This window comes from Enterococcus sp. DIV1206 (assembly GCF_051712485.1).
GTDB classification, from domain to species: Bacteria; Bacillota; Bacilli; order Lactobacillales; family Enterococcaceae; genus Enterococcus; species Enterococcus faecalis.
Window position 1 is genome coordinate 2,090,001 of record NZ_JBIOOZ010000001.1, and the last position, 115,343, is coordinate 2,205,343.

Genomic DNA, 115,343 nt, shown 5'->3' on the forward strand with positions numbered 1-115,343 from the left:
CAGGTACTAAGATGTTTCAGTTCTCTGCGTCTACCTCTAATCAGCTATGTATTCACTGAAAAGTAATATCCTATAAAAGATATTGGGTTCCCCCATTCGGAAATCTCTGGATCATAGCTTACTTACAGCTCCCCAAAGCATATCGGTGTTAGTCCCGTCCTTCATCGGCTCCTAGTGCCAAGGCATCCACCGTGCGCCCTTATTCACTTAACCTTATCAACCTTACGGTTGGGTCTTGATCACTTCTTCTAGCGATAGAAGGTTAATCAATAAATAAGCAATTGAACTTATTAAAAAACTCATTCAACGCGGTGTTCTCGGTTTGTTTTGATTCTTTTTACTTCAATATCCAGTTTTCAATGAACGAATCTGATAGCAAAAGCTATCAATGGAGCCTAGCGGGATCGAACCGCTGACCTCCTGCGTGCAAAGCAGGCGCTCTCCCAGCTGAGCTAAGGCCCCGAATTTATTTGATTGAGAGTAGACCTCTCAAAACTGAACAAAGTAAAGACGAAATGTGTATTTCCGTAATATTCCTTAGAAAGGAGGTGATCCAGCCGCACCTTCCGATACGGCTACCTTGTTACGACTTCACCCCAATCATCTATCCCACCTTAGGCGGCTGGCTCCAAAAAGGTTACCTCACCGACTTCGGGTGTTACAAACTCTCGTGGTGTGACGGGCGGTGTGTACAAGGCCCGGGAACGTATTCACCGCGGCGTGCTGATCCGCGATTACTAGCGATTCCGGCTTCATGCAGGCGAGTTGCAGCCTGCAATCCGAACTGAGAGAAGCTTTAAGAGATTTGCATAACCTCGCGGTCTAGCGACTCGTTGTACTTCCCATTGTAGCACGTGTGTAGCCCAGGTCATAAGGGGCATGATGATTTGACGTCATCCCCACCTTCCTCCGGTTTGTCACCGGCAGTCTCGCTAGAGTGCCCAACTAAATGATGGCAACTAACAATAAGGGTTGCGCTCGTTGCGGGACTTAACCCAACATCTCACGACACGAGCTGACGACAACCATGCACCACCTGTCACTTTGTCCCCGAAGGGAAAGCTCTATCTCTAGAGTGGTCAAAGGATGTCAAGACCTGGTAAGGTTCTTCGCGTTGCTTCGAATTAAACCACATGCTCCACCGCTTGTGCGGGCCCCCGTCAATTCCTTTGAGTTTCAACCTTGCGGTCGTACTCCCCAGGCGGAGTGCTTAATGCGTTTGCTGCAGCACTGAAAGGCGGAAACCCTCCAACACTTAGCACTCATCGTTTACGGCGTGGACTACCAGGGTATCTAATCCTGTTTGCTCCCCACGCTTTCGAGCCTCAGCGTCAGTTACAGACCAGAGAGCCGCCTTCGCCACTGGTGTTCCTCCATATATCTACGCATTTCACCGCTACACATGGAATTCCACTCTCCTCTTCTGCACTCAAGTCTCCCAGTTTCCAATGACCCTCCCCGGTTGAGCCGGGGGCTTTCACATCAGACTTAAGAAACCGCCTGCGCTCGCTTTACGCCCAATAAATCCGGACAACGCTTGCCACCTACGTATTACCGCGGCTGCTGGCACGTAGTTAGCCGTGGCTTTCTGGTTAGATACCGTCAGGGGACGTTCAGTTACTAACGTCCTTGTTCTTCTCTAACAACAGAGTTTTACGATCCGAAAACCTTCTTCACTCACGCGGCGTTGCTCGGTCAGACTTTCGTCCATTGCCGAAGATTCCCTACTGCTGCCTCCCGTAGGAGTCTGGGCCGTGTCTCAGTCCCAGTGTGGCCGATCACCCTCTCAGGTCGGCTATGCATCGTGGCCTTGGTGAGCCGTTACCTCACCAACTAGCTAATGCACCGCGGGTCCATCCATCAGCGACACCCGAAAGCGCCTTTCACTCTTATGCCATGCGGCATAAACTGTTATGCGGTATTAGCACCTGTTTCCAAGTGTTATCCCCCTCTGATGGGTAGGTTACCCACGTGTTACTCACCCGTCCGCCACTCCTCTTTCCAATTGAGTGCAAGCACTCGGGAGGAAAGAAGCGTTCGACTTGCATGTATTAGGCACGCCGCCAGCGTTCGTCCTGAGCCAGGATCAAACTCTCATAATAAAAGTTAGAACAATCTTGCGATTGTTAAGCTCAATTTGTTTGCTAGCATATTGCTTGCTTGTTAAAAATGTTTGTTGTCTTGAATTGAATCAAGACGCCCTACACATTTGGTTCGTCTATTCTTTGTTCAGTTTTCAAAGGTCTACGTTACCTCGCAGCAACTTTTATATCATAACAAACTTTCGTTTGAACGTCAAGAACTTTTTTCAAAAGTTTTTTCAAGTTGTTTTGCTCGGTTGTTGTCGTCTGTTGTGACAACTTCTATATCTTATCATTATCTCAGTTGTTTGTCAACAACTTTTTTAAACTTTTTTGTTATTTTATAACAAAGTTTTTTTGATCAAACGATTGATTTAAAAGCAATCTCTTTAACGACTTTGTTATTCTAACATGTTATTTATCTTTTCGTCAAGAAAAATTTTTAACTTTTTAAAACTTTTTTCTTAACGAACTGTTTGTCAGAACAGATATTAATATACCAAGGATTTTTCTAAAACGCAACTATTATTTTGCAGAAAAATAACATTTTTTTCAATTTCGAACGATGAATATTTTCTGCAAAGAAAACATTCGTTTCTTTATCTTATAATCCCTTTTCTCTTACTGAAATGTTCGTTAATCATTCGTAAAAAAAGCAACGTACTTTATTGTACGTTGCTCTCTTCTTTTATTCCAGCGATTGGAATAAAAATTCTAAAGATTGTTCCTTGATGCAATACGCTTTCTGCATCAATACGTCCTTTATAGTTTTCGACTAATTGTTTTGCAATCGATAGACCTAAGCCATTACCGCCTTTATTTCTTGCACGGGCTTTATCTACTCGATAGAATCGATCAAATATTTTCTCCAAGTCTTCTTCAGTGATTCCTTCACCAAAATCTTGCACAGCTATTTCAAATTCATTCATCGTTCGAGAAATGGAAATATGCACTTCTTTTCGATCTGTTGAATATTTAATCGCATTATCTAATAGAATAATTAGCAATTGTTCAAAGTGATTACGATAGATTTTCAGTTCAACTTCGGTTGGTAAATCGTCATCTAATGTGATATGAAACTCAGGATAAACCAATTGGAAGTTATTAAATACTTGGTAGACTACTTGTTTAGCATCTGTTCGTTCATTTGCATATTGGGTGTCCACTTGTTCAGCGCGTGAAAGGTCAAGCATTTCTTGGACCAAACTCTTCATACGACTAATTTCTTGTAAACTGGCCTTTAATGATTCATCTAAAATTTCAGGATCGTCTTTCCCCCAACGATTTAAAAGGTTTAAATGGCCTTCCATAATCGCAACGGGCGTTCTTAATTCATGGGAAACATCTTCAACAAACTGCTCTTGTTGTTCGATATAGCGTCTCATACGATCTAACATTTCATTAAAGATTTCCGAGATATCTGCTAACTCATCTCTCGTATTAATCTCCGGCATGTGGACATCTGATTGCGGGTCTTTGCGGATTGTATCCATCGTGTCTCTCAATACTTTTAATGGTTTTAAGAAATAAGAAGAGAGGATAAAGCCTAAGACACTACTTACAATCAGAGAAATCACTTCTAAAACTACAAGTGTTAATAATAAATGATTACGAATTTCATAAAAAGAAGAAAGTTCATAAAACGCTTGAATATAGCCAATTTTTTCTCGTGTTTCTTTTGAAAAAATAGGTTCCACGGAATAAAAACCGGTTTTATCAAAAACGGTTCGAACAACAGGTAATTGTCGATCCAATTGTAATAACTTATCATATTCATTTTGTGTTTTAAAAACTAGCTTTTGGTTTGTGTCATACACAGATAAATAAAGTTCTGGTTGTCCTAGTTCAGATATGAAACTGTCCATTTCCATAAACGAACCTTCTACTGCTGTATGCTTATTATAGTAGTTTTCATCTCTTTCACTCGGCGTTTTTAAATAGTCAAAAACGTCTGTTACCGTTAAATTTTCATTGGCATTAGCTAATCGATTTGTTACTTCTGCAATCGTTGCTTCGACATTTTCCTTTTCTTTGGCAACAATAAGACTGACAGAAGACTTATAGGTAATCACCGCAAAAATGGTAAAAACTACAAATATAAAGAAAGAACTTGCGAAAGCCCACTTTATAGTTAAAGATGGGCCTTCCAGTTCTTTTTTAATCGTTCTTTTCATTAATTAGTTCTCACGAACGCATAACGTAGCCAGTTCCACGGACAGTTTGGATGTAGCTTTCTTCTCCAGGTACGTCAATTTTATTTCGCAAGTAGCGGATATATACATCCACAACGTTTGTTTCTACTTCTGTTTCATAGCCCCAAACTTTATTTAGTAACACATCACGTGCCAAGACAACGTTCACGTTTTCCATTAGCGTTAATAGTAATTCGTATTCGCGTTTTGTTAATTCAATCATTTCAGAATTACGACGAACGACACGATTTTCTTTTTCAATTGTTAAGTCACGATATGTAATCGTTGTTTGTTTTGCAACGTTTTTATCGCCCTCAATATCAATACGACGAAGTAACGCACGTAAACGAGCTAACAATTCTTCAATTGCAAATGGTTTAACAATATAATCATCCGCTCCATGGTCTAAACCAGAAACACGGTCAATTACTGAATCACGCGCAGTCATCATAATAATTGGTGTATTTTTCACTTGGCGAACACGGCGACATACTTCTAATCCATTTAATTCTGGTAACATCAAATCAAGAAGGATAGCATCCCATTCGTTGTTAAGAGCGGCTTCCAATCCTGTACGACCATTGTAGTGTACTTCTGTCGTATACCCCTCATGTTTTAATTCAAGCTCAACGAATCTCGCTAAGTTCTTTTCATCTTCAATAATTAAAATGTTGCTCATTTGATTAATTGTCCTTTCTCTTTAAAAGCTATACTCAAGCTCAACCTTTTTATTCCTTACTACTTATTAGAGAATTACTACTCAATCTGTCTGGTTCTTTTTTAAGCCACAGTAAAACCATGAGCATGGTGAGCCACACTCATGGTCTCCAGCATGTTTATTCTTCGTTGTACCAGCTGTAATGGTAGATTCCTTCTTTGTCTGTGCGTTCGTACGTATGAGCACCGAAGTAATCACGTTGTGCTTGAATTAAATTCGCTGGTAAGCGATCTGAACGATAAGAATCGTAATAAGCAATTGCAGATGAGAATGTTGGTACAGGAACACCTGCTTGAACAGCAATCGCAACAACTTCACGAACGGCTTGTTGATATTTTTTCGTAATTTCTACGAAGTATTCATCTAACAACAAGTTTTCAAGTGCTGGATTTTTTTCATATGCATCGGTAATTTTTTGTAAGAATTGTGCACGGATAATACAACCTGCTCGCCAGATTTTTGCAATTTCACCAAATGGTAAATCCCATCCGTATTCTTCAGAAGCTGCACGGAGTTGTGCAAAACCTTGCGCATAACTCATTAATTTACTAAAGTATAATGCTTCGCGAATTTTTTCAATCAATTCTTTTTTATCGCCTGCAAAGTTAAAGGCTGCAGGTTTTGATAAAATGCCACTTGCTTTTACGCGTTCTTCTTTGTAAGCCGAAATAAAACGTGCAAATACTGATTCTGTAATTAATGGTAATGGTACACCAAGATCTAACGCACTTTGGCTTGTCCATTTACCTGTTCCTTTGTTGCCTGCTGCATCAAGAATAACATCAACGATTGGTTGGTCGGTTCCTTCATCATCTTTACGTGTCAAAATGTCAGCCGTGATCTCGATAAGGTAACTGTCTAATTCGCCTTCGTTCCATTCTTTGAAAATCTCTGCCATTTCATCAACAGATAAACCTAAGATTTGTTTCATTAAATCGTAGGATTCAGCAATTAATTGCATGTCCCCATATTCAATCCCATTATGAACCATTTTTACATAATGTCCAGCACCATTTGGGCCAATGTAAGTCACACATGGTTCACCGTCTTCTGCTTTAGCTGAAATTTTTTCAAGAATTGGCGCAACTAACTCATACGCTTCTTTTTGTCCGCCAGGCATGATAGATGGTCCTTTCAAGGCTCCTTCTTCTCCGCCAGAAACGCCAGTACCAATAAAGTTAATTCCTGAGTTTGCTAGTTCTTCATTACGTCGCATTGTGTCTTTGAAGAACGTATTACCGCCATCAATTAAGATGTCGCCTTTATCAAGGTGTGGTAACAATTCTTGGATTGTCGCATCTGTTGCAGGTCCAGCTTTAACCATCAACATAATTCGACGAGGTTTTTCAATCGCATTCACAAATTCCTCAATTGAGTATGTTGCTTGAAAGTTTTTGTCAGGATGTTCTTCAACCACTTCTGTTGTTTTTGATCCTGTACGGTTATACAGCGCAACTGTATAGCCTCTGCTTTCAATGTTTAAAGCAAGATTTTTTCCCATGACAGCCATGCCGACTACGCCAAATTGTTGTTTTGTCATTTTATGACCTCCTATATTATAATCAACGAAAATTCTATGAGCATTCTCTTATAATCCTCACTATTATAACGCACTATCTTTCATATGAAAACAATATAGTGCCAATAAATTTCCAATTTCTTCATATTTTCTTAAAAAAATACAAATCCCCTAGGCTCCATGGTTAGCCTAGGGGATTCAACATTTCAAAAAATGTTTTTATGCTTATGCTTCTTTAGACATTACGTCTTTTCCATCGTAGTGACCACATGCTGGACATACGTGATGGCTTTTTTTCATTTCACCACAGTTTGAGCATGCATTTAAGCCTTTGATTGTTAATTTGTAGTGTGTGCGACGTTTTGCTTTTTTCGCTTTAGAAGTTCTTCTAGCTGGTACTGCCATTGTTGTTCCACCTCCTTGTAAAGATGCGTGTATTTACATACACAATATATTCCAACCTAGCTGTTATCTTCCTCTTCAGCATTATCGCTGAGTAATTCTGATAGTTTAGCCAGACGAGGATCCACTGTTTGTTCTGCTGCTTTCTGCTTACTTTCCAAATATGCTTCTTCTGAAATCACTTCCCAGTCATTGCCACTTGGCATTTCTTGACTGTTTTGTTCTTCTTCTGTAAGCACTTGAATTGGAATGGACAATAGAATGTTGTCTTCGACAGATTCATCTAAATCAATTGTTGGCTTGTCCAATAAAATAATCTCTTCAGCTGCAAATCGTTCATCTCTTGTATCCATTTGTTCTTTTGTCATAAAGACTTCATCGACCGTGATTTGCATTGGCAAAGCCACAGGTTCTAAAGAACGGGATGAAGGAACGGTTACAGTTACCTGAATAGTGTAATGAAGTAAATATTCTGATTTATTGACTGCTAATAAGCCTTCTACTTTGATTGGACTTACATCCAACAAGGCATCATCTCGTTGAAGAAGCTCTTCTTTAAGATGCAATGTTTCTGAAAACACTAGCGGCTCTTCTTTGTATTTATTTAATTCTAACAAAGACCACTTCATAATTATCACTCCTAAGCAACAAAAGCTATTATACAGGGGTATGAAAGCTTTGTCAATGAAATTTTCTTGACATCCCTTTCTTATTTCCTGTTTTTCTTTCGTTTTTTTTATAATTGTTTTTCTGTTGAAGATAACTTAGCGCTTATTTAATTAAATAACAAAATTTTTGTGTGAAATAACATAAATAATTTAAAACTCAGACATAATTTTACTATTTGCGCCCAACTCTTTATTTACTGAATACGTGTTTCTGAACATTTCATACTACTGTCTTCCTTGTAAAAAAAGCTGAGACAAACTGACGAATCGGTTTGTCCCAGCTTTGCGTCCGAGTACATATTGCTTAAAATCAAATGATTGAATTAATTAGACTTAGATAGCTGTTGTTGCTCCGCGGTAAACAATACCACGACGAGGATCAACAGTAATCACTTCGTCATTATTAATTAATGATGTTGCATCTGCAGCACCTACGATAACTGGAATATTTTGCGCAATCGCTACAACAGCTGCATGAGAAGTTAAACCACCTTCTTCAACAACTAATGCTGATGCTTTTTCAATTGCAGGCATGTATTCTTTATCTGTTGTTTTTGTAACTAAAATAGCTCCTTCAGTCGCTTTAGCAACTGCTTCTTCAGCAGTTCCTGCCACAACGGCTTTTGCAATAATTGCTTCTTCGCCGACACCTTGACCTTGAACTAATTTAGAACCGATCATTTGAATTTTCATTAAGTTTGTTGTGCCTTTTTCGCCAACTGGAACACCAGCAGTGATAATGATTAAATCACCTTCTGAAGCATAACCTTCTTCTTGTGATACTTTTGAAGCTAAATTAAACATTTCATCTGTGCTTGATGGTTTGTCAGCAACTGTTGCGTAAACACCCCATGATAATGATAAGCTACGTGCTTTTTGTTCTGAGAACGTAATTGCAACGATATGTGCTTTTGGACGGTATTTAGAGATCATACGTGCTGTATGGCCTGATTCTGTTGCCGCAACGATTGTTTGGATACCCAAGTTACGTGCTGTATGGCCAACAGATTGTCCGATTGCTTCAGTCATATCTGTTTTGCTATATAATTTCAATGCGAATGAATCTTGGTTAACTAATGTTTCTTCTGTACGAACTGCAATACGAGCCATTGTTTGAACAGCTTCTAATGGGTAATCCCCTGCTGCAGTTTCGCCTGATAACATTACTGCATCTGTTCCATCGTAGATTGCGTTTGCTACGTCATTTGCTTCCGCACGTGTTGGACGTGGGTTACGTTGCATTGAATCTAACATTTGTGTTGCAGTGATAACTGGTTTACCTAAAGCATTACATTTTTTAATTAAAGCTTTTTGGACAACTGGAACATCTTCTGTTGGAATTTCAACACCCATGTCACCACGAGCAACCATTAAACCATCAGAAACTTTTAAGATTTCATCGATATTATCGATACCTTCTTGGTTTTCGATTTTAGGAATGATTTGGATGTGTGTTGCGTTTTCTTCTTCTAAAATTTTAGTGATTTCTAAAACGTCAGAAGCACGACGAACGAAGCTAGCTGCGATAAAGTCAATTCCTTGACCAATTCCGAAACGGATATCGTTAGCATCTTTTTCAGTGATCCCTGGTAAGTTTACAGAAACGCCTGGTACGTTAACGCCTTTTTTGTTTTTCAAGACGCCTTCGTTTTTAACAACTGTTACGATTTCGTTTGCATCACGGTCGATATCAGTTACTTCTAAATCGATTAAACCATCATCTAAAAGAATGTGTGAACCTACGTTTACATCATTGATTAATTCTGGATAAGTGATTGAGAATTTTTCATTTGTTCCTAAAACTTCTGTCATAGAAATACGTACTGAATCACCAATTTTCATTGTGATTGCGCCATTTTCCATGTCATTTGTGCGGATTTCAGGACCTTTTGTATCTAGTAAGATCGCTACGCGTTTCCCTGTAATTTTTACAGCTTCACGAATGTTTTTAATACGAGCACCATGCTCTTCGTAGTCACCATGTGAAAAGTTCAAACGGCAAACATTCATACCTGCATTAATTAAGTTTACTAGCATATCAACGGATTCACTAGCTGGTCCAATCGTACATACGATTTTCGTTTTTTTCATTACTAAAACGCTCCTATTCCAAATTTGTTTATACAAAGCTAATAAGATTAGCTAATATACAAGATTAAAAAGAAATTTCATGATTTAACTCATAAAGAGATAAATCTGGTTTGTGTTTATTGTTTTCTAACGTGTCAATAATATCAGCTGCAACTACTTGGTTATCTAACATACCGATACATAAACCGCCTTTGCCTTCTTTTAGAAGTTCAACAGCATATGACCCAAATTTACTTGCTAATACACGGTCACGAGCACTTGGCGAGCCCCCACGAACCACGTGTCCTAAAATTGATACACGCGTATGGAAATCACCGTATTCAGAAAGTTTATCAGCAAATTCATTTCCGCCCATTACGCCTTCTGCTAAAATGATTAAGCAATGTTTTTTCCCGCGGTCGCGGCCTTCTTGAATACGTTTGGCAACGTTTTTCATATCAAAATCATGTTCAGGAATAATGATTTCATCTGCTCCGCCTGCCACGCCTGACCACAATGCGATATCACCAGCGTTACGTCCCATTACTTCGATAACGAATGTACGAACATGAGAAGTCGCTGTATCACGAATTCGGTCAATTGATTCCAAAACAGTGTTAATTGCTGTATCAAAACCGATTGTGAAATCTGTTCCAGGAATATCATTATCAATTGTTCCAGGAATTCCAACAGCGGGGAAACCACGTTTTGTCAAAGCCATTGCGCCATGATAAGAACCGTCTCCACCAATAACAACTAAGCCTTCAATACCGAATTTTTTCAATTGTTCGATTCCTTTTAATTGCCCTTCTTCAGTAGCAAATTCAGGATAACGAGCAGAGTACAAGAATGTTCCACCACGTTGAATCTTATCGCCAACGTCAGCAACATCTAAACGACGGATGTCGCCTGCGACTAAACCGGCAAATCCATAGTTAATACCGTAAACTTCGATTCCATCAAAAATACTTTTGCGTACGACTGCACGAATTGCAGCGTTCATTCCAGGGGCATCTCCCCCGCTGGTTAAAATACCAATGCGTTTCATTCGCTATTTCACCTCATATAATATACTTTCAACTGCCAAAAGAAACCTTTTCGCAAAAATTGATATACAAAAATATTACGTCATTCATTTTACCATTAAAGAACCAAAATGTCTTGAGTTAAGAAGAAAAAAATGAAAAAAGTTGAAAACAACTAGTATTTTTTACCGTAAATCATTTGAAAATGACGTTTTGCTCGCCTAAAACGTAAGCTAATTGTTGCTGACTAGCGCTTGTATGAGCGACCCAATTTTCTTCATTTAATACTATTTTCTTTCCTGTTTTTTCAAAATAGACAATCACTGGAATGTGTCCAGCATGACGACTGAGTACCTCTTTCATTTTCTGAAAAACGTCCGTTTGTTCGACATCTTTTGTAATTCTGATAAAACACGTTTCGTCACTAATTGATGTTTCTACTTGTTGCGCTTTTTCTATTCGTTGAACCAATATTTGCAATTCTTGATTGTACGTACTGCGTTCCACTTTTCCTTCCACATAATAAACTTGCCCTTTCTCGACACTCTGTCTTAACTGGCGAAAAACAGTTGGGAACAACGTTAGTGAAATACTTCCTGTTGTATCATCCCCATCAACAAAGGCCATTTGTTCTCCCTTTTTGGTCCGAATCGTCCGAATGTTTTTGACATAAATCAATAATTTCGTGGGCTGATTTTCAACAAGTTCATGAACAAGTTGCGTTTGCTTGGCTAAGCGTGTTTTTTTGAACTCTTCTGTCGGATGTCCTGATAAATAGACCCCTAAATATTGTTCTTCTTGTTCTAGTCGCTCTTCTAGCGGATAATCGGCAATTTCTTCTTCCTTTGGCTTCAACGTTTCTAACAAATCCATACTACCACCGCTGAGAAGAATACTTTGGATATTACTCTCTAAACCTACCGCTAATTGACGGCGATTGGGTGCAATTTCGTCAAATGCACCGATGGCAATCAATGGTTCGATATTTTCAACTTTCAACCACTTACGGTCAATTCGCAAAAGAAACTCATCGAACGTTTTGTACGGTCCATTTTCTCGGCGTTCATTTAAAATATTTTGAATGAAGTCTCGGCGGATTCCTTTTAAAGAACTAAAACCAAATAAAATTTGCTGTTGCTGATTTAGGTAAAAGCTGTAGTGACTTTGGTTAATTGACGGCTGCAAAATCGTCTGCTTGTTTTTTCTAGCTTCGCCAATATATTCTTTGATTTTTGTTGGATTATGACGAACAGAATGCAACAATGCGACATAAAAAGCACTCGGATAATGAACCTTCAAGTAAGCCATTTGAAAACCAATAAAGGAATAGGCAAATGCATGCGAGCGGTTAAAGCCATAATTAGCAAAGCGCTCAATATAATCGTACACTTGGTTAGCTGTTTCTTTGGGATAGCCTTGTTGTAACGCACCATTAACAAAATGATTCCGTTCTTCATCTAGCACATCTTTTTTCTTTTTACTAATGGCCCGACGTAAAATGTCAGCTTGCCCTAAAGAGAAGCCTGCCATTTTCGCAGCAACTTGCATAATCTGCTCTTGGTAAACAATAATTCCGTACGTATTTTCTAAAATGGGGGCAAGACTAGGCTCTGGATAACTAATTTGTTCCAAGCCTTTTTTCCGGCGGATGAAAACATCAATATTTTGCATCGGACCAGGACGATACAGGGCATTGACAGCAGCAATATCTTCAATGCTAGTTGGCCCTAATTTTCTTAATACATTCCGAATTCCAGCAGATTCAAACTGGAAAACGCCACTTGTTTCCCCTTTTCTAAATAAAGCCAGCGTTGTTTCGTCATCTAATGGAATCTGATTTAAACGAATGGTTCGATTATAGACGCGTTTAACAGCTGTGAGGGTATCATCAATGATGGATAAATTTCTTAAGCCCAAGAAATCCATTTTCAGAAGACCAATTTTTTCAACATCATTCATAGTAAATTGGGTCAATAAAATTTCATTCGATCCTGGTTGTAACGGAACCAAATTCAAAAGATTTTCATCACTAATTACCACACCTGCTGCGTGCGTAGAAACATGACGAGGCAATCCTTCTAGCTGAACAGCTGTTTTATAGAGCAATTGATTATTTGGTGAAAAATTGACCAATTCTTGCATCCGTTTCGACTCTTGGTACGCTTCTTCTAACGTAATTTTCAGCTTGTTTGGGACAGCTGCCGACCAACGATTCGCTTCACTCTGGGACAACCCGAAAACACGTGCAACGTCCCGTAAAACCATTTTCGCAGCCATCGTACCAAACGTGGCAATTTGCGCCATGTGATAATGACCATATTTTTGACTGACATAAGCTAAAACTTCCTCCCGCCGATTATCAGGAATATCTAAATCAATATCGGGCATCGTGTAGCGTTCTGGATTCAAAAAACGTTCAAAAAGCAAATCATATTTGATTGGATCTACATCTGTAATTGATAACACATAGGACACTAAAGAGCCTGCAGCTGAACCTCGGCCAGCGCCTGTAACAATTTGATTGTTATGACAGAAGTCCATCACATCCCAAACGATTAAAAAGTAATCATCAAAGCCCATATTGTGAATGATGGTTAACTCTTTTTCTAATCGTTTTTGGTAAACTTCATTTAGATGAGGCACTCTTTCTGGTAATTTTTCTAAACACAATGTGCGTAAATAAGAACCAGCCGTTTGATTATCAGGCACAGGAAAATGCGGTAATAATTTTTGATGTAAAGGAATGTCAACTCGGCAATTTTCAGCTAGCTGAATCGTATTCTGGACCACTTCTGCACCAGCTATTTGAAGCATTTGTTCCATCGTCGTCTCTGCTTCACGCAAGTAATTCAGACCTTCTATTTCCGGTGTTTGGCTTGTAATATTCAATTGATTATTTTCTTTGATGCTCTCAAGAACAGTTACGGCAAAGCCTTCTTCCCTTGTTAAATGACGTACCTCTTGCAAAGCCACGCCAGGTAATTGTTCTCTTTGGTAAAAAGAAAAGAGCGCTGGATTGCGTTGTTGATTCATTGAAAAAGAATGTTCAACAAATAACGACTGGGGATCAAAATATGAAGCAAGTTGTTGGAAAGCGTGAACCGCTTGTTGTTCATCTTCAAAAAATGTTTGGGCGACTTCTCCTTTAGCTGACAAAGTCACGGCAAATAAATCACTTAATAAGGATTGATGTTCTGCTAAGTAAAAGGGACCCTCTGTCGTCATTTTGCTGCTAGATAGTTGCATTAATTGCTGATACCCTTTTAAATTTTTAGCAAATAAAAGCAATTCGGAATGCCCTTCTTTTTCTGCTGGGGTATATTCTAATCTTAAACCGATAATTGGTTGAATTCCCGCTTCTTGGCATGCTTCATAAAATTCAACCGCCCCATGCAAGACATTGATATCGGTAATCGCTAATGTTTGATAACCTAACGCTTTCGCTTGTTTTACATAGGAACGAATCCTAACCGTACTAGATAAAAGCGAATAGGAAGTAACGGTATGTAATTGTGGAAATGACATTGGACAGCTCCTTTTTGAATCCTTGCTATTTTTTGCCTCTTCTCTTATTTTCCTATCGCGGATTCTTTACTTTTAAAGAAAATATGCTAAACTAAGAGCTAGAAAAGAGGTGCTCATATGCGTTATCTTGTTGTATTTTTCTGGACCTTCGCATTAGGCCAAGTCGTTGGATATATCGGCGGTGCATTATCTGGTGGTTCATACGACTTTAAAATGACAACGATTCTATCGTTGGCAACAGCCGTTATTATTTTATTAATTGCACACTTTGCAGTACCGAAAGAAACCAAACCTGTTAAATAAGAAAAAACCAGTTACTAAAGTTATTGTAACTGGTTTTTTTATCTTTTCAACTGTTTAGAGCTTTTTATTTAAAACTTTTCGGAAATTAAAGAAGGACAGCCCAATGTTTCCTAAAACGAAACAAGCGGTTACCAGAAAAACAGAAGAATAGCCAAAACCATGGGCAACTGTCGACCCTACCATCGGCCCTAAAACTTGACCGAAATTACTACACATCTGATTGTAACTATAAACTCTACTTACGCCCTCTGTTGGCGTTATTTTACTAATTAACGTATTAATTGATGGCATTAAAGCACCTGTTGAAAAACCTAGAAGGAATCGTAAAACACCTAACTGAAAAGGTGTTTGCACAAACGCCATGGGAATGTAACAAATAAAAGAAAGAATTAATCCGCCTAATAAAACTTTTTGGTTCCCAATGCGGTCCCCAATTTTTCCCAAAGTTGGAGAAGAAATAATTGCTGAAACGCCGGCAATCGAAACAATCAAACCACTAACAAATAATACATTCTCTGTATCGCCACTTAAAGATCGAATATATAATGTTAAGATTGGGCTGATACTTGTAATTCCTAATTATAAAATTAACGTAGTCACAAACAAACCAATCAATACTGAAACATGATCCATCTTACTAAAAATTTCTTTCGTCGTTAATAAATCCTTTTTCTCAACTGGTTGAAAATCTTCTTTAACTAAAAAGATAGTCAACAACGTTGTAATGAATAAAATAACGCCGGTAATAATAAAGACATTTTCCATTCCAAACCACTGTGCCAACGCACCGCCAATCGATGGCGCAATTAACGTCCCAGCAATTGCACCTGTTGATAATGTCCCTAGAGCCCAGCCATTTTTCTCTTTTGGCGCTTGCGACGCAATCATCGCTGTTGCGTTAGGAATATAGCCAGATAAAATCCCGTTCATAAAACGCATAATCAACAGCCAGTATACATTAGGGACAAATGCTAACGCCCCCATTGTGATCGTCATTCCTGCTGCAGCCCGAATCATCATAATTTTCCGACCTTTTCGATCAGCTAAATTTCCCCAAATCGGTGCAACAATCGCAGCAGCAAACGCCGTGACAGAAATTGCCAATCCAGAAAACAACTCTACTTGACTCTTAGGCGTCCCTAATTGTTCAACATATACTGGAATAAACGGCATAACTAAGCTAATACTCGCCCCTGTAAAAAAGCAACCAATCCATGCGACTAACAAATTCTGCTTCCATTTTATTTTCATACTTTTATCCACCTTATCACCTCTTCACCTACCACTATACTCTAAAAGAGTGAATCTCTCAAAAGAAAATTCTTTTAAAAAAAGTCTGGCAGACCGGTCAAAACGACCAATCTGCCAGACTTCTTAACACTTGGGCTTAAGATAAATAGCTGAACAAATGCAACACCTTCGAAGCTAACCGCTGTTATCTCAGCCTCACTTCTGTTTACTATAAAATAGCTAAGATTACAAAGTTTAAGATAAACAACGCATCAATGACCCAAATAATTGGTGAAACTTCTTTGGCTTTTCCTTTGACTACTTTCACCACTGCATAAAAGATGAACCCAGCAGCAATCCCATAAGAGATGCTATAACATAATCCCATGAAAATTGAAGCAAAAAATGCTGGAATCGCATCTTCTAAATCCGTCCAATTGATGTCTTTGAAAGAAGCTAACATCATAATTCCCACTAAAATTAACGCTGGAGCCGTAGCTTGTGCTGGCACAATAGCAATAAGTGGTGAAAAAAGACTACTTAGGGCAAATAGAATTGCTACCACTACCGATGTCAAACCTGTTCGACCACCCGCACCGATTCCTGCTGCACTTTCTACATAAGTTGTCGTATTCGATGTACCAAAAATCGCACCGATAGATGTTGCAATAGCATCTGCAAATAGAGCTTTGTCCATTTTAGTGCTGAAGCCCTTACTATCTTCTAAAGCTAATTCATCTTCTTTAGAGAAAATTCCTGTTCGACGTCCCGTACCGATAAATGTTCCAATTGTATCAAACGTATCTGATAAACTGAAGGCAATAATGGTCATTAAAACTTGAGGAATTTTTGAAGAATCGCTAAACAATGACTGTAAGCCCTTAGCACCAAAAGCAGCGCCAAAAGTTGTACCTAATTCTTTAAATGAATTGCCCAACGAATTAGCATGCCAATCAACCGAAGCAGTGTCTACCACCCCCATTGGAATTGCGACTAACGTAGTAACTACAATGCCAATTAAAATAGCCCCACGAACATTCGTGACAACTAAAATCGTTGTTAAAACTAACCCAATTACCGCCAAAATAATGGCTGGATTATCAAAATTTCCTAAAGCGGGCACGATACTCGAACCATTCACAACACCATTTTGAGGTTCTGCTTGTACTGTGAAACTTAGTAAGCCAGCATTTTTCAACCCTACATAAGCGACAAAAATTCCAATCCCACCACCAATAGCATGTTGTAAACTCTCTGGAATTGCTTTAATAATCATTTTGCGAATTTTTGTCACTGTAATCAAAATATTAATCAAACCACAAATAAAAACCATTGCTAATGCTTGTTGCCAAGTATACCCCATCCCAAAAACGACCGTAAACGTGAAGAAAGCATTGAGTCCCATCCCCGGTGCTTGAGCGTAAGGTACATTAGCAAACAGCCCCATAATTAATGTACCGATGATTGAAGCAATAATGGTCGCTAAAAAAACAGCCTGAAAAGGCATCCCTGTTTCTGAAAGAATGGACGGATTAACAAATAAAATATAACTCATTGCAAAAAAGGTCGTAACCCCCGCCATTATTTCAGTTGATACCGTTGTCTTGTTTTCCTTTAATTTGAAAAACGTATTCATAATTGCACTTCTCTCCCTTAAAATCCATGTTTTCGAATAATTACTCTTTGATTATAAGAGAATCGCTATCTTTTTACAACAAAATATTAACTATTATATATATTTTTCTATATAACGTTCGTGTTTTGCTGATATAAAAAAAGAAAAAGCTTTACATTGCTTCTTCTTTTCCTAATAATTGGATTAGCCCAAACAACAGCATCTGTAGAAACATCATTAATAAAATAAACATTAATTTTTGAAGGGACCAGTCAAAAAAGATAATTTTCACTGTTTCAATTGGACTCATAAAAAGATAGACACTGTGTAATCGATCAAAACGTCCAACATAAATCGCCAAAGCAGACAAGAAATGAAGGCTGGCTTGAAAGACTACAATTGTTCTATAGCCGCAATAACTTTGCAATTTCTGGCTAACAGTTGTTACTGTTTTCATCCCTAAAAGCCCATATATAACAATCCCGCTAGTTAAGCAAACAAACGCCCACCAATCACCAATTTGGTTTGCAAAAATCGTATTAAAGCCTCGATAAATAGATAGCGTTTCTAAATGAAAAAAATCCGTAAATAGGTACGGTGCATTAGGATAAAAAATTAACCAAGCAAAACCTATCAACCAATCCCTTTTACGTTTTTCTGCGTTTAAAAGATAACTAAGTTCAATTGGAATATAGGCTAACAACACGTTCAACGCCATAAAATGAAAATGCGTAGCAAATAACCACGTATAGATACAATAGATTAAGGTGATCACTCGTAAATAATTTCTAGAATTTTTCAAGATGCTCTGCGCTCCTTTTTCAAACGGTTTATTTTAGTGTAGCATACTTCTTAAGCTTTTTTTTAAACCTTATAAATGAACATGCTTCTCCCCTTGATAATCTTCGGTTTTATGCTAGACTGAGTAAAAGGCATTTAGGAGGAATTTTTACTTGAAAAAATTAATTGCTATTGATTTAGACGGCACAACATTAAATGCACAGTCTTTAATCAGTCCAAAAACCGAACAAACACTAAAAAAAGCGATTGACAACGGTCATTACGTCAGTATTGCCACTGGACGTCCCTATAGAATGAGTCATCAATTTTACCAACAACTTGGCCTAACGACCCCTATGGTTAACTTTAACGGCGCTTTAGTTCACATTCCAGAGAAAAAATGGGACTTGGAAAGCGAAGCCAATATTGAGCGTGACCTAGTCTTTGACATTTTGGCACAGAAAAAAGAATTACAATTAGATTTTGTTGCTGCTGAAAACAAAGAAACATTTTATATCGATACGTTAGATGGGTTCGATCCGAAATTTTTTGCTTCCAAAGCAACCTTAGATAATTTACTTACTGCTAAAAATTTACGAACAAATCCTACCTCAATGATGGTTCGGACCACACCAAACCAAGCTGAAAAAGTTGCTGATACATTGACAAAACAATATGGTGATTATATTGATGTCCGCACTTGGGGCGGTCCAATGCCTATTTTAGAAATGGTCGCAAAAGGAATTCAAAAAGCCCATGGCGTTGATCAAGTGGCGAACTTTTTATCTGTCAAACCAGCTGATATCATTGCTTTTGGCGATGAACATAATGACGAAGAAATGTTAAGTTATGCTGGTTGGGGTGTTGCTATGAACAATGCCACGGATAAAATTAAATCCGTAGCCAACGATGTCACTGAAAAAACAAATGATCAAGATGGTTTAGCAGATTACTTAGAAAATTATTTAGATCTATAAAAGGCTAAAATAAAAGTATTTCTTTAAAAAGAACTCACTTTGGTTTAGCTGATAATCTTAAGACTACAAAAGTAGGGCATAAGTCGAAACGACTTATGCCCTACTTTCGTTTTTTTATTCCTTCAATGAATTTTGAAACGTGCTGATTTTTTCAGCCAATCTTTGATAAGTAGTAAAAGACGGATGCTTTAGCTCTTGTTCTTCGTTAACGGATAAAGTTTGTTGTGTCGTAATGGCCTTTGTTAGTGCATCTACAAAATGAATAAAAGAATTGTTGGTTTGTTTATTGTATCCTGGTGAATAATATTTCGATTGACGATAAAAAGGCCGCAGGGCTGTTTCTGTGATTTTTTCCTGTTCATCTGAAAAGTATTCATCATAGCTGACATGTTTTATTTTCTGCTCTTCTGTTATCACTTGAAGTCGAGCGATTAGGCCATTGCCTAAATCTTCTGCGTAACCGATATACGTTTCTTTCGATGGCTCTTTTAGCCAAGTGTCCATCTCTGCTGCTAAAGGCATTAAACCTTCACGCGCAGAAGTTGATGAACCGCGTACCGTATAAAAATTACCTGTGACACGATTTTCGTCACGCATTTGTTTTTCTACATAAGTAATACCATTAACAACGGTGACTAACGTATCGTCTGTACGCGTGTTGCTTGCTTGAAATTCAGGATAATCTGACAGGCGCTTGTTGACACCCGAATAGCGTGTATCATAATAAGGGTCACTAGCAAACTCTGTAAACTCAACATTCAGAATCCGTTGCGTTTCAGGTTCCGTAATAATCTCTACAATGCCGTAATTTCCGCCAGTAAATACACCTTCATTTTTATAATAGTTACCCGTCATTAATCCCAAAGGCGGTTGATTGGACCAAAACATTTTTTCCTTTTTTTCTTCTGGTGTATATTTTGCTGGTGGGGTTGTCCCAAATGTCGTTTGTGTGGCCCCTGTAACCACTTCGTACGTGTATTCATGAGAATCAAAAGTCAATTGATTAGCAATCAGTTCGTCATTTTTAGTCGGCGCTTGTTTTTCCGCCGCAGAAGTCGTTTGATTGGTGACGGTAACTTGCTTCACTTGCTTTGTCTCTTGCGGACCACTTGTTGTTTGTTTCGTTGGCTCTTGATCTGGCGCACAACCAACCAAAATAAATAATCCGATAAAAACCACCATTCCTTTAATATATTTCATTCACTTCTCTCCTTTTTATAAACGCTTAATTTCCTCTTATCTCCAGTGTAGCAAACATTTATAAACCAAAACTGACGGAAAAATGAATAAATAATAAACAAAAACGCTAAGTCTCCTGCAGCTTAAGAGACTTAGCGTTTTTTTATTTAATTGCTTGGCGCTTTTGGCGCAACCACTCTTCTTTAATGTGTTCAGATAGGCGAATCATTCGTTTACCAACTTCACTATATTGGTTAGTAGCTAAATTGGCTAAAGAAATTCGAACTGACCATTTGTCACTCCCGAAAGCATCCGCTTTTAAAAGCATTAATTTTTCTTTTTCTGCTAAAGAGGTTAATACTTTTGTGATCGTCCACGATTTCGTTAAATAGCTTGAAAATTCTGGGCCATAACGTTTTTCTGTCCAATCTCTAAAGTTAATTTCACAATAATATGCTGTATTTAAACTTGCTAAAGGCTCTTCAATGCCTAAGGTGCGGAACAAGAGCTTTTCACGCGTATGACAAATATCCATCACTTCGTCTTTATATGCTTGACCGTCTTTTAACAAAGCATACAAACTAAATAAAGCCATCATCGCTTGCTGAATAGAAGAAAGTCCCGCTGCATGGTTCAACGCAATATCGCGGCTGTCTGCGACTAAGCGGCTGATAAAGTTAATTTGGCTTGTGTCTGCATTCAATGTAGCATAACGTGCCTGTAATTCCATTTTTCGAGCCACTGGCAATTCTTTTAATAATTGATCAAAGATGTTCTCTTGACTAACCGCAATAGTCCCCACACGCCAACCGGTAGCGCCAAAGTATTTAGAATAAGAATAGATACAGGCTGTATTGTAAGGTAACTCCGTAAATAGTGAACGGAAAGCTGGCACAAAGGTTCCGTAAACGTCATCTGTTAAAATCATTAACTTAGGGTTATCCACTGCAACGATTTGTTTGATTTGTTCAATGGTAGGTTTTCCCATAGCATTAGCAGTTGGATTGCTGGGATTTACGACAAAAACCGCTTTGATGGACGGGTCTTTTAGTTTATCAATTTCCTTGTTTGAGTATTGATACGTCGTTTTTCCATCAATAATCATTTGCTCTGCTTTGATTTTAACCACGTCAAAATCATAACGTGGTAGTTCTGGAATTTCTAGATAAGGAGCAAACGTTGGTAATAACAACGCAATACGATCACCTTTTTCTAGTAAATAATTATTTGCCAACGTATCAAACAAGTAACAAATCCCTGCTGTACCACCTTCAACGGCAAAAATATCAAACGGTTGTGCTTCGCTGGAAAATAATTCTTGATTTAAATAGGCTTTAATCGGTTGTTCACACGCCTTCAAGCAACGAACAGGATTCGGATAATTATCCCCAATCACATAGTCTAACATGGCATCTAACCACATTTCCTTATCCATCCCAAAATAGTTATGCTCTGCTGTCCAAATTTCTTGTAAGAAGGTTGCCCCTTTGCTAGGATTTTCTGCTAAAAAGTTTAAGAAGCGTTGCGTTCTACCAAAACTTGGCTGAATCATACCAGCCGTTTGTTCGCTCCCCTCTCTTAACGTTTCTTTTGTAGCAAATTGACCTAATAAAAAAAAGGCTTCCCTTGGTGTTGGCGCCGTCCAATTAGGATTGCCTCGCCCTGCATTTAACAATGTTTCTAAATTATGATTTTCTTCATGTAATTTCTTCTCTAAAAATAGACTTAATTCAAACGGACTAAGGTTTTCTGTCAATTCATCACTTGTTATCATTTTATCCTCCTGAAGCACACGCAGTCATTTAGTATTTAGTATGTAGTCTATACTACTCTTCTACCTCCAGATGTCAACCATTTAAGCGGAATATTCTGACAATTAATAAAAAAGAAACAATCCTTTATAAAAAATAAAGGATTGCTTCTTTTTCGCTGATTAACCAAAGAACCGTTGCATCTCAATTTTTGCTGATTGGACAGAATCAGAAGCATGGATTAAATTTTTGGTGACAGACAACCCATAATCCGCTCGTAAGGTGCCACTTTCAGCATCTAACGGATTCGTTGCTCCAACTAATTTACGCACTTTTTTAACCACATTGTCCCCTACAACGACCATCACAACCACTGGGCCACTTGTCATATAGGCTAATAATTCAGGGAAAAATAGTTCATCTTTTAAATGCTCATAATGTTCCTTCACTGTTTCTACTGTTAGTCGTTCGAATTTAAGGTGCAATAAGTCAATACCTTTATCTTCAAAACGTTGAATGATTTTGCCAACTAACTTTCGTTCAACGCCATCTGGCTTAATAATTACTAAACTTGTTTCCTTCATTTTTTCTTCCATCCCTTTCAAAACTTCCTTTTTCCCTTTCCCAAGGGGTAGCTACAGAATAAAATGAAAGCGGATACTTTGTCAATGATAAATCTTCTTTTCCTTTTGATTAAATAAAAAATTAAAGATTATTCACAAGGTTTGTGAATTGTTCTTTCAGTTCTGTATTACTTGTTTCTTTTAAAAACAAATAAGGTTGCTCTTCTGCTGGCTGTTCTTTACTCACATAAACTTTGGCTTCACCATTCACTAAAGTAAATAAATAGACATGCTTCTGGGCAACTTGTGTCGCACTGTCAGAGTATACTGCCACCAGACAATAACCCCCTTCGCTGCCTGTTTCTGACCAATTTAACCAAATGGGATTGTTCCCAATAGCTGGTTGTATTTTAGGTTCATAACTCAATAAATCATCAGGCACTTGAATCGTGTAAAAAGCTACAGAGTGACCTGGTTGGTACGCTTGATAGTTCTGATTGCGTTCTTGACCCCAGATTTCCATGTATTGTCCTAACTGTTTTGCTTTTTGCTGATTCCAAATCGTCCCTTCTTCTGTAACTAATTCAGTTAATTCTTGTGTTTGCGTTGTTTGCTCTAATTCCAACGCCGTGGTTTGACTAACTTCGGTTGCTGAAATCGCTCTTGTTTCTTCAGTATTTACATTGTTTGTTTGTACGGTTTGTACTTTCTGTGATTCCTCTTTCGATTTTTGCCAACCACAGCCAGATAAAACGCTTCCAACAACTGCTATCATAATAATCCCGTTTAGTTTCATTCCTTAAACTCCTGTTTTTATTTTTATTCTATCGAAATAAACCTAAAATCTCAATCCCTTGCTTTGGATAGTTGAAAACCATTTGGGAACTAGTAATTCTCCACAATTATAGTCCTCTAGTAATTGTTGGTATTGCTGTTCCATAGTCCTGATTTCTTTTTCACCAAAGCTCAGTGCCCAAACTAAAGAATAGAGTCCTGCGTGAAAAGTATAAAGCTTTTGAAACTGCCAAAATAAGGTAGGAACTTTCCCAGCAAAATAACCTTGTAATTGACCATAAGCAAACAATGGCGAAACATTTCTTGAAAAAAATTGTAACTTGTAAAATTCTTCATAAGGATCCCCAAAATCCCATCGATTAAAATCAATCACACCGACCTGCCTAGTTGGCAAGTAAATAAAATTTCCTACATGGAAATCTCCATGCTGATAAACCACAGGCCGTTGTTGCAATAACGGTAATTGTTTTTCTAAATATGAAATTATTGGCTGCTGGTACGGCATACAAAATTGAGATTCCTTATACTTATTTAGTTGGCTCTGCTTTTTTTCGTATAAATTTCGCGCAATCTCTCTTTGACTAATCCTTTCAGGCAACAAAAGCTTATGGATTTTGTTTAAATAGCGGCCTGCCTCTACGCCTAAGTTCAGTTGTCTTTTAGGAGAAAGAGCGGGTAAAACATCGCTTAAGTCTTCACCTTCTAGATACGTTAATAACATGTATCCTTGTTCACTTTCAGGAATAGGTGCACATAAAAAAGGTTTAGAACTGGGAAATCCTAACGCCGCAACTTTTTTGATAAATTGATATTCTTGTTGTTTGGCTAATAACTCTTCTTGTTGAAAAATTCGTAATAAAAAGGTTTCTTGATTTTTGGTAACTTTAAACTTTAAATCAGTTGACCAACCACGGTGAATAGCTTCAACTTTTTGCCATTGCTGAAACGCTGGAATCTTCTCAAACGCCCTCATTACTTTCGCCTCCATTTCCCTATTGGTTTTAGTATACCAAAGAAAAAAGGCTGGAGACAATTGGGGATAAATTGTCTCTAGCCTTCACTGGTTATCATTTTCTAGTTTTCCTTATATAAATCGTTCCACTCGTTACTAAGAAAGCTCCTCCTAAAACAATCCAGAAAGTACTAGGTACTTCTGCACCTGCTTTTGGTAATACTTTTTTGGGAAGCTGTTCTTGTTTCCCAATCATATTTTTATTAGAAAAAGCATGCGTACTTCCTGTTGATTTGGTTCCCTGATTGGCTGATGATTTCAGCGAATTATCTAAGGATGACTCACTAGTAGTTTTTCCAGCTTTGTCTGGGTTTTGGTTTTGGTTTTGGTTTTGGTTTTGGTTTTGGTTTTGGTTTTGGTTTTGGTTTTGGTTTTGGTTTTGGTTTTGGTTTTGGTTTTGGTTTTGGTTTTGGTTTTGGTTTTGGTTTTGATCTTTTCCTTCGATTGGTCCTTCACTTGTTTTTGTTTCTTTGTCTTTATCTGGTTTGCCACTTGCATCTGAGTCTTTATCTTTTTCTGGTTTGCCACTTGCATCTGGTTCTTTGTCTTTGTCTGGTTCGCCGCTTGCATCTGGTTCTTTGTCTTTGTCTGGTTCGCCACTTGCATCTGGCTCTTTGTCTTTTTCTGGTTCTTCTACATGTGGTTGATTTATCTTGTGGTTATTTTCAAATAAAGCACCTAATTGTAGCAATGTTCGGTCTTCATTTAATGCACTATTAAATTGAATCCCCAAAGGCAGTCCTTCTTTTGAAACGTAAGTTGGTACACTTAATGCTGGATGTCCAAATAAATTTGCTTGTTGTGTAAACGGTGTATATGTGAACGCCGTCAGCCATTGGTCATAAATCAATTGTTTTTGTTCTGCTGGTGACAATTGATCAATTTTTTCCATCTGTGCTGCATGTTCTGGTTTTAGTAACGGATTATCAATACTAGGTGCCGTGGCAGCTGTCGTTGGTGTTAATAAGATAGGATACTGTTGATAAAATTCGTCCATCGCTTGTGCTTGTAAAGCAATATCTGTCCAAGCCGCAGTTGTCTCTTCACTCGTTATATTTTTTCCTGTTTGAAAAAGCGCCCATGTTAACAGTTCTACATCATTTCGTTCAAGCGGTCTTTTCAATTTCTGCCGCGCCATAAAATCGGCAATTCCTGCTGAGCCAGCAGCTACAGTATAATAATTTTTCATTAGACGTTCCCCGTCAACAGGGTGCTTCACTTCAACCAATGTGTACCCTTGGTCTTTTAAAAAAGCAACAGCTTCAGCGACCGCCTCTTTTGCTTCGGCACTTACAGGCGTTCCGGCAGGGGATTCTGTTGTATAAGCAATGGGTTGCGCTTGACTTAAATGTCCCGCAGGAAGATCTTTTTTAGTTAATAAGGTTTCAAATAATGCATTTGTATCCGCCACGGTTCGACTTAAACCAAAGTGAACAGTTTGACCTTTTGCACTATTAGAATTGCCAATGATTACTCCTCTAGAAGGTTTCAAGCCTACGGTGCCTGTCCAAGAAGCAGGGATGCGGATAGAGCCACCAGCATCACTTCCAGAAGCAATGGGAACAAATGCCGCGGCGACACTAGCACCCGCTCCGCCTGAAGAACCACCTGAATAATAGTTAGGATTCCATGGATTGACGGAAACGCCATATAACTTTGAATCTGAAATATTCTTCCAACCTAATTCTGGATAATTCGTTTGACCAATGATTATGAATCCGGCATTTTGTAGTGCTTTGACAAAGGTCGATGTCCCACCAGCTACTTGATCTTGGAGAAAACCAAAACCGTTCGTGTTGCTTTCACCTTTCAAGGATTGTCCTAACCCTTTTAGTAAGAGCGGCACACCTAGAAATGGTTGACCTGTATCTTGTAAAGCTTTTGCTTCTGTCAAAGCCGCTTCTTCTCGTAAAGTAATGACCGCATTTAATGTAGGATTTTCACGTTTAGTGATGGCCAACGCAATTTTTACTAATTCTTCGCTCGTCACCTTTTTTTCTCTTACTAAAGTTGCTAACTCCAGTGCAGTTGCTTGTTTATAATCTGCTTCTGAAAAAATATTCTCTGCAGAAACAGCGTTTCTATCTGTATCACTATTTTGTATCTCATTTGTGGTTCCAGTGGTTACTGCAACCACATTTCGGCTACTGCTTTCGGCGATTGCCGAAGAGGATTCTTTTTCCTGCATCACCGTTTGGCTAGTAGTTTCAGATTCCAAGTTAGTTACAGTCTGACTGGTTTCTGTTGTTACTGATTCCGTCTCTGTTTGAACGGTTGTTTCTAGTATACTTTCTTGTGCCAACATTGGTACCCCTACCAGTGTTTGGCTAATTAATAAAATAATCCCTAACTTTTTGAACAAAATCGACTTCTTCATAAGTCACATCCTTTATCTATTAATACAGTTAAAAAATCTGTATTACTTATAGCATAAATGAAAGCGATTAAAAAGTAAAGTTCTCTTGAAAATTCCCATGTTCAACTTTTAGGCTAGGTTCTTTTTATATGCTAAAATAGAATAGAAACGGAGGTTTTTTAATGGAATGGATTGAAATTAAGCACGCAACACAAAATAATTTGAAGAATATCTCTGTCAATATCCCTAAAAAGCAACTAACTGTTGTTACTGGACTTTCGGGTTCAGGAAAGTCCTCCTTAGTATTTGACACATTAGCCGCTGAATCACGTCGTGAACTAAATGATACATTTAGTTCGTTTGTTCAAAATTACTTACCCAAATATGGTCGTCCAGAAGTTGAAAAAATCGAGAATCTTCCTGTTGCAATTGTCATTGACCAGAAAAAAGTAGCAGGTAATTCTCGTTCGACAGTGGGAACGTATACAGATATTTATACGTTTTTACGTTTGCTGTTTTCACGAGCAGGTTCTCCATTTGTTGGTTATTCAGATACTTTTTCGTTTAATCATCCGGATGGAAAATGTCCAACATGCGATGGCTTAGGAAAGATTACCGAAATCAATCTTCATCAGCTAGTTGATTATGACAAATCATTAAACGAAGGGCCTATCGATTTCCCCACATTTACAGTTGGCAACTGGCGGTGGAAGCGTTATGCCCATAGTGGTCTATTTGATTTGGATAAAAAAATCAAGGACTATTCTCCTGAAGAGTTAGCATTATTTTTATATGCTCCACAACAAAAACTGGCTAATCCGCCCAAAGAATGGCCTCATACAGCTTTGTATGAAGGAATCGTCCCGCGCATGCAACGTAGCATATTGCATACAGACGAAGGCAAACGTCATCAAAAATACCTTAATCACTTTGTTACCGTAAAAAGATGTCCTGATTGTTTAGGAAGTAGAGTCAATGAACGTGTTCGTAGCTGCAAAATTAATCAGAAAAGTATTGCTGATGCTGTTGACATGCCACTCACTGAATTACATTCTTTTATTCGTTCGATGGATCTTTCCTTAATAAAAAATATTCAAGAAGAGCTACTTGTACGTCTAGAAGCATTAATTAATATCGGTCTCTCCTACCTCACATTAGGACGAGCAACTGAAACACTTTCTGGTGGTGAAGCACAGCGGATTAAAATTGCTAAGTATGTAAACAGCGCCTTAAACGATATTATGTATATTTTAGATGAACCAAGTGCTGGCTTACATCCAAAGGACATCGAACGGATCAGTCGTGCATTGCTCAATTTAAAAAATAAAGGAAACACCGTGGTTCTGGTGGAACACAATCCACAATTAATTAGAGAAGCTGATTTTATCATCGATATAGGACCTTTCGCAGGCGAAAATGGTGGCCATGTCCAGTTTTCAGGAACGTATAACGCATTTTTAGCCTCCAAAACCTTGACTAGTCAAGCCCTTCAAGAGCCGCTCCCTTTAAACGACCAACCAAGAAAAGCAAGGAAGTCTTTAACAATCGAACATGCGACACTGCATAATTTAAACAATCTATCTGTCGAAGTTCCGTTAGGAGTTTTGACTGTTATTTGTGGGGTCGCTGGTTCAGGTAAATCATCATTAGCGGAAGAAATTTATCAAAAAGCCCAAGCTGATAACCAAGAAATTATTCATCTTTCACAAAAAAGCATTACCGCAAATTTACGATCCACACCAATGACCTATCTCAATATTTTTGACAAGGTCCGCAAACTGTTTGCGGAAGAAAATCATGTTAGTCCAGCTTTATTTAGCTATAATTCCAAAGGCGCCTGTCCTACTTGCAAGGGGAAAGGAATAATTGTCTCCGATATGTCTTTTATGGAGGATGTTACTAGTGTTTGCGAAACCTGTCACGGAACGCGTTACAAAGAAGAGGTGCTTCATTATCTGTATAACGGAAAAAATATCGTTGAAGTACTAGCTTTAAGCGTTAAAGATGGCTATGATTTTTTCAAAGACCAGCCTTTTGCTCTTTCATTAAAAAATTTACTAGAAGTTGGCTTAAGCTATCTTAAACTCAATCAATCGCTCTCAACATTATCTGGTGGCGAATTGCAAAGGGTAAAATTAGCAGACACACTTCACCAAAAAAAAGCTATCTATTTAATGGATGAACCTACAGATGGTTTACACTTAATTGATATCCAACAAAGTCTTCAACTTTTCAATCGAATGGTAGAAGAAGGAAACAGCTTAATTTTATTAGAACATCACATTGACGTGATTAAAAGTGCCGACTGGTTGATTGAACTAGGTCCCGAAGGTGGAGAAAATGGCGGACAGCTTCTTTTTACAGGAACGCCAGCAAATATGTTAAATTCCACTCATTCTATTACTAAAGGCTATCTATAAAATAATTGGAACAATAACAATGTTACTTTTATCCCCAACCTATATTACTTTTTAAGCTTGGAACAAAAATCTTTCTGGATTTTTGTTCCAAGCTCTTTCTTTTTTAATTTATATATGCACAGACCAATTCAAATACTTTTTCCATTGCCTGTATTTGTGTATCTTCTGTTACTTTGACTGCGTTAGCATCCGCTCTATCGCAAATAATTCTTATAGAAACAAAAGCGCAATCATTTAAAAAGCAGCATTGTGCAATAGCTGCGGATTCCATATCCACACAGTCAATAGAGAATTGTTCAATTAAGTTTCTTTTTTCAGTTGTGTCACAAACGAAGCCTTCTCCAGTTCCAAAACGAACACAATTTATCTTTTCATCTAGATGTTGAAGTTCGGCCATCATTCCTTTATCTCCTTTATAGTACAGCTGATAAGGAAATTTATTGATTGACTGTCTTTCACGAATATCGTAATGGCAGTATTCCTCACCTAGCACCATCTCAAAGAGTTGCAGTTTTTCATTTAAACAGCCACAAATACCGATATTAATTAGTTGTTCTATTTGAAATGAATCAATAAGTATTTGACTATATAGCGTAGCATTCGTCTTTCCTTGTCCTGCACAAACCATAATGACTTGCGATGTTTTTTGTTCATAAATATAAAATGTATTTTTTGCTAGCTGTATCTTTCGTTGTGGTGGAAAATATTCCAATAATTTTTGAAGCTCTAAATCCATTGCGGCAATAATTCCTAATTTCATCTATCTCCTCCTTTTTTCTATTTCAACCCCACTTCCATCTTCACAGGTTGGTGATCTGTATATTTAAATTGTTCGTCCTTTGTTTTCACGCTATGAACAGCCACATTATCAGAAACAATAAAACCATCAATTACATACACTTGGGATGTTTCATAAGAGCCAGTGTAAGGCTTATTAAGCACCCGCACAGTCGGTTGTTGATCATCATAAGCAAGTGAAAAATGTTTAGGTAAGTCTGCAGGATCAATTTCTCCTGGCGCCCAACCAGCTTCCCCTAAGTCAGGATATCGATGACTGCCTTTGAAAACTTGATTAAAGTCACCTCCAGCAATTACATAGTTTCCTTTAGCGTATTCTTGGGATAATACCTCAGCTAACTTTTTGCTTTGAGCAATCTTCCCTTCCCCATTGTCATAGGCTTCCAAATGTAAGTTAAAAACCACTAATTCTTTGTCTGTGCCTTTAATTGGAAAGCGCGTTTCTAGAAGCGCTCGTTTTAAGTTACTAATGCTAACGGGCCAACGAAAGGGATTGGGTAAAGCAATGCGTTGGGCCTCTGTTATTTTTTCATTTGATAATGTTAATAAACCACTTTCTACTCGTCCAATCGGCGGCCAAGGAATGGGCACATAATCTACCTTAAAATTATAAGCAAATGCGCTGTTCAGCTGTAGCTGTTTTTGTAACTCTTCCTCTTGATTGACTTCATAAGAACGTTGCGAGCGACGATCGACTTCTTGGAATAAGTAAATCATCGCTGGTAATTCTTTCAAGGTTTCTTCAATGCCCGTTAAATTCTGTTGGACCATTGCCTTATTAACTGGTTGGACAGTTTTGCCACCGTCCATAAAAAAATCTTCTGTTTGTCCTAGGCCAGCATAGCCTATGTTATACGTGACTAAAGAAATGGATTGCTTTTTTTCGATGGTTTGCTCTGAAAATTGTTTATTTATAGCAACTGGTTCAACCGCTCGTGGTCGAAACTCTCGGAAGGTTAAATATCCTATCAAAATTAAAGCTATGCTTAGAAGAAGGACCATCAAGCTACCGAGATATTTAAAAAACTTTTTCATTGATTCCGATGTTCCTTTCACATTATGTCAAACCAAAAGTAGCAATTATCTTCGTTGCTACTTCTTCTGGTGTCATGTTTGAATTATTTATTTTCGTTATTTTTACATTTGGAAATGTACTTTCTAGTTCGCCTTCGTGGCTTACTAACCGATGTTCTTTGAAGGTATTGAGTAATTCTTTTCGAGAAAAGTCGACATCGCGTTTTGAAGGTTTTGCCTCTAGCCGCTCTGGATGAACATTCCGTTCTAGGCGGATTTCTGTTGAAGAGACGAGTTCGACGAAATAAACGGACTCATGTTTACTAAGAAAAATTTCTGATATTTCTTCTAAAAATTGAAAATCCTGTTCTTGATCAAAAGCAATCACCACTGTAAAAATAATGTTTTTTGTTGTATTTGTGGCTGGATTTTCTACAAAGGCATGAAAAAGTTCCTTTCTAACGGAATCAGACAATTGAAACGCACGTTCCGTATACCCAAGATAGTTTGCAAATAAGTCAATGGTTTGATGATTAAATAGTAATTTAGCATCTAACTGCTTTTCTAAAGCCTTGCCAACGGTCATTTTCCCGACAGCTTGGGCACCAATTAAAACGATTAAAGACATCAACTTCTCCTCCTCTAGCCTAATTTTTTAGGTGGCTATCTTCTACTATATCACACTATATTACAACACCTTACAAAACTGTTCGGAAAATTTTCTGTTTTTTATTACAAAAAAAAGACAAAAGACTCTATAATGAGAGAGGACTCGATTGATTATAGATGAGATAGGTGACGGAGAATGGCAATAGAAAAATATTTTGAAACAATAGATGGCAGTCAAATTTTTTATCAAATTTTTGGCAAAGAAACAAATTACCCCCTTGTGTTACTTCATGGTAATGGCAATGATCATACTTTTTTTAATTATCAAATTTCTTATTTCTCCAAGGAGTATCAAGTTATTGCGGTGGATACCCGCGGACATGGACGTTCCACCAATACACAAAGTCAATTAACTTTTCCGCTTTTGGCAGAAGATTTAGCTGGTATTATTCAACAAGAACACTTAACAAAAATTAATTTATTGGGCTTTAGTGACGGAGCAAATATTGCCATGGTTTTTACCCATTTATATCCTGATTTCGTCAACAAACTCGTCTTAAATTCTGGAAATGTCACCATGTCTGGTCTGAAAAAATATGTAACGATTGCCACTTATTTTCAATATTGGTTTTGTCGTATTGGCGCCTTTTTTTCAAAAAAATTGCGCGCACGGCTCCCTATCGTGGCTCTGTTATTTGAAGATACTGGACTGACAAAACAAGATTTAGAACACATCCCCTGTCCTACTCTTGTTATTACTGGCAGTCGAGATTTAATTGCGCTTTCCCATTCACGGGCGATTGCTGATGCCATTCCTGATGGCAAATTGGTCTTGGTAAATAAACAGGGTCATTTATTTGCCAAAAACTCACCAGATATTTTTAATAAAACAATCGAAAAATTCTTAAAGGAAATGAAGGTGTCTAAATGAAACAAATTATTCATTGGATCAAAACGCATACAGGATTACTAAAAACACTGTTTGTTATTGCGGTCTCAATTATTGTTGTTGCCCAACTTTTATCAATTGGTAAAACGATCTCATTTGAACAGTTAAAACAGATTTTTGATGAGATTCCGCTATGGAAATTGTTATTGATGATGGTTATCGGTTTAGTTTCCGTTACTCCGATGCTAAATTATGACTTAACATTAAATCGCATTTTAAACTTGAAAGTCTCAAAACGGGAACTCCTTGAATCTAGCTGGATTGTCAATACAATCAATAATATTGGTGGATTCGGTGGTTTGGTCAGCATGGGACTTCGTTCTGAATTTTATGGAAATAAAACAGAGGAAAAGAAAATTTTACCTGCGTTAACCCATATTTTACTTTTTGTGTTATCCGGTCTATCTATTTATAGTATTCTTTGCTTTTTCCTTGTTCAGTTTGATCCAAAGATGGCTTATTTACAGCAATATTGGATTTGGTTATTAGGTGGCGGTCTTTATTTCCCATTACTTTATCTTATTTTACATTTCCAAAAAAATAGTTCCTTTGGTAACCTCGATGCAAAAAATCGCTTATCTTTAGTTGTTTCTTCGTTTTTAGAATGGACAGGTGTTTTAATTACCTTTATCAGTATTGGTTACTTATTAGATGTACCGATTCCTTTAATTGATATTGTTCCTTTATATGTAGCAGCTTCGATTATTGGGATTGCTTCGATGATTCCAGGGGCTTTAGGTAGTTTTGATGTCATGATGATTTTAGGACTGAGCAACTTAGGTGTCGATCGTGAAATTATTGTTTTGTGGTTATTGCTCTATCGTTTATTCTATTATATTATTCCTTTCTTAATTGGCTGTTTGTTCTTTACAAAACACTTAAGCCAAAAATTGGATACTCATTATCGACAATTACTGAAACAAATTACTTTGGAAATTGCCCACAAATTAGAAGTGGTTTTACTTTATTTTTCAGGAATTATGATGGTGCTCCTAGCCACTATTCCAGAAGCCTTCACTCAAGTGCATTGGTTAAGAGATATTAACCCCTTCCGTTCACATATTATTATTCAAATTCCGAGTATTGTTTTAGGCTTTGCATTATTAATTATGGGACGTGGGATTGCTGATCGTGTTAAAAGAGCCTATTATCCAACGATTATTTTATTAATTGGTGCTATCTTGTATTCATTTGTTGTTGACTTTAGTATGTTTTCCATTTTCTATTTAGCTATTTTATTATTTATCGTTATTTTTTCAAAATCAGAATTATACCGTGAACAACTGGTTTACTCTTGGGAGTGGATGACGATTGATGGGTTTATCTTTGGCTTGTTGACTTTGTTATACCTGGTAATTGGTGTTTATAATTTACCGAACTTCCCACACCATCGTCATCATTTTGTGGAATTTTTCTTGTTCCCTTCCGAACGGATCTGGTTGTCAGGATTTATCGCTATCCTCTTAGTTATGAGTTTTAACTTTCTATTTGTTCGCTACCTCCAAGGGAAAAAACACCAAGTGGGTGAGTTTCCAGAAGATAGTATCTTGCATAATATCTTAACAACTTATGGCGGGAATATTGACAGTGAACTTGTCTTTCTTCATGATAAACAGGTTTTCTTATATCCCAAAGAAGAACCGACTGTCTTTTTACAATTCAACACCATTAATAATAAATGCGTTGTGATGGGCAATCCTTCGGGGAACAAAGAAGATTTTCCTGCGGCGATTGATGCATTCCTTAAAGAAACAGATCGTTTCGGCTATGTCCCCGTCTTTTACGAAACCAATGAGGACAGCGTGATGTTACTACACGAATATGGCTACGAATTTATCAAAATGGGCGAAGAAGCCTTAGTTAATCTAGAAACATTTACGATGTCTGGGAAAAAATTCAAAGGCACCCGAGCAGTGTTTAATAAAATTACCAAAGCCGGCTATTCATTTGACGTACTCCAACCTCCTTTTAGTGCCGAACAAATGCACGAATTAAAAGCTATTTCAGATAGTTGGTTAGACAATCGAAAAGAAAAAGGCTTTTCACTGGGATTTTTCGATGAAGCGTATCTTCAAAGAAACCCAATTGCTGTTGTCCGAAATGCTGAAGGAGAAATGGTCTCTTTCGCTAATATCATTCCTAGTTACACAAATGAAGTTGGTACCATCGACTTGATGCGTCACCATAAAGAAAAAGCCCCTTCTGGAAGTATGGATTTCCTATTTATTCATTTATTTGAATATATGAAAACAGAAAATATTCATTATTTCAATTTAGGGATGGCTCCGTTAGCCAACGTTGGTCAATCAAGAAAAAGTTTTATTCAAGAACGGATTGCTGCGTTAATTTATGAATTTGGTTCAGAAATCTACTCCTTCCAAGGATTACGCGAATACAAGGAAAAATTTGCTAGCAAATGGCAACCCCGCTATACACTTTATTCTAAAAGTAGCTGGATTGTCTACGTGATGATCGCTTTACTCATTGTCGATCAAAAAAATATTGACTAACAAAAAGAAGCCCAATTAAGTATAAAAAGCTTGGCAACTTCACTGAAATTTAGTGAGGTTGCCAAGCTTTTTAATTTCTTTCATCTAGTTTTTCTTTAATTAAAAAGGCTGTTTCTTCGACAGATTTTGCGGTTACATCAATCACTGGGATACCATACTTCGCAAAAATTTCTTCGGCATAGGCTAATTCTTGTTCAATCCGTTCAACATTGGTATAACTGGTCTCATTACCTAAACCTAAGGAAGCCAACCGACTGCTACGAATCTGTCCTAATATTTCTGGCGAACAAACTAAACCAATCATTTTTTGTGGATCCATTTCTTCCAAAATTGGCGGCAATGGAACTTCTGGAATTAATGGTAAGTTAGAAACGCGGTAGCCTTGATTTGCTAAATACATACTGACTGGCGTCTTTGAGGTCCGCGAAACGCCTAACAACAATATATCAGAATCAAGAAACCCTTGAGGATTTTTGCCATCATCATATTTTACAGCAAATTCAATCGCTGAGATTTTATCAAAATAGGCACGATCTAGTTGGTGGCGTCGTCCAGGCTCTTCAATAGGATCTACTCCGGCTTTCGCTTGAATTAATTCAAAAAATGGCGCCATTAAATCTAAATATAACAACCCTGTTCGTTCACTAAATTCTTTCGCCGCTGTGATTAGTTGTTTACTGACTAATGTACTGACAACTAAGGCTTTATCTTTTAAGGCATCTTTTAAAATCTCCAATAATTCTTCTTCTGTTGTGACAAAAGAAAAATTGTATCGATTAAGAAAAGAAATATCTGGATATTGTGCGCTTGCTGCAGCTAACAATTTTTGTGATGTTTCTCCAAGTGAATCGGAAATAGTATAAACAATGATTTCTTTTTTCATAATTAAGCTCCCTTATCTGTTTTGTGCGGCTTCTTTCGCTTGTTGCGTAATATAGGTTAAAATTTTCGTTTTCGTAATTTTTCCAATAACTTTTTTAGGATTTTCTTTTTCAACGACTGGCAAAGAATCCACTTCGTATTTTTGCAAAGTGTCAGCAGCTTCAAGAATAGTAAATTCTGGTGTGCAGGTTTTCACATGTGGCACTCTTGTCATACAAACAGCAACAGGTGTGCCATCAATATTTGTATTTAAAGAGGCCCGTAATAAATCTTTTCGTGACAAAACCCCTAATAATTCTTTTGCTTCATCCATGACATAAAGAGAACCGACATCATACATAAACAAGTTGGTAATCGCATCTCGAATTGAGGTGTCTTGGGCAACCATCAATGGTGGACTCATGATCTCCTGAACTTTTGTTTGAAAAACATCAAAAAAGAAAAAAGCCTCCATATTATCACTTTCGTAAGTATAACCAACTTTCGGACTTGCTTTTAAAATTCCTGAAAGTGTTAAAAAAGACAAATCAGACCGCAATGTCGCACGTGAAACGGCTAGTATGTCCGAAATGCGTTCACCACTAACTGGCTGATGCTCTTTTACAACAGCGATAATTTGCTCTTGTCGTTTACTTAATTTCATCATTTCCTCCTCAATTCCTCTTAAACAAATTGTGCATTCGCTTACAATTATACACATATTTATTGTTTTTTCAACATATTGACAAGAAACTTTTTCTATTGACAAACTTATTTCCGTCTATTATGATGTTTATTGAACATATAAGACACATATTAAACGGAGGTCACGCATGAAAAAGTTTATTTATTCTTTTAACGAAACACACAATGAAGGTAAAGAGACTCTTGGTGGTAAAGGGGCGAACTTGGCAGAAATGACACGTTTAGGTTTGCCGATTCCGCAAGGATTCACGATTACAACCCGTTGCTGTATGGACTATTTGGCAGATGCTACTTTCTTTGAAGAACACTTACAATCCGAAATTTTGAAAGCGGTTAAAAACCTAGAAACTGAAACAGGCAAATCTTTTACCGCAGACAATGAGATTCTCTTAGTTTCCGTTCGCAGCGGTGCTGCCTTCTCGATGCCTGGTATGATGGATACTATTTTAAATTTAGGTTTAAATGATCAACGTGTGAAAAAATTTGCGACCTTAACCTCTCCTGGTTTTGCTTTTGACTGTTATCGCCGACTTATTCAAATGTTTGGAGACGTCGTCTATCACATTCCCAAAGAATTATTTGACCAACAAAAAGAGCGCTTGGAACAAGAGCTAAACAAAAAAATTACCGCTTTTCAAGAAGCAGATCATTTCGCCTTGATTGTCCGCTACCAAGAAGTTTTTGAACAACATCAGGTGGTCTTCCCGCAAGACCCTGTCGCACAACTTTTTGAAGCAATCAAAGCTGTTTTTGATTCATGGAATAATCAACGTGCGGTGGTTTATCGAAACTTACATCATATTGCACATGATTTAGGTACAGCTGTCAACATTCAAGAAATGGTTTTCGGCAATCGTGGACTAGACAGTGGCACTGGCGTTGTTTTCACTAGAAATCCGGTCACAGGGGAAAATCAACTGTTTGGAGAGTTTCTTTTGAACGCGCAAGGAGAAGATGTAGTGGCTGGTATTCGGACGCCAGAACCCATTCGTCGTTTACGTTTGACTATGCCAAAAGTTTATCAAGATTTTCGCCATTACGCAGAACTTTTAGAATATCATTATCGTGACATGCAAGATATTGAATTTACCATTGAAAATGAAAAATTATATATTTTACAAACAAGAAACGGGAAACGAACCGCCGCAGCTACGGTTAAAATTGCTTTAGATTTAGCCAAAGAAAATCGCATTACTAAACAAGAAGCACTGTTGCGTGTGACACCTGATACGATTGATCAATTAATTCATCCCGTGTTTGATCAAGAGAAACGACAACACATGGAACGCTTAGCTATGGGTCTTCCTGCTAGTCCTGGTGCAGCAAGTGGCCAAATTGTTTTTACAGCAGAAAAAGCCAAAGAACTGACCAATCTAGGAAAGAAAGTCATTCTTGTTCGTCAAGAAACTTCACCAGAAGATATTGAAGGCATGGTTGTAAGCGAAGCAATTGTGACCAGTCGTGGCGGAATGACTTCTCATGCCGCTGTGGTTGCACGAGGAATGGGAACTTGCTGTGTGACTGGTTGTGAAAGTTTAACCGTCAATGAAGAAACCAAACAACTACACTGTGGGCCACAAGTCATCTTAGAAGGAACAATCATTTCCGTCGATGGCTCAACGGGGGAAATTTATCTTGGCGAAATTCCTACAATTTCTGCTGATAATAACGATGACCTTCAAGAGCTCTTGTATTGGGCAGATGCGTATGCTGATTTAACTGTTCGTGCCAATGCAGAAACTACACAAGATTTAGAGACTGCCATCCGTTTTGGCGCAGCGGGGATTGGTTTAGCGCGAACAGAGCATATGTTTTTCGGTGAAGAGCGTGTCTTGGAAATGCGTCGCTTGATTTTAGCAGAGTCTGAAAAGGAAGCAACCTATGCGTTGGAGCAACTTCTTCATTTTCAACAGGAAGACTTTTATCAAATGCTGAAAGTAGTTCAAGACAAGCCCATGGTGGTCCGCTTGTTAGATCCGCCGATGCATGAGTTTTTACCTCATGAAAAGAATGATATTCAATTATTGGCGAAGCAACTACAACGGTTCCCGGTGACCATCGCCAAACAAATTGAACGGTTACAAGAAACCAATCCAATGTTGGGCCATCGTGGTTGTCGCTTAGGTGTGACCCAACCACAAATATACAAAATGCAAGTTACAGCCTTATTTACTAGTGCCATTCGATTAGTCAAAGAAGGAATTACTGTTTATCCAGAAGTGATGATTCCTCTAATCGCCGAAAAAGAAGAACTTCTCTATCTCAAACGCATTTTAAAAGAAACGATTGACGGTCTCTTTGAAGAACATAAAATGACTCCTTTCCCTTACGAAATCGGGACAATGATTGAACTACCTAGAGCTTGTCTGATTGCGGATCAGTTAGCAGAAGAAGCAGACTTTTTCAGCTTTGGAACAAATGATTTAACACAAATGACCTATGGTTTTTCTCGTGATGATATCGGTAAATTCATTAATACGTATCGGGAAAAGAAAATCATTACCCAAGATCCGTTTCAATCATTAGATCAAACAGGTGTTGGTCAATTGATTCAATTAGCTGTAGAGAAAGCGCGTCGCACTAAACCAAACATGAGTATTGGCGTATGTGGAGAAGTCGGTGGTGATCCGCAATCCATCACGTTTTTCCAAACACTTGGCCTAAACTACATCTCTTGCTCACCTTATCGGGTACCTATTGCGAAACTCGCAGCTGCCCAAGCCAAAATTTTAACCGAACCGGCTGTGACTGAAGAACAAATGGTCCTTCTTTAATTTAACGTGTGTAACAAATGATTCATCCTTACAAGATAAAAAGTGCTAGGAACATCAGTCGAAACGCTTGATGTTCCTAGCACTAAATTTTAAGATCAATGATTGTACTCTGGTTATTTTCTTATAAACGCGGCATCTTTTGTCAAGGGGTCTGTTACATCTGATACATATCTTTCTACTTTCATATGCAAATCATATTTTTCTCTAAGTTCCGTAATACGGGTCATCATTGGAGAAGCGTGGTGTTTGTCTAATGCTTCCTGATCTGTCCAACTATCAATCAGCAGAACTGTTTCTTCATCGTCCATTGGAAAAAAGTATTCATAGCGACTATTCCCTTTTTCTGCACGAATCGCCTCTACAATTCCGCTGGCAATCATTTCTTTGGCAAATTCTCTTGCACCTCCATTTGTCCCACTATAATAAATATTTATAGTAATCGCCATCTGTCTTCCCCCCTAAATTTACTTGCCTTTTTACGTTCCCGACTGGAATTGAACCAGCGACCTACCGCTTAGGAGGCGGTTGCTCTATCCTACTGAGCTACGAGAACAATCTGTTTTAATTTTAGAAGTCTTCACTACATCTGTCAATAGACAAAAAGAAAGTATCCTGCATAAATAATTATGCGAGATACTTTCTTTCAGTGAAACACGTCGTTCGTTTATCTATTATTTTTTTTGCCGCCGATCAAGAATCATTTTTCCTAAATAATAAAGTCCTGTCGCAATAGCTATATATTGCCCAATTTTATTATTGCGTGCAACTTTTTCTTGTTTCGTTTTCGCCATTGTCCCCATCACCTTTCTAAAATAATTCTTTTTACATTTTTATTATAGTAGGTTCTGTCATTTTTTGCGAATAAACACACTTTTAAAAATAATCTTCTAAAATTGGCATGCCTTTGACTAAACGTTGGCCTAAACGTCGAACTGTCGTTGCGTCTCCTTGCAAGCGTTCATAAAAAGATAACGTTTCTGCTGAACGATAGCCCAAGAATAGTTGCGTCCACGTTTGGATATCTGCTTTCAAAGCAGCAGTCCCTTCTTTTTCCGCAGCACCTTTAGTCACTGTTGCTTTTCCTTGTTCGTCAATTGTGATTGTCCAAATGCCTTCATTCCATGGCCCATAGGAATCTTCAATCTCTAAAGAATACGTTTCTTTTTCTCCTGATTGAAATGGATACTTTTCCAGAAATGTTTGTAACTCAACGATTCGTGCCATCATGTAAGGTAAAATTTTTACAGAAGCTGCTGGCGTTGGCATTAAATCATTTAAATCTTTTCCAGCAAAACCATTAATCCAATGGAACGATTGAACGGAACCACTATGTGAGCCAATAAACCCAGCTAAAGCTTTAAAAGCTGTATTAGTTAAATAGTTCCATTCTACGATTTCAAAGGTGCCAGCAGCTATCCGATAAATCACATAGCCTTCTGCTTTCCCTTCTGACGAATAATATATCGCTTGATTATTTGGTTTACTGGCACGATTCAGCGTATAATCCAGCCACCAAGTTTCACGGATCACACCACCAGAGTGCGCTCTTTGATTTTCAAGGTATACGTCTTTAATGACCTCTTTACCGTCAGCCCAAGAAACTCGTTTAATGGTACCCGGAACTCGTTTAACACGTGGCCAATCTTCCGTTTTAATTGTATACTCTGCTTGTTCAAATGTTTGTTCATAGCCATATTGACGATAAAATGGATATGAAAACGGTGCTAAGTAAGAAAGGGCAACCTTTTGTTTCGCTAAATCAGCCAACATTTCTTTCATAATAGCAGAGATGCCGCCTTCACCACGATATTCTGGATAAGAAGCCACATAGCCAATTCCAGCCATGGGATAGCGGACACCATGGAAATTCACTTGAAAAGGTGTCGCCATCACTTGACTTGTTAATTGCTCATCAATTAGGAAGCCATAGCTTTGCGTATGTGACAACAATTTTTCAAAACGTTCTTGGCGTTCCGCCGTGGGTTCCTGATTAAAAGCATAGATGACAAGATCAAACATCTCTTTCATTTCTTCTTTGCCCATTTTTTTGACTCTTTTAGTTGTCATTTTCTTTCCTCCTCGCACATTGTATCAATTCATTTTATCACAGAAACGGTTCTCTTTCTAAAAGCCGTTATTTGCTGTCATTTCTTTGAACCAACGACCGCTTTTCTTAATGGTCCGTTTCGCATCATCATCTAAATCCACAGCGATGAAGCCATAACGATTTTTATAGGCATTGAGCCAAGACCAGTTATCCATACACGTCCACATATGATATCCTTGAACATTACTACCTTCTTGAATCGCTTGATGCACCCATTTCAAGTGATCCTGCACGAATTCAATCCGATAATCATCTTCAATGACTCCTTGTTCATTGACAAAGCGTTCTTCTCCTTCTACGCCCATGCCATTTTCTGAAATGTAGCAGCGAATGTTGCCATAATTTTCTTTTAAATTCATTAATGTATCATAAATACCTTTTTCGTAGATTTCCCAGCCACGGTAAGGATTCATTTTTTTGCCAGGCATATCGTAAACATCATAAAAATCTTCTGGAAGTAAGCCTTCTGGTCGTGTTTCAACAGGTGTTTCTTTTGCTTTGGCACGACGTGGTTGATAGTAGTTTACTCCTAATAAGTCCACAGTATTTTCAGCAATTATTGCTAAATCTTCTGGCGTTGTTTCTGGCAATAAGTCATTTGCTTTCGCCCAAGCAACCATATCTTCTGGAAAATGACCTTTAACAGCCGGGTCTAAAAACGAACGGTTAAAGAAACCATCGACAAATTTAGCCGCATTTACATCGGCTTCGTTGTGCTCATCACGAGGATAAGTCGGCGTTAAGTTTAAAATAATGCCAATTTCACCTGATAAGTTCATAGAGTGATAGACGGCAATCGCTTTGGCACTAGCTAAAGCTTCATGATAGAGTACTTGAATCCCTTCTTTTAGATTCACTTTATCAGGATAATGCCAGCCATAGAGATAACCACCTTCAACTGGTACAATTGGTTCATTGTGCGTAAACCATTTTTTCACGCGATCGCCAAACAATTCAAAACAGGTTTTGGCAAAGTCAACATACAAATCAACCACTTCACGGCTTTCCCAACCGCCTTTTTCTTGAAGTACCATCGGCATATCAAAATGATACAAGTTCATAAAGGGCTCAATCCCGTGTTCTAATAAATCATCAATCACTTGATTATAAAAATCAACTGCTGTTTGATTGACTTTCCCTGTTGTAGGATCTGGAATTAAACGGCTCCATTGAATGGATGTTCGAAAAGAGTTATGTCCCGTTTCTTTCATTAACTGAATATCTTCTTGGTATTTTTTATAAAATTGTGAGGTCTTATCTGGACCGACTTGTTGAAAAAATTTTTCTGGCGCTTCTTGATACCAAAAATCCCAAATATTTTGACCTTTACCATCACCTTCAAAAACGCCTTCTGTTTGAGGACCGCTGGCTGCAGAACCCCACCAAAAATTTTCTGGAAATTGATATTTCATGTTGTTTGCTCCTTTACGATTTAATCATTAAAAAAAGGATTGAACCCTCCGTAAGAGTCCGGACGATTCAATCCTTCGATTTTTTACTCAGCTGCTTCTGCGGCTGCTTCTTGTTTCAAGTATTGATCTGTTGCTACTTTTACGAAAGGCATGTAGATCAAAATAGAAATCAATAAGTTAACAGCTGCTAAAACTCCGCCGGCGATACTCTTCGTTGCTAAAAATCCGCCAATAATTGGTGGTGTTACCCAAGGTGGCATAAAGGTTGCAGCTGGTACTAAACCAGTTGCTGTCGCCACATACGCAACAGTTACAAGAACCATTGGGACTAAAATGAATGGGATAAACATAATTGGGTTTAAAACAATTGGTAAACCGAACATGACTGGTTCATTAATATTAAATAGTCCTGGTGCTAAACTTAAGTTTGTAATGACTTTGTATGGTTTGTTACGACGACCTACGATAAAGATAGCAATTAACAGACCTAATGTTGCTCCTGTTCCACCTAAGTTTACAAATGAATCAAAGAAAGGTTTGTTTACAATATAAGGAATTGCTTTACCTGCTTCTAAAGCTTTAATGTTCGCATCAATCGCTGGTACGTTGATTGTTTGCATTAATGGGTCAACCATGTTGGCACCATGTAAACCAAAGAACCATAAGAATGGTGTAATGAAAGCTAACAATAATGCTGATGGGTAGCTGTTTGCAAGTCCCATAAATGGTTGTTGAACTGCTTCATAGAATGAAATAACGATATTGTCAATTCCTAAAGCAAATAGAATTGATGTAATTAAACTAAATAAACTGATTGTAATCATTGCTGGTAATAATGCTGCAAATGATTTTGCTACTGCTGGTGGTACACCATCAGGCATTTTGATAACTAATTTAGGATTGCCAGATAAACGTTGGAATAGTTCTCCTGAAATAAGTGCAATAATCAAAGCAATAAATAATCCAGTTGCGCCCATGCCTTCTAAGCCGCCAACTGCGAAGAATGAAGCTACAGAAACTGTACCGGCTGCAATGCCGTCTTTTCCATAAGATTTAACTAAATTGTGTGCTACTAAAAAGGCTACTAAAACGGCAAAGATTGCGAATGTACCGTTCCAAATGTTACCACCAAAGCTTTTCCAAATTGGTGCATCGTTATACATCATTGGGAAAATTTTGTTTAAAAAGTCCTCATATCCTGGAATTGGAATATTATTAATTAATACCGCCAAAGCCCCTAAAATCATTAATGGCATCGTTACGACAAACGCGTCACGAATTGCTACCAAGTGCCGTTGCGCTGCGATTACTGACGCTTTCGGCATAAAGTGTTTCTCCATCCATTGAACAAATCCGTCCATTGTTATTCCTCCTAATTAACGCTTTCTCAAGCGCGTTTTTCTTATAAGACGCATTGACAACGAGATTACTCGTTATCAATACGGCGATAAAGATCGATAATTTCTTTTGCTAAATCTGTAAATGCAATCGCAGTCATTAAATGATCTTGACTGTGCACTGTTAACAATGTTACTTGCATGTTATTGCCTTTTGCTTCTTCTGTTAACATTCCTGTTTGCGAATGATGTGCATGTACAAGTGATTCTTCTGCATCTGCAATTTTTTTGTCTGCTAATTCAAAATCCCCCGATTTTGCTGCGGCAATCGCTTCCATTGCATCGCTTTTAGCATTTCCGCCATACATGATTAAACCCATGATTGCTTCTAAGTTCTGTTGTCCGTCCATTACCTCTACCCCATTTTCTGCTCTAGTTTGATGATCCCATTAATGAAATTGCTTGATCTAAAACTTTTTCGCCATTCATCATGCCATAGTCCGCCATGTTAATGACATCTAAAGGAATCCCTTTTGGTTGTAATTTTTGTTCAAATTGCCCTTTCATGAAACGAACTTGTGGGCCTAATAATAAAACATTTACCTCTTTATTTTCCAAGTTTGTATCTGCTTCAGAAGCCGATACTGCAAAGATGTCTGCTTCCATGCCACGATCTTCTGCTGCTTTTTGCATTTTTGTTACTAATAAACTTGTGCTCATTCCTGCGGAACAAACTAACATAATTGTTTTTTTTGCCATTTTCCTTCATCTCCTAAATTCTCTTTGTTTTGCTTTACACCTTTATATAAGCAAGAAGCGTGCCAAGTTTTAACACATTGAAAACCTTGATATGACAACGTTTTCCAACATGGAAAGCGTGTACACACTAAAAATAAAACGATTACACACAACTTTTTTGTGTGCGTTTCCAAAATAATAGGGCAACAAAAGAAAGTGAGTGATAAGTCGAAACGACTCATCGCTCACTTTCTAAAGCTGAAGAGAATCAACTGGACAAAAGCCGCTTTTTCCCTTTAAGCAGTTTCCATCATTTTAAGCATTTTATAAAACTGTTTCTTTTTAAAATAACTTAAAAAGATACCTAATACTGCGTCATTCAGTTTTTGTAACGCCCCATAAGAAACCATTGTTTCTGTATAACGCAGTTCACAGCTTTTTTCATCAATTGGCTGGAGCTCATACCGCACCGAGAAATCATTTTTAGTTGTGGATGTTCGAAATTGATAGGTCTTATTTTCTATAGCTTCTTCAATAACTATTTTCGCGCGACTATTTTTACTATATTCTTTGATATATTCAAACTTACGCAACTGCTTTCTTGTAAGAGTTTTGCCTGTTTGCTTACGGATATCAAAAATAACAGAATTCATTAATTGCGTGTAAAATTCATCTGCTGAAATAGTTAATGTTTTCGTAATTTCCATTACCGTTTCACCTCATCCTTTGTCGCCTCTTCTTCAGCAACTTTTTTTCCTTTAAAAAACAGGTAACCACCAAGTCCAATGAAAAAAATCCCCGTTGTCAGACTTAATAAATCATAGTTTAAGGAGCTGGGATTCAACGAATACAAAACAATCAAGAAGCCAATACTACATAAAAATAATCCATTTCTAATCATTTTCATCCATCCTATCTTTTTAGACTACCGTTGCTTGGAAGTATAAAACGCCACCCCAAGGTTGTTCCTTAATCAGCTGTTTTGCAACTTGTGCAGCAGTTTCAGGGTCTCCTTCAACTTCAAAAAATAACTTAATACCATTCTTTTCTTTAAAAGTAAATGTTTCATTTTCCCCTTGATATGCCTCTAATAAAGTAATAATTTCCTCTTGCTTCATTGCACTTGCAATCGAAATCATGCCGCTCGCTCCTTTCTATACAAGTAATTGCTGTTTTTATTGCCTATTGCTCACTTTCGCCTAATGCAGGATCCATTTTGTTAGCAGCGATAACAAACGGTGTCCAAATCAAGAAAGTGACTACCATACATACCAACGCTACGATTGGTGCGCGCCAGTCGGCACCTGTCGCTAAGAAAGATAATAGCAACGGCGGTGTCACCCATGCGACTTGTTGAGAAACTGGGGCGACTAGCCCAAGATACGTTGCAACCCAGCCAATTGTAGTAGCAACTAATGGCGCAATTACAAATGGAATAAACATAATTGGATTCAGAACAACTGGTAAACCAAACATAATCGGTTCATTGATATTAAAGATTCCAGGTCCTAATGATAATTTACCGACTGTTAAATAATCTGCTCGTTTGGAGAATAACAAGATTGCAATAATTAGGACGATTGTACCGCCTGAACCACCAAACCAAGCAAAAGCATCAAACGAACCACGGACCCACATGTAGGCTTTACCGTCGTCAATAGCGGCTAAAACCGCAGCTGTTCCTGTTTTTCCTTCATAACCTTTTTGGAAAATATCAATATTGATTAATTGTGCTTGTCCCCAAATTCCTTCAAGAACTGGTGCCAAAACGTTTGGCCCATGAATACCAAAGAACCAGAAAATTTGAACAAAAACTGTTACGATTAGCACAGCTCCTAGTCCTTGTGATAACCCAAGGAACGGTTCCGCGATATATTTTTGAATTAAATCAATTAATAATTGACCGCCTGAAAGTTTTGACACCGTAAAGTTAATAATCGCTACGACATACAACGCGATTGTTGCTGGTAAAATTGCCGCAAACGCTTTTGAAACTGCTGGCGGAACAGAATCAGGCATTTTTATTGTTAAATCCGCTTGCATTAATTTACAAAAAATAATGGTTGATAAAGCGCCCATAATCATCACCGCAAAGAAAGCGTTACCATTTAGATGGTTGAGATTTAACCAACCCCATGGATTGACAGTCAATTGATTATTAGCAATTGACGCACCAATTTCTGCCCCATTAATTGCGTTGGCAATCTTTTCTGGCACTTTTACAGCTAATTCAGCTGTGTTATTCGGTGCAAAAGCAACACCTGAAATTAAGGTAGCTAAACTGACAATCCCACCAGCTAGCTCATTCACATTGTATGCTTTCGCTAAGTTATAGCCCCAAGAAAAAGCGAAAATCAAACCAGCGATAGCCAATGTACCATTCCAAACAAAACCATTAATCCCAATGATGACATTCAATACTGCAAAAATACCTTTGTCTGCTTCCAAACTTGCCGCATAAGTTGAGACAAACTCTTGGGGAAGATCTCGAATAATTGCGTTAATCATTACGGCGACTGATCCAGCCATTGTCGCAGGTAATGTACCAATAAAAGCATCCCTTAGTGCCACCAGATGTTTCTGTGCACCAATTTTTGCGGCAGTTGGTAAGATATATTTTTCCATCCATGCCATTAATCCGTTCATTTTTATTCCTCCTGTATCCATTTATATTTATTAAAAAGGCAGTAGCCTCATTAAACGAATGAATCGAGCGTACAAAATAAAACCTTTGGTAACATGCACTATCCTTGTTTGCTATTCACTTTTCTTAAACCTTTTAATTCCTTATCCCATTAATGAGATTGCTTGATCTAAAACTTTTTCGCCATTCATCATGCCATAATCTGCCATGTTAATTACATCTAAAGGAATCCCTTTTGGTTGTAATTTTTGTTCAAATTGCCCTTTCATGAAACGAACTTGTGGACCTAAAAGTAAAACATTCACCTCTTTATTTTCCAAGTTTGTATCAGCTTCAGAAGCCGATACTGCAAAGATGTCTGCTTCCATGCCACGATCTTCTGCTGCTTTTTGCATTTTTGTTACTAATAAACTTGTGCTCATTCCTGCGGAACAAACTAACATAATTGTTTTTTTTGCCATTTTTTCTTCATCTCCTTAAAAGTTATGACGTTATACACTTTATTTATAGCAATAATTGTGCCAAGTTTTTTCCTCATTAAAATACTGATATAACAGCTTTTGTCATCGAAAAAAGCGTGCACACACTAAAAGAAAACGCTTACACACATGAAATTGTGTGTAACTTACAAAAAGAAAACATCAAGAAAAAAGAGAGCGTTTTCTCATTTCTTGATGTTTTTTTATTTATTATTGTTTACTTTTAATTTCATTTTCTAAAAACATTTGGGTAACATGCGCAACTTCCGCTTCTGGAATCGTCACACGATACGCCCGTTCAATTAACATAAAATTCGTGCGTACGACATCGATTTCTAAACGATGTGTTTTAACATATTCCGCTAAGTTTGGAAAAGTTCTTGTTTCTTCTCCTTTAATTAAAGCATCTACCAGAAAAGCCAAATGAATCATGATTCCGGCATCCACCCCTGGTTCAACAATAATATGCATGTCTGTTTGTATTTGATGAACTGTTTTTTGTAACATGAGAATTAATTTTTGTAAGGAGTCCACAGAAGTAATGACGCCACTTAGTGAATGAACAATTGTATCAATTGCCACTTCATCACTAGCAATCCGTTTCAATACATTTAATTTTTCATCATCAAAAATATCATAGACGGAAAAGAAGGGAATATTTTGATATTCAACATCCACAGTTCCCGCAATGGCCTTAATTTCATATTCTTCCATCAAGTTGTCGATATGCTTTTTAAACGTTTCTCGTTCAATAAATTGCATTTGAATCAGTTCTACTTTTGTTTCATCAATAACGGGTAAGATTCGTTGGTATAGTTTTGCGGCGACCCCTTCTCCTGTAAAGCACGTCACGATTACTGCTTTTTTTACGTTTTGACGTTTTTGCAGACTAGAGCGAAATTGTTCTCTCACAACGCTTTCAAAAGAAAGTTGAATATTTTGGTAAATGTCCTCTAAACTTCGTCCCACGCTTGCCATTCGAATAGCTTCTAAGACAATCATTGTGCTCGTCATTGTAATCGCCTTCGTTCGGATACCTGTTTCTTCAAACAACATATTTCCAAACGAATTTAATGAACCCATATCGGTCAGTAATAAAATCCCATTATTTAACGATTCTTTTTGCGTAATTACTTGGTTTCGTAATTGTTCATACATTGTTTGAACTTCCATCGTTAACGGCATATTCATCGCTGTTCCAATTGATGTTCCTAAAAGTTCTTGGGCGGTTTTCAACATACTTGAGGCAGTAGAATCCCCATGCATTAAGACGAACACACCAACATTATTTTCTGGAGTTCTTTCTTCTTTACCGACATTAATAGATAAAAACATACTAATAAAGCCAATTTCATCGAAAGGAATCTCTATGTTGTTCTCTTCTTCAATAATAGAAGATAAATCTAAGGCTACTTGAAATTCTTTTTTCATGTTTTTACGGACATTATTTAAATCAGGATGGACAATCACGTGACCTTCTTTGACACGTTCAATCGTACTTTGTAAATGAAGCGCAAAGGCAAAGCGTGCTGTTTCGTTGTACGTGTGTTCCAAACGCTCTTCTGCGATATCATAAAGACGATTCGTTAAGTCCCAAATAGCTTCTGGTAATAACTCCTTATGTAAAGAATGTTGGGTTAATTCTTCGACATAATTTTTAAAATACGCATTCATATCTTTAGAAATCAATTCTTCTAAATCAACATTTTCTAAGTCAGCTTCAGACAAGTCAGCGACTTTTTCTTCGATTTCATTGTAAACTTGCATGTCTCTAGCTGGATCTTGCGACCAAACAATTTTGTTGGTACCTGGTTGGAAAGATAAATAATTACTTTTACTGTCGACAAATTGATCCAAGCGCTCAGGTACTTCTTTAATTTTTAATAATCCTTTTTGGACAGGTAACGACAAATCCCGTTTACGGATAACCAAATGTTCTAAATTGTGCGTCCGATAATAAAGAAATGACTTAGCACAAACTAATTTTAAGTCCCGCTTCACCTGACCAATATTTCCTTCTGCATCGTATAACATGAACGCCAAAACTGCTTCGCGTTCGATATCAATTTGTTGGCCCAAACGTGTTGCCTCTTGCTGAATAAATAACGAAATGATGGCATAACGCTCATCTAGCGTCCGTGCATCTAAAGATGGTAATGTAATCGACATCGGAATCCGCCGATTAAAAGTGGTTAAAAAGTTTTCTGAGGATTCCGTTGTCGCACCAATAATTTGAACAGAGGCTTCATAGGTTTGACCACTTTCTCCTAATGGACGGTACACGCCTTTATCAATAAACGTAAAGAGCATTTCTTGACCTTCTGGCGGTAAACGATGAATTTCATCTAAAAAGAGAATCCCGCCATCTGCTTTTGCCATTAAGCCTGGACTATCTTCATTCGCACCAGTATAGGCGCCTTTTTTTACGCCAAAGATATGACCAAATAATAATTGTGGGTTTTGTGCATAATCAGCACAATTAAAAGAGACAAAAGGGGCATCTTCATCTAAGGTTTTTGAATCAATTGCAAAACGGTACATACATTCAGCAAAAAGAGATTTCCCTGTTCCTGTTTTCCCAAAAATAATCGTATGCAAACCTCTTGGTGGATATAAAATAGCCGCCTTGGCCTGCTGAATACTCACTTTTAAAGAATCATTGGCACCTACTAATGTGTCAAAACTAACAGAGGTGGACTCATCTACATGGACTTGTTCTCCTTCATTGATTGTTGGCACTGAATAGATAACAGGACGTCCAGTACTTCTAGTAATTTTCTTTTCTTTGAATAATTCATTTAAATAACGGCTGGCATTACTGCGATCAATCATTAACTGTTCTGCTACCGCTCCTGCCGTTAAGCCAGTTTCATTTTTTTGAAGTAACGCTAAGATTTCTTCCTTCCGAGATTTCATGGAATCCTCCTCGATACAACGTTCTGCTTGAAGCTCGTAAAGCGTTATTTCTTCGCTTTACGAGCTCCTTTGTTTTTCGTGTTTTTCTTTTTGTTTTTCTTCTTTTTGCGTGTTTCTTGTGGTTCTTTGACAACAGAATTTACTGTTTCTGGTTTTCTTTCTTTCGTACTCTTTTTTTCTGAATACGTATCTTTGACTACGTTCTTTTTTTCTAGTTCATCTTTGGCTTTTGGCTGTTCATGAAGTGCACCATCATATAAAAAGATTTCCTGATAAGGAATGGCCAATTGTTTCATCAAACGTTGATAATCCCTTTTGGTGCCATCGTTGATAAACGTAATCACTGCCCCTTGTGCACCCATCCGGCCAACGCGACCAGAACGATGAATATAGCTCTCTTCGGTTAAAGGAACATCTACGTTTACGACGTAAGGGACCCCTGTGAAATCTAAGCCCCGTGCCGCAATATCCGTGGTTAATAACAACTTCACTCGTTCTGCTTTAAATTGATCGATCGCCAATTTACGCAACTGTTTACTTTGATCTGAAGCCAGACCAATAGCCGGCACATTCTCATAAACTAATTTTTCTTCTGCTGCACCTAAATCAGCAACTTGATTGAAAAAGACCATGCTTCTGAATGCTTCTGTATGGGCCAAACGACGTAAGTAATCAGCTTTTTTTCTTGGTGCTAACCGAATAAAGTAGTGGGCGACTTGACCTGCTGAAGTATCTTCTTCCGTCACATCAATCACCTGTAATTTTTGGCTTAAAGATTGCGCTTGATTCACGACACGATCAGCAGTCGCTGAATAAAAAACAAGTTGGTATTCGGTTGGTGTGTGTGTCAAAATTTGCTTGGTTAAACTTAGCTCTTCCTCTTGGAAAAGTTGATCAACTTCATCCATTACAATTGTTTTTAACAACTGAGCTTTGACTTTTTTATTCTTCATTAACTCTAAAATCCGACCTGGTGTTCCGATTAACACTTCGGGACGTTTTTTTAACTTGTCAATCTGGCGTGAAACATTTGCCCCGCCGATTAACGTTTGAACCGTTAATTGAAGTGGCTTAGCCCAAGTCCGAGCAACTTCAGCAATTTGCATAGCTAATTCTTGAGATGGAGCAATAATCAACAATTGATTTCCCTGTCCTTTTTCAACAGTTAAGAGTAAAGGCAGCATGTAAGCAAGTGTTTTTCCAGTTCCTGTCGGCGAAATTCCTAAAACATTTTCTCCTTCGCGAAGGGGCGTAAAACTTTTTTCTTGAATTGTTGATGGTTCGTTAAAGCCAGAAACTTGCCACTGTTCTTGCCAAGCCTCTGGAAGTTGTTCTAAAAATCTCATATTGTTCCTTTCCTATCGCTTAATTCTTATTTATCAGCATCAAAAATAATGCCGGCACTATGACGTAAATCAGTGACTACTTTATTGACATTTCGAGCAAGCTCAACCCATTCTTCATACTTGGTGCCCCAATACTTATCTGTTGGGTTATTTAAAACTGCTGCAAAATCACGGGCTTCTTCAATCATTGGATTATCGGCTACTTGAATATCTAAGACATCACGTTCTTCATGTGCGCGATCATGGTACTCAGCCGAAGAAATAGCATTGACACTATCTAAAATCAAGGTCCCGTTTTCAAAGTAAATTTCGGATGGGGCAAAAGAATCACTAATTTTCCCAGTGTTTAACGTCACGTCAAACTGATCATAACGTAAAATAATTGTTCCTAAGCCATCGACACCTGTTGCAATTTTACTAGCAAAATAATGGCTTTCCTTTGGTACGCCAAACCAGCCCAAGGCTGCATAAACTAAATAAACGCCTAAATCTGCTAAGGCTCCCCCAGAAAAATGAGGAGAAAAAATATTTGGCTCTTTGCCTTCTAATACTTGATCATAGCGAGAAGAATATTTCATATACGTAAAATTCGCACCTAAAATTTGGTTTTTTAATGGCAATAATTCAGCAATTTTTTGGAAACTTTGCTCATGAATATTACGGGCCGCTTCAAAGAAATACACACGATTTTTATTCGCTAATTCAATAATTTCTGCCATCTCATCAGGCGTTGAAAAAGCTGGTTTTTCAACAATTACATTTTTTTTCGCTAAAATTGCTTGTTTCGCTTGTTCAAAATGTAATGAATTTGGTGAGGCAATATAAACCGTATCCATATGTGCAATACCAAAAAACGTCTCTAAATCAATTGCATATTCCACATCCCCATAGCGAGAACCAAATTCTTGTGCCGTTGCTAGTTTCCGAGAATAAACAGCCGTTAAATCGTACGCACCCGTTTCTAAAGCTGCTGCAACAAATTGATGACTAATCCAATTGGTACCAATTACGCCTAAATGTATCATAATCAAAAACCTCCATTTTTTGTTTATTTACTCTCTTTATAATAGTAATCTCTCGTACAAAAGTCACGTAATTACCCTGCCTTAAAGCGCTAGGAGTTCTTCAAGTTATTTATTAGGATCATCAAATGCCTGTAATAAATCAAAGGTTACCTGTGACTTAAGTTCAATCGTTGCTGGTGTTACGTGGCAATTGTAAGCAAGGACTTGCACACCTTGATCAATTGCAGCACCCACATTTTCAGCAAAGGCAGGTTGCATCTCTTGGTGAATCGTTGCTTGCTTAATTTCTTCAAATTGGACCACAAACAAAATGTAACAGCGGTAACCCGCTTTAGTTGCAGCCATTAGTTCAGTGACATGCTTCAAGCCACGAAGTGTTGGCGCGTCAGGAAAAGCACCGACGCCTTTATTTTCTAAAGTCATGCCTTTCACTTCGACAAAAGCTTGTTCGTCCGCATCCGTTTCCACTAGAAAATCAAATTTTGAATGTGCAAATCGTTGCTCACGTTTAACAGTTTGGATCGTACCAACTAAACCAGGAAGCACAATTTGACCATTTTTTAACGCTTCATTGACTAATGTATTCGGTACTTGACTATCAATATTAATCCAAAAAGAACCTTTTTTTACTGCAATCAAATCGTAATCTGTTTTTCTTTTAGGCGATGGTTGATAACTAAGCGCCACAACAGCACCTGGTAAAAAAACTTCTTTCCCTCTGCCAGTATTTTTGACATGTGTGATTACTTCTTCATTCGTTTCCATTAAACGACAGTGTGCAATAAACCGATTGGGTCGTTCGATAAAATAAGCAAGTTGGACATTCGGGTACTTCATACACAGACTTCCTTTCTTACACACTATACCATAAAAAAACAAGGAAAAGTATAGACCAAAACCAACAATTTTACTATCTTGTGTCAATCATTAAATATTTGTCAATTCTCAGCGATTTAGTCGAATATTTTAGACAAGTTCTATATAATAAAGGTAACGAAGACGAATAAATGAAAATGAAGGTTAGGAGGAATTTCTTTGAAAAAACATTGGACTTTCTTGGTTGGTGCATCTTTACTTACTGGATTAGCAGGCTCTATCCTCTGGAAAAAAAATAAACAGCTCCCTTCCCCACAGGAGCTTCAACACAACTATACTGGGCATTGGTGGTTTGTGGACGTGAAGAAAGCCACGCAACACACCTTAGAAATCACCTCATCTTTCAATGTTTTCATTGATGGCAAACAAACGCATGCCTTGCTTGTTGAATTAACCCCTAAACGCTTAGTTATCTTAGACAAGTTAGGTTACCATTTAATCATTCAATGTGAAAATGGTGTCCCTGCGACGCTTTACGATGAAGCCGACGACGAAACCTACACACTAGAACGGGCCATTTACAATTAATAAATCACCCATGACACATAAAATGAAGTATGTGTGGTGGGTGATTTATTTTTTTACATCCCTTGCAAAAGCATTCAGAAAGTTTTCTTACAACTTGAATATTATTAAATAGTCAAATGCGCCTTTTTCTGATAAACTTAGGATGATGTTTTTTTGAAAGGATGAGCCCCTATGACACCAAATCGCGAAGACTATTTAAAATTAATTTTTGAATTAGGTGGCGACGAAGTTAAAGTGAATAATAAACAAATTGTTTCTGGACTCGATGTTTCGGCAGCTTCGGTTAGTGAGATGATTTCAAAGTTAGTAAAAGAAGATTTGGTTGAGCATTCTCCTTATCAAGGGGTACAATTAACTGAAAAAGGCTTAAAAAAAGCGAGTACGTTAATTCGCAAACACCGAATCTGGGAAGTCTTTTTAGTAGAGCACTTAAATTACACTTGGAATGATGTGCACGAAGAGGCAGAAGTTTTAGAACATGTTACTTCACAGACGCTTGTGAACCGTTTAGCGGATTATTTAAATCATCCAGAATTTTGTCCACACGGTGGTGTTATTCCCGAAGATAATCAACCCATTCATGAGGAGAAACGACAAACGTTAACAGACTACCCTGTTGGCACAAAAATTCGGATTGCACGTGTCTTAGACGAAAAAGAATTACTGGATTATTTAGTTTCCATTGATTTAAATATTCAAGAAGAATATACGATTAAAGAAATTGCTGCATATGAAGGACCGATCACCATTTATAATGAAAACAAAGAATTATCCGTCAGCTTTAAAGCAGCAAACACAATTTTTGTTGAGCCGTTGATTAGAGAAAGTGAGGAAAACTAATGAATGAAAAAGTAGCATTATTTACTATTTTCGGGGGGACAGGTGATCTTGCCAAACGCAAATTGTATCCTTCCCTGTTCCGCTTATATAAAAAAGGATTATTAGCTGAGCGTTTTGCGGTGATTGGTACCGCACGTCGGGAATGGACAGACGAATACTATCGTGAAATCGTTCGTGAAACCATTCAAGACTTAAATCCTACGGCCGAAGAGGCAATTGAATTTTCTAGTCATTTCTATTACCAATCACATAATGTGAATGATACGGAACATTATAATACCTTAAAAGAATTATCTGATCGCCTAAATGAACAATACCACTTAGAAGGCAATCATGTTTACTATTTAGCTATGGCTCCTCAATTCTTTGGAACCATTGTTAATCACTTGAAATCACAACATATTATTTCGGAAGAAGGCTTTGATCGTCTAATTATCGAAAAGCCATTTGGTTCTGATTATGAATCTGCCTACGAATTAAATGAAGAAATTCGTGCTGCATTTCCTGAACAAGATATTTTCCGAATTGACCATTACTTAGGCAAAGAAATGATCCAAAATATTTCAGCCATTCGTTTTGCCAATAATATTTTTGAATCACAATGGAACAATCGTTACATTGATAATGTCCAAATCACCTTCGCTGAAAGCTTAGGTGTCGAGGATCGTGGCGGCTATTACGACCACAGTGGCGCACTAAAAGATATGGTTCAAAATCATATTTTACAAGTCGTTGCATTGCTTTCGATGGAGCCTCCTGTTGCCTTTTCTGAAAAAGAAATTCGGACTGAAAAAGTAAAAGCTTTACGTGCCATCCGCCTTTATTCTGAAGAAGAAGCCCTTCAAAATTTCGTGCGTGGCCAATACGGCGAAGGTCAGCTAGCTGATCAAACATTTGCAGCCTATCGTGATGAACCGAATGTGGCAGAAACTTCATCCACTGAAACTTTTGTTGCTGGTAAATTTTTAATTGATAATTTCCGTTGGTCTGGCGTCCCTTTCTATGTTCGCACAGGTAAACGATTAACTGAAAAAGGCACACGCATTAACATCGTCTTTAAACAAGTACCTATTAATGTCTTCAAAGATGATACGTGTGAAGAATGCGATAAAACCGATTTACCACCGAATGTTTTAACTATCTATATCCAACCAACTGAAGGATTTTCATTAACCTTAAATGGAAAAGAAATCGGTCAAGGGTTCAATACAACTCCAGTGAAACTTGATTTCCGTCAAAGTGCTGAAATGACTGAAAATAGTCCAGAAGCATACGAAAAACTTCTATTAGACTGCCTAAATGGCGATAGTACAAACTTCTCTCATTGGGACGAAGTTGCCCAATCTTGGCGCATTGTTGACATTATTCGACATGCTTGGGATAAAACAGACGTTTCTTTCCCTAATTATGCCGCTGGCACAATGGGCCCGCAAGCTGCCTTCGACTTATTAGAAAAAGATGGCTTTACTTGGGAATGGCAACCAGATAACTGGTACCGTGACCGCGGTCAACTTGATCAATAAATAAGCCAAAAAAGATCCGCTAGTTAACGACTAGCGGATCTTTTTTCTTGTTTATTCGAATCCTTCAGCAACCGCTTCTGGATAATTTTCTTCAACAATGTGTGCACAACGGCCACAAAGTGTTGGTAATTTTTCATCTGAGCCGACATCTTGACGAACGGAACGACAACGGTCACACGTTTCGCCTTCTGCTTTTTCAACTAAAATAGCCATGTCTTCAAATTGAACAGCTTCACTAGGTGCTACTTCTTTTGATACTTCAAAGTCGGAAACAATTAGTAATTGAGCAATATCTGCATCAACAGCTGTCATTAATTGACGAATTTGTTCATTTGGATAAACGGTCACTTTAGCTTCTAACGATTTACCGATTAATTTAGAATGACGAGCTTCTTCCAACGCTTTTAAGACATTGTCCCGGAAATCCATAAAGGCTGCCCATGTATCCATCAATTCTTCTTCATTAGTAAACGTTTCGTAACCTGGGAATTCAGCTAATTGCACATACTCTTCTTCTTCTTGTAAGAAACTCCAAATTTCTTCCGCTGTATGTGGAATAATTGGTGTCAATAATTTTGTTAATGAAACCAATGTTTGATAGAAAACAGTCTGCATACAACGACGTTGATAATCGTTTTCAGCTTCAATATAAACGACATCTTTCGCAAAGTCTAAATAGAAAGAAGATAAATCTACAGTTAAGAAGTTCATAACTGTCCGATAAATATACATGAAATTATATTTTTCATAACCATTTTCACGGATTTCTTGAATGACTTGATTTAAACGAACCGTCATGTATTTATCTACAGAACGTAAATCAGCATAAGCTACAGTATGCTCAGCTGGATTAAAATCACTCGTATTCGCTAACAAGAAACGCATAGTATTACGGATTTTCCGGTACACTTCAGATACTTGGTTTAAGATATCCATTGAGACACGCACATCGGCTTCCGCGTCAACACTACTTACCCACAAGCGTAAGATATCTGCCCCCATTTGATTGATAACTTTTTCAGGTAAGATAGTATTGCCTAACGATTTACTCATCTTACGGCCTTCGCCATCGAGAACCATCCCTTGAGAAATGATTGATTTATAAGGCGCTACCCCATTGATAGCAACACTTGTTGTAATACTTGAGTTAAACCAACCACGATATTGGTCAGAACCTTCTAAATACATATCTGCTGGGAAAGTTAACTCTTCTCTTTCTCGTAAAACTCCTTCATGTGAAGAACCTGAGTCAAACCAAACGTCCATGATATCTGTTTCTTTGGTAAACTCGCCATTTGGTGAACCTGGATGTGTAAAGCCTGCTGGTAGTAACTCTTTTGCTTCACGCATAAACCAGATATTTGATCCATGTTCTGCAAATAAATTCGCTACATGTTCAATTGTTTCTGGCGTAATGATGGCTTCCCCGTTTTCAGCATAGAAAATCGGTAATGGTACACCCCACGCTCTTTGACGAGAGATTACCCAATCACCACGGTCACGAATCATATTATACAAACGTGTTTTTCCCCAAGGAATTAGCCAGTCAACTTTCTCAACTTCATCTAAAATATCTTGACGGAATTTAGAGATTGAAGCAAACCATTGTGGCGTTGCACGGTAGATAACTGGTTTTTTGGTACGCCAGTCATGTGGATAACTATGCGTAAAGAAATCTAATTTTAATAATGCGCCTTTTTCTTCTAATAACTCAGTAATCATTGGATTCGCTTTGTCATAGAAAATTCCTTCAAAACCAGGTGCTTCATCTGTAAAGACCCCACGGCTGTCAACAGGAGAAATAACAGGTAAATCATATTTACGGCTAACGATATAGTCATCTTCACCATGTCCTGGTGCGGTATGAACTAAGCCAGTCCCGGCATCTAGCGTCACGTGGTCGCCTAGCATAACAAGTGATGTTCGATCATAGAATGGATGTTGAGCTGTCATACGATCTAATTTTTCACCAGAAAATTCTCGCAAGACTTCTACTTCTTCCCAACCAATCGCTTCTTTAACTGTTGCTAATAAATCTTTAGCAATTACAAATTTACGACCGTCTGCCTTCACTTCAACATACGTAAAATCAGGATTAACTGAAATACCTAAGTTGGCTGGTAATGTCCAAGGGGTTGTCGTCCAGATGACGAAGGCTGTCTCGTTATCTAAAAGACCTTTACCATCGACCACATTAAAAGCTACGTAAATAGAAGGTGATTTTACATCTTTGTATTCAATTTCTGCTTCTGCTAAAGAAGATTCACTTGAAGGAGACCAATAAATTGGTTTTAAGCCTTTATAAATATAGCCTTTTTCTGCCATCTTACCAAAAACACGAATTTCTGCTGCTTCATACTCTGGATCTAACGTAATGTATGGATGTTCCCAATCGCCTGACACACCTAAACGTTTAAAATCGTTACGTTGTTTATCGACTTGTGATAAGGCATACTCTTTACATTTTTCGCGATACTCAGCGACAGTCATTTCTTTACGTTTAACCCCTTTATTGGTTAACACTTGCTCAATTGGTAAACCATGGGTATCCCAACCAGGCACATAAGGAGAACGGAAACCAGACATTGATTTTGAACGAATAATAATATCTTTACTTATTTTATTCAAAGAATGTCCTAAATGAATATTTCCGTTTGCATACGGAGGGCCATCATGTAAAACAAAGGTTGGTTTTCCTTCGTTTAATTTTTGACGTTGTTCATATAAGCCTTTTTCTTCCCAGTCTTTTTGCCATTCTGCTTCACGGTTTGGCAAGTTCCCACGCATTGGAAAAGCTGTTTTTCCTAATTGCAATGTTTCTTTCATTTTCATATGCATTTGCCTCGCTTTCATTTTATCGATTTAATTGTGTTAGTTCATACTAAAGATGAACGATAGCTGATAAAAGTAGATAAAAAAAGAGTACTCCATCCCAAGGGACGAAGTACTCGTGTTACCACCCAAATTCAAAGTAGAGTTGCCCCTACTTTCTCTGAAATTGATAACGGTAATTATCCGGCAGTTCCTACTCAAGTGTTCAGAACTGCATCTAGGATAGAGGATCTGTTTAATGCCAGTGTCTGTCAAACTTTCACTATCATTGACTCGCTGCTAAGAATAAACATTAAACGTTCTGTTCTATCTATTTTGATTCTTCTTCAATTGTTTCTTCAGTGACTTCAATTACAGGCTTTTTTTCTACTACAGCATCTGTGTTCTCTTCAGAGTTTACAACAGTTTCATTTTCGTTGTCAAGGTCTTGTTCATCAAGAATTTCCTTAACTGCTGTATGTTTGTCTCCGACATAACTAGAAAAAGGCTTTAAAATCTCTTCCCACTCTTCACTCTTCACTTGCTCTAATTGAGTTTCAAGCATTAAGCTTAAGCGTTGATGGAAGACACGTGTTTTCTTCTTCAAGTCTTCTGTTTCCCCAGCTAATTGACGGGCACGTTCAATTGCTTCTGCTAAGATTTGTGTTGATTTCGCTTCAGCATCTGCAATCATTGCATTTGATTTACGTTCAGCTTCTACCAAGGTTTCTTTGGCTTGGTTATCTGCCGAAGTGATAATCATTTCTGATTCTTTATTGGCACTTGATTTCACTTTATCAGCGGTATCTTGTGCAACAATAATTGATTGGTTCAATGCATCTTTCAATTCATTGAAGTATTGTAATTTTTCTTCTGCGTGTTTTAATGATTTCTCAAGTTCACGATTTTTTTGTAATGCATCTTCATAATCACGTGTGACTTGATCTAAAAAGTCATCTACATCGTCTTGGTTATAGCCTCTCATTTTTGTTGAGAAGTCTTTGTTTTGAATATCTAATGGAGTTAATGCCATATTCCTTCACCTCTTTGGATTATTTTTGTAAAACCCCTTATGAACACATTCTCATACTAATCCTGAAATAGCAAATATCTTACTTTTTTTATTATACACAACTTCGTCTGAATGAACAGCCAAAATGGTTTTCTTAAACAAAAGTTCGAGATTATTTTCTCAATACCCCTAAGAGGACACGAAATTTTTCTTTCTTTGTTTTTCCTTCTAATTCTTGAATCTGAAGGCGCCCAAATCCTCGTATCGAAACAATATCTAATAAGTCTAAAGCAAAATCTGGTCGTGTCGTTTCTGTCCAATTGACTTTTACTTTACCAGATTCGATCAATTGTTTTGATCGTTGCCTTGAAATATTAAATACGGCGGAAATCACACTATCCAGCCGCAAAGAGCTCATAGTCGTTCGCTCTTCTTGCCAACCATCCTTCGGTATCAAAATTTGTGTATAATCCCGTTCTTCTAAGCGAACAGTAATTTTACCAATTTTGTCGACTTGGTTAACAACGAAGCCAGCTACTTCTTGTGCTATAAAAACCTGCCACTTATCACCATCGGAAATAATATCTCCAAAGGCTTCCCTACGAACCCCAACATTCATCAAGGTGCCTAAAATTTTCCCATGAGATAATGTCGCAAATTTAGATGGATAAATAATTTCAAATAATACAACACCAAAATCTGTCTCTTCTGGTATGTAATACGCTGGATAAATCAAGCAGCGTTTTCGTTCTGCTTGCTCATAACCACCATAAAAAGTAAACGATAAATCACTGTTTTGTCGAATCAACGTTTCCAAAATATACGCCTGTCTAGGATCAAGAAAGTCTGTCAAATAAGGCGCGTATTGCATCTCCACTTGCTCTAGCCAATCCCCGACAGTGTCAATAAAAGGATGTTCATCTTTGCGGAAATGTTGATACACATTTGCGTTCATAGATAAATCATCCTTTCTAAAAGTTATTAATAAACAATAGCTCGTAAAATGACTGCTAAGCCACCCGCTGCTAGGTTAAGGACAATAATCCCTACCATTACGTTAAATCCAACCATTCCAATCCTTAAATTCAAACGGTCAAACAAACTTAAGTATGGTTCACAAATTCTAGAGAGCAAACGCCCGAAAGCAGAATCATATGCTCCTGGAAACCATGAAAGTAGCGCGTAAATCACTAGTAATCCTGAATAGATTTGAACGCCTTTGTATAATAGAGTAATCAGTGTTGCGATAATAACACCTCCCTAAGGCTTAGAAATCAAAGAATTGTTTGTTGGCTAAAGATTGTGCTGTCGCACTATCAATTTCCATATTCGCTGGTGTGCATAAGAAGATTTCATTGCCAACGCGCTGAATATCTCCGTCTAAAGCATACACAGTACCAGTTAAGAAATCAACGATGCGTCGTGCTTGGTCTTCTTCTACTAATGTAAAATTAACTAGCACAGCTTCTTCAGCAAATAAATGTTTCGCAATGCTCATTGCTTCTGAATACACACGTGGTTCAATAATAGTAATTTTATGTGTTTTTGCATTGGCGGTGCTTTCTTGTGCTCGTCTTGTGTTCGTAGTCGCTGATTGATTAGAACTACGCATAGAAACCACTTTTTTCTCTGTGTAAGCAGCTTGTTGTGTGTCTCTTTCTTGATGCGCTTCAGCAGAACGATAGCGTGCAGAAGGTTTTTCAACTACAGGCTCACTTTGTTGTGTATAAGCTGGCTGACTGTAACTTTCCTGTTGTTGAACAGGGCGTTGTGGTTTAGGCCGAGCTGCACGACGCGGTGGTTCATTAACTGCTTTGCGCTCTTCATATTCTTCGTAGTTATCATAATAATCATCTTCTTCGCCAGATAAGCCAAAAAAGCTCGATAACGCATCCTTGTTAAAAATTGACATAAATTCCTCTCCTTTACGCATCTCTGAATAACGCTGTTCCGATTCGTATAAAAGTTGCACCTTCTTCAACTGCGATTGGGAAATCGTTACTCATTCCCATGCTAAGTTCTGTACAAGGAGCAAAAGATAAATGTTTCTCATTTACGGTCATTTGCAGCTCTTTTAATTCTCTAAATGTTGCATGTAATACTTCTTCACTTGCCCCAAAAGGTGCCATAGTCATTAGACCGACGATTTGAATTTTGTCCAAATCAGCAAGTTCTTGAATGAAAGGTAAGACGTCTTCTTTACGAAAGCCGTGCTTGCTTTCTTCCCCAGTTATATTCACTTCAACAAAACAACGAATAACTTTCGTTGCTCTTTTTTGAATTTCTTTGGCTAGACTCAGACTATCTAATGCATGAAAATAATCTATCTCATTAATAATTAATTTTACCTTCCTACGTTGTAAATTACCAATTAAATGCCACTGAATATCATTAAATTTTTCCAATCCAGCTTTCTTTTCTAGTAACTTATCTACTCGGTTTTCAGCTAAATTCTGGACACCAAGCTGAACAAGCTCTGCTGCTTCCTCAATTCCTACTGATTTAGTGACGCCAATCATTGTCACATCAGCAACAGAGCGCTGTGAGCTTTTGCATGCTAGCTGAAGTTGATTATTAATATTTGTTAAGTTTTCAGCTATCATTTCTAATCGATGCTCCTTATCGTTTTCTGCGGAAAAATGGTGGCGTACTTAATTCGTCATCATTGTGATTTGGTTCTTCACGGTGGAATGTGTCAAATTCTTTTTTGTCTACTTGTTCTAATGAAGATTCATCAACTTTTGGACGTGTATTTTGTTCTCTGCGAATATCCCAATCGCCAAAAGCACTTGCTTCTTCTTGTGATTTTGGTTGATCCATTTCCACAGATTGAGTTGTTTGTTGCATTGGTTGAACCGCTTGTCTTGTTTGACGGTGCGGTTTTCTATCCTTTTTTGATTCATCAATACCTGTAGCGATTACTGTTACACGAATTTCGTCGCCTAAATCTTCATTGATTGATGTACCTAGGATGATGTTCACATCACCTGAAGCAGCATTTGTAACGATATCTGAAGCATCTTGCGCTTCAAACAAGGTCATATCTAAGCCACCAGTAATGTTTAATAAGACTTGTTCCGCACCATCGATTGATGTTTCTAACAATGGTGAAGAAATAGCTTTTTTCGTTGCTTCAATTACGCGTTCTTCGCCGCTCGCTACACCAATCCCCATTAAAGCTGTTCCTTGGTTTTCCATCACTGTTTTCACGTCAGCAAAGTCCAAGTTTACGTAACCTGGTGCAGTGATTAAATCTGAAATCCCTTGAACACCTTGACGTAATACATTATCAGCTTCTCTAAATGCTTCAAGCATTGGCGTTTTCTTGTCAACGACTTCTAATAAGCGGTTGTTTGAGATAATTAATAGTGTATCAACGTTTTCTTTTAATAAGGCAATTCCTTCAGCGGCAAAACGACCACGTTTTGGACCTTCAAAACTAAATGGACGAGTTACTACACCAACTGTTAAAGCGCCTAATTCTTTAGCGATTTTTGCAACTACTGGGGCAGCACCTGTACCAGTTCCGCCACCCATACCAGCAGTAATGAAAATCATATCCGCGCCTTGTAATGATTCTGAAATCACTTGTTCACTTTCTTCTGCAGCTTTTTGGCCAACTTCAGGTTGTGAACCAGCACCTAAACCACGAGTGTATTTAGGGCCTAATTGAATCACTGTTTCTGCTTTTGAATGTTTTAATGCTTGAACGTCTGTATTGGCTGTGATAAATTCCACGCCTTTAACGTTTTCTTCGATCATACGGTTTACAGCGTTTCCGCCGCCGCCACCTACACCGATAACTTTAATGACTGCACCGTTGTTAATGTTATTGTCTAATGAAAATTCCATGATATCGTATCCTCCTGTTTATGTGATTAGTCGAAAATGTTCGAGAAGAAGTCTTTGATTTTGCCTGTCACTTTTTCACCAGACTCACGTTCGTTGAATTCTTCGTATTCTTCTTGAGGCTGTTCAGCATATGTGTCATAGCGAACTTCTTGTTGGACAGCGACTGATTGTGCTGGTTTCGATTTTTCACCAGGGATTGCATATTTGGCAATGTGATAAATATCGTTTAGTTGCGCTGAATATTCCACAATGCTAATGACATTAGCAAAGACTGGGTTACGTAAGCCCATGTGATTTGGTACGTATAGTTTTACGTTGGCTTCAAAAATCTCTTGCGCCAAATCGACAATACCTGGCATACTAGCGGCGCCACCAGTTAATACAACGCCTCCAGGTAATTCAAACGCATCAATTTCATCCAGAACTTCTTTTGATTTTCTCAAAATTTGTTCCACACGCGCTTCAATAATTTCTGAAAGGTAACGTTCGTCCACTCTTACAGGCTCTGACTTACCGATAACATCAACAGGAAACTCTTCGTTTGCTGAAGTTCTTTCTGGATAAGCATCCCCATAATTAATTTTTAAGGCTTCGGCGTTGTTAAAAGAAGTATTCAATACGATTGAGATATCTTTCGTGATGAACTCGCCGCCTTCTTGGTTAACATGAGTAAATTTCAATTGTTTGTCGTGGATAACAGATGTCGTTGTTTGACCGCCACCCATATCAATGACAATTGTTCCAAAGTCTTTTTCGCCATCTGTTAAAATTGTTTCCGTTAAAGCAAGCGGTGTAATCACTAATTCGTTAATTCCTAAGCCAGCTTTTTCAACACATTTACGGATGTTATGGATGATTGTTTTTGGTCCAGTATAGACAACGCCAAACATCTCCATGCGAACGCCAAGCATTCCACGTGGGTCTTTGATGCCTTCAAAGCCGTCGACGGTAAAGTCTTGCGGTAAGATTGCAACAATTTGACGTTCAGGAGGAGTTGAACGAACCAAAGCTGCAGATGCGACGTTGCGCACATCCTCATCTGTAATTTCTTTTGATTCACTGCTAACAGCTATCATTCCTTGACAGCTTTCTACTTCTAATAAATTCGCTGGTAATCCAACATTTACGCTTTTAATTTGAATGCCGGCTTTTTCTTCGGCTTGTCGAACGGCCCGTTGGATTGCTTGAACTGTTTGATCAATATCGACGACAATCCCTCGATTCAAACCGTCTGATTTTGCATTTCCAACGCCGATGATGTTCATTTGACCTTCAATATATTCAGCGACAACTACTTTGACAGAAGTTGTACCAATATCGAGGCCTACATACATTCCTGTTTTTGCCATGAACGGAATTCCTCCTCCTATTAATTCCAATATCTAAGCGGACAAAGGCGTCCGTTTAACTATCTCTTTTTTAGTATTATTCACTTCTTCCAATTTTACCATAAAAATGGGGGTTTTAGAAAGCAGATTATACGAATTTGTTCGTTAATTTTTGAAACATTTTTGTAAAAAACTTATTCTGCTTGTTGCACTTCTTGATTTTCTCCATTTGTCGGCGTACCGTTATTCGCTTCATCCGTTGCTACGCCTGCATTTGGGTCCGCAACTTCTTGATTTCCAACCGCTGAATCTTCGGAAACTTCACTACCCGTTTCTTCACTTTCTTTTTCATACGGATAAGAAAAAATGCCGACTTCCATATCAACGATTCCAGGTTTGTCCATTTGCTCGGCTACTTGTGAATAATAAGCCATTTTTTCACTTAAATCAGAAATATTAACAATCACTCGATTTCCATCATTCATATAGACATTAATCAAGTCTTTATTGGTTTTGGATGGTGCATATTTAATTTCTGAAATTCCTTGTTTAATTTCTTGAGGTAATTTGTTGTAAGAGGCCATTAATTCAGGGATTAATTTATCCTCTTTGAAATTCTCAAAAATTGGTTTGCCACTTTCAGCAGCTTTGGTGGTTTCCGCCAAAGTTTTACCATTCTCTAAAATCGGATGATAGCCGCCTTTAGTCGCAGCAAGAGCGACAATTTGATACTCTTGAATATCAATTTTAAATGAATTAATACCATTTAACTTAATGTTCGCCTTTTTTATAATTGGAAACTTTTTCTGAATATTTGCAGAAAAATAATTTCTATTTGAATACTGCTCCCATAAGCCACTGCCCGTTTCAAGTTTTGACTGCTGAATAATCGCTTGACTCTCCACACTTTTGTTGCCTGAAACTGTTACTTCACTCAATCGACTAAGAGGCGAAACAAAATACAATGCCACTAAAATGGCTGTCCCTAAACAAGTTAAAATAAAGGCTAAACGCCTATATAAGCGCTTGTTCCGTGTTTTCTTAACGTTCGGTAAACGATCTGCAAAATGCTCCTCTTCTTCCACTGTTTCTTGTGGAAGATGTTGTTGAGGCTCTTCTTGACTTTGTTCTTGTAAAGTGATGGTGACTTCTGCTTGTTCGTTTTCACCTTTTGAAGCAGCTTCTTCCGCTTGCTTCTTCAAATATTCTTGGTTTTGTTTTTGCCAAGGTGTCAGTTCAGGTTGAGACTCTTCCGATTTTTTTGGAGGTAATGGTTTTCTTTTTTTGAATATATCGTTCTCGTTACTAATCTTCCACACCTCCTATCTCAGACTAACGTTTTCACAACTTGATACAAACGATCACTTGCATCTGGGATGCCTTCCCCTTTGGACGCCGTTGCCATCTGTTGTCTTTTTTCATTGTTTAATAAAATATCATCAATTGCCGCAACTAAACGAGCGCCGGTCAATTCTGCATCTGGAATCATTTCAACAGCACCAACTTTTACTAAGCTTTGCGCGTTTTTCGTTTGATGATCATTCGTGACGTAAGGACTCGGAATTAAAATTGCTGGTAATCCTAATGCGGTGAACTCCGCAATTGAGGTTGCTCCTGCACGTCCCACCATTAAATCGGTATTAGCCATCACTTCAACCATTTTATCAATATACGGTTGCACACTTATGTTTGTCAATTTCTTTTCAGAAAGCTTTAGACTTTCTTGAAGTTCCTGATAATATCTTTCTCCTGAAGCGTATAAAACTTGATACTCTCTCTCTTCAAACAAAGGAAAGGCCTGTTCAAACGCTTGATTGATTTTCAAGGCGCCACGACTTCCGCCAAATAAAACCACCGTTTTCTTTGCTGGATCCAAGCCAAACTCTGATAAAATAGCTGACTTTTCCACCGTTACGACTTCTTGTCCCCGCGGGTTCCCTGTTAAAATTGTTTTTTCTTTCGGGAAAAAACTAGCGACATCTGGAAAACAAATCGCAATTTTATCCACATAACGACTTAAAAATTTATTTGTCATTCCAGGGATACTATTTTGTTCATGAATAATTGTCGGTATTTTTAATTGGTGGGCCGCATAAACTACTGCACCAGAAACATAACCGCCTGTACCAATGACCACATCTGGTTGAAATTCACGAATAATTTTTTTTGCTTTATTAATGCTTGTTAAAAATAAATAAATTGTTTTAAAATTTTGAGGACTCAGCGAACGCTTAAATCCTTGAATTTTAATCGTTTTAAATGGAATTTTCGCCTTTGGCACAATTTGACTTTCTAGACCATTTTCTGTTCCCACATACAAGAATTCTGTTGCAGGTGCTTCTTTTTTGACGTGTTCGACGAAGGATAACGCAGGATAGATATGCCCACCTGTGCCACCACCAGTTACTAGTATCTTCATTTTCTCACATTTCACTTTCTTTTAATTGTTGAACAGCTTGCATAAAGGCTTCCCCGCGTACTTCAAAATTCGGGTATTGGTCCCAACTTGCGCAAGCAGGTGATAGTAAAATAGTATCATCTTTTTCCGAATAATCAAAGGCAATGGTAACCGCCGTTTGAACATTTTCAGCAAATAAAATTGTTTCAATGTTCGCTTTTTTAGCAGCTTCCGCCAATTTTTCTTTGGTTTCTCCAAATAAAACAATTGCTTTGAGTCCCAGCAGAGCAGGAACCAATTCATCAAATGAGTTACCGCGATCCAAGCCACCCGCAAGTAAAAGTAGCTTTTGGTTGTCAAACCCACTTAACGCCATCTCTGTAGCTAAAATATTGGTTGCTTTTGAATCGTTATAAAAACGTCTTTGCTGAACTTCGCCAACAAATTGCGTTCGATGGGGAACGCCCGAAAAGTTTGTCAAAGTTTGTCTAATCTGAACATTCGATACATTTTTTAATTTAGCTACACAAATCGCTGCGAGTGCATTTTCAATATTGTGACTGCCAGGAATCCCTAGCTCATCGGCGGGCATAATATATTCTTCATTAAAATATAATTTCCCATCTAAAAGATAAGCCCCTTCTACTGCTTCTTTCGTTGAAAAAGGCAATACGTTGGCAGCTGTGGTTTTGGCTAACGTTTGAAGCTCTACTTGATTCCAATTTAAAATCAAGGTGTCATCTGCGGTCATGTTTTTTTGAATGGCCCATTTTGCAGCAACATATTCTTTCCGCGAACCATGATAATCCAAGTGTGCTTCAAAAATATTTGTAATTACTGCAATTTGTGGGTGAAACGTCTCAATTCCCATTAACTGAAAACTAGAAAGTTCCATCACAAGATCATCCTTGGCCGTTGCTTCTTGAGCCACCGTACTCGCTGGAAAACCAATATTTCCCGCCAAACGCGCCTCACCAGCCGTTCTGTCAGCGTTTAGCAGTAAACCAATCATCGTGGTCGTGGTTGTTTTACCATTGGTGCCCGTAATGCCGACAATTGGACATTCGGCAATTTGACCTGCTAATTCCACCTCAGTTATGATAGGAATTTTCCGAGTTAGTGCTTCTGCCACAAGTGGATTTGTATAAGGAATACCAGGATTTTTAACGATTAGTTCAAATTCTTCATCCAACAATTCAATTGGATGCCCCCCTGTAACAACACGAATACCCAAGGTTAATAAATCTTGGGCGTCAGGGTTTTGATCAAATTGTTTTGCGTCATTAACGGTAACGAGCGCACCTAACTCATGTAAGAGTTTCGCTGCGCTGACACCACTTTTAGCTAGTCCTAAAACCAACACTTTTTTGTTTTGATAGGTTGTTATTTTTTTCATTGTCAATTTCCCCTTTGATAGATTAGAAAAGAATCCATAATGTGATTCCTGAACAGATTAAACCGACAGACCAAAAGACAAAATCAATTTTCCATTCAGACCAACCACACATTTCAAAATGGTGATGAATTGGTGACATTTTAAAAATCCGTCGACCAAATAATTTAAATGAAGCAACTTGTAAAATAACACTTGCTGTTTCACAAACGTAGACAAGTCCAATTAAAAGTAGCGTCCATTCTTGATGCAAAATAATTGAAATTGCTGCTAACAATCCACCTAATGCTAATGAACCAACATCACCCATGAAGATTTTTGCTGGTTTTCTATTATAAGGGAAAAAGCCAATCAGCCCACCAATCACACTTAGGCAGATAATCACAACATCAAATTGTTGTTGTTTCCAGGCAATAATTGCATAAGTACCAAATGAAATTGTTCCTAAACCAGCAACTAAGCCATCAATCCCATCTGTCAAATTCACGGCATTAGAAAAACCGACTAACCAAAAAATAATAAACACGCCATAAAAAATACCTAACGGAACTTCTGCTACTCCAAACAAATCTAAGGTGTCTGAAAAGCCTTCACTTCGATAAACAAAGTAGAAAACCAACCCACCAAAAATTTGACCAATTAATTTTTGACGAGAATTCAAGCCCATGTTCCGTTTTTTAAAGACTTTAATGAAATCATCCAAATAACCTAGCAAACCGTATAACACTAAAATAAATAGAATAATTAGTAGAGACGGCGTAAATTGGTGGAAAAATAACCCCATTGCTAGCGAAGTAATCAAGCTGGCTACAAGGAAAACGACTCCACCCATTGTAGGGGTACCTGTTTTCACGCTATGCCAAGTTGGGCCATCTTCACGAGTAACCTGCCCTTGTTTTTTCATTTGAAAATAGCCAATGAATAGTGGCATTACGCTCACTGTAATGGCAAAACTCACCACTATGGGAATAAAAATCTGTGTCCACTCCATGTTATCTCTCCTAATTATTCTACGTTATTATTCTGTGCCTTCTAAAGTCACGGTTAATTTTTTCTCCGTAATTTCAGTTTCAGCAGCGATACTTTGTTTCGTCACATAGCCTTCACCTTTAAACTCGACAGTCAAACCTAATAGATCGCCAAACTTGGTAACATCGCTCTTCGACCAGCCGGTTAAATCAGGCATATAGTTCGTTCCATTTGTGATCAAAATCAATTTCTGATTAGGCATTAATGTTTGACCAGACGGCGTTGATTGTTTCTTGATTTTTTCACCATCACCGATAATCACAGGATCCACCCCGTTCACTTTGGCATTGGCCAACGCTTCCGCTGGTGTCATGTTTTTATAATCAGCAACTGTGACTTTATCAGAAGCTACTTTCGTTGTTTCCGGATCTGTCTCTTTAATGTCTAACGCTAATTTCATTAATGGATTTGCAATTGCCGCCATTGCTTCTGAAGGCGAACCTGATTTTGCTTGTCTCAGTGTAATATACAAAACATATTCAGGATTATCCGCTGGGACCATTTCCACTACAGAAGACAAGACTTGACTTGCTCCATCAACGTACCCTTTACCATCTGAAATCTGCGCAGTTCCTGTTTTGGCAGCAACATGATAGCCTGGCACTTTATAAATATCATACGCAATCCCGTAAGTCGGGTCTTCAACAGTATCAATCATGTACGTACGAATCTGTTGAGCTGTTTGCGCTTTGATTGGGGTTCCTACGATTTGTGGTTCCGTAATCGTTTCTTTTCCTGTATTTTTGTCAACAATTTTGCTGATGTAATGAGGTTGCAACATTGAACCGTCATTTGCAATAGCTGAGAAACCTTTCATCATTTGGAAATTAGTAACCGTAATCCCTTGACCAAAAGCTGAATTGGCCCGATCAACAATATTATTATCTGGAAGTTTCCCAGTGTGTTCTGAATTTAAACCTGAATGTGTGCTTGAACCAAACCCAAATTTTTTCAAATATTCGACCCACTTGTCGCCACCCATTCGTTGTTCCAAGTTCACCATTCCGATATTACTAGACCAAGAAATAGCTTGCCGATAAGTTAAAGACGTTTTGTCTTTTAAATTGCCGACATCATGGTCGTTAATCGTGGTGTCACCAACAGTGATACCACCTATACGGTTAAATGATTCATTTGGATTAAACAATCCTTGCTCAATGGCCGCCGCCGACGTAAATAATTTAAGCGTTGAGCCAGGTTCATACGGACTTTCAACCAATAGGTTCTGCCACGTGCCATTATTGTCTAATCCTTGTTTCGTTTCAGGATTAAATGTTGGCCGTTGAGACATGGCAACAATTTCGCCTGTTTTTGCTTCCATTAACATAGCAGTCATAGAAACTGGTTCATATTTTTCATTAACTTGCGTCATCAAATCTTCTAAGGTATTTTGCAAGCGACTATCTAGCGTTGTGTAAATATCTTGACCATCCACTGCTTTTTTCTCTTCCGCCACAGTTCCTGGTAAGGCATTACCGTAAATATCTTTTTCAAAATACACACGGCCATCGGTTCCGCTTAAAATATCATTATAGGCCTGTTCTAGTCCCATCGCGCCTACTAAGCCTTCTTTATCATCATCTGGATTGGCTGCTTTTGTATAGCCAATAAAGTGAGAAGCAAACTGCCCATTGGGATATAATCTGGCTGGATGTTCATTGAAATAAACACCTGAGATTTTTTTCTTTTTCAAATCTGCTTCAATTTTTTGGCGTGTTTCCAAGGTGATGTTTTGACCACCCGTACCAAATTCCACTTGATATTGTGTTGACCCATCTTCATGGATCCCATTATTCAAGTATTTCAATGCTGTTTTTTTGTCTAGTTTGGTATATTTCGCTAAAATTTCAGCAATATCATCGAAGTCTTTTTTCTCCGCATAAAGCTTTTCATTATTTTGTCCCGTATATTTTTTTGATAATACGACATATAACGAATAGGAAGTAGCATCTTCTGCGATTGGATTACCATATCGATCTAAAATTGATCCTCGCTTAGCTTTTACCACTTGGCTTCCTTCATATAGAGAAGCTGTTTTTTCCTTTAGTGATACACCTGCTACTTTGCCTGTTGCCACAATGTATGTCGTTCTAAAGGCAAATAAAAAGAACAATCCAATACTCGTAGCGAATAAAATGATGCCTACTTTTTTACGATTGTTCATCGGATTTAAGTTTTTCTTTTTCATGAATTGTTTAAATTTATGTCTTTTACTCATTATTTAACAGTCCTAACATTGTCGCCGTTATTTTCTAGTCCTTGTTTTTTAGCGACATCTTTGATTCGATCTGATTTAGAAAGTTCGCTTCTTTCTTGTTCCAATTTCAAAGCGTTATCTTCCTTTTCTTTAATGACTGTTCGTGTATCTGTAATATCGTTCATGGTTTGGACAATTGTCGTTCTTACTTGAATTGTCGCAATTGCAATACCAATCGTTGCACAAACTAATACAACACCGATTAATTTTTCTAGTAAAGAGACATTTTTTAGTTTCTTTTTGGGTAATAGAGCGGGGACAGGTAGTGTTTCCTCTTGCATTTTTCTGTCTTGCTCTGTTGCCACAGTTGGCTGATCCATTTCTGGTGCTTCATAATGGAAATCATTTACTTTCTTCAATTCAGCCATGTGTCTACCCCTCTCTCTAACTAGATTTTATTTTTTCGGCAATGCGTAACTTCGCACTTCGTGAACGATTATTCTCAGATAACTCACTGTCACTTGGTAAAATTGGTTTTCTAGTAATTACTTTTAATTCTGGTTGAAATTCTTCTGGTACCACCGGAATGCCTGGTGGCAAATCTTGTACCGTACTGTATTCTTTAAACATTGTTTTAACGATACGATCTTCTAACGAATGGAACGTAATCACACTGATTCTGCCATTTTTCGCTAGCAAATCAATTGCTTGTTCTAGCGACTCTTCAACTGCCCCTAATTCATCATTAACGGCAATGCGAATTGCTTGGAAAATTCGTTTTGCAGGATGTCCACCTTTGCGTCTTGCTGGAGCTGGAATCGCCGTCTTAATAATCTCAACGAGTTCACCTGTTGTTTCAATTGGCTGCTTTTCACGAACACGTTCAATTTCTCGAGCAATCTGTTTCGAAAATTTCTCTTCCCCATAACGAAAGAAAATTTTTACTAACTCACTATAACTATACGTATTCACCACTTCGCGAGCCGTCAAGGGTGCGTCTTGATCCATGCGCATATCTAAGGGCGCGTCTTGATGATAGCTAAAACCACGTTCTGCTTCATCTAATTGTGGTGAAGAAACACCTAGATCGTATAGAATCCCATCAACGTGGAACACCCCATGTTCTGCCAATTCTTCTTTAATATTTCTAAAATTTGATTTGATGAAGGTCACTTGACCTTTGTCTACATATTTCTGCAAACGAGTCTTAGCATGTGCCAACGCTTTTTGATCTTGATCAAAGGCATATAAATGACCGTGCTCATTCAATTGTGTCAGTAAGTATTCACTATGTCCGGCACCACCGAGTGTGCAATCTACGTATACGCCATCCGGCTTCACTTGTAATCCATCCACTGTTTCTTTTAAAAGAACAGTGTAATGGCGAAATTCTTCAGTCATCATTTGCCTCATTCCTAAAATCCAAAATCAATCATTGTTTCTGCTAATTCATCAAAGTTTTCTTCAGCTTCATCAGAGAATGCATGCCAACGTTCGTCACTCCAAATTTCAATTCGGTTAGAGACGCCGATAACAACACAGCCTTTTTCTAAACTGGCATGTGTTCGTAAATTCGCTGGAATATTGATACGACCTTGCTTATCAATCTCACATTCTGTTGCAGCGGAATAAAAGAATCGCACAAAGGTACGTGCATCTTTCTTAGCTAAGGGCATTTCTTGAAGTTTTGCTTCAAGTTGTGACCATTCATTTAAAGGATAACCAAATAAACAGCCATCCATCCCTCTCGTTACCACAAATTTTTCACCAAGTTCCTCACGAAACTTTGATGGAACGATTAGGCGGCCTTTGGCATCGATATTATGTTGGTATTCACCCATAAGCATAGCCAATACACCCGCTTTTCCACTTGATAGAACAAGTCTACCACATCCCACCACTTTCTACCACTATAAATCTAAAAACTTCTATTTTTTAACTGTTATTTAAAATTTCTGTAATATTTACAGGGTTTTATGTAACAAGCTTCACCCAACAAAAAATGTTATTATAACAAGGTTTTTACTATGTTTTTTATAAAATAACCCCCAAAATAACAAAAAAACCCCACGGAGTGGGGAGTTGTGGGGGACATTTTCCCACAGCGTATTTCCCCTATTGTCTCCACGCTTTATTACAGTAGATAATGACTGATATTTAGCAAGATAAGCAACACATACAACACAAACGTTAGTAAAAACGTCAACCGCCAAAACATCTTGAAATATCGTCTATATAAAATCTCTCCATAATAATAAGCTTGAAACAGGGCAACAGCGACTCCTAATAACAAAATAGAAATCACAAAATACGGCATAATCGATTCATCATAACTATCTTTGGATAACTCATGGATCCCTATGAATAAAAACGGAATGGCCAAATCCGGTGCTTTTATTTTCCAACGTTCCGTTAGGGAAAAAGTGGACACGAGAAAATTGCACGCAAAGAGCACAATTACCGGAAAAATATACCAAAATAACATTATTGCCGAAAACGACACCATTCTCTCAACAAATCCTTTCATTCCACCTGCTATAACTATACTTCATCAACGTTACACAGATGTTTCATTTCGTTTAAATATATGTGCTAAAAGCCCTTTTTGCTTGCTTTTTCATATAAAAAACGGATTACTTATCAAACCATTTTCAAAACGAGGCCTCACCTATCGCGGCCACTTATTTTTGAATGTTTTTTATAAGCTTTTCTTCTCGTATTGTGTCATACTTCTATTATAATGGATTTAGAACAAAAAATGTTGATTCGGGGTGAATCTTTTGATTAATTATTTATTATTGAAAAATGACTATTTTGAACCTTGTTCACCAGACGATGAAGCCCTAAGTTGGATTTCGGTAGAATCTCCTACAGAAGAAGAAATCGAGCGTCTCGTCAATCAATACCACTTACCAACAGATTATCTTACCGGCGTTTTAGATGATGAAGAAAATGCTCGAGTGGAAGGTTTCCGCCACGAAAAATTACAAACGCCTACGTTACTTTTATTTCGTTATCCCAAAGCTAGTATCAGTCCTAGTGGCTATCTGCAAGTAGAAACGGTGCCGATTGCTTTAATCGCAACCGTCGATAACAAACTAATTACTGTTAGCAATGGGCCTAACGACATCGTTCATGGGATTCAAAAAGAGGCGTTCACGCATCAAGATCTTTCTATTGAAAAGGCCTTAATTTTAGCCCTTTCATGGAAGATGGCCCTTTCCTTCAATAAAAACTTACAAGCACTTATCCAACAAACCAACAAACTTGAAGGAGAGCTCCAAGTAGCCACAGAAAATAGTCAATTGTATCAGATTATGGACATTCAAAAAAGTCTAGTTTATTTCGAAGCAGCTTTAACGGATAATTTAAAAGTATTAAAACGTTTATATAGCGCTGAAATTTTTAATCATCCAGAAAAACATTTGCCATTTTTAAGGGATATTTTGATTGAACTAGAACAAGGACTAAATACGACTAAAATACAACTAAAATTAGTTGATAACATTAGTAATACTTTTTCAGCAATCGTCTCAAATAACTTAAATAATGTCATGAAAATTTTAACATCCTTAACAATTGTCCTAACCATCCCGACCATCATCGGGGGAATCTACGGCATGAATGTGAAACTCCCTTTTGCAGAGCATGAATATTCTTTTTGGATTATTTTTGCTATCACTACCTTAATCTGCGTAATTAGTATTCGAATTTTAAAGAAAAAGAATCTCTTATAACTTTAGGTTGCTGTTTTCAGGAAAAGGTTGTACACTATTAGCAGAAATTAAAAAGGACGTGTCATTTATGAACGACAAAGAACAAAGTCGCTTTTCAAAAATCACGAAAGTCGTGGTTTGGCTAATGCTGATCGCAATTGTAGGTTCAACTGTTTTAACAGCGATTCTTAGTCTTTAAACTGGAGAACTTTTTCACACATTAAAAGTAAAAAAACAGCCCCTTCTATCAATTGAAGGGGCTGTTTTTTTTACTTGCTCAAATAGAGCGGCTATTTTTTCGCCATCGCCAATAGCTCTTGTGCATGTTCAATGGTTAATTTCGTAATTTCACTTCCTGCGAGCATACGCGCAATTTCGTTTACTCGCTCTTTTTCAGATAAAATTCGGACGCTTGTTTCTGTCCGACCCGCCACAATTTCTTTTTCAATAAAATAATGTTCATCGGCAACGGCCGCCACTTGTGGCAAGTGCGTGATACACAACACCTGCGAATTTTCTGAAATTTGATAAATTTTATCGGCAATCGCCTGTGCTACACGGCCACTGACTCCTGTATCCACTTCATCAAAAACAATACTAGTGATCCCTTGCGTTTGAGAAAAGATTGTTTTCATAGCTAGCATCACTCGCGAAAGTTCTCCGCCAGAAGCCACCCGAACTAACGGTTTTAATGGTTCCCCTGGGTTAGTAGTAATATAAAATTCTACTCCGTCTAAGCCATTTTCTTGTAAATGCTCAAGTTCTGTAAAACGGACTTCAAATTCCGTTCGCTCCAAATATAGTTCTTTTAATTCGGTTAAAATTTGTTGTTCGAGCTCTTTGGCTAGGCGCTTTCGTTCTTTTCGTAAAGCTAATGCTTGTTGATGAGCGGCTTGTTGTTTCTCTGCAAGCAACGCTTCTAAGTCACCTGTACCACCTTCCAAAAAATCAGCCTCTGCTAACTCTTTGGTGATTTCTTCATAGTAAGATAAAATCGTTTCGATTGAATCGCCATATTTACGTTTCATTTGACGGATTAATTCCAAACGATTTTCTACTTCATTCAAGCGGCCTTCGTCTAGTTCTAAGCCATCAATCAACCTAGAAAGATCTCCACTGGCTTCTTGTAGTAAGTAGTAAGCATTTTGAACAGTATCTGACAATGTTTTATATTCTGAATCAAGGGATTCAATCGAAGCGAGTTCATTCATACTTGTTCCGATTTTATCCAAACTACTATCGTCTTCACCATTTAGCGCGGCATAACTAATCGTCAGTGCATCAGCAATCTTTTGAAAATTGTTCAGTTTATTGCGTTCTTCTAACAATTGTTCTTCTTCGCCAGCGACTAACTGTGCACTAGCAATTTCATCACTTTGAAAATGAAGCATGTCCATTCTTTGGGCAAATTCTTTTTCATTTTTTTGTCGCTTTCTGACTTTGGCTTCGAGTGCGCGATACTCTTGATACACCTGTGTATATTTTTCTTTGACTGCTAAAAGTTTTTTCCCACCAAATTCATCTAACATATCAATATGGCGTTCACTTTGCATCAATTCTTGATGTTCGTTTTGGCCATGAATATCTACTAAATATTCCCCAATTCTTTTTAAATTAGTAATGTTGACAATCCGTCCGTTGACACGGCAAACATTTTTACCAGAAGCGGAAATATCTCGTTGAATCACTAAAGAATCTTCTTCTGTTTCAATACCTAATTCTTCTAATAATTTCTTTAATTCTTGACTTTTCGGCATTGAAAAAAGTCCTTCTAAGGTGCATTTATTTGCTCCTTGACGAATATAATCACTGGAGCCGCGTCCGCCTGTGAGTAATCCCATTGCATCAATAATGATGGATTTCCCCGCACCCGTTTCTCCCGTTAAAACGGTCATACCCATTTGAAACTCTAATTGTAACGAAGAGATAATCGCAAAATTTTTCACGGAAAGTTCTTGTAACATCTTGTTCACCTCATTCTTTATAGATAGCTTAACAGCTCTTTATGAAGTTTTTCTGCTGCTTCCTCAGTTCGTGCAATCATGAGGACACTATCATCATCGTTGATGACGGCAAAAAGTTTCTCTTGGTAATTCTTTTCGATTAAACTACCACACGCCGCCGCATTGCCAGGAATGGTTCGTAATACGACATATTTTTCCATTTGTTCTGCAGCTACAAAGGCATCTTTTAAAAGCTTTGCAAGTTTAGCACTCGTATTAGCTTGTGTTTCTAATGGAAGGCTATATCGATAACCCCCTTCTGCAGATGGAACTTTGATCAGTTTCATATCTTTAATGTCGCGAGAAATTGTTGCTTGTGTTACAGCTACGCCCTTTTCTTGTAAGTAGTTGACAAAATCTTCTTGCTTTTGAATATTTTTTTCAGTCAATAAACGTGTAATTAAACGGTGTCTATCTTGCTTTCTCATGGCGCCGCTCTCCTTTTCAGTTTACTCTTGCCCTCATCATAGCTTATTTTTATGCATTTTAAAAGATGAATTACTAGATTTATACAAAAAAGAAGCTTTCACCTATAGGCGTCCACTTCTTTCTTCTAACTTTTCTCATCATTCCGCTAATTTTTGATGCGCATGCGCGACAACTTCTTCAATGGATTCTGGCGCTTGATAGGATCCTTCCCCTTCAACAGAAACTAAATGTGCCAAAAATTCAATGTTTCCTTCGCCACCAGTGATTGGTGAAAAATCTAAGTTTTTCACATCATAACCGTTATTCATGGCAAAGCGTGTAATTTCCTCCACAACCATTTGATGGGTTTCTGGATCACGCACGATTCCTTTTTTCCCAACAAACTCTTTGCCAGCTTCGAATTGTGGCTTAATTAACGCCACCACACTACCACCTTTTTTCAAAATATCATGAAGAGGTGGCAAAATTAAGCGTAATGAAATAAAGGAAACATCAATCGTTGCAATATCCGGCACCCCTTCGGTGAAATCTTCGGGTTTACTATAGCGAAAATTGGTACGTTCCATTACCACCACGCGTTCATCTTGCCGAATTTTCCATGCTAGTTGGTTATAGCCAACATCTAAAGCGTAACTCAAACGAGCCCCATTTTGTAAAGCGACATCGGTAAAACCACCTGTGGAGGAGCCAATATCTAGCATTGTTTTGCCTTGAACGTTGATTGCAAAAACATTTAGTGCCTTCTCTAGTTTTAAGCCCCCACGAGAAACATAAGGCATTACTTGGCCCTTAGTATGTAAGGGTGTCTCCACAGAAATTTTTTCCCCTGGTTTATCTAAACGTTCATTTTTATCATTGTAAACCAAACCAGCCATCACGCTACGTTTGGCTTTTTCTCGTGTTTCAAATAGTCCTTGATTAAACGCCAAGACATCGACGCGTTCTTTTTTCATAAGTGCCTTCTTTCTATCTCAATTGTAACTGAGTTAACAAGTTTGCTAAATGTTCTTCTGAAAAGTTGGGAACATTTGCTTTGATTTTTTCTAAAACAGCGCTGCCTTCTGCTAATTGATGTGTTAGCGCATCTTTCGCGCCAGCAATCCCTAGAAGAGCTGGATACGTACTTTTATTCAACGCTTCATCTCGGCCTACTTTTTTACCTAAATCTGCTTCTGTACTTGTGGCATCTAATAAGTCATCACGAATTTGAAAAGCCAAGCCATAGTGATGCGCAAACTGTGTCAGTAAACCAATGACTTCTTCTGTTTGATTGGCTAATACGCCCCCAGCAATTAAGGCGAATTCAATTAGCGCTCCAGTTTTCTTTTCATGAACAGCCGCTAACTCTTCTAAAGTCAAGCTGACTTTTTCTCCTTCAATATCCCCCATTTGGCCGGCAACCATGCCTTGATTCCCCGCTGCCTTTGCCAGTTGTTGCATCAGTAAAACTTTTTCACTTAAGCCTAATTGACTCAAAGAAAGTAACTGAAATGCACCTGTTAATAAGCCGTCCCCTGCTAAAATGGCAGTCGCTTCACCAAACACTTTATGATTGGTTGGTTTGCCACGACGTAAATCATCATCGTCCATTGCTGGTAAATCATCATGAATTAATGAATACGTATGAATCATCTCTAAAGAGGCAGCCACTTGATAGTCTTGTGTTTCCATCTCTTTTTGAAAAGCGGCCACTGTTGTTAACACTAATAGCGGGCGTAATCGTTTGCCACCTGCGTGTATTGAGTAGAGCATTGCTTCTTTCAAACGCTCATTTTCAGTATATTCTGCGATAAAATCGACCATGACTTTTTCAACCAACGGTAAATGCTGTTGACTAAAATTCGTCATTACGCTTCCTCGCTCTCTTCAAAAACAATTTCTTCATTGTTTTCTGTCATCATTTTCGTTAAAGTTTTTTCCGCTTTTTCCAATGTATCTTGACATTGTTTACTTAATGCCATGCCCTCTTGAAAGGCAGCTAAGGCTTCTTCCAAAGGAACATCTCCTCGTTCTAAGCGCTGAACGATTTCTTCTAAGGCATTTAATGATTCTTCAAACGTTTTTTCTTTTGCTGGCATGTTAAAACTCCTCTTTTTTCGCTGTTATTGTTTCGACGTTTGCTTGAACTGTACCGTCAGCATAATGAATCGTTAATTGATCTGCTGGCTGTAACTCGGTAACAGTTTTAACGACACGGTCCTCTTTTGTAGTATAACTATATCCTCGACCCATAATTTTGAGTGGGCTGAGTAAGTCTAATTGTTGAACAGCAGACGTGAATTGCTTTTGTTTGTTTAGGAACAATTGTGTCATTTGTGTTTGCAAGTTTCGTTGTAAAAATGCCAATTGTTGCTGACTTTCTCTTAATTGTCCCTTTGGTGTCTGTTGTTGCAATTGAGCGATAATTCCTTGGGCTTGACGTTGTTTTTGGTGATGAATCGTTGTCATTGCTTGGAAAAGACGTTGCGTCATTCGATCTAATTTAATCGTTTGACCTTCATAAAGTCGCTCAGGTTGCTTAAACACATAAGAATTTTGTAGTCGTTGGAAACGTTCTGTTCGTTGTTGCAAGAGATATAAAAAGCTTTGTTCTAAACGACTACGCCGTTCACTAATTCTTAATAGTTCTTCATTTAAAACTGGTACCGCTAGTTCCGCTGCTGCCGTTGGCGTTGCTGCACGAACATCTGCTACCATATCGGCAATTGTCACATCTGTTTCGTGCCCAACCGATGAAATAATCGGTGTGGTGGCAGCATGAATGGCCCGAGCCACTTTTTCTTCATTAAATGGCCATAAATCCTCGATTGAACCACCGCCACGTCCGATGATCATCGTATCAAAATCGCCTTGCGCATCGGCTCGCTGAATGTTCCGCACAATGTCATCCGCCGCCTGATTGCCTTGGACCAAGGTTGGAAAAAGGACCAGTTGTGCAATCGGATACCGTCTTTTGACTGTCGTAATGATATCCCGAATAACAGCACCACTAGGACTTGTAACCACAGCGATTCGTTTGGGATAACGAGGCAACTGTTGTTTAGGCCCTTCAAAAAGTCCTTCTTTTCCTAGTTTTTCTCTTAATTCTGCCAATGCTTGATAAAGTGCACCGACACCATCTGGTTCCATATGTTCAATATAAATTTGATAGGAGCCGCTGTTTTCATAAAGCGAAATCCGCCCCACCACCATGACTTTCATGCCTTCTTTTGGTTGAAACTTCAATTTTTGAAAGGCTGATTTAAACATAATTGCAGAAATCTTCGCATGGTCATCTTTTAAACTGAAGTACTGATGCGCGTTCGCTCGGAAGCGAAAGTTCGAAATTTCACCTGTTAAATAGACACGTCCTAAATAAGGGTCTGCATCAAATTTACGTTTTAAATACTTCGTTAAGGCTGTTACTGTTAAATACTGTTGCGTCATTTTTTCACCTTACTTTTGTTTTTTTGCTGCCTCGACTGTTTGATACATTAACATGGTAATCGTCATTGGGCCAACACCTTTGGGAACCGGCGTGATATAGCTTGCAATTTCAGAAACTTCATCGAATACTACATCACCAATCAGTTTTCCTTCTTGATTGCGATTCATACCCACATCAATCACTACCGCACCTGGTTTCACGAACTCTTTGGTGACAAAATGCCCGCGTCCAATTGCTACAACTAAAATATCCGCTTCTTTTGCAACTTCTGCTAAATGTTCAGTTTTAGAATGGGCAATCGTCACGGTCGCATTTTTCATTAACAATAATTGTGCCATTGGCTTGCCAACAATATTACTTCGACCAATAACCACCGCACGTTTACCTGTTAAATCAATATCATAGGCTTCAAACATCTTCATAATTCCATACGGCGTGCAAGGAATCATTTCAGGTTTGCCTACAAACAAACGGCCTAAATTCATTGGATGGAACCCATCTACATCTTTTTTGGGATCAATTGCTAATAAAATCTTTTCTTCATCAATATGTTTTGGCAAAGGTAGTTGTACAAGAATGCCATGAAAGCGTGAATCTTGATTATATTTGTCAATCTCAGCCAATAATTCTTCTTCTGAAATAGTTTCTGGCAGTTTTTCGACCTTTGACAGAATGCCAATTTTGGCTGCTGCACGTTCTTTATTTCTCACATACGTTTGGCTGGCAGGATTTTCCCCAACTAATAAAACAACTAATCCTGGTTGGATGCCTTGTTGTGTCATCTTTTCTACATCTTTTTGAATCTCTGCTTGCATTTGATCTGCTAATTCACGACCGTTAATTACTGTACTCATTCCTTCGCTCCCTCTATTGTTTCTTTACTTCTTTAATAGTATTTATTTTAGCATATAACCCAGTATCTTACACCAGTTAGATAGTAAAAAAAGATTCAGAGCTTACGCCTCTGAATCAATTTCTTTCATTACATTCGATAACACACCATTAACAAATTTACGTGAACGGTCGTCGCTGTATTTTTTACTTAACTCAACGGCTTCATTTAATGCCACAATGTTTGGCACATCTGAAACGTATAGCATTTCAAAAATAGCTAAGCGTAAAATAACAATATCTATTTTTGCTAAGCGTTGCATAGACCAGTTATTACCTAAATGGTTCGTAATCACTTCGTCTAGTTCTGCTTTGCGGCTACACACACCGCCGACAAGTAAATCTAAATACGTAGGGACTAGGTCTTCGCCATCTTCACTGACGATTTCCCGATTATCATAAGCCAATGCATAATCAATGGCATCTTGTTTGGTTAAATCAGCATTAAAATCTAAAGGAAAAAGGGCTTGGAGCGCTTTTTCACGAATCTCGTGACGGGTTAATTCTGTTTTACTCATTCTCTTCTCCATCTTCATCTTCTGGGAATAATTCATTTAAGTCTGGTTGAGGGATTTTTTCAGGTACTACCGCTACAACATGAATATTCACTTCAACTAAATCAATATCTGTCATAAATAAGACTTGTTGTTTCACACGGTCTTGCATTTCTAACGCAACTTTTGGTACAGAAACACCGTAGTTCAAGTAACAATAGATATCGACTTTTAAGCCTTCTTCTTCTGTTCGTAAATATACACCTTTGCCGTGTGCTGCACGGCCTAATAATTCATTCACATTATTGGCGAACGTGCCACGCATCCCATAAACACCCTCTACTTTTGAAGCAGCGATTCCGATAATTACTTCAATGACTTCAGGAGCGATCACGATTTCTCCTAAAGAATCGTTTGCATTGATTACAAGATTTTTTTCTTCTGACATTTGGTTGTCCTCCTTATCTATTACGCACAAAATCGTTAAATAAACGATTTATTTGATGAATCACTAAGTCTCTTAAGGATTCTCTTTTAAGCAACGGATGATTCTTAAAAATTAAAACAACACTGGTTTCTTCAGTTAGTTGTGAAAGAACGTCCAAATTTTGCTTATCAATACTCGTTCTTAGTTTATCATTAATTAGCCTATTTCGCTACCAGAAAAGCTAAGTTCTGACTAAAAGAACAGATAATTTCTTGTCATAAATTTCTAATCCAAGCCTTTAGACGTAAAAATAAGAAAGACCAAGTAATTTTGGCTTTCTTATTTTTACGTCTTTATTCTTCAGGATAACGTTCCATTAGTTTCGTCCGATGCTTTTGCATAATCATTTCCAAAGAGATGTCATATTTATCCGCTAAAATAAATAAATTATCCAACACATCGCCTAACTCTCCCGTTAAATTTTCCAGATTCTCTTCATCCGCCAAAACTGTTTCATCCGGTCGATCACGGCCAATTTCAATTGTCCGAATGGCCCGACACACTTCGCCGACTTCTTCTGTTAAAAAGTTGGAGCGAATAAACGGATCATATTGATACCAGTTACGTTTTTTATAAAACGCGCTAATAAACCGCTGATACTCTTGGATATCCATGTTCTCCCAACCTTTATAAAATGATTAATTCTTTTGGCGCATGTGTTAATACACGATTACCTTCAGCAGTAATCAATAAATCGTCCTCAATACGCACGCCACCAATTCCTGGAAAATAAATTCCAGGTTCGTCCGTAATCACATTCCCTGGTACAAACTGTTTGTCTGCTCGGAATGAAACATTTGGTCCTTCATGAATTTCTAACCCAATGCCATGACCAGTGCTGTGACCAAACGCATCGCCATAGCCATAGGAAGCAATATGATCCCGTGCAATCGCATCTAATTGAATGCCCGTCAACCCAGGTTTAGCTTCTGCTAACACTTTTAATTGTGCTTCTAAAACAATATCATAAATTTCTTTTAGTTTTGGCTGAATACTACCAATAGCGAATGTCCGTGTCATATCAGAAACATAGCCTTCATAATAACAGCCGAAATCCAAAGTGATTAAATCACCTTTTTCGATGACTTTATGGCTAGCAACGCCATGTGGCATCGCTGAACGTAGACCGCTGGCCACAATTGTCTCAAAAGAAACACCACTGGCTCCTTTTGAACGCATGAAGAAATCTAATTGATTAGCCACTTCAATCTCTGTCATTCCAGGTTTAATCATCTCTAAGACAAAGGCAAATCCTTGATCCGCGATGGCACACGCTTTTTCAATAATCGCTACTTCTTCTTCATCTTTCACTTCTCTTAATTCTTCAATCAAACCCATTACAGGAACTAATTCACATGGTAAAATTTCTTCCAATAAGCTATAATCAGCGAAACTAACTTGCGTTTCTTCAAAAGCTAAATTATCTAATTGCAAACGTTCAGCTAAATCTGCTACTTCGTCAAAAATATGTCCTGTGTTTTTAACGATAGTAAAACCAGTTGCTTGTTCCGCAGCTTGTTCCGTATAACGAAAATCCGTTACAAAAAAAGCTTTATCTAATGTAATCATTGCCAAGCCTGTTGTCCCAGTAAAATTGGTTAAATAACGTAAATTATACGGACTTGTCACTAAAAATCCTTGTAAATTATTTTCTTTCATTAACTCCCGTAGCTTTTCGACTCTTGCCATCATTGGTTCGACCTTCTTTCTTTTTTCTCATTTTTCATTATAGCAAATTTACTTCAGAAAAGCATGAATCACCAAAAAACTTCATCGAGAAAGTTTACTGAAAATTTTACCTTTCCTTATTTTTTGCTTAACACTTTTGTAGTAAACTAATTTAGCGACTTCAAGGAGGAAATTATGAACGTTTATTTATTTCTGGCACTATTTTTCATTATTATCGGCATTTTAAGCTATAGTTTTTTTATTGAACCTAACTGCTTAGTCATACACAAAAATCAAATTAAAGTAACAGAATCAGGTAAAACTTTACGGATTGTTCAACTCTCTGATATTCATTTAAAAAAGAATTATTCTGTGAAGGCCTTAAAACAGATTGTTGAAAAAACAAATACATTACAACCAGACATAGTCGTTTTTACAGGAGACTTATTTGATGATTATGCCCGTTTCGGTATCGAAATTCAGGATGAAGTGAGTCAACTTTTCCGTAAAATTAACGCCCCTTATGGCAAATTCGCTATTTATGGCAACCACGAGTATAGCGGGTTAGATACCAATTTTTACGAAACAATCTTAGAAGCTGCCGACTTTACCGTACTAAAAAACACGGGCAAATTACTGCCTGTTTCACACCACATCTCCTTGTACGTCGCTGGTTTAGAAGATTCGTTATATGGACAAACCGACTTAGCTGCGGCTTTAGTCAACCGCCCTACTGGAACGCCCACTCTGCTACTAACCCATGAGCCAGATGTCGCAGACTCAGCAGTCAACAAAAACATTGACCTCATTTTAGCAGGACATAGTCACGGCGGACAGATTCGCTTGCCTTTTTTCACTTACAAAAATCAGCTTGCTAAAAAATATACACATGGGCTTTATCATTTAGAAGATGAAACGCCGCTAATTGTTCACCCAGGAATCGGAACCACTAAAATCAGCGCACGCTTCGGTGTCTTACCAACAATTGAACTGATTGAGTTAACTATTTAACTATGCATTAAAAAGACCGCCCCACGTTAGAGAAAAATTCTCACGTTGGACGGTCTTTGATTATGTTCGATTAATGATGAAAATCTTGCTCGTGATCTTCTTCTACTTTCGCTTTTCCTAGCGTATAAAATTTGCTGCCATTTAACCCGAGAATAAATAGCACAACCACTAGTAAAAGAATTGATAAAGATAACAATAAGGTCTGCAAGCCATCGCCATGTGCAACCATTAATTGACGTAAAATTGCGGTTAAACAAATTAAAATCAAATAACGAATCGGAATATGGTGTCCTTCTTGAATATAGCGAAGAATCATCATAATAAACTCAAATAACATAAAGAATGAAATAATTTCTTGCATGATAACTGAAAAATTATCCGGCGTCATTGGCTTCATGAGATATGTAGCGAGGTCAACTAAATAACTAGCCATAAATACTAATAAGAAAACTCCTAAAATCCCTAATACAATATCCAAAATCAAATTCACGTACTTCTTTACTACACTAAAATTCTTCTGCATAATACCCTTCTTTCTTTTGACTCAATTATTTTATAACATGCTTGTTATTACATTAAATATATCATCAATTAACCTTGTCAGACAAGCAGTTAAACCCAATGTGAGATTTTTTTTATTTTGAGATGTTTCTTCATTTTCCGGCTAACCCTTTATGCAAGACAAAAAAAGCTGAATCCGCAGATTCAGCTTTTTAATCGTATTAGTTAGCTACTGGATAAACTGATACTTTAAGATTTATTTTTTCTAATAATCCCTAACTTTATTCAACGCTTATAAAATAGGCATTTGTATTAAGTTCTATATTCTGATAATTCCTATATTTTCTTAAAAAGTATGGTCAAAGTATGGTCATTTCATACCTAGACGAATAAAAATAATCTTAATATAATATAGTTAACTACTAGCAAGGAGTTGATTTCTATGAAACCAAATTATGTAGGAACAATTCATAAAATTAAGGTATTAACTACTTATCCAGAAATGTTAGTTCGCTTTTCTTTGCAGACTCAAAAAGAGACTATCAACTGCATTATTTCTAAAAAAGAATTAGCAGATGAATTACTCATGTTACCTGATGGCACAGAGCTTTCTGTTTATGGTCACTTAAACAAACGAAAGCAACTTGTAATTGATAAAATGCTTGTAAGGAAATCTTTGATTAGCGCATAAAAATAAACCTTATTCTAATTAAGAAAACGAAGCTTGTTTTAATGTAGAGTGTTGAAACGTACGTTCTTGTTGATATATTAGTATTTCAAAGTGTATAATTTATTTATTACAATGTGGAGGTTTCAAATGAATCAGCAAGAAGAGTTCGACATGCTATTTAGTTGCTTAAAGATAATTGACGAAGACAAACTTAACTTTCCAGAAGTTGGATCACAAAATTATCATAATTTATATAAATATCAGAACAAAGAAGAAAAATTCAAATTATTAATAAATAGAAAAGGCCATTTAAATAAACAGAATCTAACATATATAATGAATTCCCAACGTTTAAAAGGATTATTAGTTCGTTTAGATATGACAGGTCCGCCTCATATAGGTATAGATGGCAAAAAAATAGATACTCCGCATGTTCATATATTTGATAAAAATCATAACTTTGGATCAATTGTTGAACCTCTCTCAAGAATATCTAACATTATTATTAAAAATGAACTTCGTGATAGTTTGGAAGCATTTTTAGTGTATAATAATGTTGATTTGAAGAATAAAAATATTCCCCATTTGTAAATATTACACAGAAAAGGAGCTGATCAAGTTGAAAGATAGCAAAACTTTCATTTCTGATTATGTAAATTGGTTAAAACAAGAATACTCTTTCAATAAACTTGATCAAGCAGATGAGGTTATTACTCCATTTGTTAACCATATTAACGATCGTATTAGAATATACCTTCAGTATATGTCTAATGATAAAATCAGAATATCGGATGATGGAAATACTATAAATGAGTTGGAAATGCTAGGCATTGATTTAAATACTAAAGTCAGAACAAAACTTATCGAGAACGTTTTGAATAACTTTTCTGTTAATCTGGAAAACGATATTTTATTTATAGATTCTGATCCGTCAAATTTTCCTACTAATAAACACAAGTTAATTCAGACAATTCTACGAGTTTATGATCTTACAATGACTCAAAAGAAGAACATCATAAATCTTTTTAACGAAGAAGTTCAAGAATTTCTCTTCGATCATGATTTTGCTGGCAACGTTGGAGCAAAATATACTGGGGGATCTGGAATAGATTATCAAATCGACTATTCCTTAGGACCTACAAAAAAGAGGCCTGAGATTTTTATTCAATTCATTAATAACTTTAATTTTAACTCAATAACAACTGAAAGTTTTATTTATGATGACTTAAAAGAGGCTCGTTCTTCTGATAAAACAAAATTTAGTTACAAAATAATAGCAAATGATGATGAACAAAAACTTTCTACAAAAGCATTAACCGCAGCTCGTGCTAAAAACATCGATGTTATCCCGTGGTCTGATAAAAAAACAATCCTCTCTTTAAAATAAATATGAAATAAAAAAAGACCAGACGAAAAAAGCTTGCTCTCAATTAAGAGCAAGCTTTTTTGTATAATCTTCCAGACTATCTAGACTATATAGGTGTAAAAATATTTTGCTTTAGGAAAAGTTGTTGATATAAGCTTTATACTAAATTATTTAGAAAAATCAAAAGTAATTCAAAAGAATTGACTTTTCATAATACTGTTAACGTGTTTTATGGACCATGATGGATTCGAACCATCGACCGAACGGTTATGAGCCGTTTGCTCTAACCAACTGAGCTAATGGTCCTGAAAAGAGCCGCCTTTGGGAAGGCGACTCAAGAGAAATTTAAATAAGTGTAAGTTTATTCTAAACTAAGGGTTACAGAAAATCAAGCTGTTCTTAATATCCAGTACCCCAAGTGTTTGATGGATTGCCATCATTTGGACCAACAGGAATGTAAATTCTAGTTCCGTTTGAATCAGAACCACCTAAAAAAACATAGCCATCTGCTACACGAACTGAATCATACTTAAAAGTAGAACCTTTCGGCCATACTCCGTAAACGGGCGCTGACAAGCTCGGCGCACCGTTGCGAAGAACAATGCCTTCATTTACGCCAATGGTGAATGTTTTAGCTGGTGTTGGTTTGCTACTTTCCCACAATTCCGCAATATCACCATCGTTTGCATAACCTAGTAATTTGCCGCTGTTTTCGATACGATATAAATTTTTACGACCGTCTAGTTTTTGTGTAATTGTTCCAACTTGCGTCCACAAACTATCTGCATTGATATGTTGGCTAATTGGCGCATCTGGATTTTTGTAGATTGTTGTGAAGCGAACGTGTTGACCTACTTTATATTTTGGTGCGTTCGGCTTTCCAGGGTTCACAATCGTTTCTGAGCCATCTTCTGGCAATCCTGTTTGCAAATCTTGGGCTAACTGTGCCTTATTGATGCCCCACTGCGCTAAATATCCGTAAGGGTCTGTATGATCACCCCACCAAGTTTTAGACACCCAATCGTGCGATACAATTCCGTATCCTGTACCATCATCTAAATCAAATGTTGCGCCGATTTGAGTTGCTAAATCGCGAATCAAATTAACATAGGCTGCATAGTCTTTCTTGAACGTTTCTTTGTTATTCGTTCGTGCTAATTCGATTTGAGCATAAGCTTTTGCATTCGCTGTTGGTCCTGCGCCCCATTGAATTTGTCCTGCTGGTGCTAACTGTTTCACTCGACCACCAGAACCAACAAAATATGAAACATACGCATTTTGCCAATTCCGTTTCATATATGCTGTTTCATTATCTAAACTGTTTGGACCAACATTATTTCCATTTCCTGACTCATGCAATACAATCAATTCATTGGTTGCATAACCGGGAAAATAGCCGCCAAAATTGATTGGGTCTTGTTCAATTTGATAAGCATTTGCGCCAATCGGTAACATCAAACCTAATGTCATTGCACCAGCTACTAATAATTTAACAGTTTTTTTCATAAAAACACCTTCCTAAAATTAATAATAAAAAGGTATAGCTTAGAGCCATACCTTAATTTAATTTCTCATGAATTTTTTCTACCGTCGTTTTAATGTCTTCAACATCTTTTAACGAGTCCGCAAGCTTTCCAATTGTTTCTTGATAATTACGCTCACGATCATTATTTTGTTTCATCACCCAAATAAATAAACCAACAAATAGAGTTGTAAATGTTACTTGCTCTGGATTTGTTAATAAACCTCTTACAAATTCTTCAATCAAAACTACTTACCTACTTTCCGATAATTTCTTTACACTTCTTTTTCGACGTATTAATCAAGTATAGTAACAGTTCCTGTTCCCAAACTACCACTTTTTGGAAAAGGATCAGCAGTGCGCCAACTACCATGTACATAGTGATTTCCTTTTCTATCACTACCAAACCGAATACCTTTCGCATTCATTTCATATAGAGCTCCATAATTCCCTTGGGGGAAAGTATATTGAACTGTCGTTAATGCAATATTCCAAAAATCCTCTCTTAATGATTGGTCAATTTTAAATCCTTCTGGAATAATAAAAATTGGTACCATAGCAGTCTTTAGTTTAGTTGCATCTGCCACATTTACACGCAAATAAGCCTCTACTTTATCGTTTTCACGAATAAGAAGAATATTTGTTTCTTCTCCAAACGCAGTTTTGTACGCGGTTTCTACTTCGCTAAGTCCTGATTTTTTGTAAACATATCTTTTTTTAGCTTGAATTAATTGTTCTACAATTTCAAAATTTTCATTAATAGGTTCATGCCACAACGGATCCCCTTCGTTAATTTTTATAATCTCATTCATTTAATTTCCTCCTAAAATAACTTCTATTGTTTTTATTCCTGAAATGAATCTATGATGATACTCATCAAGCTTTTGATATTTAGGATTCACTAGTCCGAAATCAACAGGTACTTTTACTTTTAAAGAATTTCTACTTAAATATTCTATATTTATTGATAACGTCTGCGGATGTCCTCCACCTGCACCTGTTGTTTCTTGACCGACAGGAACAACACCTGCTCCATAATCCCAACTTAAAGCTCTAACACTGGGAAACCCACCTAATTTATGATTGATAGTTCCTAAATCAATAGTTGCAGTCAATTTATCAATTTGATTTTGCAAATTTGCAGCTTGATTTTTATCTAATAAATTTTTGAGATTATCAAACCATGTATTGAATAAAACAGACATATCATTTAACGATTGAGACATTTCTCTATTTTTTTCATCTGCTGAAGCTGAAAAATCATTAAATACTTGCTTTAACATTTCTTCATATTGCTTCTCCATTCCAGATACCGAAACATTTTCAAATGGTGTAGAATAGCCACAAACTTTCTCATCTGAACGTTTATCTATAATTAAATCTGCTGTAATAGCTGTGCTATTTCGTGGAACTCGAATAGTAGCCAATTGTATTTCAAAAATATCTGACGTGCGCTCAATTGCTATATTTCCTTTTTTTACCGCTACATATGATCGTCTAGCATTTAAATCATGCCGAACAACTATAGAATCAATTCTATCTTGTGTCGAAGAAGCGACTTCAATTGGTAATGCAAAAGCTGTTGTGTTTATATATTGATAGCCTTTTAAGCATGCTGAACCAGCTTTAACAACTACTCTCATTCCGACTGAATCTGCTGGCGCTATTCTCAACGCTTCTCCAATAGACATCATCACGCCATTTCGAAAAATATTCTCAAAATATTTTGCCCAGTCTGCCGAGGTATACGCACGATCATACTTTCCATTATCTTGTAGCACACCATCGTAAAATAAACTTAATTCTGCCAAAAACAAACACCTACTTTCTTTTAATTACATCAATAATTGTTTTACTCTGATTACCAAATTCACCGTCTATATGGTAACCTTTCTCATCCCAAGTTTGAGTTACAGAATTTAAAACAACAGTATCTGAATAACCAAAAGAAGAAATACGTTTCACTCGGTCTCCTAATCTATAATCTCGACCATAAACAAAAAGACTATCATTTAAATTGATAGTCCCATTCAAAGCAAGTACCGCTGGTTGTTCAGCTAACTTTTCTTTTCCTCTGGATTGAAGCGTTGCAATATACTGAGAATCAGACATTTTCACATCATTCACCGTTTGTTGTAAATCACGAGCATCTACATATATCTCTTTTCGTTCGAGGCCACTCAAATTGTTGTTTACTTGAGTATGCTTACGAGCTTTACCTTCTCCTTCTCCATAAATAAGAGCTGTAGTCGCTTCATCATAATTGTTTTTTTCAAGAGATTCATTTGTAATATTTTCAAACGTAGTACTAAATTGAATAATATTTGAGCGATTTTCACTTTTTCTAAATCGAATAGTTGTTCCAACTTTTCCTGATTGATAGGGAACTTCATCGAAACCAAAACCATAACTTTCGCATAACCCTTCAATTTCTTCTTCAACATTTCCATAACTATTTTGATAACTAATTGTTGAACTAGTAATCGCTGGTGGCTGTTCTACAGATAAATAATCAATTTTTCTCTTTGAATCTGAAGGAGCAATGACCTCATTTCTTAAATGGTCATAACAGATTAGTTCTGGTCTTTTTGTTTGATTATAAATACGATACACGATCCGTTTGCCAGTTTTTCCAAAAAGTGATTTACCAGAAATAGTGATTAACCCACTACTAAAATCATCACAAATAATAGAATCAATATAGTAAAAGCAATTATTAATTAATAAAATAGTTTCTTCTTTCAACATCTCTTCTGGCATATAATCAATCAAAAGAACGGCTTCAAATGTATTTGACTTCTTGTAGTTTTCCGTAATACTTAATGATTTCCAAATATCTAGGACTGAAGAAGATTCGTATTGAAACCCTGACTTTCTTCTAAAGATTTCTACAAATGGTGACGTAGCAAAATCCATTATTTACACCCCACTTACTAACGGTGTAAATTGCATTTCACATGTAATACCGTTTTGTGTATTATTTGCTGCTTTTAGCTGTAAATAATTATCTCCTTTTGATAATCGAAAGAAACTACTTCCTTCTAGTCGTTCTGGCACCGCATTTGTCTCTTTGCCATTTATAATTTTTTTAGCATATAAATTGCCACGCACAGTTGAAAGTTCAAATCTCGTTCCAGATTCAAATGTTCCTTTAAATCCAAAAAATGTTTGTTTCGTTACATCATAAATTTGTGGATTAGTCACAGTTGTTACACATTTCATAAAAAAGACTGCTCCAACTTGTACGTCTCCATTGTTTACAATTTTTTCAATATTTCCTGATTCAAAACGCCCGAACGTGTGCTCTTCACCTTGAACAAATACCATAGGAAAAATAAGTGTTGGATTTAATGTAGCTAATGGGACTAACGAATTATAAAAAGATACATCACGAAAATACGAATCAAATGCTTCAAACTGCAATGAAAATAAATTCCATTCATCAATTTTAAAAGGACTATCTTCATAAAGTTTGAAGCTAGGCGCTTGAATAGGTAACACATCTGTTTCATATTCTTTATCATAAACTTTCAATGTTAATTTACCTGTTTGTTTTAAATCGATTTTTTGAATCATATCACGTCGTAATTGATAAATTTCTTCTTCCGTTTTACCGATTAAAACTCCTTCTATTAATGGTTTACGGGTACTTAATCGAATTCCTACAACTTTAGCGCCGTCATCACCGAACACTTCTTCTGCTAAAACAACATTTTCAGGTGCTTCTAATCCTTCTACATTTTGCAAAAAATAAGGAGCTGATTCGTTAAAAACGAGTTGCTCCCCATTTTGATTTGTATACATTAATTCTAACTTCACTATTTAAGCCCCCTTGCTAAATTCCTTAATTGACGTTTATTTTCAATAGCTGCTTCACGAGCTGTTTTAGTATCAGATACAACAAAATTTTGATTAACTTCCATACCATTAAAATTACCGCTCTTCATATATGCAAGTAATTCACGCATAGTTGAAGCTAATTCTCCAAAATCAGTTGATTCCTTCGATTCTTGCACAGCAATTAAATTTTTAACAACCGAAGAATTTCTCGGAACGCCTACGCCGTTTTCATAACGAGGAATCAGTTTTTTTGTTTCAGAAGCTTTAATGACTTTTGAACCTCTTGGCAAATCAGGAAGAAAAACATTTCTTCCTTCTGGAATAAATGGCACACCGCCTTTAGGAATAACTAATTCTTTATAAACAGGTCCTCTTTGGTCATTAACAATCGCTGGACCTCCAACGTGATAATTTGTTCCTGTTTCAAGTCCTAAAATTTTTGCCACTTTTCCGCCAATATCAGCAACAACTTTTAATGTTTTAGTTATAACTGAAGGTCCTGAATTAAAATCATTTACTGCATTTTTAGCTGAACTTGCTGGCCCAGTTGCCTCATCTCGTGCTTTTAACAACTTCTCTACAGGATTATTTGCAGCAAAAACATTTAAACTACTATTACCACTAGCTGTTGCACTTACTACTCCTGAAGCATTACCTTTTAAATTCTTGCTAGCTGGATTATTTGCTTTATAAATATTTAAGGCACTACCCCCAGTTCTAGCAGCATTTTGCGCACTTGAAGAATCACCTTTTAAAAGTTTCATTGCTGGATTGTTTGCATTGAATGCATTTAAATTTTGAATACCTACCTGTGATTGGTTTGATACATTTGAAGCATCACCTAGTAATTTTTTTAAATGTGGTTTAACTTGATTATATGTTTCAACACTTAAGCTACCTTCGGCTATCTTAGCTTTTAAATCTTCGTTATTACCTAACATTTTTTTTACTGGATCAGGCAAAGCTTTCCAAGCATTCATACTTTCTTCTGATGCCATAACTTTTGTTAATAAATCAGTATTATCTCCAAGCATTTTTTTCTGATCAGCTGGTAACGCATTCCATTGTTTTAAACTAGTATCAGAAGTCATAATTTTTTGCAATACATCAGAATTATTAGCCAGAAGTTTTTTCTCATCATCTGGTAAATTTTTCCAGCGATTATATGATTGTTCTGATCCATATATTTTTGAAAGTAAATCGTAATTATCACCAAGAATTTCCTTTATATCCACTGGGACTTGTGACCAGTGGATAATTTTATCTTGAGATTGACTTAATACCTCAAGAAATCCTTGATTTTTTACTTTTAATTCTTTAACTTGTGGTTGATACTCTTTCCACAATCCCAAATTAAGCATTGTTTCTGCCATAACTTCTGGAGTATTTGAATAAAGAACTGCTTTCTTTTCTTCAAAGCTTAGTTTTCCCCAATCACCTTTAGCTTGCAATGCTTGTGTCATGGTTTTAGTAACATTACTCTTTAGCAAAGCTTGTTGTTCAGTAAAGGTCATCTTTTCCCAACGTCCATTAGCTATAGCAGCTTCCGCTATCATCAATTTGGCATTACTTTTTAAATCCGCATGTTTAGAAGCAAATAATAACTTATTCCATCCTTGTTCAGATTTTGCAGCTTCTGTTATTGCTTCTTGAGCGTTAGTTTTCACATGTCCATCTTTATCTTCTAAAACTAAATCATTCCAAAAATCAGCATATTCTCCACTTTTTTCAGACATTAGTTCAACTTTTTTTGCGTTATCTTCTGCTGCTTTGGCAGAAGTATTAGTCATATCTGTAAATGAAGAAGCTAGTTTTTTATTTTGAGTAATTGCAGCTTCTGATGCATCACCCATTGTACTTATCAATTGACCATTAGCTAAGAAAACTTCATTAGTTAATTCTGGATATTTTGCAAGAATTGTTGACATCTGATCATCAGTTATTTGTTGAGCAGAATCGCTACTTTCTTTAAGTAATTTAAGCATTTCTTTAGCATACTTACTATTTAAATCATATCCTGAATCCACTAATTTTTCTTTCATATCTTCTTGCATCTTTTGATATTCAAGAGAAGATTCTTGTCTTTGTTTTCCTAATGACTGCAGCCATTCTTTAGCTTGTGCTTTTGAAGCAACACTAACATTACCAGTCATTGCTTCCAGAATTTGTTTTGATTCTTTTTCACTTTTCCCCAGTGAATTTACGTATGCTTCAGCACTTTCTTGAGCATAAGCTTTTATCCGAACAGTTTCTTCATAGCTAATTTGTCGATTATTATTTGAAGCAGTTTTTTTGATTTGAGTAATTTTAGCATTGTTTTCTTTTACTATAGCAAGATATTTTTCCTGATTTGCTATTTCATCTTCTGTTAATTCATTGGCAGCTTCTTTAATATCGTCTGGTAACTCTTTAACTATACCTTTCAATGTTTCAATTTTTTTAGTTAGTGTTGTTTCAATTGATTGACCCATTTTAGAAAAATTATTTACAATTGAACCTGTATTACTTGAGATACCTTGTTCTAATAAAGAAAATTCTCCACTAGCACCTCTGCTATAACTTTGAAACTTAGTTAAAGCTTCATCAGTGGCTTTTCCTACATCGGTTCCCCATCTTTGTGTTCGCTGAGAACTATTCCAAGCTTCCTCACCCCACAACTTCCAAACAGCAATTCCTGCTCCAACAGCAGTTGTTATTCCTAACACCCAAGGATTTAACAAACTAAAACCTTTAGTTAGTGCGCCTATTTGGGTTGTAGTACCACCTATTTTAGCAGTTAAGCCGCCTAGTGCTGAACCAGAAGAAGCAAGATTTTTTCCAAAATCAACAGAAACTGAACTTCCTTTAGCAAAAGCTTGCGTAACATCTTCTATTGCTCTTTTTTTAGACATAGCTGCCATTGTATCTATGAAGCCTTTGCCGAGAGTACCTATACCTTTTGATAAAGTACCTGTTAATTTAATAGCTGGACCCATTGCTGCTGTAAGAGCGATCATTTTAACAATTGTTTGCTGCGTTTTAGGATTAGCATTTGAGAAAGATTCTGCTAAATTAGTTACCGTTTTAATCATCGGTTTGGCAGCTTGTAAAACATCTCGAAGCGCTTTAACTAAAGGACCTCCAAAAGTGATACCTACATCTATTGCTTCATTTCTCAACATTTTTAATTGAGATTCTGTGGTTTCATAACGCTTATTAGCTTCTTCTGTTAAAGCGGTATTTTCACTCCATGCTTTTGTTCCGCGATCAACCGCACTCTTAAATACATCGCTTGCACCAGCAGCACGAAGAAGACTATCACGGAGTCGAACCTCTGTGATTCCCATATCATCTAAAGTCTTAATAGCAGATGTTCCGTGCTTTTCAGAATCTCTTAAGCCTTCGATAAACTTCATAATGGCGCCAGAAGCATCTTCTTTAAATGATTTTGAAAATTGTTCAGCTGTCATTCCTGCTACGTTTGCAAAATCTTCTAAAGTCATGGCACTATCTGAAGCTTCTTTATGCATTGCTTTTAATTCTTTTCCAGTTAATCCCATAGCTTTTGCAGTATTTTCTAGTTCTTTACCACCATTTCTAACGGCATTAGAAACTTGCTCCATAGAAACGCCTGTTTTTTGACTTAAACTTTCTAATCCTGCAAAAGCGTTTGTTCCACTTTCAACAGCTAATTGCATTTGAATCATTACTTTAGAAAATGCAGAACCACCCGCTTCAGCTTCAATACCAACAGAACTCAATGCAGCTGCGAATCCCATAATTTGAGCTTCACTCATTCCAACTTGATGCCCAGCACCAGCTAAACGTAAGCCCATTTCTGTAATTTCTGATTCAGTTGTCGCGAAGTTATTTCCTAAATCAACAATCACAGAACCTAGCTTATCAAATTCCGTCTGTGGCATTCCTGTGATATTAGCCAAACGAGCTAAAGCAGTTGCAGCTTCATCTGCACTCATATTTGTTGATTCTCCCAAATCAATCATAGTCTTAGTGAAGCCAACCACATTTTCAGTTTTAATCCCTAACTGCCCTGCTGCTTCAGCAACATTAGCAATTTCAGTGTGGCTTGCAGGTAATTCTTTTGCTAAACCACGAAGCCCATTTTCTAAATCTTTGTACGAATAAACAACCTTACCTGTCGAATCTACAACTTCATCATTAGTCTTTTTTACCCCTGCGAAATCTGATTCCCACTTAACAGCGGCCGTTGTTACTGCGGCAGCTCCTGCTAAAATTGGCATTGTAACGCCTTTAGTTAGTGCTCCGCCCATTTGTTCCATACGCTGACCACTAGAAATCATCTTTTCACTAGCCTTATAAATAGCTCCAGTTGCTCCAGTAGTCTTAACTTGCATTTCTGCCATCTGTCCAGCAGTTTGAATCAGTTGAGAACGATAATTCGCAAGTTTGCCGTTAGCGTCTTGTAATTGAGTGGCTAGTCTTTTTGTGGATTCCGTCGCTTTGCCATCTACGAAAGATTCATCATAGGCTTTTTTTAATGCAGCCACTTGTTTTTCTTGAGCATTAATAATTTTAGTCAGCCCATCAAAACGAGTACCTAATTTCCCCATTTTGTTACCAGCCATATCAGCAATTTTTACATTGGCTTGCATTTCCTTAGCTAAATATCGAACTTCTTTCTTAGCATTTGCAGCACCACGCCCAAAATCAGAACTATCCAAACCAAGTTTTACAACCATATTTCCTAATGGCGTTCCACCACTCATTTAGTTAACCTCCTTCCTTTCATGCACCGCCACGCTTGACTAATTCGCTTAATGGTCGCACTTCTTGTTTTTTCTTTTTAGATTTCTTTTTCTTAGGTGCTTTCAATAAAATTTCATCAATATCCAAACAATCAGTATTCATGAAATCTCGAATCGTCCACCCTAAATTAGTGATAGCATTACGGACAAAATCAACTTGTAACTCATAAAGTTCATCCCAAGTTAAATTTCCTCCGCCATCGCTTTTTTTACAGCTTCATCATCTTCTTTTGAAAACCCTAAAACACGGTATCGAATAATCTGCCAAATTTTATCAACATCTAATGAATCCAATCCGTCTGTAATCGCTTCTTTAGTAACTTCTTTATCATCAAATAGATCAGCAACAAACTGAATTTGCATGTCCAAATAATCCTCTGGGCTTGGTTCTTTTCCATGTTTCTTCGCTGCTTCTTCTACTTCTTTTTCTAAACGAATATAGTCACTACGTTTTGAAAATGGTACAAAGTCTTGCGTAAATGTTTTTTCTTCACCGTTTATTCGCAACGTTAATTCAATTTTTCGTTCCATTAAAATTTCCTCCTAATAAAAGAACGACTAGTAAAACTAGTCGTTCGGTATCAATGCTAATAAATCAGCTTTCAATGTTTTTCCTGAAAAATCTATATTATGTTTAGTTAACCATTCCTTAATTTCTGGTACTGTACTATTTTCTGTTGGTTTATCATTAGCAGCAGTATTTAGCCCTCTTGCTTCTTGAACGGTAAATCCTGCAATATTAACCTTTTCAGATTCTCGCTCTCCTTTAACACGAGTTGCTTGATAATCACCTTCATTAACTACTGTTCCAGATGATAATCCTGTAATTGCTAACGGACTTGTACCTTCAGCAATTTTTTCTCCACTCTTCTTGTAAATTCTGAATGTATCAGGCATTACTTTTCCTCCTTTTAAAACATCTCAATTGTTGCCCCATCTGTTGTAGGTGTAATCGTTCCTACTGTGGGGCTTGTAACTTTTCCAATTCGTGTGTTTCATCTCCAAATAATTCTTTCTTCAATTCTTCTAATGCTTCAGAATTATCAGCAAAACCAACGGTTACTTTTTTATCTCCTACTTGGCGAGAAATAGCAGAATAAACGTACTCTCCCGGCTCTGGTGTAAAGTCATCATCATTTAACGTTTCTCCTTTGATACCATCGCATGAAAATGTTCCTGCATACATACCAAAACCAATTTTTTCACCATACAAATCTTCTGATTCAATGAGAACTGCATAATATGGTGGCTCTGTATCTTCTCCAATGTGATAAACTTTACTTTCTTCCGTTGCTTTTTTATGTCCTAAAATTTCATGTTCAATAGTTGCTGGAAAATCCAAAATACCTAAATTAGCTGCAATATCTCCATGCCCTTTGCGAGCTACATAATATGCAATATTTGAACCAAATACTTTTGACGGTTCTTTCTTCAAACCAGTAATTTCAAAACTTGCTGCTGCACCTTCTCTTGGTTTACCTTCAACAGTATATTTTTTTCCATCAACTGGATTCAATTCATTATCTAATTGTTTAATTGTAATTCTGCTAAAACCATATGTTTGCATAATTGTTTTCCTCCTAAAAAATAGACACCAATTAATAATTGGTGTCATGAATTTGTGTATTTTTTCTGTAGCGTCTTGCATCTACAAAACGTTTTGTTTCACTAAAATATTGGTCTAATCCGCCTTCAAGGCGACCAAAGCCAATTTGCCTCATTGTTTCTTCCGCTGCTTTAGAAATTCGCTTGGTTGTCATTCTATCCATACTTTCAACATTGATTTGGTAATTAAACCGAATAGATAATGCTTTATTATTAGCAAAATAAGCATTGGTTTGTGGACCAAGAAAATTATCAATAACAATAAAAGGCTTTGTCATATCTAAATTTTCAGGTACTTCATAAAATTTGATTCTTTGAGGTGTTACTAACTTTTTGATTGTTTCATTTTTAATCAGCGCATCGTAAACCTCCATCATCATGTCTTTCATTTTGCTAATTCCTCCATATCCGATTTCATTTCTTTAAATGCTTTCGCTTGGATTTCATCAGCTGCTGCTTGAAGTTTTCCCATTCCACGAGGGCGCACATAAGTTCCATGACGTGTGTAGCCAAATTCGTTTAAGTGAACGATAGGTGCACGTTCTTTTGAAGCCCAACCAGTCTCCACTCGCTTAGGATTACTTTTTATACCACTAGTTATTACTAAATCATGTGTTTTCCCTGAATCCATATAACTGGCCATGTATTTCTTAACAATCTGTTTGTTTCTTTCACCTTGTTTTCTCAATGCTTTATTGGCTATTCTGTTGACTCTGGCAGCTCCGAGTTGTGTTTCCATATTTTTGAGCGTTTCTTCTAAACCGATTATCTCGCTCATGATGTAGCCCCCAATACAATTTTAATAAAGCGGTTATCTTCAAAATCAGGTGAAACATCTACAATCTCCCATTCTTTCCCTTTAGGTAACACTCTGTAATCATCAATAATTACTTTGTGTTTATTAGTTGGGATATAGTCTTGATGGGGATCACGGATTTTAATTGTTAATCCCTCATTTGTTCCTTTGGCATTCAAGATTTCCATATCTTTCATTGAGGGATTGTAGGCCAAGCAAAAACATTCATATAACTTTTCCCTTTTTTCTTCCATTGGTTCTGGTCCATCGTTTGGAACAAATCTCCAAAATTGAACAGGCGTTCGAAGATTTCCACTATTAATTTTGGGCGTTTTATAACTCGGATGTATCATCATCAGACACCTCCGCATATTTTAAAGAACAAGCTAAAATATCAGATTGATAATTTGTTTCAAAAAACTCTAAAGAATCGTTATAAACATAACGACTTCTTTCAAAAACTAGCTCAATGAAAGTTAAATCATTTTCGGGATTAGTTGGATAAATTAGCGAATTAAGTCGTAAAAAAGAAGCGGCTAAGATTTCTTTTAACGAATCATCTTCCGATGATCCAAAAATCTTCATCCGCTTCTTGAATTTTCCTAACTTTAATTCGGCTAATTTCAATGCTTCTTCGTTAGTCATCAAATCCCTCCTTTAACTATGTCAATTCCACATTAGCCCCATCTGTCGTAGGTGTAATTGTTCCTATTGTGGGGCGTTTTACTTTTCTAATGTACTTACTGATAATGTCCAAACTGCCGCAGCCTTATCATCTTTTGCTTTTCCAAAATAGAAACCTTTGGCTGTATATAAATCTAAGTCTTCAAGAGCTAAAGTTTGGTCATATTTTTGAATACCCATAGAACCACCCATATAGGCATCATATCTTCCGACTACAAATGACAATGCTTTACCAGTAGGCTGTGCTACAGATTCAATAATATTTAAATTAAATGGTAATGCTGTAACATATACTCCATTAGCATTTAAAAAAGTATATTGTGCTTTTACATCCCAAGCATCTGCTGGATTCACCACTAAATTTACTTTGCCTGCTACAGCTAAAGATTTACCGTTTTCTTTTGTTGAATGATGCTTAAATAGCTCTTTCAACTCATTAACTGTTGTTTTTGAATCGGCAAAAGTTAATTCTCCTGATGGTTCTTTTTCTGGATATTTCCCGTCCGATACAGGAGTTCCTTTCGCCACTTTACGATTCAATCCTACAGGTTGGTTTTTCCCATCACCAGTTAAAAAGGCTAATTCTAAGGCTACAGAAAAAGCTTCTTGAATTTGTAATCGAATAAAACGCTCAATCCATGATGGCCCATAACCTTTTAAATCTTTTGGTAATACGACAAATGCGGTTAATTTGTTATCAATTGTTTCTTCTTCGCTGAATGCTGCATCTAATTGTCCTTTGATTTCTCCAAAAACGTTTCCCCAAACAGCTACTCCACTTGTATCAGATTTCAAAAATTTCAATCTTAACCCTGCATTGCGTAAGCCAATTGCAGACAATAACGGATGTTCTGTCGTTAAATCATTAAAAATTTCATCTACTGTTTCTTCTGGTAACAGCTCTTCGTCTTTGTACCCTACTTCTTTATTAATTTCATTATAAAATTTGCGTGTTTTAGCATCCATGTTTCTATCTTTACTAGAAACTGCCGCAATTGATTCTGCGCCTTTTTCTCCTGCTTTTTCCGCTTCTACTAATAATTGATCAAGCATTTCGCCATACAATTGTCCTTGTTTTTCAATAGACTCTTCATTTTGAACAGCATTAATCCAATTTAATTTTGCTTGTTCAAATTCTTGCGATAATTTAATTGTCATAATCAATTCCTCCTAAAAATGTGTATTAAAATAAGAATCTAGCAAACGGTGATACGTTTGTTGATTCTTTAGATTCAATAGTTTGTTCACTTGTAATTTCCTTTTGTTTGGCTTCAATGATAGCTTCAGCAATCATTTCCTTTAATTCTTCTTTATTTACCATTGTCACCGATTCATTTTGCTGATTTTTTAGTTTTTTCACTTCATTGATAATATCTTTTGAAATAAGACCACTTCCAGCATCAGCAACTAACAACGGACGTTCAATATTTTCAAACATGATTTCGTCTACAAAACCATTTTCAACAGCCTCTTCTGCGGTTAACCATGTTTCTTTGTCCATTAACGCTAAGATTTCTTCTTTCGTTTTTCCTGTTTTCGCAACGTAAGCATTAGCCAAAGAAGAATTAGCCTTTTGTAAAATTTCGCTGGCTTTATCCATAACATGATAATCTCCACCAGCACCCATGGCTACATTATGGATCATAATTTGTCCAACAGGGCTAATCGCTACTGTATTTCCAGCCATAGCAATAATGCTTGCAGCACTTCCTGCCATAACAATGTTTACTTTTACATCGCCTTCATAAGAACGCAATGCTGTGTAAATTTCATTTCCCATATCTACAAGACCACCATAAGAATTGATGGTTACTTCTACAGATTCATTTTCTACTGGCAGCAAATCCAAAACATCTTTTGGACAAGTTGCATCCATATCGAGCCAATCATAAAACCATTTATCATCATTAGAAATAATCGGTCCATTAATCTTGATTTTCACTGTCATTTTCTTCCTCACCACCTTTCAGTTTTTCATAGTTTTTAGTTATATGATGTTCATTCATAAACGGTTCATCAGATTCATCGTATTCAAAATCTCTTAATACTTGATTTGGTGTAAATACACCTGAAGCAATTAATTTATCAATCTTGACTGCTTCTTCATATGGATCACGTTTAAGAACATTTTCAATAACAATTCTTTGGCCTTTTTTATATTCACTTTTTTCAAGTATTTTATTATTAAGCTCAGACTGTAACTTATCTTTTAATTGCATGATACAAAGCTTTTGATAGGCTTTAAGGTTAAACTCTAAATCTGCCATTTCTCCATGAATTAAAGCAGAAGGAACGCCTATTGCTCGACAAACGTCATTAATTAAAGTCTTTTTCAATTGTTCTAATTCTTCTAACGATTGATTAGAAGAATTGGTTTTATTTGTATATTCTTCATAGTCAAACCCTTTAAGCTTTGGAACAATTGCCACAGAATTTGTTTTAAACGATTTATAAATCTTATTTACAAATTTTTGTAGTTTTTCTTGAGTACTTCTTCCGTTTTCATCTTTCTTATCTCCATAGCTACCCGTTTGATCGATTGATACAGAAGCTCGAATTTGATTATTTCGCATAGCTACTTCCAGAATACGACCGAAAAGCTTGCCATAATCATTAAATAAACCATCCGTAAACTTTTCTAATTTATCGTTATTGTATTGAAGATAAATAACATCAGACATTTTAAAATTTCTCTGATAAGTATATCCTTTTACCGTAACGCCCTCAAAAACATCTTCATATAAAGCATACTCATTGCGATAAAAACTATCTGCAATTAACAATTGATCATCATCTGATACAATGACTAATACTTCATTATTTTTCAGTAAAGTATAAAAAAATCTTTGCCAAAAATCATTTGCTGACATATCTTTATTTGGGCGAACATTTAATAAATATTCCCATTCACTTTTTGTACCATCCCTTATTTGAATTTGCATCGTTGACATAGTTCGGGCAACAAAATTCAATACAGAATCTAGTGCTAAACGTTTTAAATAGGCTCGGGTGGATACCTCACTTATAAATTCAAAATCCAACATTTCTTGAATTGCTCTATTCTTAGCTGATGTACTTTTTAAAAGATCGAATAAACTCATTCGTTCACCTCCTCTCTCTTATTAAATAATATTCCGAAAGGTTTTTATCTGATTTTCCCTAAAAAACGACGTCCAGATTTATTTATTTTTTTCTTTGGAACAGCCCATTTAAACCCATTACTCTTAACAATTATTTTTGAGAAATATGCAGCATTACTTCCATAAGCAGATTTTTCTTTTCGTTCTATATTTAAGTATTGGGGTTTATACATCATGATCACCTCTTAAAATTCTAATTCATCCAACATATCAAAAGCTGATTTATAATCAACACTTTCGTTAATCCAGTCTCTTTTATACAAAGCTGCTAAAAATGCATGAAAGCCATCTGTTTTTCTCCGAACAGGTTCTTTTTTCAAAAAAGTTCGATTACCTTGTCCATCTTCTTTAATATACGTATTGTTTGTATACCATCTCATCAATGGATCATCTCCAAAAATAAAACGTTCATTAGCAAAACCATCTTCGATAATTGGTGCTATTTTGGCTTGAACACCTCGTGGATTTCTCAAAAACTCGTATTGATAATCATTTTTTTCCAGCAAAGGCTTTAATAAGTCCATGCGAAAACCATCTGCACATACTAGCTCAATAGAATACATTAACCGTTGTTCGTTTAACCAATCTACTAAGTGTTGAGGATCAATTGAAGGTTCATCAACAATCGTAATCAGTCCTTCTCTCTCCCATTCTTTTATAGGAGCTTTCAATTTAAAAGTGTCCAAAAACTGCTTTCTTGCAAAACTATGCTGTTTCCAAACAAAATTTCCATCAACTTCAAATAACAAACCTACACTTGCAAAATCTCTGATACTTGCATAATCAAAACCTGCGACACAACTTTGACCGCTTGCAATAGCATAAGTCCTATTCGTTGCTTTTAACTTCTCAATCGTAGTTACATCTTTTTCTTCATTTCCTTCAATCAAGTTCATTCGTTTCGTTACAAAGGCACGTCTGCCACTTGGTGCTTTTAACAAAGCCTCATATTGACTCCGAATTTTTCTTAACAATCGTTCTGCTCTTTTAGTTAATGGTTTACATAAAGCAGGATTTGCTTTTTCCCACATTTCTTCATTGTCCATTTCTTTAATATTGTCCAATTTACAAATAAAAGGAAAAATTCGTTCTGAACTTTTCCCTTCTAAAACTTCTATGCAACTTTCCATTAACAAATCATAGTATCCTTCTCGAACAAAACCATTAGTAGAAATAAAAAATTCTCGTGGATTATCCACTTTACCAAGACCACCTGAAAAAACATCTACAATTGCAGAATTTACCATTTCATGAATTTCATCATAAATAACACAGCCTTCTCGTCCCCCATCTTTTGTTTTAGCATTACTTGTCGCAAATCTAAAAACGCTGTTTGTTTTTTTTCCAATAATTTTTGACCGACCATGTTTAAAATGACGACGTAAAGTTTCGCTAGCATCTATTTTATTAAAACATTCATCAAAGGAACGTTTTGCTTGTTCTTCTGAATTAGCTACAATAGTCACATCATAGTTATTTATTCCATGTAACGGACTGATAAAATAATTACACAAGGTTGAAATAAACCCGTTTTTTCCTCCTCCACGTCCCAAAGTTATGAAAAAACGTTCGAAAAACACTTCATTTGTATCTTTAAAATACAAAAAAATAAACGGAACTATAAATTTTTCCCATGGATCAATTTCAAAATAATTCTTTTCAGAAAATGCAATATATTGCTCAATTTGTTTTTCATCAAAATACAAATCATTGCGACACAATACCTTTTCTTTAAGATAATCTATTAATTGAATTCTTTCTTTATTTAATTGTATTTTTCCTTGTTCCCACATAGAAAAATATGCTTCAACGTATTTATTACTTAACAAATTAAATCACTTCCATCAGAAGGAGGTGATTTTCCTGCCGAATCTTCCTCTGTAGATTCTTGAATTAAATCTGTTAATTGTTTTATAACTCTTTGATAACTAACATCTCTTGAATTATATAACTTGGCCACTGGTCTTTCTCGCTCATATGGTTCTTGTTTCTCTGATTGAGAAAACATTTCATAATCGCCATTTTCTGATATATCTTCCCACATTTCATCGAGCAAAACACGCAATCTAGCTGCTTGAATTATCAAACCTTGCACAGCTTTTTTCTTATTCTCTGGTATATTTTTAAATAGCCTCATTAGCCTATTTTTTTCTTTTTTCACGAGTTTATCTCGTTCTTCTAACTTCGACATGAACTCACCTCTTTTCTAAACATTATGTAAATAAGGGGGGGTTGTACGTGAGAACTTCTATTTTTCTGGACAGTTGACCCCATCCACCGGTTCCCGCTGTCCCCACTTTAGGGCAAAATATTTCGATGGGGGGGTATGTTATCCCCCCACTTTTGGTTGATTTTTGCAAATTATTTCCCACAACTTCGTTTCTCTGTTTTTTCCATTTACAAGTTGGAAAAAACACTTCAGCTCGTGCTATGTATCTCACACCTAGCCTTTCATTCATTTCATTGTGTTGATGTTTGTTAGTCATGCAGAACGCAGATACTCTTGCTTCTTCCATGCTTACCACCATTCATCATCCCACTTTCTTTTTCTTTTCGATTCTCTATAGTTAAATCTTCCGTGTCGTTTGTTATGACAGTCTTTGCATAAAGTTCTAAGGTTGTCTATGTCTAAGGCATACTGTGGATAATGTTCCAACTCTTTAATGTGATCCACTTCAAGAATAGAATCATATTGAGTTGTTAGCTTGCCTTCTTGTTTGCACCACTGGCATTCGTAATGGTCCTTCTCTAAACACTGCTGTCTTAATCTTCTCCACTCTGATGAGCTATAGAACTTTGCTCGTGCTTGTTTGGATGATACATCAATCATTGTTGGCAATATTAGAAAGGTAAGTGTTAACCAAAGCACGTTGAACTTGTAACACTCCTTCAATACCTAGCGACTTAACATCGAGTTCCAATCGTTCGTTTAAGAACTGTGCATTGTGATCTGCTTCAAGTGTTTCTTTCTGAACGTAATAAAGTAATGCTGATGTCTCATCCATCTTCAAGCCATATACTGAAATGATTTCGAGAAACAATTCTGCGATTGCATCTACATCTTTCTCTTCACGAATCTTCTTCATAATTTCTAAAAACTGCGCCTGTTGCTTTTTAATCTGTTCTTTTTTACTCATTTGTTATCACCTCACGTACTTCTTTATATTCTCTTGTATATGCTTATCTTCCCAACTACCATGACCACAATAAACTAGCTTACAAGAATCAATCTCTTTCGGTGTAGCTTCTCTCGTCATTTCGACAATAGATGCATTCTTCTTTATCTGCACAGACATTACAACACGTACTGAATCAGTTGAACGGTTCGGCTGTGGATATTTATGTGTTAACGATACATACCAATAACTTTTCATGTTCTCTCTCCTATTAGTTTTTTTATATCTTTTTTCTGCTTAATGACTTCAAATAACTTAAACACAACAATTCCTCCAAACAAAAAGAGGCACTTGCAAGCTAGTGCCTCACGTGAATGTAGCAGAAACATCTATTGACGATTCTTTTATTTAAGTAGCAAAGCTACCTATTGGCGTGACAGGAATCGAACCTGCCTCTTATCTCGCTATATGCTCGTTGCATCCCAGATGCTACACGCCAACCGAAAGGATTTTTATACTATGCCATTTTTGAGATTGCCTACCACAAACTCAATATCGCTGGCAAGGATTTGCACCTTGCATGATTAGATTTACCCGATGGGCCAAAGCCCTACATATGAACTTATACGTTGTTCCAATGTCTAATCTCACGTACGAGCGTCTACCTATTCCGCCACAGCGATAAATCACTCACAAACCTGTAGAAAAAGAGAGAGGAATTACACCCCATTCTTTTATTTTTGAGAACGTCTGATTTGTGAGTGATCATTGCAACTTACATAGCGCTATCTTGACGAAGGCTTTCAGCGTACGTCTACGTGTAAGCTTCATGCCAAGTTTATTGCAATATTTGCTACCTATGACTAAACGAGACAGAAAGAACTGGACTCTCCACATCCTTATTCTTTATTTTTTTGTAGGTAACCTCAAAAGATAAGCGAAACGGAGCTAAGATAGGTAATGCATGCCTTACCTCGTTTCCTTATCTTTCGACACTACCATAGTAACATCTACATATTGATAAAAACCGCCAACTTTCCGCCAAAAAACCGCCAAAAATTATTTATATGCAATTATTTTGCCGTTTCGGTAAGCTTCCGCGAATTCAATCAAAGCTTCTGATTTCATTCTTTGAATACTTCTTTCAGAATAGCCGACTTCTCTTGCGATTTTATAATTAGAGTAATGGTCCTGCACACAGAAACTATAATGCAAAATTTGTCTGCTAGTTAGGCTTAATGCCATAAGCGCAGATAAAATTGCGTCTCTTTCTGCTTCTGCATCTGCTAATTGTACTAGCGCATCTTCTGCTTTGTTCCCATGACTTTGGCTTTTAGGCATATCTGTAATAATTGGTGATTTTAAATCTATCAAAGAGCGACCAGCTATTCGCTCTAAACGTCTAAAATTCTTCAACACATTTCTAGCATTCGCTTTTGTTTGTCGAAAATCTACTTCTTTTAGCAATTGAATCAAGTGGAATCGCTCCTTTTGTGGTATAATAACTATGTCGAAAACATTACTCACAGTCGGAGCGATCCGGCTTTTTATTTTTCCATTTATTCGTCCTCTACTTCCGAAATATAATAAAACATGTGGTGACTTCCGTAATCAATAGTCGTACGATTTCCAGTGTTCCAGTGCCGAATGTAACGTGTAGTAAATTCATTTTTGTCCCACCAATCATAAATTGATTGTAAGGCGTCTTGCAATGTCTCGAACGTTCCATGTATATTTATTTCGTTTGTTAATTTGTTTTCCCAGCTAACCTGGTATTTCATTTATTCTTCCTCCACCTTCACAGCAAACGGCCAATAGCGCTCGTCAACTGCTTTGATTTCTTGTTCAGTATATTTTTTTGCTTCTTCTATATTTTCTGTAACAGGTATACAAAATCCAAATCTCATATATCCAATTTCTGGCAACTTCACATAATAAAGCGGCTCTTTCTTGACTTCGTAGCCGTCAAGCCATGCACGAGCAAACACTTCAGTATTATTATTCATCCAAGATTCTAAATCAGGCTCATTACATGACCTTAAAGCTTTAATGATCGCAGCACCTAGACCGCCTACTTCATAATCTCTTTTTCTTATTTCTATATACTCCGCCACGAAATTCGGCACCACAGCTTTTTTCGATTCTTTTAGTTGTTTTGCTAAGCTAATTGCTTTTTCAACAGCATAGTTAGCACCTCTCAAATAATTATAGCTATCCGTAGGAACTTCTAAACATTCTAACTCTTCAATCAATTCTTGTTTATTCATCGCTGTTTCCCTCCTAAAGCAAGCTACCATCGATTAACAATACTTCGCCGTTTTCTTCAAGATTTTCTAAATCTTCAAAAGCTCTTTCAATTCCTGTCATTTCCTGCTCTCCCACTCTGCTGTCAGCAACCATTTTCAACGCTTCGTATTTATCAATTGTTTTCATATCATCAAAAAATTCTTTTTCGTCTTCTACTTCGCAAACAATATCCTTGTAAAGTTTTAAACATTGTTTTTCATCTTTAGCAGCGATTAATGCAAAATAAGGTTCTTTAATTTCGTAAAATTTCATTTATTTTTCCTCCTGTTCCCAAACCCACTGGCTAAATGACTGTAATACTTGAGCTAATTCATCATCATTTAAATCACCATATGCATAAGCTACTTGCTTATACTTCATTTTTCCACCAGTAGTTGATAAAAATCCCATGATTTCGATAACTTCACGTAATCCGTGTAATTTGCATGATTCTTTCAACCAATCCAGCACAATCTGCTGATTTTCGTTGAGCTGCGGTTGCTTCATTAATTTTAGATATTCAATATATGTTATAATTTCCTGATTATGCCTAGTATAATCAGGTGTTGGTTCGCTTACTGTTAATTGTTCTTCAAGAAAACCAATTAATTGATTCAGTTCACTCATTCTGTTCCCTCCAATAGTTCTGGGTTATCCCATACATTTCCGATGACTAATAGTTCAAAAAGTGGGTATGTCGTATTTGGATCTCCTGAAAACGCCCCTAAAAAAGTGTCATAGTAATCTACACCCTCACTTTTAAACACGAATGAACAGTCTTCCCAAATAACATCAGTAATGTATTCTGAAATACCTTCATTTGTTACTTCTATTATTTTCAAAATATCACCCTCAAAAATTTCAACGCCGTTCTTGTCTTTCAAGCCTGTTGATTGCATGATGACATAAGGAAATTCATCCCAATTAAAAGTTGTATCATAACTTACTATCTCTATTTTAGACGTACCAGGACTGCCTTTAATCTGAAAATCCGTAATTATGGCCATCATGCTATTCGAGTCATCAAACAAAGGTGTAACATTTTCTATCATTTCTTTCTCGTAGGTATCCCACGCTCTAAATTTTGGAATCATTTTGTTCACTCGCTTTCTGGTAATAAACATTCAAAAATCGCTTCTAAAACAGGGACTACAATACTGTTTCCTGCTTGATGATAAAGTGTCGTATTTTTGTACTTTTCGTTTTTTCCAGGATTTGCTTTTTTAGCATTGTTAAAATCATCATCATCAAATCCCATTAACCTCCAGCACTCTTTTTCAGTTAGAATTCTATATTTGTTCTTCTCATACTCAATCAAACCGCTATTGGGACATCGATCTTGTCTCGTGGTAATCGTATAAACAAAATCGTTTACGACTTCTAATCTGCCACTGAAACCATTTGCTAAGCTACTTTTACTTCTAATCTTTGATAACATGCTAGGCTGTGTCACCAAATATTTTTGATCAGTGGTGACTTCCAGAAAATCCCCCAGTGGTTTTAGTGGTCTGTGTTTAAGTAGATCAAAGTTGAATGGTTCACCATCTAATTTACTAATAGCAAATACTCTTTTTCGTTTTTGAGGAATACCAAAATCCATTGCATTTAAGATTTTATATGTTGTGAAATATCCTAGCTTTTCCATATCACTTAAGTATTTTTGAAACGCTCCAACTAGTTTTTTTGAGAATACATTCGGAACATTCTCCCAAATTACTACTTGAGGTTTCCATATACCAAAGTTTTCTATAATTTTAAGTGTCTCAAACATCAGGCTACTTCTTGTTCCATCTTCAACATTACCGCCATATTGCTTACCACCAATAGAAAAATCTTGACAAGGGCTACCATGCACTAAAATATCTGGCTTCAAATTCCATCCAACAACAGATTGCGGTTGATATTTTATTTCTTTTTCAAACATAGCGTTATAACTTCGTACTGCTTTTTCATTCCATTCAACATAATCAATTGATTTGTGAGGAATTCCTAAATTTATTAATGCTTTTCTCGGCGCACCAATGCCGCCAAATAGTTCTAAAATTTGTATCATAATTCCAAAGGAGTAAAGAATTCTTTATGGTCGACCAAACCTCCACTCCTCCTTCTACTTAAAAATTATCCCAACGATCCTCATCGTCTTTTTTATCCCTTATAAATGGCTTTAAGAGCAGCCACGTTATCGTTAACGTGACTACTATTCCTAAAGCAATAAATATCTTAATTAGAAAAAATGCCATTTTAGTTTCCTTCTTTGACTACTGTATTGGCTCCATTTGTTGTAACCCAGCCATGTTTTTGTCGAGCTTGTGCTTCTGTATAGCGAATCAATTCATCTGTTACTGATTCAGCTACTTTTTTGTTCGCTTCTGCCTCTGCTTCGGCTGCTTTAGTTTTCTTATATGCTTCACTGTCTGCTTGTGTTTTTGCTGTCTCAGCATCTAATTTTGCTTTTTCATTTTCTTGACCAGCTCGGATAATCGCATCAATCGATTTTTGTGTATCAGTATCTACTTCTGGTACACCCACTGTGACATCTTCCACTTCAAAACCTTTGCTTTCTACAGCTTTAGAAAAGTTTTCCAATAAAGCAGCTTCCACTTTTGAAGAATCGCCTGATAAGACACTAAGCAAGCTATATTTTGAATAAACTTCACGAGCTTCTTTCTGTAGCTTTGATTTTAACCAGCCTTTTTCAATATCTTCACTGGTAATATTGCCAAATTCTTTGTACATTTTTGCAGCTTTTGTTGCATCGATTTTGTAATCATATTTAATATTTACCGTTGTTTTTTTACCATCAGATGTTGAAACTGAAACATCTTTTGCTTGGATCGTTTGTAAGCGAATTGGATATTGAGTAACTTTATCAAGTCCTACAAATTTCACGCCTTGCGTAAGTACTTCATCACGGACACCGCCATTCATTGAGTAGCGGACACCCACATAGCCATTATCAATTTTTTCAAAGAATTTAAACGCTCCTACTGCCCCTAAACCTAATACAACAACTGCACCAATTCCTAAACCAACTAATTTGTTTTCGCTCATAATAAAATCCCTCTTTCTACTTTAATTTTTTTATCTCTGCTAACTTTTTCGCAACACTTTGCCCGCTTTTGTTGCATAGCGGACAAGAAGTTGCTTTTGAATGACCGAATCTATCTTTTTCCCAGACAATCATCTGTCCCTTGCATTTTATACATACCATCGCTTTTACCTCGCTTGCTGTATGTGCTGTTTGCAATAGCTTTTTCTTTTTGTCTACGTTTTTTCTTTTTGATTTTAGATTTAGTTTTACCCATTCACTTTGACCGCCTTTGTCAAATCCTAAAGCGTTTGGATGATCTTCAACTTCTTCTGGTTTTACATGGTAAACATCTGTTTCAATGTTAAAGCCTCCAACTTCGGCAGCTTTTCTTAACACATGACCATTCCAGCTTTTTCGATAGCCTGTTTTTTTATTCACTTTAGGACTTACACAACTTCTTGCACCTTCCGCAGTTGCTTCACACGGCAAAACAAATAACGCTTTGTTTTGTTCGTCTAAATACAGTTGAACCCATTCTGGTTTGTTCAATCGTTGAACTACTGGACCACTTAAAGCCAGACCGCTTTTTGAGATCGTTAAACATTCCTCTGCTTTCACTCCAAAATTTCCTGAAATAAGTAACATTGCTGTATTTAAATTAAATTTCATGTGTTTTGTCTCCTTTACTTTGTTATTTTCTTT

Annotated in this window: 112 protein-coding genes, 4 tRNA genes, 2 rRNA genes and 2 pseudogenes (2 of these 120 cut by a window edge); 15 read left to right on the top strand and 105 right to left on the bottom strand. The window is 37.0% G+C overall.

Going from position 1 to position 115,343, the window contains the following annotated elements; translation table 11 throughout:
* From IGK86_RS10190 to dnaE, 11 genes are all read right to left on the bottom strand, one after another.
* Positions 1–213: ribosomal RNA gene (locus IGK86_RS10190) — 23S ribosomal RNA — on the bottom strand (it extends 2,700 nt beyond the left edge of the window).
* A 176-nt stretch (positions 214–389) separates the two neighbouring features.
* A tRNA-Ala gene (locus tag IGK86_RS10195) sits at positions 390–462 on the bottom strand.
* A 79-nt stretch (positions 463–541) separates the two neighbouring features.
* A 16S ribosomal RNA gene (locus IGK86_RS10200) occupies positions 542–2,102 on the bottom strand.
* The 16S and 23S rRNA genes sit together here with 1 tRNA gene alongside, the layout of an rRNA operon.
* 644 nt (positions 2,103–2,746) lie before the next feature.
* Entirely contained in the window at positions 2,747–4,255 is a 1,509-nt protein-coding gene (locus IGK86_RS10205; protein ID WP_002363430.1) for a HAMP domain-containing sensor histidine kinase, read from the bottom strand.
* 10 nt (positions 4,256–4,265) lie between these two features.
* The gene (locus IGK86_RS10210) at positions 4,266–4,952 is read right to left on the bottom strand and encodes a response regulator transcription factor (RefSeq protein ID WP_002355954.1); all 687 of its coding nucleotides are present in this window, start codon (positions 4,950–4,952) and stop codon (positions 4,266–4,268) included.
* A gap of 157 nt (positions 4,953–5,109) precedes the next feature.
* Positions 5,110–6,531: an NADP-dependent phosphogluconate dehydrogenase gene (gndA, locus tag IGK86_RS10215; RefSeq protein WP_002355953.1), complete on the bottom strand. Its 1,422-nt coding sequence runs from the start codon at positions 6,529–6,531 to the stop codon at positions 5,110–5,112.
* A gap of 204 nt (positions 6,532–6,735) precedes the next feature.
* On the bottom strand, positions 6,736–6,915 hold the full coding sequence (gene rpmF, locus IGK86_RS10220) for a 50S ribosomal protein L32 (RefSeq protein ID WP_002355952.1): 180 nt from the start codon (positions 6,913–6,915) through the stop codon (positions 6,736–6,738).
* 56 nt (positions 6,916–6,971) lie between these two features.
* Positions 6,972–7,541 (bottom strand): YceD family protein, encoded by a 570-nt coding sequence (locus IGK86_RS10225; protein ID WP_016617642.1) that lies wholly within the window; start codon positions 7,539–7,541, stop codon positions 6,972–6,974.
* Between the two features lie 372 nt (positions 7,542–7,913).
* Positions 7,914–9,671 carry a pyruvate kinase gene (pyk, locus tag IGK86_RS10230; RefSeq protein ID WP_002355949.1) on the bottom strand — a complete coding sequence of 586 codons (1,758 nt, stop codon included), beginning with the start codon at positions 9,669–9,671 and terminating at the stop codon, positions 7,914–7,916.
* Between the two features lie 64 nt (positions 9,672–9,735).
* Complete coding sequence (pfkA, locus tag IGK86_RS10235) at positions 9,736–10,698, bottom strand: 6-phosphofructokinase (protein ID WP_002355947.1); 963 nt, start codon at positions 10,696–10,698, stop codon at positions 9,736–9,738.
* 172 nt (positions 10,699–10,870) lie between these two features.
* Positions 10,871–14,200, bottom strand: coding sequence for a DNA polymerase III subunit alpha (gene dnaE / locus IGK86_RS10240; RefSeq protein ID WP_002366416.1), 3,330 nt, complete (start codon positions 14,198–14,200; stop codon positions 10,871–10,873).
* A 117-nt stretch (positions 14,201–14,317) separates the two neighbouring features.
* On the opposite strand from dnaE, the gene IGK86_RS10245 reads away from it, so the two are divergent.
* On the top strand, positions 14,318–14,503 hold the full coding sequence (locus IGK86_RS10245; protein ID WP_002355945.1) for a YjzD family protein: 186 nt from the start codon (positions 14,318–14,320) through the stop codon (positions 14,501–14,503).
* Between the two features lie 54 nt (positions 14,504–14,557).
* Here the strand turns inward: IGK86_RS10245 and IGK86_RS10250 are convergent.
* The 3 genes and pseudogenes from IGK86_RS10250 to IGK86_RS10260 form a co-directional block, all read right to left on the bottom strand.
* Positions 14,558–15,754 (bottom strand): annotated as a pseudogene (locus tag IGK86_RS10250) (multidrug efflux MFS transporter).
* A 208-nt stretch (positions 15,755–15,962) separates the two neighbouring features.
* Positions 15,963–17,369 carry an NCS2 family permease gene (locus IGK86_RS10255; RefSeq protein WP_016617641.1) on the bottom strand — a complete coding sequence of 469 codons (1,407 nt, stop codon included), beginning with the start codon at positions 17,367–17,369 and terminating at the stop codon, positions 15,963–15,965.
* Positions 17,370–17,520: 151 nt separating this feature from the next.
* On the bottom strand, positions 17,521–18,150 hold the full coding sequence (locus IGK86_RS10260) for a DUF1361 domain-containing protein (RefSeq protein WP_025193989.1): 630 nt from the start codon (positions 18,148–18,150) through the stop codon (positions 17,521–17,523).
* A 151-nt stretch (positions 18,151–18,301) separates the two neighbouring features.
* On the opposite strand from IGK86_RS10260, the gene IGK86_RS10265 reads away from it, so the two are divergent.
* Positions 18,302–19,105, top strand: a complete 804-nt coding sequence (locus IGK86_RS10265; RefSeq protein WP_002355941.1) for a Cof-type HAD-IIB family hydrolase — start codon at positions 18,302–18,304, stop codon at positions 19,103–19,105.
* Between the two features lie 114 nt (positions 19,106–19,219).
* On the opposite strand, the gene IGK86_RS10270 is transcribed toward IGK86_RS10265, so the two are convergent.
* The 6 genes from IGK86_RS10270 to IGK86_RS10295 all read right to left on the bottom strand — a co-directional run bounded on the left by IGK86_RS10270 (position 19,220) and on the right by IGK86_RS10295 (position 26,782).
* On the bottom strand, positions 19,220–20,305 hold the full coding sequence (locus IGK86_RS10270; RefSeq protein ID WP_010775687.1) for a hypothetical protein: 1,086 nt from the start codon (positions 20,303–20,305) through the stop codon (positions 19,220–19,222).
* A 142-nt stretch (positions 20,306–20,447) separates the two neighbouring features.
* Entirely contained in the window at positions 20,448–22,058 is a 1,611-nt protein-coding gene (gene aspD, locus IGK86_RS10275; protein WP_002355939.1) for an aspartate 4-decarboxylase, read from the bottom strand.
* Positions 22,059–22,217: 159 nt separating this feature from the next.
* Positions 22,218–22,631, bottom strand: coding sequence for a nucleoside-diphosphate kinase (ndk, locus tag IGK86_RS10280; RefSeq protein WP_002383435.1), 414 nt, complete (start codon positions 22,629–22,631; stop codon positions 22,218–22,220).
* A 109-nt stretch (positions 22,632–22,740) separates the two neighbouring features.
* On the bottom strand, positions 22,741–23,394 hold the full coding sequence (locus tag IGK86_RS10285; RefSeq protein ID WP_016617639.1) for a DUF4767 domain-containing protein: 654 nt from the start codon (positions 23,392–23,394) through the stop codon (positions 22,741–22,743).
* A gap of 42 nt (positions 23,395–23,436) precedes the next feature.
* A complete protein-coding gene (locus IGK86_RS10290; RefSeq protein ID WP_016617638.1) occupies positions 23,437–24,381 on the bottom strand; it encodes an aminoglycoside phosphotransferase family protein in 945 nt (314 codons plus the stop codon).
* 79 nt (positions 24,382–24,460) lie between these two features.
* Positions 24,461–26,782 carry an amidase family protein gene (locus tag IGK86_RS10295; RefSeq protein WP_438742413.1) on the bottom strand — a complete coding sequence of 774 codons (2,322 nt, stop codon included), beginning with the start codon at positions 26,780–26,782 and terminating at the stop codon, positions 24,461–24,463.
* Between the two features lie 161 nt (positions 26,783–26,943).
* Here IGK86_RS10295 and IGK86_RS10300 point away from each other — a divergent pair, with 161 nt between their 5' ends.
* A complete protein-coding gene (locus IGK86_RS10300) occupies positions 26,944–29,181 on the top strand; it encodes an ATP-binding cassette domain-containing protein (RefSeq protein WP_016617636.1) in 2,238 nt (745 codons plus the stop codon).
* Positions 29,182–29,284: 103 nt separating this feature from the next.
* On the opposite strand, the gene IGK86_RS10305 is transcribed toward IGK86_RS10300, so the two are convergent.
* The 3 genes from IGK86_RS10305 to IGK86_RS10315 are packed head-to-tail and all read right to left on the bottom strand — an operon-like array spanning position 29,285 to position 31,621.
* Complete coding sequence (locus tag IGK86_RS10305) at positions 29,285–29,941, bottom strand: 5'-methylthioadenosine/S-adenosylhomocysteine nucleosidase (protein WP_438742415.1); 657 nt, start codon at positions 29,939–29,941, stop codon at positions 29,285–29,287.
* Positions 29,942–29,958: 17 nt separating this feature from the next.
* Positions 29,959–31,014: an endonuclease/exonuclease/phosphatase family protein gene (locus IGK86_RS10310; protein WP_002391253.1), complete on the bottom strand. Its 1,056-nt coding sequence runs from the start codon at positions 31,012–31,014 to the stop codon at positions 29,959–29,961.
* Between the two features lie 22 nt (positions 31,015–31,036).
* On the bottom strand, positions 31,037–31,621 hold the full coding sequence (locus tag IGK86_RS10315; RefSeq protein WP_002364651.1) for an AAA family ATPase: 585 nt from the start codon (positions 31,619–31,621) through the stop codon (positions 31,037–31,039).
* A gap of 177 nt (positions 31,622–31,798) precedes the next feature.
* On the opposite strand from IGK86_RS10315, the gene IGK86_RS10320 reads away from it, so the two are divergent.
* Together IGK86_RS10320 and mprF are read left to right on the top strand one after the other, a co-directional pair.
* On the top strand, positions 31,799–32,533 hold the full coding sequence (locus IGK86_RS10320) for an alpha/beta fold hydrolase (protein WP_010828668.1): 735 nt from the start codon (positions 31,799–31,801) through the stop codon (positions 32,531–32,533).
* Positions 32,530–35,061: a bifunctional lysylphosphatidylglycerol flippase/synthetase MprF gene (gene mprF / locus IGK86_RS10325; protein WP_002358907.1), complete on the top strand. Its 2,532-nt coding sequence runs from the start codon at positions 32,530–32,532 to the stop codon at positions 35,059–35,061. Before IGK86_RS10320 ends, mprF begins: the two co-directional genes overlap by 4 nt.
* Before the next feature lie 70 nt (positions 35,062–35,131).
* Here the strand turns inward: mprF and IGK86_RS10330 are convergent, their stop codons facing one another.
* Both IGK86_RS10330 and IGK86_RS10335 read right to left on the bottom strand, forming a co-directional pair.
* Positions 35,132–35,944, bottom strand: coding sequence for a pyruvate, water dikinase regulatory protein (locus tag IGK86_RS10330; protein ID WP_002366402.1), 813 nt, complete (start codon positions 35,942–35,944; stop codon positions 35,132–35,134).
* 12 nt (positions 35,945–35,956) lie between these two features.
* Complete coding sequence (locus tag IGK86_RS10335; protein WP_002355926.1) at positions 35,957–36,586, bottom strand: helix-turn-helix transcriptional regulator; 630 nt, start codon at positions 36,584–36,586, stop codon at positions 35,957–35,959.
* Positions 36,587–36,755: 169 nt separating this feature from the next.
* Here IGK86_RS10335 and ppdK point away from each other — a divergent pair, with 169 nt between their 5' ends.
* The gene (ppdK, locus tag IGK86_RS10340) at positions 36,756–39,401 is read left to right on the top strand and encodes a pyruvate, phosphate dikinase (RefSeq protein ID WP_016617634.1); all 2,646 of its coding nucleotides are present in this window, start codon (positions 36,756–36,758) and stop codon (positions 39,399–39,401) included.
* 113 nt (positions 39,402–39,514) lie between these two features.
* On the opposite strand, the gene IGK86_RS10345 is transcribed toward ppdK, so the two are convergent.
* The 16 genes from IGK86_RS10345 to sfsA all read right to left on the bottom strand — a co-directional run bounded on the left by IGK86_RS10345 (position 39,515) and on the right by sfsA (position 54,242).
* On the bottom strand, positions 39,515–39,847 hold the full coding sequence (locus IGK86_RS10345) for a putative quinol monooxygenase (protein WP_002355924.1): 333 nt from the start codon (positions 39,845–39,847) through the stop codon (positions 39,515–39,517).
* A gap of 33 nt (positions 39,848–39,880) precedes the next feature.
* Positions 39,881–39,954 (bottom strand) — tRNA-Arg (locus IGK86_RS10350).
* 320 nt (positions 39,955–40,274) lie between these two features.
* Positions 40,275–41,468 carry a GNAT family N-acetyltransferase gene (locus tag IGK86_RS10355; RefSeq protein WP_033627815.1) on the bottom strand — a complete coding sequence of 398 codons (1,194 nt, stop codon included), beginning with the start codon at positions 41,466–41,468 and terminating at the stop codon, positions 40,275–40,277.
* A gap of 57 nt (positions 41,469–41,525) precedes the next feature.
* A complete protein-coding gene (locus IGK86_RS10360) occupies positions 41,526–42,920 on the bottom strand; it encodes a glycoside hydrolase family 1 protein (protein ID WP_002355921.1) in 1,395 nt (464 codons plus the stop codon).
* 83 nt (positions 42,921–43,003) lie between these two features.
* Positions 43,004–44,281 (bottom strand): PTS sugar transporter subunit IIC, encoded by a 1,278-nt coding sequence (locus IGK86_RS10365; RefSeq protein WP_002355920.1) that lies wholly within the window; start codon positions 44,279–44,281, stop codon positions 43,004–43,006.
* A 65-nt stretch (positions 44,282–44,346) separates the two neighbouring features.
* Positions 44,347–44,667, bottom strand: a complete 321-nt coding sequence (locus IGK86_RS10370; protein ID WP_002355919.1) for a PTS lactose/cellobiose transporter subunit IIA — start codon at positions 44,665–44,667, stop codon at positions 44,347–44,349.
* Positions 44,668–44,689: 22 nt separating this feature from the next.
* Positions 44,690–45,016 carry a PTS sugar transporter subunit IIB gene (locus tag IGK86_RS10375; RefSeq protein ID WP_002355918.1) on the bottom strand — a complete coding sequence of 109 codons (327 nt, stop codon included), beginning with the start codon at positions 45,014–45,016 and terminating at the stop codon, positions 44,690–44,692.
* A 275-nt stretch (positions 45,017–45,291) separates the two neighbouring features.
* Positions 45,292–45,702, bottom strand: a complete 411-nt coding sequence (locus tag IGK86_RS10380) for a DUF3284 domain-containing protein (RefSeq protein ID WP_002378140.1) — start codon at positions 45,700–45,702, stop codon at positions 45,292–45,294.
* Entirely contained in the window at positions 45,702–45,902 is a 201-nt protein-coding gene (locus IGK86_RS10385; RefSeq protein ID WP_002355916.1) for a DUF3188 domain-containing protein, read from the bottom strand. The genes IGK86_RS10380 and IGK86_RS10385 overlap by 1 nt, the downstream gene beginning before the upstream one ends.
* A gap of 13 nt (positions 45,903–45,915) precedes the next feature.
* Entirely contained in the window at positions 45,916–46,134 is a 219-nt protein-coding gene (locus tag IGK86_RS10390) for a hypothetical protein (RefSeq protein ID WP_002355915.1), read from the bottom strand.
* A gap of 43 nt (positions 46,135–46,177) precedes the next feature.
* Positions 46,178–47,641 carry a PTS sugar transporter subunit IIC gene (locus tag IGK86_RS10395; RefSeq protein WP_196018599.1) on the bottom strand — a complete coding sequence of 488 codons (1,464 nt, stop codon included), beginning with the start codon at positions 47,639–47,641 and terminating at the stop codon, positions 46,178–46,180.
* 141 nt (positions 47,642–47,782) lie between these two features.
* Positions 47,783–48,100 carry a PTS sugar transporter subunit IIB gene (locus tag IGK86_RS10400; RefSeq protein WP_002355913.1) on the bottom strand — a complete coding sequence of 106 codons (318 nt, stop codon included), beginning with the start codon at positions 48,098–48,100 and terminating at the stop codon, positions 47,783–47,785.
* A 228-nt stretch (positions 48,101–48,328) separates the two neighbouring features.
* Positions 48,329–51,034 carry a sigma 54-interacting transcriptional regulator gene (locus IGK86_RS10405; RefSeq protein ID WP_016617631.1) on the bottom strand — a complete coding sequence of 902 codons (2,706 nt, stop codon included), beginning with the start codon at positions 51,032–51,034 and terminating at the stop codon, positions 48,329–48,331.
* Between the two features lie 44 nt (positions 51,035–51,078).
* A complete protein-coding gene (locus tag IGK86_RS10410) occupies positions 51,079–52,380 on the bottom strand; it encodes a DEAD/DEAH box helicase (RefSeq protein ID WP_010713801.1) in 1,302 nt (433 codons plus the stop codon).
* Positions 52,381–52,406: 26 nt separating this feature from the next.
* Positions 52,407–53,405 carry a Gfo/Idh/MocA family protein gene (locus tag IGK86_RS10415; RefSeq protein WP_002383416.1) on the bottom strand — a complete coding sequence of 333 codons (999 nt, stop codon included), beginning with the start codon at positions 53,403–53,405 and terminating at the stop codon, positions 52,407–52,409.
* A 105-nt stretch (positions 53,406–53,510) separates the two neighbouring features.
* The gene (sfsA, locus tag IGK86_RS10420; RefSeq protein ID WP_016617630.1) at positions 53,511–54,242 is read right to left on the bottom strand and encodes a DNA/RNA nuclease SfsA; all 732 of its coding nucleotides are present in this window, start codon (positions 54,240–54,242) and stop codon (positions 53,511–53,513) included.
* Positions 54,243–54,440: 198 nt separating this feature from the next.
* Between sfsA and IGK86_RS10425 the strand changes: the two genes are divergently transcribed.
* The 3 genes from IGK86_RS10425 to zwf all read left to right on the top strand — a co-directional run bounded on the left by IGK86_RS10425 (position 54,441) and on the right by zwf (position 57,172).
* Complete coding sequence (locus tag IGK86_RS10425; protein ID WP_002355908.1) at positions 54,441–54,809, top strand: DUF4828 domain-containing protein; 369 nt, start codon at positions 54,441–54,443, stop codon at positions 54,807–54,809.
* Positions 54,810–54,980: 171 nt separating this feature from the next.
* Positions 54,981–55,649, top strand: coding sequence for a metal-dependent transcriptional regulator (locus IGK86_RS10430; RefSeq protein ID WP_002358896.1), 669 nt, complete (start codon positions 54,981–54,983; stop codon positions 55,647–55,649).
* Entirely contained in the window at positions 55,649–57,172 is a 1,524-nt protein-coding gene (gene zwf / locus IGK86_RS10435) for a glucose-6-phosphate dehydrogenase (protein ID WP_002366392.1), read from the top strand. Before IGK86_RS10430 ends, zwf begins: the two co-directional genes overlap by 1 nt.
* Before the next feature lie 51 nt (positions 57,173–57,223).
* Here the strand turns inward: zwf and ileS are convergent, their stop codons facing one another.
* The 17 genes from ileS to IGK86_RS10520 all read right to left on the bottom strand — a co-directional run bounded on the left by ileS (position 57,224) and on the right by IGK86_RS10520 (position 75,719).
* On the bottom strand, positions 57,224–60,004 hold the full coding sequence (gene ileS / locus IGK86_RS10440) for an isoleucine--tRNA ligase (protein ID WP_438742421.1): 2,781 nt from the start codon (positions 60,002–60,004) through the stop codon (positions 57,224–57,226).
* 310 nt (positions 60,005–60,314) lie between these two features.
* Entirely contained in the window at positions 60,315–61,016 is a 702-nt protein-coding gene (gene divIVA / locus IGK86_RS10445) for a cell division protein DivIVA (RefSeq protein ID WP_002355904.1), read from the bottom strand.
* Positions 61,017–61,167: 151 nt separating this feature from the next.
* Positions 61,168–61,950: an RNA-binding protein gene (locus IGK86_RS10450; RefSeq protein ID WP_002355903.1), complete on the bottom strand. Its 783-nt coding sequence runs from the start codon at positions 61,948–61,950 to the stop codon at positions 61,168–61,170.
* A 26-nt stretch (positions 61,951–61,976) separates the two neighbouring features.
* A complete protein-coding gene (locus IGK86_RS10455; RefSeq protein ID WP_002355902.1) occupies positions 61,977–62,234 on the bottom strand; it encodes a YggT family protein in 258 nt (85 codons plus the stop codon).
* A gap of 28 nt (positions 62,235–62,262) precedes the next feature.
* Complete coding sequence (locus IGK86_RS10460) at positions 62,263–62,907, bottom strand: cell division protein SepF (RefSeq protein WP_002355901.1); 645 nt, start codon at positions 62,905–62,907, stop codon at positions 62,263–62,265.
* A 13-nt stretch (positions 62,908–62,920) separates the two neighbouring features.
* Entirely contained in the window at positions 62,921–63,598 is a 678-nt protein-coding gene (locus IGK86_RS10465; protein WP_002358890.1) for a YggS family pyridoxal phosphate-dependent enzyme, read from the bottom strand.
* A gap of 16 nt (positions 63,599–63,614) precedes the next feature.
* On the bottom strand, positions 63,615–64,847 hold the full coding sequence (ftsZ, locus tag IGK86_RS10470; RefSeq protein WP_002355899.1) for a cell division protein FtsZ: 1,233 nt from the start codon (positions 64,845–64,847) through the stop codon (positions 63,615–63,617).
* Positions 64,848–64,873: 26 nt separating this feature from the next.
* Positions 64,874–66,196, bottom strand: coding sequence for a cell division protein FtsA (gene ftsA / locus IGK86_RS10475; RefSeq protein ID WP_002355898.1), 1,323 nt, complete (start codon positions 66,194–66,196; stop codon positions 64,874–64,876).
* A 173-nt stretch (positions 66,197–66,369) separates the two neighbouring features.
* Positions 66,370–67,494 carry a cell division protein FtsQ/DivIB gene (locus IGK86_RS10480; protein ID WP_016617629.1) on the bottom strand — a complete coding sequence of 375 codons (1,125 nt, stop codon included), beginning with the start codon at positions 67,492–67,494 and terminating at the stop codon, positions 66,370–66,372.
* Positions 67,495–67,502: 8 nt separating this feature from the next.
* Positions 67,503–68,594, bottom strand: a complete 1,092-nt coding sequence (gene murG / locus IGK86_RS10485; protein WP_002355896.1) for an undecaprenyldiphospho-muramoylpentapeptide beta-N-acetylglucosaminyltransferase — start codon at positions 68,592–68,594, stop codon at positions 67,503–67,505.
* Positions 68,595–68,598: 4 nt separating this feature from the next.
* The gene (gene murD / locus IGK86_RS10490) at positions 68,599–69,969 is read right to left on the bottom strand and encodes a UDP-N-acetylmuramoyl-L-alanine--D-glutamate ligase (protein ID WP_016617628.1); all 1,371 of its coding nucleotides are present in this window, start codon (positions 69,967–69,969) and stop codon (positions 68,599–68,601) included.
* 22 nt (positions 69,970–69,991) lie between these two features.
* Positions 69,992–70,957 (bottom strand): phospho-N-acetylmuramoyl-pentapeptide-transferase, encoded by a 966-nt coding sequence (mraY, locus tag IGK86_RS10495; RefSeq protein WP_002355894.1) that lies wholly within the window; start codon positions 70,955–70,957, stop codon positions 69,992–69,994.
* Between the two features lie 27 nt (positions 70,958–70,984).
* The gene (locus tag IGK86_RS10500) at positions 70,985–73,213 is read right to left on the bottom strand and encodes a penicillin-binding protein (RefSeq protein WP_016617627.1); all 2,229 of its coding nucleotides are present in this window, start codon (positions 73,211–73,213) and stop codon (positions 70,985–70,987) included.
* Complete coding sequence (gene ftsL / locus IGK86_RS10505; protein WP_016617626.1) at positions 73,213–73,620, bottom strand: cell division protein FtsL; 408 nt, start codon at positions 73,618–73,620, stop codon at positions 73,213–73,215. Before ftsL ends, IGK86_RS10500 begins: the two co-directional genes overlap by 1 nt.
* A 16-nt stretch (positions 73,621–73,636) precedes the next feature.
* Entirely contained in the window at positions 73,637–74,593 is a 957-nt protein-coding gene (gene rsmH, locus IGK86_RS10510; protein ID WP_010774092.1) for a 16S rRNA (cytosine(1402)-N(4))-methyltransferase RsmH, read from the bottom strand.
* 14 nt (positions 74,594–74,607) lie between these two features.
* The gene (mraZ, locus tag IGK86_RS10515) at positions 74,608–75,093 is read right to left on the bottom strand and encodes a division/cell wall cluster transcriptional repressor MraZ (protein ID WP_002383402.1); all 486 of its coding nucleotides are present in this window, start codon (positions 75,091–75,093) and stop codon (positions 74,608–74,610) included.
* Between the two features lie 233 nt (positions 75,094–75,326).
* Positions 75,327–75,719 carry a DUF3397 domain-containing protein gene (locus tag IGK86_RS10520; protein ID WP_002383401.1) on the bottom strand — a complete coding sequence of 131 codons (393 nt, stop codon included), beginning with the start codon at positions 75,717–75,719 and terminating at the stop codon, positions 75,327–75,329.
* A 244-nt stretch (positions 75,720–75,963) separates the two neighbouring features.
* Here IGK86_RS10520 and IGK86_RS10525 point away from each other — a divergent pair, with 244 nt between their 5' ends.
* Positions 75,964–76,929, top strand: a complete 966-nt coding sequence (locus IGK86_RS10525) for a magnesium transporter CorA family protein (RefSeq protein WP_002383400.1) — start codon at positions 75,964–75,966, stop codon at positions 76,927–76,929.
* 67 nt (positions 76,930–76,996) lie between these two features.
* Complete coding sequence (locus IGK86_RS10530; RefSeq protein ID WP_002383399.1) at positions 76,997–77,107, top strand: DUF4044 domain-containing protein; 111 nt, start codon at positions 76,997–76,999, stop codon at positions 77,105–77,107.
* Positions 77,108–77,198: 91 nt separating this feature from the next.
* Here IGK86_RS10530 and recN read toward each other — a convergent pair whose 3' ends face one another.
* From recN to IGK86_RS10585, 11 genes are all read right to left on the bottom strand, one after another.
* Positions 77,199–78,872: a DNA repair protein RecN gene (gene recN, locus IGK86_RS10535; protein WP_438742424.1), complete on the bottom strand. Its 1,674-nt coding sequence runs from the start codon at positions 78,870–78,872 to the stop codon at positions 77,199–77,201.
* 17 nt (positions 78,873–78,889) lie between these two features.
* Complete coding sequence (locus tag IGK86_RS10540) at positions 78,890–79,339, bottom strand: arginine repressor (protein ID WP_002358881.1); 450 nt, start codon at positions 79,337–79,339, stop codon at positions 78,890–78,892.
* Between the two features lie 138 nt (positions 79,340–79,477).
* Entirely contained in the window at positions 79,478–80,293 is an 816-nt protein-coding gene (locus IGK86_RS10545; protein WP_002364633.1) for a TlyA family rRNA (cytidine-2'-O)-methyltransferase, read from the bottom strand.
* 13 nt (positions 80,294–80,306) lie between these two features.
* Positions 80,307–81,188, bottom strand: a complete 882-nt coding sequence (locus IGK86_RS10550) for a polyprenyl synthetase family protein (protein WP_002355879.1) — start codon at positions 81,186–81,188, stop codon at positions 80,307–80,309.
* Positions 81,188–81,418 carry an exodeoxyribonuclease VII small subunit gene (locus IGK86_RS10555; RefSeq protein ID WP_002355878.1) on the bottom strand — a complete coding sequence of 77 codons (231 nt, stop codon included), beginning with the start codon at positions 81,416–81,418 and terminating at the stop codon, positions 81,188–81,190. Before IGK86_RS10555 ends, IGK86_RS10550 begins: the two co-directional genes overlap by 1 nt.
* A gap of 1 nt (position 81,419) precedes the next feature.
* Positions 81,420–82,766, bottom strand: coding sequence for an exodeoxyribonuclease VII large subunit (xseA, locus tag IGK86_RS10560; protein WP_016617625.1), 1,347 nt, complete (start codon positions 82,764–82,766; stop codon positions 81,420–81,422).
* 9 nt (positions 82,767–82,775) lie between these two features.
* Positions 82,776–83,621 (bottom strand): bifunctional methylenetetrahydrofolate dehydrogenase/methenyltetrahydrofolate cyclohydrolase, encoded by an 846-nt coding sequence (locus IGK86_RS10565; RefSeq protein WP_104877112.1) that lies wholly within the window; start codon positions 83,619–83,621, stop codon positions 82,776–82,778.
* A 102-nt stretch (positions 83,622–83,723) separates the two neighbouring features.
* Entirely contained in the window at positions 83,724–84,176 is a 453-nt protein-coding gene (gene nusB, locus IGK86_RS10570) for a transcription antitermination factor NusB (RefSeq protein ID WP_002355875.1), read from the bottom strand.
* Positions 84,169–84,600 carry an Asp23/Gls24 family envelope stress response protein gene (locus tag IGK86_RS10575; RefSeq protein WP_002355874.1) on the bottom strand — a complete coding sequence of 144 codons (432 nt, stop codon included), beginning with the start codon at positions 84,598–84,600 and terminating at the stop codon, positions 84,169–84,171. The genes nusB and IGK86_RS10575 overlap by 8 nt, the downstream gene beginning before the upstream one ends.
* A 332-nt stretch (positions 84,601–84,932) precedes the next feature.
* Entirely contained in the window at positions 84,933–85,253 is a 321-nt protein-coding gene (locus tag IGK86_RS10580; RefSeq protein ID WP_016617623.1) for a MazG nucleotide pyrophosphohydrolase domain-containing protein, read from the bottom strand.
* Between the two features lie 13 nt (positions 85,254–85,266).
* Positions 85,267–86,331: a M24 family metallopeptidase gene (locus IGK86_RS10585; RefSeq protein WP_025193988.1), complete on the bottom strand. Its 1,065-nt coding sequence runs from the start codon at positions 86,329–86,331 to the stop codon at positions 85,267–85,269.
* Positions 86,332–86,502: 171 nt separating this feature from the next.
* Between IGK86_RS10585 and IGK86_RS10590 the strand changes: the two genes are divergently transcribed.
* Positions 86,503–87,318, top strand: a complete 816-nt coding sequence (locus IGK86_RS10590; protein ID WP_010826901.1) for a metallophosphoesterase — start codon at positions 86,503–86,505, stop codon at positions 87,316–87,318.
* A 70-nt stretch (positions 87,319–87,388) separates the two neighbouring features.
* On the opposite strand, the gene psiE is transcribed toward IGK86_RS10590, so the two are convergent.
* Positions 87,389–87,841 carry a phosphate-starvation-inducible protein PsiE gene (gene psiE, locus IGK86_RS10595; RefSeq protein ID WP_002355869.1) on the bottom strand — a complete coding sequence of 151 codons (453 nt, stop codon included), beginning with the start codon at positions 87,839–87,841 and terminating at the stop codon, positions 87,389–87,391.
* 420 nt (positions 87,842–88,261) lie between these two features.
* Between psiE and IGK86_RS10600 the strand changes: the two genes are divergently transcribed.
* From IGK86_RS10600 to IGK86_RS10610, 3 genes are all read left to right on the top strand, one after another.
* Positions 88,262–88,510: a hypothetical protein gene (locus IGK86_RS10600; protein ID WP_438742428.1), complete on the top strand. Its 249-nt coding sequence runs from the start codon at positions 88,262–88,264 to the stop codon at positions 88,508–88,510.
* 126 nt (positions 88,511–88,636) lie between these two features.
* Entirely contained in the window at positions 88,637–89,080 is a 444-nt protein-coding gene (locus tag IGK86_RS10605) for a DUF6978 family protein (protein WP_002377500.1), read from the top strand.
* A gap of 28 nt (positions 89,081–89,108) precedes the next feature.
* Complete coding sequence (locus tag IGK86_RS10610; RefSeq protein ID WP_002377502.1) at positions 89,109–89,876, top strand: DUF1828 domain-containing protein; 768 nt, start codon at positions 89,109–89,111, stop codon at positions 89,874–89,876.
* 211 nt (positions 89,877–90,087) lie between these two features.
* Here the strand turns inward: IGK86_RS10610 and IGK86_RS10615 are convergent.
* The 35 genes and pseudogenes from IGK86_RS10615 to IGK86_RS10785 form a co-directional block, all read right to left on the bottom strand.
* Positions 90,088–90,161: transfer RNA gene (locus IGK86_RS10615), tRNA-Ile, on the bottom strand.
* A 93-nt stretch (positions 90,162–90,254) separates the two neighbouring features.
* Complete coding sequence (locus IGK86_RS10620) at positions 90,255–91,361, bottom strand: SH3 domain-containing protein (protein ID WP_438742243.1); 1,107 nt, start codon at positions 91,359–91,361, stop codon at positions 90,255–90,257.
* Positions 91,362–91,413: 52 nt separating this feature from the next.
* The gene (locus IGK86_RS10625) at positions 91,414–91,623 is read right to left on the bottom strand and encodes a BhlA/UviB family holin-like peptide (protein WP_010711299.1); all 210 of its coding nucleotides are present in this window, start codon (positions 91,621–91,623) and stop codon (positions 91,414–91,416) included.
* A gap of 50 nt (positions 91,624–91,673) precedes the next feature.
* Entirely contained in the window at positions 91,674–92,189 is a 516-nt protein-coding gene (locus IGK86_RS10630) for a hypothetical protein (RefSeq protein WP_207491325.1), read from the bottom strand.
* Positions 92,190–93,188: a structural protein gene (locus IGK86_RS10635; protein WP_192189374.1), complete on the bottom strand. Its 999-nt coding sequence runs from the start codon at positions 93,186–93,188 to the stop codon at positions 92,190–92,192.
* A gap of 10 nt (positions 93,189–93,198) precedes the next feature.
* Positions 93,199–94,293, bottom strand: a complete 1,095-nt coding sequence (locus IGK86_RS10640; protein WP_438742240.1) for a siphovirus ReqiPepy6 Gp37-like family protein — start codon at positions 94,291–94,293, stop codon at positions 93,199–93,201.
* Between the two features lie 3 nt (positions 94,294–94,296).
* Complete coding sequence (locus tag IGK86_RS10645) at positions 94,297–95,196, bottom strand: phage tail domain-containing protein (protein ID WP_023895281.1); 900 nt, start codon at positions 95,194–95,196, stop codon at positions 94,297–94,299.
* On the bottom strand, positions 95,196–99,944 hold the full coding sequence (locus IGK86_RS10650; protein WP_438742430.1) for a phage tail tape measure protein: 4,749 nt from the start codon (positions 99,942–99,944) through the stop codon (positions 95,196–95,198). Before IGK86_RS10650 ends, IGK86_RS10645 begins: the two co-directional genes overlap by 1 nt.
* Positions 99,945–99,963: 19 nt before the next feature.
* Positions 99,964–100,086 carry a hypothetical protein gene (locus IGK86_RS10655; protein WP_263864584.1) on the bottom strand — a complete coding sequence of 41 codons (123 nt, stop codon included), beginning with the start codon at positions 100,084–100,086 and terminating at the stop codon, positions 99,964–99,966.
* Between the two features lie 80 nt (positions 100,087–100,166).
* Entirely contained in the window at positions 100,167–100,514 is a 348-nt protein-coding gene (gene gpG / locus IGK86_RS10660) for a phage tail assembly chaperone G (RefSeq protein ID WP_202575917.1), read from the bottom strand.
* Positions 100,515–100,550: 36 nt separating this feature from the next.
* Positions 100,551–100,880: a hypothetical protein gene (locus tag IGK86_RS10665; RefSeq protein WP_202575916.1), complete on the bottom strand. Its 330-nt coding sequence runs from the start codon at positions 100,878–100,880 to the stop codon at positions 100,551–100,553.
* A gap of 61 nt (positions 100,881–100,941) precedes the next feature.
* Complete coding sequence (locus IGK86_RS10670; protein ID WP_174114237.1) at positions 100,942–101,550, bottom strand: major tail protein; 609 nt, start codon at positions 101,548–101,550, stop codon at positions 100,942–100,944.
* A gap of 31 nt (positions 101,551–101,581) precedes the next feature.
* The gene (locus IGK86_RS10675; RefSeq protein WP_438742235.1) at positions 101,582–101,977 is read right to left on the bottom strand and encodes a hypothetical protein; all 396 of its coding nucleotides are present in this window, start codon (positions 101,975–101,977) and stop codon (positions 101,582–101,584) included.
* Entirely contained in the window at positions 101,974–102,366 is a 393-nt protein-coding gene (locus tag IGK86_RS10680) for a hypothetical protein (RefSeq protein WP_438742233.1), read from the bottom strand. The genes IGK86_RS10675 and IGK86_RS10680 overlap by 4 nt, the downstream gene beginning before the upstream one ends.
* Positions 102,363–102,737 (bottom strand): phage head-tail adapter protein, encoded by a 375-nt coding sequence (locus IGK86_RS10685; RefSeq protein WP_373465608.1) that lies wholly within the window; start codon positions 102,735–102,737, stop codon positions 102,363–102,365. Before IGK86_RS10685 ends, IGK86_RS10680 begins: the two co-directional genes overlap by 4 nt.
* Complete coding sequence (locus tag IGK86_RS10690) at positions 102,718–103,029, bottom strand: hypothetical protein (RefSeq protein ID WP_192190546.1); 312 nt, start codon at positions 103,027–103,029, stop codon at positions 102,718–102,720. The genes IGK86_RS10685 and IGK86_RS10690 overlap by 20 nt, the downstream gene beginning before the upstream one ends.
* A gap of 78 nt (positions 103,030–103,107) precedes the next feature.
* Positions 103,108–104,226 (bottom strand): phage major capsid protein, encoded by a 1,119-nt coding sequence (locus IGK86_RS10695; RefSeq protein WP_172759987.1) that lies wholly within the window; start codon positions 104,224–104,226, stop codon positions 103,108–103,110.
* 25 nt (positions 104,227–104,251) lie between these two features.
* The gene (locus IGK86_RS10700; RefSeq protein ID WP_202575914.1) at positions 104,252–105,016 is read right to left on the bottom strand and encodes a head maturation protease, ClpP-related; all 765 of its coding nucleotides are present in this window, start codon (positions 105,014–105,016) and stop codon (positions 104,252–104,254) included.
* Positions 104,994–106,169 carry a phage portal protein gene (locus IGK86_RS10705; RefSeq protein WP_438742230.1) on the bottom strand — a complete coding sequence of 392 codons (1,176 nt, stop codon included), beginning with the start codon at positions 106,167–106,169 and terminating at the stop codon, positions 104,994–104,996. Before IGK86_RS10705 ends, IGK86_RS10700 begins: the two co-directional genes overlap by 23 nt.
* A gap of 44 nt (positions 106,170–106,213) precedes the next feature.
* On the bottom strand, positions 106,214–106,384 hold the full coding sequence (locus IGK86_RS10710) for a hypothetical protein (RefSeq protein WP_202576242.1): 171 nt from the start codon (positions 106,382–106,384) through the stop codon (positions 106,214–106,216).
* A gap of 9 nt (positions 106,385–106,393) precedes the next feature.
* Positions 106,394–108,037 (bottom strand): terminase large subunit domain-containing protein, encoded by a 1,644-nt coding sequence (locus tag IGK86_RS10715; RefSeq protein ID WP_438742226.1) that lies wholly within the window; start codon positions 108,035–108,037, stop codon positions 106,394–106,396.
* Positions 108,031–108,399, bottom strand: a complete 369-nt coding sequence (locus IGK86_RS10720; protein WP_023895545.1) for a hypothetical protein — start codon at positions 108,397–108,399, stop codon at positions 108,031–108,033. The genes IGK86_RS10715 and IGK86_RS10720 overlap by 7 nt, the downstream gene beginning before the upstream one ends.
* A 327-nt stretch (positions 108,400–108,726) precedes the next feature.
* A complete protein-coding gene (locus IGK86_RS10725; RefSeq protein ID WP_438742616.1) occupies positions 108,727–109,038 on the bottom strand; it encodes an HNH endonuclease in 312 nt (103 codons plus the stop codon).
* The gene (locus IGK86_RS10730; protein WP_438742224.1) at positions 109,031–109,345 is read right to left on the bottom strand and encodes a hypothetical protein; all 315 of its coding nucleotides are present in this window, start codon (positions 109,343–109,345) and stop codon (positions 109,031–109,033) included. Before IGK86_RS10730 ends, IGK86_RS10725 begins: the two co-directional genes overlap by 8 nt.
* Before the next feature lie 6 nt (positions 109,346–109,351).
* A complete protein-coding gene (locus tag IGK86_RS10735) occupies positions 109,352–109,582 on the bottom strand; it encodes a hypothetical protein (protein ID WP_438742222.1) in 231 nt (76 codons plus the stop codon).
* A 170-nt stretch (positions 109,583–109,752) separates the two neighbouring features.
* A tRNA-Arg gene (locus IGK86_RS10740) sits at positions 109,753–109,823 on the bottom strand.
* Between the two features lie 560 nt (positions 109,824–110,383).
* Positions 110,384–110,800, bottom strand: a complete 417-nt coding sequence (locus tag IGK86_RS10745) for an ArpU family phage packaging/lysis transcriptional regulator (protein WP_010774470.1) — start codon at positions 110,798–110,800, stop codon at positions 110,384–110,386.
* An 83-nt stretch (positions 110,801–110,883) separates the two neighbouring features.
* Positions 110,884–111,105 carry a hypothetical protein gene (locus tag IGK86_RS10750; RefSeq protein ID WP_438742220.1) on the bottom strand — a complete coding sequence of 74 codons (222 nt, stop codon included), beginning with the start codon at positions 111,103–111,105 and terminating at the stop codon, positions 110,884–110,886.
* Complete coding sequence (locus tag IGK86_RS10755) at positions 111,106–111,591, bottom strand: DUF1642 domain-containing protein (protein ID WP_438742217.1); 486 nt, start codon at positions 111,589–111,591, stop codon at positions 111,106–111,108.
* Between the two features lie 13 nt (positions 111,592–111,604).
* The gene (locus tag IGK86_RS10760) at positions 111,605–111,883 is read right to left on the bottom strand and encodes a hypothetical protein (protein ID WP_010712975.1); all 279 of its coding nucleotides are present in this window, start codon (positions 111,881–111,883) and stop codon (positions 111,605–111,607) included.
* Positions 111,884–112,237: a hypothetical protein gene (locus IGK86_RS10765; protein ID WP_438742215.1), complete on the bottom strand. Its 354-nt coding sequence runs from the start codon at positions 112,235–112,237 to the stop codon at positions 111,884–111,886.
* Complete coding sequence (locus IGK86_RS10770) at positions 112,234–112,704, bottom strand: YopX family protein (RefSeq protein ID WP_438742614.1); 471 nt, start codon at positions 112,702–112,704, stop codon at positions 112,234–112,236. The genes IGK86_RS10765 and IGK86_RS10770 overlap by 4 nt, the downstream gene beginning before the upstream one ends.
* Before the next feature lie 5 nt (positions 112,705–112,709).
* Positions 112,710–113,663, bottom strand: a complete 954-nt coding sequence (locus IGK86_RS10775) for a DNA cytosine methyltransferase (RefSeq protein ID WP_142430075.1) — start codon at positions 113,661–113,663, stop codon at positions 112,710–112,712.
* 188 nt (positions 113,664–113,851) lie between these two features.
* Positions 113,852–114,661: an SPFH domain-containing protein gene (locus IGK86_RS10780; RefSeq protein WP_128704560.1), complete on the bottom strand. Its 810-nt coding sequence runs from the start codon at positions 114,659–114,661 to the stop codon at positions 113,852–113,854.
* Between the two features lie 246 nt (positions 114,662–114,907).
* A pseudogene (locus tag IGK86_RS10785) lies at positions 114,908–115,343 on the bottom strand (hypothetical protein) (it continues 321 nt past the right edge of the window).

What these genes read in the sequence shown, in the direction of transcription:
- IGK86_RS10205 (WP_002363430.1), bottom strand. Translation starts at nt 4,255, where the DNA reads ATGAAAAGAACGATTAAAAAAGAACTGGAAGGCCCATCTTTAACTATA.
- IGK86_RS10210 (WP_002355954.1), bottom strand. Translation starts at nt 4,952, where the DNA reads ATGAGCAACATTTTAATTATTGAAGATGAAAAGAACTTAGCGAGATTC.
- gndA (WP_002355953.1), bottom strand. Translation starts at nt 6,531, where the DNA reads ATGACAAAACAACAATTTGGCGTAGTCGGCATGGCTGTCATGGGAAAA.
- rpmF (WP_002355952.1), bottom strand. Translation starts at nt 6,915, where the DNA reads ATGGCAGTACCAGCTAGAAGAACTTCTAAAGCGAAAAAAGCAAAACGT.
- IGK86_RS10225 (WP_016617642.1), bottom strand. Translation starts at nt 7,541, where the DNA reads ATGAAGTGGTCTTTGTTAGAATTAAATAAATACAAAGAAGAGCCGCTA.
- pyk (WP_002355949.1), bottom strand. Translation starts at nt 9,671, where the DNA reads ATGAAAAAAACGAAAATCGTATGTACGATTGGACCAGCTAGTGAATCC.
- pfkA (WP_002355947.1), bottom strand. Translation starts at nt 10,698, where the DNA reads ATGAAACGCATTGGTATTTTAACCAGCGGGGGAGATGCCCCTGGAATG.
- dnaE (WP_002366416.1), bottom strand. Translation starts at nt 14,200, where the DNA reads ATGTCATTTCCACAATTACATACCGTTACTTCCTATTCGCTTTTATCT.
- IGK86_RS10245 (WP_002355945.1), top strand. Translation starts at nt 14,318, where the DNA reads ATGCGTTATCTTGTTGTATTTTTCTGGACCTTCGCATTAGGCCAAGTC.
- IGK86_RS10255 (WP_016617641.1), bottom strand. Translation starts at nt 17,369, where the DNA reads ATGAATACGTTTTTCAAATTAAAGGAAAACAAGACAACGGTATCAACT.
- IGK86_RS10270 (WP_010775687.1), bottom strand. Translation starts at nt 20,305, where the DNA reads ATGAAATATATTAAAGGAATGGTGGTTTTTATCGGATTATTTATTTTG.
- aspD (WP_002355939.1), bottom strand. Translation starts at nt 22,058, where the DNA reads ATGATAACAAGTGATGAATTGACAGAAAACCTTAGTCCGTTTGAATTA.
- ndk (WP_002383435.1), bottom strand. Translation starts at nt 22,631, where the DNA reads ATGGAAGAAAAAATGAAGGAAACAAGTTTAGTAATTATTAAGCCAGAT.
- IGK86_RS10285 (WP_016617639.1), bottom strand. Translation starts at nt 23,394, where the DNA reads ATGAAACTAAACGGGATTATTATGATAGCAGTTGTTGGAAGCGTTTTA.
- IGK86_RS10290 (WP_016617638.1), bottom strand. Translation starts at nt 24,381, where the DNA reads ATGGAGGCGAAAGTAATGAGGGCGTTTGAGAAGATTCCAGCGTTTCAG.
- IGK86_RS10295 (WP_438742413.1), bottom strand. Translation starts at nt 26,782, where the DNA reads ATGAAGAAGTCGATTTTGTTCAAAAAGTTAGGGATTATTTTATTAATT.
- IGK86_RS10300 (WP_016617636.1), top strand. Translation starts at nt 26,944, where the DNA reads ATGGAATGGATTGAAATTAAGCACGCAACACAAAATAATTTGAAGAAT.
- IGK86_RS10305 (WP_438742415.1), bottom strand. Translation starts at nt 29,941, where the DNA reads ATGAAATTAGGAATTATTGCCGCAATGGATTTAGAGCTTCAAAAATTA.
- IGK86_RS10310 (WP_002391253.1), bottom strand. Translation starts at nt 31,014, where the DNA reads ATGAAAAAGTTTTTTAAATATCTCGGTAGCTTGATGGTCCTTCTTCTA.
- IGK86_RS10315 (WP_002364651.1), bottom strand. Translation starts at nt 31,621, where the DNA reads ATGTCTTTAATCGTTTTAATTGGTGCCCAAGCTGTCGGGAAAATGACC.
- IGK86_RS10320 (WP_010828668.1), top strand. Translation starts at nt 31,799, where the DNA reads ATGGCAATAGAAAAATATTTTGAAACAATAGATGGCAGTCAAATTTTT.
- mprF (WP_002358907.1), top strand. Translation starts at nt 32,530, where the DNA reads ATGAAACAAATTATTCATTGGATCAAAACGCATACAGGATTACTAAAA.
- IGK86_RS10330 (WP_002366402.1), bottom strand. Translation starts at nt 35,944, where the DNA reads ATGAAAAAAGAAATCATTGTTTATACTATTTCCGATTCACTTGGAGAA.
- IGK86_RS10335 (WP_002355926.1), bottom strand. Translation starts at nt 36,586, where the DNA reads ATGAAATTAAGTAAACGACAAGAGCAAATTATCGCTGTTGTAAAAGAG.
- ppdK (WP_016617634.1), top strand. Translation starts at nt 36,756, where the DNA reads ATGAAAAAGTTTATTTATTCTTTTAACGAAACACACAATGAAGGTAAA.
- IGK86_RS10345 (WP_002355924.1), bottom strand. Translation starts at nt 39,847, where the DNA reads ATGGCGATTACTATAAATATTTATTATAGTGGGACAAATGGAGGTGCA.
- IGK86_RS10355 (WP_033627815.1), bottom strand. Translation starts at nt 41,468, where the DNA reads ATGACAACTAAAAGAGTCAAAAAAATGGGCAAAGAAGAAATGAAAGAG.
- IGK86_RS10360 (WP_002355921.1), bottom strand. Translation starts at nt 42,920, where the DNA reads ATGAAATATCAATTTCCAGAAAATTTTTGGTGGGGTTCTGCAGCCAGC.
- IGK86_RS10365 (WP_002355920.1), bottom strand. Translation starts at nt 44,281, where the DNA reads ATGGACGGATTTGTTCAATGGATGGAGAAACACTTTATGCCGAAAGCG.
- IGK86_RS10370 (WP_002355919.1), bottom strand. Translation starts at nt 44,667, where the DNA reads ATGGACGGACAACAGAACTTAGAAGCAATCATGGGTTTAATCATGTAT.
- IGK86_RS10375 (WP_002355918.1), bottom strand. Translation starts at nt 45,016, where the DNA reads ATGGCAAAAAAAACAATTATGTTAGTTTGTTCCGCAGGAATGAGCACA.
- IGK86_RS10380 (WP_002378140.1), bottom strand. Translation starts at nt 45,702, where the DNA reads ATGGAAATTACGAAAACATTAACTATTTCAGCAGATGAATTTTACACG.
- IGK86_RS10385 (WP_002355916.1), bottom strand. Translation starts at nt 45,902, where the DNA reads ATGAAAATGATTAGAAATGGATTATTTTTATGTAGTATTGGCTTCTTG.
- IGK86_RS10390 (WP_002355915.1), bottom strand. Translation starts at nt 46,134, where the DNA reads ATGATTTCGATTGCAAGTGCAATGAAGCAAGAGGAAATTATTACTTTA.
- IGK86_RS10395 (WP_196018599.1), bottom strand. Translation starts at nt 47,641, where the DNA reads ATGAACGGATTAATGGCATGGATGGAAAAATATATCTTACCAACTGCC.
- IGK86_RS10400 (WP_002355913.1), bottom strand. Translation starts at nt 48,100, where the DNA reads ATGGCAAAAAAAACAATTATGTTAGTTTGTTCCGCAGGAATGAGCACA.
- IGK86_RS10405 (WP_016617631.1), bottom strand. Translation starts at nt 51,034, where the DNA reads ATGAAATCTCGGAAGGAAGAAATCTTAGCGTTACTTCAAAAAAATGAA.
- IGK86_RS10410 (WP_010713801.1), bottom strand. Translation starts at nt 52,380, where the DNA reads ATGAGATTTTTAGAACAACTTCCAGAGGCTTGGCAAGAACAGTGGCAA.
- IGK86_RS10415 (WP_002383416.1), bottom strand. Translation starts at nt 53,405, where the DNA reads ATGATACATTTAGGCGTAATTGGTACCAATTGGATTAGTCATCAATTT.
- sfsA (WP_016617630.1), bottom strand. Translation starts at nt 54,242, where the DNA reads ATGAAGTACCCGAATGTCCAACTTGCTTATTTTATCGAACGACCCAAT.
- IGK86_RS10430 (WP_002358896.1), top strand. Translation starts at nt 54,981, where the DNA reads ATGACACCAAATCGCGAAGACTATTTAAAATTAATTTTTGAATTAGGT.
- zwf (WP_002366392.1), top strand. Translation starts at nt 55,649, where the DNA reads ATGAATGAAAAAGTAGCATTATTTACTATTTTCGGGGGGACAGGTGAT.
- ileS (WP_438742421.1), bottom strand. Translation starts at nt 60,004, where the DNA reads ATGAAAATGAAAGAAACATTGCAATTAGGAAAAACAGCTTTTCCAATG.
- divIVA (WP_002355904.1), bottom strand. Translation starts at nt 61,016, where the DNA reads ATGGCATTAACTCCATTAGATATTCAAAACAAAGACTTCTCAACAAAA.
- IGK86_RS10450 (WP_002355903.1), bottom strand. Translation starts at nt 61,950, where the DNA reads ATGAACGCAAATGTGTATCAACATTTCCGCAAAGATGAACATCCTTTT.
- IGK86_RS10460 (WP_002355901.1), bottom strand. Translation starts at nt 62,907, where the DNA reads ATGTCAATTTTTAACAAGGATGCGTTATCGAGCTTTTTTGGCTTATCT.
- IGK86_RS10465 (WP_002358890.1), bottom strand. Translation starts at nt 63,598, where the DNA reads ATGATAGCTGAAAACTTAACAAATATTAATAATCAACTTCAGCTAGCA.
- ftsZ (WP_002355899.1), bottom strand. Translation starts at nt 64,847, where the DNA reads ATGGAATTTTCATTAGACAATAACATTAACAACGGTGCAGTCATTAAA.
- ftsA (WP_002355898.1), bottom strand. Translation starts at nt 66,196, where the DNA reads ATGGCAAAAACAGGAATGTATGTAGGCCTCGATATTGGTACAACTTCT.
- murG (WP_002355896.1), bottom strand. Translation starts at nt 68,594, where the DNA reads ATGAAGATACTAGTAACTGGTGGTGGCACAGGTGGGCATATCTATCCT.
- murD (WP_016617628.1), bottom strand. Translation starts at nt 69,969, where the DNA reads ATGAAAAAAATAACAACCTATCAAAACAAAAAAGTGTTGGTTTTAGGA.
- mraY (WP_002355894.1), bottom strand. Translation starts at nt 70,957, where the DNA reads ATGGAGTGGACACAGATTTTTATTCCCATAGTGGTGAGTTTTGCCATT.
- IGK86_RS10500 (WP_016617627.1), bottom strand. Translation starts at nt 73,213, where the DNA reads ATGAGTAAAAGACATAAATTTAAACAATTCATGAAAAAGAAAAACTTA.
- ftsL (WP_016617626.1), bottom strand. Translation starts at nt 73,620, where the DNA reads ATGGCTGAATTGAAGAAAGTAAATGATTTCCATTATGAAGCACCAGAA.
- rsmH (WP_010774092.1), bottom strand. Translation starts at nt 74,593, where the DNA reads ATGACTGAAGAATTTCGCCATTACACTGTTCTTTTAAAAGAAACAGTG.
- IGK86_RS10520 (WP_002383401.1), bottom strand. Translation starts at nt 75,719, where the DNA reads ATGAAAGGATTTGTTGAGAGAATGGTGTCGTTTTCGGCAATAATGTTA.
- IGK86_RS10530 (WP_002383399.1), top strand. Translation starts at nt 76,997, where the DNA reads ATGAACGACAAAGAACAAAGTCGCTTTTCAAAAATCACGAAAGTCGTG.
- recN (WP_438742424.1), bottom strand. Translation starts at nt 78,872, where the DNA reads ATGTTACAAGAACTTTCCGTGAAAAATTTTGCGATTATCTCTTCGTTA.
- IGK86_RS10540 (WP_002358881.1), bottom strand. Translation starts at nt 79,339, where the DNA reads ATGAGAAAGCAAGATAGACACCGTTTAATTACACGTTTATTGACTGAA.
- IGK86_RS10545 (WP_002364633.1), bottom strand. Translation starts at nt 80,293, where the DNA reads ATGAAAAAAGAACGCGTCGATGTCTTGGCGTTTAATCAAGGACTATTT.
- IGK86_RS10550 (WP_002355879.1), bottom strand. Translation starts at nt 81,188, where the DNA reads ATGACGAATTTTAGTCAACAGCATTTACCGTTGGTTGAAAAAGTCATG.
- IGK86_RS10555 (WP_002355878.1), bottom strand. Translation starts at nt 81,418, where the DNA reads ATGCCAGCAAAAGAAAAAACGTTTGAAGAATCATTAAATGCCTTAGAA.
- xseA (WP_016617625.1), bottom strand. Translation starts at nt 82,766, where the DNA reads ATGACGCAACAGTATTTAACAGTAACAGCCTTAACGAAGTATTTAAAA.
- IGK86_RS10565 (WP_104877112.1), bottom strand. Translation starts at nt 83,621, where the DNA reads ATGAGTACAGTAATTAACGGTCGTGAATTAGCAGATCAAATGCAAGCA.
- nusB (WP_002355875.1), bottom strand. Translation starts at nt 84,176, where the DNA reads ATGAGTAAAACAGAATTAACCCGTCACGAGATTCGTGAAAAAGCGCTC.
- IGK86_RS10575 (WP_002355874.1), bottom strand. Translation starts at nt 84,600, where the DNA reads ATGTCAGAAGAAAAAAATCTTGTAATCAATGCAAACGATTCTTTAGGA.
- IGK86_RS10580 (WP_016617623.1), bottom strand. Translation starts at nt 85,253, where the DNA reads ATGGATATCCAAGAGTATCAGCGGTTTATTAGCGCGTTTTATAAAAAA.
- IGK86_RS10585 (WP_025193988.1), bottom strand. Translation starts at nt 86,331, where the DNA reads ATGATGGCAAGAGTCGAAAAGCTACGGGAGTTAATGAAAGAAAATAAT.
- IGK86_RS10590 (WP_010826901.1), top strand. Translation starts at nt 86,503, where the DNA reads ATGAACGTTTATTTATTTCTGGCACTATTTTTCATTATTATCGGCATT.
- psiE (WP_002355869.1), bottom strand. Translation starts at nt 87,841, where the DNA reads ATGCAGAAGAATTTTAGTGTAGTAAAGAAGTACGTGAATTTGATTTTG.
- IGK86_RS10600 (WP_438742428.1), top strand. Translation starts at nt 88,262, where the DNA reads ATGAAACCAAATTATGTAGGAACAATTCATAAAATTAAGGTATTAACT.
- IGK86_RS10605 (WP_002377500.1), top strand. Translation starts at nt 88,637, where the DNA reads ATGAATCAGCAAGAAGAGTTCGACATGCTATTTAGTTGCTTAAAGATA.
- IGK86_RS10620 (WP_438742243.1), bottom strand. Translation starts at nt 91,361, where the DNA reads ATGAAAAAAACTGTTAAATTATTAGTAGCTGGTGCAATGACATTAGGT.
- IGK86_RS10630 (WP_207491325.1), bottom strand. Translation starts at nt 92,189, where the DNA reads ATGAATGAGATTATAAAAATTAACGAAGGGGATCCGTTGTGGCATGAA.
- IGK86_RS10640 (WP_438742240.1), bottom strand. Translation starts at nt 94,293, where the DNA reads ATGGATTTTGCTACGTCACCATTTGTAGAAATCTTTAGAAGAAAGTCA.
- IGK86_RS10650 (WP_438742430.1), bottom strand. Translation starts at nt 99,944, where the DNA reads ATGAGTGGTGGAACGCCATTAGGAAATATGGTTGTAAAACTTGGTTTG.
- IGK86_RS10655 (WP_263864584.1), bottom strand. Translation starts at nt 100,086, where the DNA reads ATGAATACTGATTGTTTGGATATTGATGAAATTTTATTGAAAGCACCT.
- gpG (WP_202575917.1), bottom strand. Translation starts at nt 100,514, where the DNA reads ATGGAACGAAAAATTGAATTAACGTTGCGAATAAACGGTGAAGAAAAA.
- IGK86_RS10665 (WP_202575916.1), bottom strand. Translation starts at nt 100,880, where the DNA reads ATGCCTGATACATTCAGAATTTACAAGAAGAGTGGAGAAAAAATTGCT.
- IGK86_RS10670 (WP_174114237.1), bottom strand. Translation starts at nt 101,550, where the DNA reads ATGCAAACATATGGTTTTAGCAGAATTACAATTAAACAATTAGATAAT.
- IGK86_RS10675 (WP_438742235.1), bottom strand. Translation starts at nt 101,977, where the DNA reads ATGAAAGACATGATGATGGAGGTTTACGATGCGCTGATTAAAAATGAA.
- IGK86_RS10680 (WP_438742233.1), bottom strand. Translation starts at nt 102,366, where the DNA reads ATGAGCGAGATAATCGGTTTAGAAGAAACGCTCAAAAATATGGAAACA.
- IGK86_RS10685 (WP_373465608.1), bottom strand. Translation starts at nt 102,737, where the DNA reads ATGATACATCCGAGTTATAAAACGCCCAAAATTAATAGTGGAAATCTT.
- IGK86_RS10690 (WP_192190546.1), bottom strand. Translation starts at nt 103,029, where the DNA reads ATGACTAACGAAGAAGCATTGAAATTAGCCGAATTAAAGTTAGGAAAA.
- IGK86_RS10695 (WP_172759987.1), bottom strand. Translation starts at nt 104,226, where the DNA reads ATGACAATTAAATTATCGCAAGAATTTGAACAAGCAAAATTAAATTGG.
- IGK86_RS10700 (WP_202575914.1), bottom strand. Translation starts at nt 105,016, where the DNA reads ATGACAGTGAAAATCAAGATTAATGGACCGATTATTTCTAATGATGAT.
- IGK86_RS10705 (WP_438742230.1), bottom strand. Translation starts at nt 106,169, where the DNA reads ATGAGTTTATTCGATCTTTTAAAAAGTACATCAGCTAAGAATAGAGCA.
- IGK86_RS10710 (WP_202576242.1), bottom strand. Translation starts at nt 106,384, where the DNA reads ATGATGTATAAACCCCAATACTTAAATATAGAACGAAAAGAAAAATCT.
- IGK86_RS10720 (WP_023895545.1), bottom strand. Translation starts at nt 108,399, where the DNA reads ATGTCGAAGTTAGAAGAACGAGATAAACTCGTGAAAAAAGAAAAAAAT.
- IGK86_RS10725 (WP_438742616.1), bottom strand. Translation starts at nt 109,038, where the DNA reads ATGATTGATGTATCATCCAAACAAGCACGAGCAAAGTTCTATAGCTCA.
- IGK86_RS10730 (WP_438742224.1), bottom strand. Translation starts at nt 109,345, where the DNA reads ATGAGTAAAAAAGAACAGATTAAAAAGCAACAGGCGCAGTTTTTAGAA.
- IGK86_RS10735 (WP_438742222.1), bottom strand. Translation starts at nt 109,582, where the DNA reads ATGAAAAGTTATTGGTATGTATCGTTAACACATAAATATCCACAGCCG.
- IGK86_RS10750 (WP_438742220.1), bottom strand. Translation starts at nt 111,105, where the DNA reads ATGAAATACCAGGTTAGCTGGGAAAACAAATTAACAAACGAAATAAAT.
- IGK86_RS10755 (WP_438742217.1), bottom strand. Translation starts at nt 111,591, where the DNA reads ATGAATAAACAAGAATTGATTGAAGAGTTAGAATGTTTAGAAGTTCCT.
- IGK86_RS10760 (WP_010712975.1), bottom strand. Translation starts at nt 111,883, where the DNA reads ATGAAATTTTACGAAATTAAAGAACCTTATTTTGCATTAATCGCTGCT.
- IGK86_RS10765 (WP_438742215.1), bottom strand. Translation starts at nt 112,237, where the DNA reads ATGAGTGAACTGAATCAATTAATTGGTTTTCTTGAAGAACAATTAACA.
- IGK86_RS10770 (WP_438742614.1), bottom strand. Translation starts at nt 112,704, where the DNA reads ATGATTCCAAAATTTAGAGCGTGGGATACCTACGAGAAAGAAATGATA.
- IGK86_RS10775 (WP_142430075.1), bottom strand. Translation starts at nt 113,663, where the DNA reads ATGATACAAATTTTAGAACTATTTGGCGGCATTGGTGCGCCGAGAAAA.
- IGK86_RS10780 (WP_128704560.1), bottom strand. Translation starts at nt 114,661, where the DNA reads ATGAGCGAAAACAAATTAGTTGGTTTAGGAATTGGTGCAGTTGTTGTA.